The following is a 111,681-nucleotide window of genomic DNA, read 5'->3' as shown; positions in this document are numbered from 1 at the left end:
TCGAACCGTAGGGTGGATAAATTCCAGCGAGGTCGTATCTTCAAGCGCGAGGAGGCAATCATAGTGCTTAACCTGCTCATCGGTGGCGACAAAGCCAGCTTCTGCGATAGCGTGAGGATTAATGGCTTGATTGCGAGCGAAGCGATAAGCAGCTTCGATATCCGCAGGGGATTTTAAAGATTGCACGAGAGACTGTCCTAAATGATTGGCAAGAGAAGAAGTCAGTTTGATCAGCCGCTTAGTGCGGCGGCTATCCCCTAAATCAGCATATTGAAAAGTGTCTTTTGCCCATTGCTCAGCATCTGTTGAAAACATCATATGTGACCTCAACGTAGTATTTCTTATTGAGATCAGCTAGGTAGAAAAAGGTTCAAAAAAATCCCTCGATTCAATCGAGGGATTTGTGTAGAAGAGACAGCATCTAAGGGGCGGTTCTGGTGTTCAACAAAGCAAAAATCGATTATTTACGACGCCATGTTGTTCCTTGTGGGCCATCTTCCAGCTCAATTCCCATTTCATTTAACTGATCGCGCGCCGCATCAGCTAATGCCCACTCTTTGTTTTTACGGGCATCGTTACGCTGTTTGATTAATGCTTCGATTCGGGTAACATCGTCGTCTACTTGTGCTCCGCCTTGCAAAAAGTGTTCTGGATCTTGTTCCAAAAGACCAAGGATCCCTGCCAATTTACGCAGCCTTGCCGCCAGACCATTAGCCGCTGTCATGTCTTCTGTTTTCAGGCGATTAAGCTCACGCGCCATATCAAACAAGACTGAATACGCTTCTGGTGTATTGAAATCATCGTTCATTGCTTCAATGAAACGGGCTTCAAATGTTTCCCCACCAGCAAGTTGGGCGAATTTATCTGTGCCACGCAGAGAAATATACAAACGTTCAAGGGATGTGCGCGCCTGTTTCAGGTTCTCTTCCGTATAATTCAACTGGCTGCGATAGTGGCCGGACAGCAAGAAATAGCGCACGGTCTCAGCATCGTAATATTCCAGCACATCACGGATGGTAAAGAAGTTATTCAATGACTTGGACATCTTCTCTTTATCCACCATGACCATGCCGGAATGCATCCAATAATTGACGTAAGGGCCATCATGAGCACAAGTGGATTGAGCAATTTCATTTTCATGGTGCGGGAACATCAAATCAGAACCGCCACCGTGGATATCAAAGTGGTGACCCAGCGTCTTGCCGTTCATGGCGGAACACTCAATATGCCAACCCGGACGTCCTGCTCCCCACGGAGATTCCCAACTCGGCTCACCTGGTTTGGACATTTTCCATAATACAAAATCCATCGGGTTACGTTTTACATCTGCCACTTCAACACGTGCGCCAGCCTGCAATTGATCCAAATCCTGGCGGGAAAGCAGGCCATAATTAGGTTTGGTGTCAATGGAGAACATGACGTCACCATTAGCGGCAACATAAGCGTGCCCGCGCTTAATCAGCTCTTCCGTGATGGCAATGATCTCTGGGATATGTTGCGTTGCACGAGGCTCTAAATCCGGGCGCAAGATATTCAATGTATCAAAATCACTGTGCATTTCTGCCAACATGCGTGCGGTCAAATCGTCACAACTTTCATTATTTTCGATAGCGCGTTTAATAATTTTATCATCCACGTCAGTGACATTACGGACATACGTCAGATCGTATCCCAGATAACGCAGGTAACGGGCAATCGCATCAAATGCCACAAATGTTCGACCATGACCGATATGACATAAGTCATAAATGGTAATGCCACACACGTACATGCCCACTTTTCCTTCGTGAATCGGCTTAAATTCTTCTTTTTGACGGCTGAGTGTGTTGAAAATTTTTAGCATCAGTGAGTTTCCGTAAAAATTAATGTACGTGTAATAAAATCAAATGAATTGGCTGATTATAGGCTTCTTTATCAGCAAGATAAATAAACGAGAATATAGAAAAGCCAGACGAGATATTTCACCTTGATATGCAATGCTTTGCAAGTGCCATAAACCGCCTTGTTCTGATACGTCTCAGAATACTGACTCAAAATCTGAGATATGATATAACATAAGTTGTTCCGAATCCCCTAAATACAGGGTCAATCAAAACTATTACTAGGATTTTTATTATGGTGACTTTCCACACCAATTTTGGCGATATCGTAATCAAAACCTTCGCTGATAAAGCACCTGTAACTGTTGAAAACTTCCTGAGTTACTGCTCAGAAGGCTTTTATGACAACACCATTTTTCACCGTGTTATCAATGGATTCATGATTCAAGGCGGTGGCTTTGAACCAGGTATGAAGCAGAAAACAACTAAAGCTCCTGTCAAAAACGAAGCCAACAATGGCCTGAAAAACAGCCGTGGCACCATCGCTATGGCACGCACTAATGATCCGCACTCTGCAACTGCCCAGTTCTTCATTAACGTTGTCGATAACGATTTCCTGAACTTCCGTTCAGAGCGTCCAGATGGATGGGGTTACTGCGTATTCGCCGAAGTTGTTGAAGGCATGGACGTCGTTGATAAAATTAAAGGTGTTTCCACCGGTCGCAGCGGTATGCACCAAGATGTACCACATGAAGATGTGATCATTGAACGTGTCACTGTTGGCGAATAATTACTGTTAGACGCTACATGAGTACACTGTTTATTGCAGATTTGCATCTCAGTGAACAAGAGCCGGCAATTACTGCCGGTTTTCTGCGTTTTTTACGTGAGGATGCAATCCACGCTGAAAGTCTTTATATTCTCGGTGATTTTTTTGATTACTGGATTGGTGATGATGATCCCAACCCATTGCATACTAAAATCGCCCAGGCCCTTAATGAACTAAAACAACAAGGTATTCCCTGTTATTTCATTCATGGCAATCGTGATTTCTTGCTCGGCTCCCGTTTTGCCAGAGAGAGCGGCTTGATTCTGCTTCCACAGGAAGAAGTACTGGAGTTGCATGGTAAACGTATTCTGATTTTGCATGGCGATACGCTATGCACCGATGATATCAACTATCAGCAGTACCGTAAGCGAGTACATACTTCGTGGATACAACGGTTGTTTCTGCTTCTTCCTTTATTTATCCGTTTGAAAATTGCAGCCAAAATGCGAGCGGGTAGCCACTATGCCAACCGCCAAAAATCCGCATCTATTATGGATGTCAACCAAGAGGCGGTTATCGAGCACTTTAAAAAATATCAGGCAGATTGGATCATTCACGGGCACACTCACCGCCCGGCAATACACGATATTCAGATTGGCGATAAGACCGTGCATCGCGGTGTATTAGGAGCATGGCATGAGCAAGGTTCGATGTTTAAAGTCACAGAAGCAGCGATTGAATTGATATCCTTTCCCTTCTAAGCGCCTCGCTTATTTTGTAAAAATCGATAAATCAAACGACGCAAACGTTTTCCTTATGCAATTAGCGTGATATGATCCGCCGTCTGAAATTTCATCTTTGTTCTGGTAGACACCCAATACAGGAGCATCTGATTTATGACGTCCAGCTCTGATCCCACAACTGTTATTACTCCTACAATGACTTTTCCAACAGAAATAGAACCCCAAAACCACGCCAAAATCGCCATTGTCATGGGTTCTAAAAGTGACTGGGCAACCATGCAACATGCAGCCGATATCCTGACCGATCTCGCCATTCCTTTTCATGTTGAAATTGTTTCGGCACACCGAACGCCAGATAAACTTTTTCGTTTCGCAGAACAAGCAAAAGAAAACGGTTTTGATGTGATTATCGCGGGTGCAGGTGGGGCCGCACATCTACCAGGAATGTTGGCAGCCAAAACTTTAGTGCCTGTGTTTGGGGTGCCTGTACAAAGCGCTGCGCTTAGCGGTGTTGATAGCCTGTATTCTATCGTCCAAATGCCAAAGGGCATTCCTGTTGGTACGCTGGCTATCGGCAAAGCAGGTGCCGCAAATGCCGCATTGCTGGCGGCCCAGGTGCTGGCGTTGCATGACAGTGCACTGTTTCAACGTTTATCAGATTGGCGCAGTGAGCAGACCCAGGCTGTTTTGGATAACCCAGATCCACGGGAGGATGCATGAAGCCCGTTTGTGTATTGGGAAATGGTCAGTTAGGCAGAATGCTGCGTCAAGCCGGTGAACCGTTGGGGATCGCTGTTTATCCTGTTGGGTTGGATGCCGAACCGGAAGCCGTGCCGTACCAAAGCAGCGTGATCACCGCAGAAATTGAGCGTTGGCCCGAAACCGCATTAACCCGCGAACTGGCTCATCATAAGGCTTTTATCAATCGCGATATTTTTCCGCAACTAGCGGATCGTTTGCAACAAAAGCAGCTCATGGATACGTTGGGCCTGGCAACCGCGCCGTGGCGGCTACTTTCCTCTTCCGAACAATGGCCGCAACTATTTGCGGAATTAGGGGATTTTATCATTGTTAAGCGACGGACTGGAGGCTATGACGGGCGTGGTCAATGGCGTATTCGGCCGGGTGATGAAACCACACTTCCACCTGAAATTTACGGTGAATGTATTGTAGAACAGGGTATTCCGTTTTCGGGAGAAGTCTCGCTGGTGGGAGCCCGTAATGCCAAAGGTGAATCAGTATTCTATACACTGACTCACAATTTGCATCAGGAAGGAATCTTACGTACCAGTGTTACTTTACCTGATAATAGTGCCGATAAGCCGTTTCAACAGCAAGCAGAGCTGATGCTATCCACCATCATGAATCACCTGAACTATGTTGGTGTTATGGCGATGGAGTGTTTTATTGTTGGCGATACTTTGTTGATCAATGAATTAGCTCCACGGGTTCACAATAGCGGTCACTGGACGCAAAACGGTGCTTCCATCAGCCAGTTTGAGCTTCACCTACGGGCGATCTTGGATCTTCCTATGCCAAAACCCGAAATCTTTGCGCCATCCGTCATGATCAATCTGATCGGCACGAGAGTAAATCCCGCATGGCTGAGTTTGCCGCTGGTTCGTTTACATTGGTATGAAAAAGATGTTCGTCCTGCACGTAAAGTAGGTCACTTAAATGTGACCCATGCAGATAAGGGAACATTGAAAGCGACGTTACAAACATTGGCCTCACTATTGCCGACAGAATATCAAAGCGGCCTTCAATGGGCACAAGATAAATTAAGTTAATCTGTTATCTTAGGAAGTGGTAATGATTAAAATAAGCTACCACTTCCCTTCATGAATGATATGAGCTTACCCCTATCAAAATGAGTTTTTGAAAATATTGGCATAAGCCTATGGATCTTTTTATTCCTAAATAATATACGGAATATCGATTTAATTTAAATATAGCAGTGTTATTTTCTCATTGAATTATTCCATAATATATTGTTTATAATATACTTATAACATCAGCCATCATTAAATAAAAGGATAGGTATAACAAAAAAAAATAAACAAAAATTATAAAATAAATAAACATTATATTCATTAAATTAAAAAAATCAAAATTAACTTTTATCTTTATTTATCCCTGCTATACTTAAAAATGCCGGATATGAACATCCCTGTCGGCTTTCAAGTTGCATCGAAATGGTCTGCGATTTATTTTGAAATTCATGGAGTATATAACTATTTTAAAATTTTCAGCCTTGCAGCCCATGTTATTATTAATATGGAGAAAAATAAAATGAAATTACTTAAAAAACACACAGAATATAGTTTATATTTGATCATGATGTTTTTTGCAAACAACGCTTTTTCTTCTGCATATTATAATATGCATTTCATAAACAATAGTAACACTGCCAAAGTAACTTTCAAACGTATTGACCAAGGATGTATGTATAGTTCTGGGCCGTCTCCCATTGAATTAGAACCCCAAAAAGATATCTCCTTTGATGTAGAAGATAGTAATAATATATTTAGCGGTTGCCATGATGAAACAAAATTTATTCATTGGTCTGTTGAATATTCTCAAGGTTATAATACAAACAGTTGCATTATAATGATGGACCATAATAATGATGATATAGATAACGTCTGGAGAACCTATTTTTTAAAATATAAAGAATGTAACCTCCCAATTAAATTGATTTGTGACGGCAGTGAACAGGCTTGTAAGCAAAATGGGCTAACCGGTCATCACAAACAACAGTTAACCGTGGAAATTAACTGAATAAAGAAATTATAAATAAAATGATGTTACTTAAAATCCTCCAATATATAAAAGAATATAATGAACGTATTTCAACCAGTTAGCATAGAAGTTGTGTTGGAATGGATAGTTATCCATCATCAATTACGCCCAAGCAAGTGACTTTGTCAATTTTCAATCAATTGATACCAGCCTTTACTTCCAATTTGAGAATAAGGTTGCCCCTCAAAAAACCGTCTCCCCAATGGTGGAAACGTTTGGTGATTACAAAATTGGCGATATGTATGTCTACAGTATTTGGCAACATTCGCTGCAACAGGACTACAAAGGCGATAAAAGTACCTATTACTATAAGTTTGTGCCAAGGCTCAGTGCCAGCAAAATCACAGGGTATGATCTGTCCTATGGCCCATTAAAAGATGTCCTGTTTGCCCAATGGATAGCCAAAACCAAAAACGTAAGATACGACTATTTCCCTGGTATCAGCTTTGATTGGCAAGTCGGCGGGTTCAGTTGGTTGCGCACTATCTTTTATTTTGAAAATAATGCTAAGGGAAGCTGGAACGATCAGCGTATCCATATTGATTACGGCATTCCTTTCAGGAATCAATTGGGCGATTTCCGCATTGTAGGTACTTTCGATTATACACTGGGATTAGGTGATTACCCTGAAATGATCGATTTCAAACCCGAATTGCATTATGACTTAGGCAAAAAATTAGGCTATCAAGCTGGTCATCTGTGGACTGGAGTTGTCGTAAATCCTGTCAGAAATAAATACAAAATAAAAGATACACCTGGCTTTCGCACGGATCAATTCAGCTATGGCGTGTTTATTCGATACAGCTTTTTCTAATAAACACATAAAATAGTGCCGCTTTTAATCGTTTATATCCTTGATGGAGTCACAATGTCCATTCAACACGAAAAATTCGGACGTACTTATCAGTGGTTTTTGCTGATACTTTTAGGCATGGTCTATTTTTTATCCACAGCAACAACCTTTACGTCATTGGGCGTTGTCCTGCCAAGTATGATTAATGAACTGGGCTGGAGTTGGACAAATGCAGGATTAGGATTCTCACTGCTTGGCCTGACTTGCGGGCTATCCAGTTTTCTGCCAACGGTATTTATTCGTAAAATTGGCGTTCGTTTTACCCTGTTTATCGGCCTGTTGATTTTTCTGGCGGGTTTCTACAACCTTTATCACACATATGCTATTTCATCCTATTTTATCGGTACGGCTTTAATTGGTATCGGTTTTACTTTTCTGGCGACAGTGCCGGGCACTTATGTGATTTCCCGGCTCTATGAGAAACAATCCCTTGCGTTTGGTTTCTACTTCACAATCGGTGGACTAGGTGGGGTAATTGGCCCGTGGATCTACTTTCTGGCAACCCGTGTTTGGGGCACATGGCGCATGCATTGGATGATTTCCGCCATTCTCCTCTCTATTTTCGTTATCCTGACGATTATTATTCTTCAGGAAGGTAAACGGGAAGTCGCCCACGCCAAGGCCGTAAACCAGAAACATAACAATCAGGATACGCCCAGTATTTATCGCACCAAGCAACGTTGGACTGCACATCAAGCACTGCGAACGTGGCAGTTCTATGTGATTGCTGCAACTTATACCGCATTTTTATGGTGTGGCATTACCGTCAACAGTTTTGCTGTTGCTCATATTATCGAAAATGGTTTCAGCGAAGCTATCGCCGTAGGGTTACTGAGCACGATGGCTTTTATCAATGCCTTTTCCCGCTTAGCCGGTGGTGCCGTTGGAGAGTGGGTAGAACCGAAAAAGTTACTGATTATCAGCCTGTCCATTATTATCTTTGGTTTGATTGCACTGAGTATCGCCTCGTCATGGCCGTTCTTGATTGCGTTCACGCTGTGTATCGGAATGGGATACGGCATGACCTTCCTTGCATCCAGTGTATTGCTGGCTAACTATTTTGGCCGCAAGCCTTATCTGGAACTGTTTTCTATCATGAACCTGATATCCACCCTGGCTTGTCTGGCGCCTTTTTTCGCGGGTGCCATCAAAGATTATTCAGGCAGTTTTACCTCTGCATTCCTGATTATTGCTATTCCCGTATTTGTTGTTCTTGTCGTAACATTAATGATGAAACCACCTGCTCATAAAATGAGAAAACACGCGGTTGAAAACACCCAATTTATTGAATAAGGTAAAAATGAACTGAAATAGCGTACAAACAAGGAAATAGTGATGTCAAAGAAAGAGTTCGGCGTATTTCTGCCTATCGCTAAAGGTGGATGGATCATCTCCAAAAACACGCCGCCCCTGGATGCGTCTTATAAGCAAAATCGAGAAGCGGCTATTTTGGCCGATCAGATTGGCCTTGATTTCATTATGTCCATGGGAAAATGGCGTGGGTTTGGTGGTGAAACAGATCATTGGGGTTGTTCGCTTGAATCCATCACCATGATGGCGGGCATTGCCGAAGTGACTCACCGTGCAAAGCTGATCGCCACGGTTCATGCCGGTCTGCATAATCCGGCGGTTACGGCCAAAATGATCGCTACGCTGGATCATATTAGCCAAGGACGTGCGGGGCTGAATATTGTTTCCGGTTCATTCCGCGATGAATTTGAACAAATGGGTGAATGGGATGACAGTCTGGATCATGATCAGCGCTATGCCATGGCGGAAGAGTGGACCCAAGTGATTAAACGACTTTGGCGTGAAAAACAAGTCAATCATGAAGGTACTTATTTTCATTTAAAACAGTGCGTTTCTGAACCTAAACCCCTTTCCCTTCCCCGACCTTATCTCGTTTGTGCCGGCCAGTCTGAACAAGGACTACATTTTAGTGTGCGTCATACTGATGTCTGTTTTATCGGTGGCAAGGATGAGGCTGAAACTCGCAATATCAGTTTAACCGCAAAGCGTATTGCTGCTGAATACAACACAACAACGAAAACATTCTGCATGTGTACCGTTATTTGCGCTGAAACAGATGCCTATGCTGAAACCCTCGCTCAGTTCTATCGTCAGGGTTTGGATGTGGAAGCCGTCAAAAATATGATGCATAGTTTTGGCGTCGATACGAATGGAAAAAGCAATGCGATGGTAGAACGTTCCCAAAACACCTTTATGACTCATACTGCCATCGGTACGCCAGATACCTGCTACAAACAATTAACAGATTTAATGCATACTTGTGAGTTGGATGGCGTTATGTTGATTTTCCCCGATTACATAAAAGGGTTAAAGATTTTTGGCGATCGGATCCTGCCCAGGTTAAGAGAAGAATTTGCCTGATAATATCTGGTCAAATGATCGCTGATAAACCTCGTTGATTTAAACGAGGTTTATCAAAGAGGTGGGAATTATTCAGGCAAGCGCCGATATTGCCCTTGCCTCCGTAATAACCTGACGCCTAACCAGCCACCGCATAGTGAAAGCAGTAAGCTACTGATGATGGGGAGCAGAAACCACATCTGCCATTGTGACTGCCACGGAAAATCAAAGACCTGAGTCTGTAACAACCAAAGTGCAATTTCTGCACCAAATGCCGCGGCTAAACCAGCCATAAAACCAAGCAGGGCAAATTCACTCCATAATGTACGACGCAAAAGTTTTTTACTCGCTCCTAATGTGCGATATACCACCAATTCAAGTTGCCGCTGGCTCATACCGACCTGAATTTGTGCCAATAATAACAATCCACCACAAATCATCACCAAAACAACCATAATTTCCAAAGCCTTGCTAACTTGCTGCAAAATACCTTGTGCTTGTTTGAGTATCGAACCAATATCCAGCAGACTAACGGTCGGGAAATGGCGGTTAATTTCCGTTAATAGTTTTCCATCTCCTTCATAACGAAAACTGGTTAACCACATTCTGGGCTGATTTTCCAATGTCTCTTTGGCGAAAATAAAAATGAAATTCGGATTTATGCTCTCCCAATCCACTTTACGAATGCTGCTTACCGTAGTATGAAACGTTCGTGTATCTCCGGTGAATGTGAGCTTATCCCCTAGGTTAATTTGCAACCGTTCAGCAACACTTTGCTCCATGGAAACTTCGTTCGTTTTTGGCGGCCATGTTCCCGCAATCAAGGTATTAAACGGTGGCAGTTCTGCTTTCCATGTTAAGTTCAGCTCACGACGCACAATAGTACTATTAGGATGTTTTTCATCCGCCCATTCCAGCGCAGATTGTCCGTTCACTTCGGTCAGACGCGCCAGCACTACGGGGTAAAAATCCGTTGGCTCTACCTGGTATTTAGCCAATAAGTCATTAATTTGAACAGATTGTGGTTGGGTCATGTTAAGCAGGAAATAATTAGGGCTGTCCGGCGGTAATTGTTGCTGCCACTGGTTCAATAAATCGCCCCTTGCCATAATCAGCAAAGCCAACAACATGAATGACAGGGAAAATGCCGCCAATTGGGTCATGGTCTGAAATGGCCGACACAGTAACCGATTCACCGCCAGACGCAGGCTTAATTGACGGAACGTCACACGACGCAGTAACCATAATCCCCCCCATCCCAATAATGCCAAAAACAACGCAACAATCGGCACTCCCGCTAACAGCGACCATAACAACGGCTTAGTGCCTGCCAGCAACACCAATCCTCCCGTTATGATGAAGGCCACCGCAGGTAAATAATAACGTAATGGCCAGATGGATGCCGTTACATCACTTCTCAATACCCGTGAAGGCTGGGTAGCCATGAGTTGACGATAAGGGCGAATACCCACCAACACGGCAATCCCAAACAGGGCAGCTATCGCCCATAACCACGGCCACATTCCCGCAGCCGGTAACATCTTAGGTAACATGCCTGCCAAAATTCGAATCAATGCAGATTCAAAAGCCAAACCCAGAATGGAGCCTGCCACTATGGCGGCCAGTAATATCACCAGCCATTGTCCAATGATCCATTGACGCAAGGCCCAGCGCCCTGCTCCTAATGTTTTCAGGATAGCTATCAGGTTATGTCGGCTACGGCAGTAATGTGCCATAGAAACGGCCATTGCCGCTACGGCCAGGAGTAATGTCAACAAAGCTGACAGCAGTAAAAATTGCTGGGCACGCTCAATAGATTGTGCCATGACACCATTATCCTGTTTCAAGGTCAGCCAGCGTTGATCGGCTTTTAGTTGTGGCTCAACGAATTGTTGGAATGATTGGATGGCGGCAGGAGAACCCGCAAACATATAACGGTAAGTCAAGCGGCTGCCGGGTTGGATCGCCCCGGTTGCCTGAGCATCATCAATATTGATTAAAATTCGGGGAGAAATCTGGAAAGGATTGAAACCGCTGTCAGGCTCTTGCAACAATTCCCCACGGATCTTCAACGTGGTATCCCCCACGTCAATATTATCCCCAACCTTGATACCTAATAATGTCAACAATCGTGGTGCCACCAACACAAAACCTTTTTCCGGCTTTAACCCATGCGGATTGGTTTCCAGTTCGCCATACAGCGGATAACGCGCATCTGCCGCTTTCACCTGAGCCAGTTGCGGAATATCTCCTGCATATGTCATGGTCGAAAATGAGATCTGGCGACTTAATGTCAACCCCTGTTCTTGTGCCTTTTGCAACCAGGTTTCATCAACGGGATATGAAGCCCTTAAGACCAAATCACCCGCCAGAAAATCACGGCTTTGATAATGCACACTTTGATCAATACGATCACTAATACGCCCTAATGCCAGTACACAGGCCACCGCTAAGGTCAGGGATAACCAAACAATCAGGAGAGAGGGTGTACGCCATTCACGCCAAAACCAGCGCCAGATCATGCTTCCTCCCGCAATTTGCCATCTACCAGACGTAAACGACGCTGGCAACGCGCCGCCAATTGGTTATCATGCGTGACTAAAATCAAGGTGGTGGCGTAATCATGATTAAGGGAAAACAGCAAATCAGCGATGCGATCTCCTGTTTGGCGATCAAGGTTACCTGTTGGTTCATCAGCAAACAGAATTTTAGGACGAGTACAGAATGCCCGCGCCAAAGCCACCCGCTGTTGTTCTCCCCCCGAAAGCTGAGCCGGCATGTGTTTCAGGCGTTTTCCTAACCCTAGCTGTTCAAGTAGTTCAATGGCTTGTTCACGGCTTTGGGTTTCCGATTCACCACACAATAGTGCCGGAAGCTGGACATTCTCCAATGCATTCAGGGTGGGGATCAACATAAACGACTGAAAAACAAAACCGACATTTTCTGCCCTTAACTGCGCGCGCTGCTCTTCATTCATGCGACTGATATTTTGCCCCAATAGATGAACTTCTCCTCCACTGCCATCATCCAATCCGGCAATAATGCCCAGAAGTGTTGACTTACCTGATCCTGATTCACCAATTAATGCAATTGTCTGTGCTGGCTCGACAACCAACTCAATACCTTGCAATATATTAATTACCTGTTCCCCTTGACCGACATGTTTAATGAGATGATGAACTTCAAGAATACTTTCTACAGCCATGTATTTTTCCTTTTAATGTTGGTGCTATGCAGTGCCAGAGCAGCGGCGGCAGATACCCTGCTTATATTAGGCGATAGCCTCAGTGCCGGATATCGTTTGCCCGTTGAGCAGTCATGGCCTGCCCTGATGGCAAAACAGTGGCAACAAGCCGGCAAAAAAACAGTCATTGTTAACGGCAGTATTAGTGGCAATACTGTAGCGCAAGGGCTTGAACGTTTGCCTGAGTTATTGAAACAGCACAATCCAAAATGGGTTTTGATCGAGCTTGGTGCTAATGATGGACTGCGTGGTTTTCCCATTCAAAACATAGAACAAGATTTGCAACAGAGCATTACTTTGATTAAACAAGCCGATGCACAACCGCTGTTAATGCAAATCCAAATTTCACCTAATTATGGAAAGCGATATACCGAATCCTTTGCCAAAATTTATCCTGTACTTGCTAAACGTAACCAAATTTCTCTGCTGCCATTTTTCATGGAGCACGTTGCTATTAAACCAGAATGGATGCAAGATGACGGGCTGCACCCCAATCAAGCTGCACAACCCTTTATTGCTGATTGGATGTCCAACACATTGTCGGCATACATCAACTCCCCTTAAGTAAAAAATATTTCTTAATAGTAAATCATTTATTTCCATAAATTGATGCAGGTAAACAGGTAAAGTTATGCAAAAAGCCATTCTTATTACTGGGTGTTCGAGCGGTATCGGGTTAGTCGCGGCCAAAACCCTCCACCAACGTGGTTATCGCGTACTCGCAGCCTGCCGCAAATCCTCTGATTTGGTTCATATGCGTGAGTTGGGGTTCGAACCCATCAAATTGGATTTGGATGATAAAGAAAGCGTAGAGAACGCCGCCAGGAAAGTCATCGAATTAACCAACGGTCGTTTGTTCGGGCTATTCAATAACGGGGGATTTGGTGTCTACGGTCCATTGGAAAGTATCTCCCGCGAACAGATGGAAAAACAGTTTTCCACCAATTTCTTTGGCACCCACCAACTGACGTGCCTGCTACTGTCCGCTATACGCGCTTATGGCGCAGGGCGGATTGTCCAAACCAGTTCGGTGATGGGATTGATCTCGACGCCAGGCCGTGGGGCGTATGCTGCCAGTAAATATGCCCTTGAAGCTTGGTCGGATGCCTTACGTGGAGAATTGGCAAAAACAGACATTAAAGTCAGCCTGATAGAACCTGGTCCAATCCATACCCGTTTTACGAAGAATGTCAATCAAACACAGCAGGATCATCCAGTTGAGAATCCAGACCTTGCTCGTCGTTTCACATTGATGCCTGAAGATGTCGTTTCTAAACTCATTCATGCACTGGAAAGCCCTAACCCGAAATTACGCTATTCGGTTACGTTATTGACTCATGCAGTAAAAATGATGCGCCGTCTACTTCCTGAACGCTGGCTCGATAGGATCTTGCGCTGGCAAAGTAAATAAACATTGAAAAACGGACAAACAAGTCTTATTTATTCATGTAATCACCTTACAACGACTCAGAGAACAATCCCATGGAACCAACCGTTAATACAAACAACAATACTGCCCATATCATTAATATTGATGAATCGAACATTGCTCAGGCTGTACAGCACTCTCTCACCCAGCTTGTCGTATTCTACTTCTGGTCTCCACAGGACCTACATTGCCATGAATTAGAAACCACGCTTGATAAAATAGCCTATGAATATGCAGGGCAATTTACCTTGGCTAAAGTCAATTGTGACCCACTTTTCCATATCGCTGCACAATTTGGTGTGCGTAGCTTGCCTACCGTACTGTTCGTCAAAGAGGCTCGCCCTGTTCAGGGTTTTGAGGGCATCCAGACAGATGAAGCCATCAGAAAGATTTTTACCACTCTCCTCCCCCAAATGGAAAAATCACCATTAGAGCAAGTCAACGAGCTACTTGTAGAAGGTAGAGAGCAAGAGGCACTGCTTTTACTGAAAAAAATCCATCAAGAAAATCCGCAAGATACAGAGATTACCCTATTGCTAGCCCAGGTGAACCTTTCACTCAATCACCTTGAAGAGGCCCAAAAAATACTGGATACCGTTCCATCAGAAGCACAAGATGAACACTATAATGAGTTACTTGAATACCTTAAGTCCCAGCAAGAGGCGGCGGATTCACCTGAGATTCGACAACTGCAACAAGCGTTGGCAACTCAATCAGAAAATGCAGAATTAGCCGTACAACTGGCTGCCAAATTACACGAAGTTGGCCGTAATGAAGAAGCCCTGGAATTGCTATTTAGTTTTCTGAAAAGGGATCTTTCTGCTGCCGAGGGGACAGTGAAAAAGACGATGATGGATATTCTCTCTGCACTGGGCAATGGAGATGCTCTGGCATCTAAATACCGTCGTCATGTATACTCTTTACTCTATTAAGTAAAGAAAATTTATATATTCCATAATTAGCTAAGTAAGGGAATTGTTATGGATTTACTCTCTTTTGGTGCTGTACCGATTTTAATCGTTATTGCGGTTGCTATCGTCTTTACCTGTGTCAAAACCGTTCCACAAGGTTATCAATGGACTGTTGAGCGCTTTGGACGTTATACCCGTACATTAACACCAGGCTTGCACATTATCATGCCTTTTGTTGATCGTATCGGTCGTAAAATCAATATGATGGAACAGGTTCTGGATATCCCATCGCAGGAAATCATTTCTCGAGATAATGCCAATGTCACCATTGATGCCGTCTGCTTTATTCAGGTTGTCGATCCCGTACGTGCTGCCTATGAAGTCAGCAATCTGGAACTGTCCATCATTAATCTGACCATGACCAACTTCCGTACTGTGTTAGGTTCAATGGAACTGGATGAAATGCTGTCCCAACGCGATTCCATCAACAGCCGATTACTGGCAATCGTCGATGAAGCGACTAACCCGTGGGGTGTCAAAATCACGCGTATTGAGATCCGCGATGTGCGTCCACCGAAAGAGTTGATCTCCGCGATGAACGCTCAAATGAAAGCCGAGCGTACCAAACGCGCAGATATTCTTGAAGCGGAAGGTATTCGTCAGGCCGCCATTTTGAAAGCAGAAGGGGAAAAACAGTCACAAATTCTGAAAGCAGAAGGTGAGCGCCAGTCAGCCTTCCTTCAGGCGGAAGCCCGTGAACGTGCCGCCGAAGCAGAAGCGCGTGCAACCAAAATGGTTTCTGACGCTATTGCGAATGGTGATATGCAGGCAATTAACTATTTTGTTGCCCAAAAGTATACTGATGCCCTCACCAACATTGGAGCCTCAAATAACAGCAAAGTGATTATGATGCCACTGGAAGCCAGCAACTTAATGGGAGCCATTGGTGGTATTGCTGAATTAATTTCCGAAAGCAAGAAGGGCAAACAGACTAATAAATAGCCACACAGGATAAATTGTTATGATTGAACAGATCGCCGCTCAGCCAGCCTGGTTCTGGCTCTGTTTTGGTGGCCTGCTTCTGATTGCAGAATTGCTGGGAACGGGAGGATATCTGTTGTGGACAGGAACCGCAGCCGTCGTTGTTGCCCTGATCACATGGATTTTCCCTACTATAGGCTGGGAATTGCAAGGTACTCTGTTTGCTATCTTGACCTTGCTTTCTGTTATTGCATGGCGTAGCTGGCTACGCCATCGCCCACGCCAGGCTAGTGATAAAACGCTCAATCAGAAAAACCACCAGTTAATTGGAATGCGTACCCGTTTAATCACGGATACCGAAAACGGTTTTGGGCGAGTCAAACTGGCCGATGGCAGTTGGCGCGTTCATTGTGACCGAGAACTTCCAGCCAATACCGAAATTGAAGTCATCGCTGTTGACGGAATCACATTAAAGGTGAGACCAGTTCCCCATCAACCGTGATGCTTACAGCAGCCAGATAAATGCTCAATGATGGGACAATCAGCCCCATCATCTCCCGGACATTCAGCCACCAATACCAGTAATTTTTCCTTTATCTTTTGTAATTCCAACATCGTTTTTTCTATTTCCGCCACTTTTTGCAGGGTCGCCATTTTTACATCGGCACTGTGACGGTAAGGATTGTGAAATAATCGCAGCAATTCGCGACACTCCTCCAACGTAAATCCGACCTCTTTCGCCTGACGCAAAAGCATCAATTCATCAATGTGCTTTTGCTGGTAATAACGATAGCCATTATCTCCCCGCTCCGGCGCAGTAATGAGATCTTTTTCTTCATAAAACCGAATCGCTTTGCTGGTTAAACCGGTCTTACGGGCAATTTCACTGATATTCATTATTTCCCCTTGACCTTCCCCTTGCAGGAAGGTTTAGCCTTAATGATAAGTATATCACTCTGTATCAGGAGATATTGTTATGTCCACAACCACCATTCTCGCACTTCAAGGCCTGACTTGTATGCATTGTGTCGGCAGGGTTAAAAAAGCGCTGGAAAGAATACCCGGCGTTGAGCTGACGGATGTGAATCTCAATTATGCCAAAGTTATCAGCAATGCTTCACCTGATGAACTGATTGCGGCCATTGTTGCCGAAGATTATCAAGCCACTGTTGCCACCCAACCCGATGTTGTATTGCGCCTGTCAGGTTTAAGCTGCATGAAATGTGCAAATAAAACACAAAAGGCATTGGAAGCGGTAGCAGGTGTTATCGCCACAGAAGTTGATACCCAAACCGCAAAAATCTATGGTAAAGCAGAGAACAATGCTTTAATTCATGCAGTCGAACAAGCCGGATATCACGCTGAATTAGCAACGGAAACCGATTGCCCAAAAACTGAGCCGCTGGCAATACATGTTCCAAAGACTCCGGAGTCTGTGGCAGCGGCAACATCTTCGACTCCGGTAGAAATAGTTTCTGTTGAGCACAACAACAAAAGTGATGCGAGTGATAATGACAATATTCAGCTCCTGCTGGATGGCATGAGCTGTGCAAGCTGTGTCAGCAAGGTACAAAAAGCCCTGCAATCCGTTGATGGCGTGGAACATGCCAGAGTCAATCTCGCGGAAAGAAGCGCATTGGTCACAGGTCACGCCTCACCAAATGCCTTAGTGGAAGCCGTCATCAAGGCCGGTTATGGCGCGGAAATCATTCAGGATGAAACAGAACGCCGTGAGCGTCAGCAACAAGTAGCACAGGCCAATATGCGCCGCTTTCGCTGGCAATCGGCCCTTGCGTTAGTGGTTGGGGTGCCGGTCATGGTGTGGGGTATGATAGGCGACAATATGATACTCACACCAGCAAACCACGCCATTTGGCTAACTATTGGTTTGGTGACGCTGGTTGTAATGATATTTGCAGGCGGGCATTTTTATCGTAATGCGTGGCAAAGTCTAAAAAATGGCAGTGCGACAATGGATACCCTCGTAGCTCTGGGTACTGGCGTAGCATGGCTCTATTCAATAAGCGTCAATTTGTGGCCAGAAATTTTCCCGCCCCAAGCCCGTCATCTTTATTATGAAGCCAGTGCCATGATTATTGGTTTGGTCAATCTCGGCCATGCCTTGGAACAACGTGCCCGCCAACGCTCTTCCAAGGCCCTTGAGCGATTATTGGATCTCACCCCACCAACCGCACGGGTAGTTACCTCTGAAGGTGAAAAAACAGTGCCACTGGCCGATGTGATGCCCAATATGGTACTGCGCCTGACAACAGGAGATCGTGTTCCGGTTGATGGTGAAATTACTCAAGGTACAGTTTGGCTGGATGAAGCCATGCTGACAGGCGAACCTATTCCTCAGCAGAAAACCACTGGCGATACCGTCCATGCTGGCACTGTAGTTCAAGATGGCACGGTACTGTTTAAAGCCAATGCCGTTGGCAGCCAAACAACCCTGGCACGCATTATCAAATTAGTTCGTCAGGCACAAAGCAGCAAACCTGAAATCGGTCAATTGGCCGATAAAATATCTTCAATATTCGTACCTGTTGTTGTTGCTATCGCCCTGATTGCTGGCGCGATTTGGTATTTTATCGGCCCAGCTCCACAAATCATGTACGCACTGGTTATCATGACAACTGTCTTGATTATCGCCTGTCCTTGTGCGCTTGGGCTGGCAACCCCGATGTCCATCATCTCAGGGGTAGGACGGGCAGCCGAATTAGGTGTATTGGTGCGTGATGCTGATGCCCTGCAACATGCCAGCCAACTGGATACGATTGTCTTTGACAAAACCGGCACCTTAACTGAAGGTATGCCACAAGTCACAGAGATCCACACCTTTAATGGTTTCACCGAAGAGCAAGTATTGCTATGGGCTGGTGCCCTGGAAAATGGTTCTAATCACCCTTTGGCAAAAGCTATTTTACTGAAGGTTGAGGGACAAAACTTACCCGAAGTACAAACATTCCGTACCTTGGCGGGATTGGGTGTTAAAGGAGAAATCGGCGATATTACTCTGTTATTGGGTAACCAAAAATTACTTGAGCAACATCAAATTGAAACAGCAGAATTAAAGCCATTTATTGCGGCACAGGCCGAAAAAGGCATTACCCCCGTTATTCTGTCAGCCGATGGGAAAATCGCAGCCCTGTTTTCTATCCGTGATCCCTTGCGCCAGGATACCGTTTCTGCCCTGCAACGCTTACATCACCAAGGCTATCGTTTGGTTATGTTAACAGGAGATAATCCCACCACAGCGAATGCTATCGCTCAAGAAGCGGGTATTGACCAGGTGATTGCCGGTGTTTTACCTGATGGCAAAGCCGCAGCCATTCAGTCACTGCAATCAGAAGGCAGGAAAGTGGCGATGGTCGGCGATGGCATAAATGACGCCCCTGCATTGGCACAAGCGGATGTCGGCATCGCAATGGGAAGCGGTAGTGATATCGCCATAGAAACCGCAACAATTACCCTGATGCGCCATAGCCTGCACGGGGTTGCTGATGCAGTTGCATTATCCCGCGGTACATTGCGTAATATGAAACAAAACCTATTGGGTGCATTTGTCTATAATACGTTAGGCATTCCAATTGCAGCTGGCATTTTATACCCGTTTACGGGCACTTTATTAAACCCTGTCGTTGCAGGTGCGGCCATGGCATTGTCTTCTATTACTGTTGTCAGTAACGCCAATCGCTTATTGCGCTTCAAGCCTAAGTCCTGACCTGATTTATTTTTGCCATGAAAAGCTAAACCTATTTCGTTTAGCTTTTTATCCCGCACTTTTCCCTCTTTCTTGTTGGCGATTAACAGGTTAGCATACCGCCCAATGCCAGCTATTGGAGGATGTAATATGGGAAAATTAATGTCATATTTCAGTAAAATATTGGGACTCAATTCCCAACGACATTACCCTTATCCTGCTTTTGACATCGATTTAAATAACAACAAACAGTTACATATTGTTGGCAGCATTCATATGGGTACTAAGAACATGTGCCCACTTTCTGAAGTATTGTTGGAACAGCTAGAACAAGCGGATGCTCTGATTGTCGAGGCAGATATCACGCAGGCCAATTCCCCTTTCAAGGAAACATTTCCTGAACAAATCGAACTATCACAACGTTTATCTCCCGAACATTTTGCCTGTCTGCAACACTATTGCCGAGAAATTCAACATCCTGTCACGTTGCTGGATCCATTGCCATCATGGCAAGTCGCATTGATATTACAAGCCGCCCAAGCCCAATATTTGGGGTTACAACCCCAATATGGTATCGATTGCCAATTACTGAACAGTGCACAAGCACTCAATAAACCCATTATCGAGTTAGAAGGCACTGATGCACAAGTTAGCCTTCTCACCAACCTGCCAAACGGTGGGATCTCACTATTGGAAGATACCATCACCCATTGGCATACTAATGCCCGTGCTTTACAGACCATGATTAGCTGGTGGATGAATTACAAACCGGAGAAACAAAATCAGGTAATACCCATGACATTCTGCGAAGAGATTTATCAAACCTTAATGGCTGAACGCAACCGTCAATGGAGTGAACAGTTACATAGCTTACCAGCAGGAAAATATTTGGTTACAGTAGGCGCTTTGCACCTTCACGGTGAGAACAACTTACGCCAGATGCTGGCAAAACCGCAAACATAGCAACTTCATCTGCTTCATTCTGAAAGTCAACCATTACGGATAAGCAGTGATAAATTGATCTTTATAGGAAAAAATATGACTCCCGCTGTTGTCTTGCTGGAAAAACAAAAAATTAATTTCAAACTTCATCCTTATGACCACGATGTCAATGAACATAATTTTGGTGATGAAGTGGTGAAAAAACTCGGTTTAGATGCCAATCAGGTTTTTAAGACATTGTTGGTTTCATTGAATGGTGATCCTAAACATCTTGCTGTCGCCGTTACGCCTGTCTCTGGGCAACTCGATTTGAAAAAAGTGGCTAAAGTTTTCAAGGCCAAGAAAGCAGATATGGCCGATCCTCAACTGGCACAAAAGGTAACGGGTTATTTAGTAGGTGGAATTAGCCCGTTGGGACAGAAAAAGCGTCTACCTACCGTGATTGACAGTCAGGCGCAAGCCTTGCAAACGCTATTTATTTCGGGTGGTAAACGTGGTTTAGATATTGAATTGTCCCCCATAGATTTATGCCAATTACTTCATTGTTCATTTGCTGATATTGCTAAAATTTGAAAATCAATTGCAATTCTCGCTGAATTTTTTCGAGCTGGCTCTGTTTTCTTTAAAACAGGGCCTTGTGATAAACAATAATGCCGATATACTTTCCCCACAGCGCAAAAATCACTAATTACTATTTCAATTAACTTGGTTTATTTAAATAAAAGAGGAATAAAATGGCAACTTCATCATTTTTCCGCCCCATTGTTATCACTGATCCAAAAGCAATTAAAATGCTTAGAAAGGCTAATAGAAGACAACCAAAAGATGATTTTGAAAAAATAGATTTTGAAGCACAGCAGAAAGAGGCAATAGAGATATTAAAACGAAAATTCTCACTCTAAGAAAGATACTATCAGATTTTGGTAATGACAGGACAAAAGAATATTTACTCTCATTTTCCTGCCCCAAAAACCGCGATGTAGAATCTTTTTTACATGTAAAATCAATTAGATTTGAAAAAGCCGATGTAACCAGAACTTATCTTATTTTAGATGACCATGGTTTTATCCTTGCTTATTTCTCATTAACTTTTAAGGAGTTATTGGTAAATAATTTTGCCATCTCAAAAACTAAAATAAAAAAATTTAATGGTATCAGCAAAAATGCTAATACAATAAAAGTTTACTTGATTGGTCAAGTAGCTAAAAATTTTTCATTAAATGAAAACCCAATAAAATTTAAAGATATTTTCCTTTATGCAAAGAATATCATTAATATTTCAAAAACATTAATTGGAGGAAGGGTTATTGCATTAGAATGTGAAAACACTCCTCAACTCATAGCATTATATATGAAACATGGACTTGAAAAACTACCAACCAAAGGAGAAAGCAATTCATTAATTACCATGCTATTTAATCATTAAATTATTATTCAGTTTCAACCGTTCTTATTTATGCATAACACGCCTTATTGCTAATAAGCAAAAGACCATCTGCAAGAACAGATGGTCTTTTTATGCAAAAAACTAACAGCAATCTATTGCTCAATTGTTATTATTTATATGAATTTCACCTTTCGGTTCATAATCAGAAGATTTCAATGGAGAGTGTTTTTCAATATATCCTTTCAATACCTCAGCATCGACAAACCCTGTGTCAACATAACCAGGCAAATTATCAATCCGTGGATAACCGTCTCCACCAATCGCGTTAAAGTTCAACGTCGCCATGCGGTAAATTTTATTTGGATCTAATGGCTTACTACCAATTTTTACCTCACTGATATTCTTACCCTCTTTCACGAAGCTCACATTATAGAATTGACCATAAGCGCCAGAATCCTTTTCCATATTTGCAACAGCCGTCAAATAGGTCAAAACTTCGCTACCTTTGAAGTCCACATAAACCAGTTGGTTAGCAAATGGATGAACTTTCATGACATCCTTGTAAGTAATATCCCCTGCTTCAATAGAGTCACGAATTCCACCACCGCTCATCACTGCAAAATCAGCGTTTGTCCGTTCCATCTGAGCGGCCAATACAAGGTGTGCCATATTCGTTTGCACGAAACGTACCTTACTGCGATCACCTTCTAATTTGTTATCTACTGAGCCTATTTTCACATTAAGTATCTGGCTGCCCTTGTCTTCATAAGGTGTCAGCAGCTTAAGCATGTCAAGATTTTGCTTAATTTCATGGGTATAGTAAACACGTTCCGTACTGCCATCTTCTTTTGTTACTTTTTTCTTTAAGTTAATCGGGATCAATTGATAATGAACCAACTTGAATTCACCATTACGGAATTGAAAATCAGCCCGACCTACATATTTCCCCCATTCGTGAGCCTGAACAATCCATGTGCCATTTTGGCGATCAGGAGAACAAGGTGTACCCGGAACATAATCCACTTGTTTATAGTTTTTATTCTCCGCAGACATACACACCGGATCTTGTGAGTGTCCCCCCACAATCATATTCAAATAACCCGCAGGCAAGCTACGCGCCATTTCAACATCTCCCGGCGCATTCGTGCCATGATGACCATCGTCATAGTGTCCCATGTGGGTTGCCGCAATAATCACGTCCGGTTTTTCATTCTTTTTCAGCTCTCCAATAACTTTTTTGGCTTCTTCAGCAGGAACACGGAATTCAACATCCGGAAAATTAGCCGGATTACCGATTTTCGCGGTGTCATCGGTTGTCAGGCCAAGAACCGCTATTTTCACGCCTTGCTTATCAAAAATAACATATGGCTTAAACAAGCACTTGCCTGTACTGGTTTGGTAAATATTGGCAGAGAGAAATGGGAAGTTTGCCCATTTTTGTTGCTGGAACAAGACATTTAAGGGCTTATCAAATTCATGGTTCCCCAATGCCATTGCATCGTATCCCACCAGATTCATGCCCTTAAAATCTGGTTCAGCATCTTGCATATCTGATTCTGGTACACCGGTGTTAATGTCACCACCTGACAATAGCAATACGCTACCTCCTTTCTTGGCAACCTCCTGACGAATGGAATCTACCACCGTTTTTTGAGCCGCCAAACCATATTCACCATAATCGTTATGCCAGAAATGGCCATGATGGTCGTTAGTATGCAAGATGGTAATGTCATAGGTTTTATCTTTTTCCCAGGCGTTTGCAATTAACGGTGCCAGTGACAGCGAAATTGCAAGGGCGCAAATTGACGCTTTAAACGATAGTTTCATGGGGTATCTCCATGTATTTCAAAATCTTATTAGTTATATGATGGTAGAGGTTCATCCCTTTCAAACCGCGGCTTAAAAGATTTCACCTTTTTGATATTGCAGCCAAATTATATAGGTATAAATAAAAATTTTGTTAATTATCTAAGATGTATTATGGTGTAAAAATTAAACAGAAATTCAACAAACCTAAAAATTTCTCCCTATAAACTTTATTGATAATGACATTGGTAAGCGAATAGATATGAGTGAAAAAAGTAAAACAGCCTTGTTTCCAACTTCACCAACAAAAAAACATCGCACCGTTTTTTCAATTCTCGGCGCCATCAGTTTATCCCATATGCTGAATGATATGATTCAATCGTTGATTCTGGCTATTTATCCACTGCTGCAATCTGAATTTACTCTCAGTTTTATTCAGGTTGGAATGATAACTCTAACCTATCAGGTAACTGCATCGCTATTGCAACCCCTTATCGGTTTGTATACTGATAAATATCCGCAACCCTATTCACTGCCTGTCGGTATGGGATTTACCCTATCTGGTTTGCTTCTATTAGCTTATGCCGAAAGTTTTTCAATTATATTAATGGCTGCCGCATTAGTCGGTACGGGGTCATCCGTTTTTCATCCCGAATCGTCACGAGTCGCACGCATGGCTTCAGGTGGACGTCATGGGCTGGCCCAATCTTTATTTCAAGTAGGGGGAAATTTAGGAAGTTCATTGGGTCCGCTGTTAGCTGCTATTTTCATTGCACCTTACGGTAAGGAAAACATTGGTTGGTTTTCTCTGACAGCCCTGTTGGCTATCGTGATCCTCTTGCAAGTCAGCCAATGGTATAAGATGCAGCATCGGGTCATAACTCCCCTGTCTTCTCGAACCATTTCTTTGCCAAGGTTTCCTAGAAAAACCGTCATAAATTCTTTTGCCATTCTTCTGTTACTGGTTTTTTCCAAGTACTTTTACCTAACCAGCATCAGTAGCTACTATACTTTTTACCTGATACAGAAATTTGGCTTATCCGTGCAAAACGCCCAGATCCACCTATTTATCTTTTTATTCGCCGTAGCGGCAGGTACTCTGATTGGCGGGCCGATTGGAGATAAGATAGGTCGGAAATATGTCATTTGGGGTTCAATTCTTGGCGTTGCACCTTTTACCCTGCTGTTACCTTATGCCTCCTTATTCTGGACAAGCATACTAACGGTTATTATTGGTATAATATTGGCCTCTGCGTTCTCTGCTATTTTAGTCTATGCCCAAGAGCTCATTCCCGGTAAAACGGGCATGATTGCAGGTTTGTTCTTTGGACTGGCCTTTGGTATGGGTGGCATTGGGGCTGCCGTACTTGGCTATGTCGCAGATAAAACCAGTATAGAATTGGTTTACAAAATCTGTGCGTTTCTGCCACTTCTTGGTATTTTTACGCTGTTTTTGCCAAATATAGAAAAGAACGCTTGAAAAAGACAAGAAAAACCCTGGATAAGCACCATAATTATCAGGCTATTTTTCTTTGTAAACTAGCGTAAATAATGGCAAGATCTACATAAAATTACATTAAAATAATATTTATGCAGATCACTCTCGTTTTTACCACTCAATATATTTTTTTGTAATCTTTAACTATTTATAAAATAGATTATTACCTCACCTAACTACACAATTTATATACTCGCTACCCAGAAGGAGCCTTGATGGAGCACTCGACACCTCTTATCACGACCATTGTTGGCGGCTTTGTTCTTGCCTATCTGCTTGGCATGCTTGCACAGCGCCTGAAAATTTCACCTCTGGTAGGATACCTTGTAGCAGGTGTACTAGCGGGTCCTTTCACTCCTGGTTTTGTTGCCGATACATCTTTAGCTCCAGAACTTTCAGAAATTGGCGTGATCTTACTGATGTTTGGTGTCGGTCTACATTTTTCACTTAAAGATTTGTTAGCCGTCAAATCAATTGCCATTCCTGGTGCTATCGCCCAAATTGCCGTTGCAACCTTATTAGGTGCCGGATTATCAATGCTGCTCGGTTGGGGGCTACTGAACGGCATTGTATTTGGCCTTTGTCTGTCCACCGCCAGCACAGTCGTATTGCTTAGGGCATTAGAAGAACGACAGCTCGTTGATAGTCAGAGAGGACAAATTGCCATTGGTTGGTTAATTGTTGAAGATCTGGCTATGGTACTGACGTTAGTATTACTTCCTGCGGCAGCAGGAATTATGGACAGTCAAAACGCAAATATTGGTCAATTGTTGTTAAAGATATCTATCACAGTTGGAAAAGTTGTTGCCTTTATTTTGTTGATGATTTTCGTCGGACGACGTGTCATTCCTTGGTTACTGGCGAAAACCGCTGGGACAGGTTCCCGTGAACTGTTCACGCTGGCGGTACTTGCCATTGCCTTAGGGGTTGCTTATGGGGCGGTGACACTATTTGATGCTTCATTTGCCCTTGGTGCCTTCTTCGCTGGTATGGTACTGAATGAGTCAGAATTGAGTCATCGGGCAGCGCAAGATACTTTACCGTTAAGAGATGCTTTCGCGGTTCTTTTCTTTGTTTCGGTTGGCATGCTGTTTGACCCTATGGTCTTACTCCAACAGCCTCTGGCGATTATAGGAACCCTTGCCATTATTATCATTGGCAAGTCATTAGCTGCTTTGCTACTAGTTAGGATGTTTGGGCACTCACGACGTACTGCCCTAACCATTTCAGCCAGTCTCGCCCAAATTGGGGAATTTGCCTTTATTCTCGCTGGGCTGGGTGTCACGCTGGGATTTCTGGATGGAGAAGCCCGTAACCTTGTACTGGCTGGCGCCATCATTTCAATCATGTTGAATCCTGTTCTATTCAGCTTACTGGATCGCTATTTGGAAAAAACAGAAACCATTGAAGAACAATTACTCGAAGAAACACTGGAAGAAGAAACCCAGATCCCTGTTAATATTTGTGGTCATGCTATTGTGGTGGGTTATGGACGAGTGGGGGATCAGCTTTGTCAGCGTTTACAAGAAAAAAATTTTCCAGTTGTGGTCATTGAAGATACACGTGCTCGATTTGAAGAATTAGGTGAAATAGGTATCAGTGCCGTAATAGGTAATGCCGTCAATAAAGAAATCATGGCCCTGGCAAGGCTTGATTGCGCTTGTATTTTATTCCTGACAATCCCTAACGGTTATGAAGCGGGTGAGATTGTTGCGAATGCCAGAGAAATCAGGCCAGATATCAACATCATTGTTCGAGCCCATTATGATGATGAAGTCACTTACATTACAGAGCGTGGCACTAATCACATTATCATTGGTGAACATGAAATAGCACGGGCAATGGCTGATGCATTACCTGAATATGAAGAGGGTTGCCCAATAGAGCCACCATCATTACACTCACCAGCGACTTCATCTCCAACATAACTTACGAGCCAAGGAATGTCCCCATCATGTGGGGATATTCCCATAAAAACAGTTAAGATAATATCTTAGGCTAGCAGAATCAACGTTCCCAGTAAGACTCTTCCAAACTATCTTCTTTCTCTGGCAACCCTCGGGTTAGACGCGGAGAATGCTGACTTAATACCTGATAACTCACTCTATTAGCGTACTTACATACCTGAGCCAAAGAAGAATAGGTTAAATAAGAACGCGTATGTTTGCTGGAGTTAGGTACGTTCATGCGATGATAGCTGTTGGCAGTGATATCATGCAGCAATGCAGATAACGCGCCATCCCCAGCACCATTAGTATTCATGATTTTTTCAGGCCCTCCCATATAAGGTTCAATATGGGAATAAACCCGCATTGGGTTTTGGCAATCCACTTTACGCATCGCCCGGCTGAATTCATAACGGTTAAATTCTGCAATCGCACCAGGTAGCAAAGGATGCAATGTTTGGCGCTTGTGTTCTTCCTCAGTATAACCCGCCATATATAACCCAGCTGGCCCAGCGGTACATAACACCAAATCCACCCAATTTAGCGCCATGTCAGCCGCTAATAAAGGATCACTGAAACCTGTCAATTCACAAGCTTCATCTTCATTCATTGCAACAACAGAAACATTTTCAGCCAGAAAATCGCGCCACCATTGTGGAGCATCCGTAATGACGTATTTTGTTCCTAACGTCAATACAACAGGTACGTTATGCTTCTTCGCATATTCAATGGCTTTCATTGTTGCTTCCGGCATTGGCTCACCCGGTTTACAACGCACCAAATAAGCAGTGATCACCAAAGCTGACGCTTCCGCAATAATGTGTTCAGGAATACTTTCTGGACGAAGCTGATTCATTAACCCAGGACTGATAGCAAATGTTCTTTCACCATTTTCCGTCACTAAGGTAAAACAGCGACCAATTGGGCCATCCACCCCTTGAAGGTGATTTAGATCCATACGGCTGGATGTATTACAAAGATAACAATACGCATAACTTCCTATCTGGATGTTATTACACATCGCACCAAGCAGAACAGATTTATCGTCAGCCAGCACAGAATAGTTATGCAAAGTATTGCCGATAGTGCCACCCGCAAATTCATGACTGATAAGATTCTTGTCTGTCAGTTCCTTGTAGAGAGCCTCGGCTACATCATCTTCAATAACTAATGAGTGTCCCTGGCTTAGGTTATAACGCTGGATAAAATCCTCATCAACTTTGGCTTCAATATCAACCAGTGTCTGGTCAATGCCAACAATGTAGGCTTGATTATTTTCGGTATCCATCATCTCTTTGATGGGTTGGAGCAGAGGATCTCTTAAACTGACAGGAAAATAGTGTTTAGATTTACGTTTACCAGGGAATTTCATAATTAATTGTTGCGGTAGAGCTAAAATATGCGGCATGTTAGCATAATACAGTGTGTCACAATACCGAAGAGAAACAAAAAATACAGCGACAAAAATGAAGACAGCCAATGTTATTTCAACATTGGCTGTCGATACGTTAGCTATCAGGACATTATCTATAATAGATAATTTATGCCGCTTGTTTCTGACGACTACGTACCATGTGGCGCAACAAAACATACATGATGGATAAAATAAATCCGATAAAGCCAGCGCCAATCAAAATCAGCAAACGCTTAGGTGAATCTTTTGCAGTTGGCTTATAAGGTTCCTGCATAAACTTGAATGGTACAAAATCAACGGTATTCACATTCACTTTTTCCAGATTTGTGATATACAATTGACGGTTACGCAGGTCTGCATCAATTTTAGTTGGGTCAGTAATTTCTTCAGTAATCTGTAATTTACGTTGCAGTGCATCAGAACCCAGCGCAATCGAATAATCCGGGTCATCCTTGATCATAGCTCCGCCATTCGATACTGGTTTTTTAATTCCCGCAGAATTAGCAAGAGAAATCGCATACTTCAATCGCTCAATATCTACGCTTCGCATATTAGCGATACGTTCCAAATCGAGTGCATAAAGCTTTTGCGAGTATTCCAGTTTCTCATGAACCATATCACTCAAATCTTCTTTTACTTGGTTACGAACCACCGAAGAGACGAATTTGATATAGCCACTTAATAGATTGTAAGCATCTTCTGCGTTATCAGCACTGAAAGAAAGCTTGGCTTCATCGTCAATGTCATCATCTTTCTCTTTCTTCGGTAAAGATATGGTGATGTTTTTATTTACAATTTTCTCGATTAGTTTTCTTTTTTCCTGCTCAGAACTATTTTGACTCTTAGCAAGCAACGTCTTGAAGTAATCGGTATTAACCAGATATTCTTCACGGAATACACGCGAGTTATAGTTTTCAATAAACCGCTTATACAGTGATTCTTCTGTCATTTTGGGATCTAAGTTGAGAACATGTAAATCCGTTAACGCATTTTTCAGTGGTTGAAACTCTTCCAGACGTGGCTTCACTACAGCAGCGGTACTGGTCCATTTTTGCGGTAAAAATGATGAAATGCTGAAACCAATAATTGCAAAAACGAAAGAGATTGCAATGATCAAATATTTTGATTGGAAAAGCACAGAGAATAGTTCAAACAAATCAATTTCATCCTCCCGCGCTGGAGGATAATAGTTTGCATGTTCTTCGTAAAAATCAGGGTGTTTAATAGGTTTATTACTCATTATCTATATGTCCAATCCAAATAATTTTGCTTTTCATTGATATGCAAGCCCTTTCTCTCGCTTATCGTATTCATTGGTTAAAAAACCATATCCTTAAAATCATACGACGATCAATGTCTGCTATTCATCATGTGTGATAATGTCTTATAACAAGCAATTGCATGTTATTTCATGACATTATTTACCAACTGTTCAAGCAAAGAAATGTGGGCTTTATTATCATTAAGTGCAGAGATATATTCAAACTTTTTCCCACCAGCCTCTAAAAAGATAACTTTATTCTGTTGCTTAATCTCTTCCAACGTTTCCAAACAATCTGCCGCAAACCCCGGACACATCACTTGAACATGTTCCACACCTTGGCTGGGTAATGATGCCATGGTTTTATCTGTATAAGGAGATAACCACGGTAAGCAACCAAAACGCGACTGATATGTCATCATAATTTTATCTGCGGGATAATCCAGTGCCTGACTCAACAGTTCAGTTGTCGCCTGACAATCTTGCGGATAAATATCTCCCATTTTTGCCAGACGTTCAGGAATACCATGATAGGAAATAATTAACCGATCAGGCTGACCGTGTTTTTCAAAGCTCTGCTCAATGGTTTCCTTTAGTGCCGCAATATAGGCAGGATGTGTGGCATAACTGCGAACAAAATGCAGGGTAGGAATTGTCCGATACTCCCGCAATATTTTACTGATCCTGTCAAAAACCGCTGCCGAAGTTGTACTGGAGTATTGAGGATAAAGTGGCAGTATAATGAGAGCCTCAATGCCCTGTTGTAACAAACTCTCTGCGGCCTGAGATAAAGAAGGAGAGCCGTAAGTCATTCCCAAAGCAACAGGGATATCCGCCAACTTTTCATCCAGCAATTTCTGCTGACGACGACTATAAACCAATAAAGGGGAACCTTCTTCCATCCAAATTTCTTGGTAAAGCTTAGCAATTCGAGAAGCACGGAAAGGAAGAATGAGACCATTCAAGATAGGTTTCCAAATAAATGGTGGGATATCAACTACCCTTCTGTCACTCAGAAACTTTGCCAGATAACATCTTATTGCTGCTGGTGTTGGCGCATCAGGTGTACCAAGGTTCACTAACAGGACACCATACTTCTTGCTACTCATTCCTCAGAGCTCCATTAAAATGACTGACAATCTAGTATAAAACATGAATGATAGTTACATGTAACATTTCATGGAGTAAATTTCTCTAGGGTAAGCGTAAACTACAAAAAAGTCAGGCGGTATGAAGGCCGCCTGTTATAACACAATTCAAGAGAACACGAAATCATTCGCCCAGGATATTAGCCAGCTCTGCGCTAACTTCCGCTACTTGACGAGTACCATCAAGTTTGAAGTATTTTGTGTTACCGGCCTGAGCTTCTTGCTGATAGTAAGAAACCAGAGGTGCTGTTTGTGCGTGGTACTCAACCAGACGTTTACGGACAGTATCTTCCTGATCATCTTTACGGATAGTCAGCTCTTCGCCTGTAACATCATCTTTATTCTCCACTTTTGGTGGATTGAATTTGATGTGGTAAACACGGCCGGACGGCGCATGCACACGACGACCAATAATACGTTCAACGATGATTTCATCAGGAACATCAAATTCCAGCACATAATCAACCTTGATATCGGCTGCTTTCATGGCATCTGCCTGAGGAATAGTGCGTGGGAACCCATCCAACAAGAAGCCATTATGACAGTCATCTTGTTTGATGCGCTCTTTAACCAATGCAATGACCAGCTCATCAGTAACCAGCTTACCATTATCCATCAGCTCTTTTGCTTGCAAACCCAGTTCGGTGCCAGCTTTTACCGCAGCACGTAGCATGTCACCTGTAGAAATTTGGGGGACCCCATATTTCTCCATGATAAATTGTGCCTGAGTCCCCTTACCGGCGCCTGGCGCGCCCAGTAGAATAATACGCATTGCGTAAATCCCCTTGCTATTTGCTTTTCATATTTTAGAGAAAACGTACCACCATACCATTTGAATGAGGAATGGCTCAAGAAAACAGGTAAACGTTTCCGCATTAATTAAAAAATAAACCACGCCTCAACGAAAAATGAGGCGTGGTTTTTATCATTATCTCAATAAGTTTAAGCTTTTTCAGCTAATAATAATTGATTCATACGACGAATAAACTGGTTTGGATCATCCAATGTGCCACGTTCAGCAAATAGTGCTTGATCCAACAACAACTCTATCCAATCAGCAAATTGAGCATCATCATCAATATCAGCCGCTTTCTTAACCAGAAGATGTTCCGGATTCAGCTCAAAGTTATAACTGACTTCTGGCACAGACTGGCCCGCTGCCGCAAATAGTTTCGCCATTTGGGTGCTCATTGCATTAGCATCAGTTGTTACAATGGCTGGAGTATCGGTCAGACGATGAGTTAACTTCACTTCTTTCACGCGTTCACCCAGCAGAGTTTTCACGCGCTCAACAAATGGCTCCAGTTTTTTGTCTGCTTCTTCTTGCTCAGCTTTGTTTTCATCCGCCAGTTTATCGAGGGATTCATCAGCCTTGCTGACAGATTGGAATGATTTACCATCGAATTCAGTCAGGTAGCTCATCATCCATTCATCAATGCGGTCAGACAGTAACAGAACCTCAATGCCTTTCTTACGGAACAGCTCCAAGTGTGGACTATTCTTCGCCGCAGCATAGCTATCCGCAGTAATGTAATAAATCTTCTCCTGCCCTTCTGCCATGCGGCCAACGTAATCTTCCAGAGAAACGGTTTGAGCCGAGCTATCATGATGAGTCGTAGCAAAGCGCAGCAACTTAGCAATAGCTTCTTTGTTTGCGCCATCTTCGGCTGGACCTTCTTTCATCACCAGGCCAAACTGCTGCCAGAAGGTCTGATATTTTTCTGCGTCGTCTTTTGCCAGTTTATCCAACATTTGTAATACACGTTTAGTCAGCGCACTGCGCAGATTACGTGTGATTGAACTATCTTGCAAAATTTCACGGGAAACGTTCAATGGCAGGTCATTGGAATCTATCAGACCACGGACAAAACGCAGGTAATTTGGCATGAACTGTTCAGCTTCATCCATGATGAATACACGCTGTACGTATAGTTTCAGTCCATGTTTATGTTCGCGGTTCCACATATCCCACGGTGCCTGGGAAGGGATATATAGCAGGCTGGTATATTCCTGCTTACCTTCAACGCGGTTATGGCTCCAAATCAGAGAGTCAGTAAAGTCATGGGAGATGTGCTTATAAAACTCTTGGTACTCTTCATCACTGATTTCAGCTTTATTACGAGTCCATAAGGCTTGGGCTTTGTTGATTTTTTCCCATGTAACGGTAACTGAATCGTCTTCTTCGTTTTTAGTTTGGGTTTCAATTTCAACTGGCAAGGCAATATGATCAGAATATTTGCCAATAATAGAACGCAGACGCCAGTCATTGAGGAATTCGCTTTCCCCATCTCGCAGATGCAAGGTAATTTCTGTACCACGACCTGCTTTTTCAATATCAGCAACAGTGTAGTCACCTTCTCCCGTTGACTCCCAAAATACACCTTGTTCAGCGGGAGCTCCTGCTGCACGAGTACGTACGGTGACTTTATCAGCGACGATAAAGGCAGAGTAGAAGCCTACACCGAATTGACCAATCAATTGGCTGTCTTTTGCTTGATCAGAACCAATGGATTCAAGAAATGCTTTAGTACCAGATTTTGCAATCGTTCCCAGATTATCGATCACTTCATCACGGGACATACCGATACCATTATCGCTGATGGTGATAGTTTTCTGTTCTTTATCAAGAGCCAGACGAACACGCAATTCACCATCATTTTCATACAGTTCAGGGGCAGACAATGCACGGAAGCGCAATTTGTCAGCCGCATCAGATGCGTTTGAAATCAGTTCACGGAGAAAAATTTCTTTATTGGAATAGAGAGAATGGATCATCAACTGCAACAGTTGTTTGACTTCAGACTGAAATCCACGGGTTTCCTGATCTTTCATGCTCATTTATTACCTCAATCTAAATCCAGTTCAGATATGTACAATCGGACGATGGTAATCAAATGGGGATAGATACGGAGAGTTTCAAGTTAAGATAGCAAGAAGAATGTAAAATTAGTTTGATAAGCGGGGAAATCAGCTATGGATGGCGGCATAATCAGCAGCACCATCCATAAAATCACCCATTAATCGGGTACAAAATCACAAGTTCGTGATTTTTTGACGGCCAGCCAGCGAATGAGACAGTGTTGTGCCATCCACCATTTCAAGCTCTCCGCCCACTGGGACGCCGTGAGCGATTCGGCTAGCTGTCACACCATATTGAGAACACATTTCTGCAATATAGTTTGCCGTTGCCTCTCCTTCAACAGTTGGATTAGTTGCCAGAATGATTTCTGACAAGGTTTCAGAAGATAGACGTTCTTCTAAACGATCTAAACCAATATCCATTGGCCCGATACCATCCAGTGGCGATAAATGCCCCATCAGGACAAAATAACGTCCCGCAAACTGTCCCGTTTGTTCGACGGCATGAATATCCGCGGGGCTTTCCACTACACAAATCTGACCATTCTGCTGACGACGGAGATTAGCACAAATCGTGCACTGTTCTTGTTCCGTGAATGTCCGGCAATCTTGACAGTGACCAATTTCAGACATCGCCCGTGTCAGTGCCTGGGCCAATCTCATCCCACCACTGCGATCTCTCTGCAATAGATGAAACGCCATCCGCTGTGCAGATTTTGGGCCTACGCCGGGCAAACAGCGCAGGGCTTCCATCAGAGATTCAAGAAGAGGACTGGTTTGCATTAGAATGGCATCTTAAACCCAGGTGGTAACTGCATTCCACTGGAAACACTGGCCATTTTTTCTTTCTGGGTTTCTTCAATACGGCGAGCGGCATCATTGAATGCCGCTGCGATCAGATCTTCCAGCATATCTTTGTCATCGTCCATTAAACTTGGATCGATTTCAACCCGGCGGCAGTTATGTGCACCATTAATAGTGATTTTTACCAGGCCCGCACCAGATTCGCCTGTCACTTCCAGATTTGCAATTTCTTCCTGCATTTTCTGCATCTTATCTTGCATCTGCTGGGCCTGTTTCATCAAATTGCCCAAACCACCTTTACCAAACATAATTTTCTCTCTTCGCTATCGCCACAGCATAAAATACACTGCGGCAGTTAAACAGGCCGGATACTTTCTTCATCCAATTCTGCATCGAATAGTTGCTGAAGTGTTTGAATCGTTTTATCCGAAATAATGGATTGACGCGCTTGTGCCAATTTTTCTTCATAAATGGCTTGTCGCCACTCCAGAGGCGTTTTTACCGCAGGATTATCATCTTCAATGATATTGAGTTCAATAGGTTTTCCATGCAACTCACTTAATGCTTCGGTTAACATTTGCTGAGCCGATGTTGAATTAAGATGACGCTGCTTTGAACGTAAATGCAGACAAAGACGATTTTCATCAATCTGTTCTTTAAATGCATTCAGTGCTACCTGCTGAACCAATTTTGGAATATGCAGTTTATCAATTTCAGCAGCCCATGCGTCCCTTTGTTTTGATTCAATGGCCAGCTTTTCTACCAATTCTGCTGTTTTCTCGTGCTCCAGCGCCGCTTTGATCGTTTTTGGTGTTGCAGTCGGGTGCGGTTTCTCCTCTCCAATATTTGTTGCCCGCCAGCGGTAAGCTTCTTTTTTGACCGAATTAACCGACTCAGGCTCCCGTGTTTTAGGGGGATGAGATTGAGACCGTTGTTCTGCCACCGCTACCAGTCGCTCCAGCGCCGAACTTGCCGGCTTCGCCTTCGCAGACTCTGCCGGCTCAGGCTTTTTTGGTGGCGTATTTCCTTGACGAGTAAGAGAATTTCTCGCTTGCAAGAGTTTCGCTGTTGGACTGTTTGCAACGGAAGATTCACTGCCCATTAATTGTGGTATTGTCTGCCCAGGACGCTCATTTTCTTCATTATTTGAAGTAAATTGCTTTGAAGGTAACTGGGCCGAAGATGGTGCTACCCCAATTGGTGCTACAGGGTTTTCCACAACAGGTGGTAATGTTTCCTCAATAACTGTTTTTGGATGAAAAGCCAAGGCGCGCAATAATGCCATCTCCACCCCCATCCGTCGTTCTGGTGCATAAGGAAGCTCCTTGCGTCCCACCAGTAACGCTTGGTAATAAAGCTGCAAATCCGTCGGAGAAATTGCTCTTGCCAACAAACGCAACCGCCCTTCCGTTGAAGAAGGCTCACTTTCAGGTTGCTGAGGCAATAGCTGGAGCATAGCAATCCGATGCAACAGCGACAATGTTTCAACCAGCAGATTTTCCCAATCTACACCACGAGTTGCCACTTGTTCCACCAGTGCCATCATTTGTTGACCATCTGCACGCACCAACGATTCAATCATCGCTAATGGTTGGTCATCATCCAGCGTTCCCAACATCTGGCTGACAATATCCGATGTCAGCTTCCCTCCACCAAGAGCAATGGCTTGATCCGTTAAACTCAAGGCATCACGCATACTGCCATCTGCTGCACGGGCAAGTAGCTGACGGGCACGAACATCGCTTTCTATTTGCTCTGCATTAAGGACATGTTCCAATTGGCTGCTAATTTGATCCACATCGAGGGTTTTCAAATGAAATTGCAAACAGCGTGAAAGAATAGTCACTGGCAGTTTTTGTGGATCTGTTGTTGCCAGAAGGAATTTCACATGCTCTGGAGGCTCTTCCAATGTCTTCAACAATGCATTGAAACTATGGCGAGAAAGCATGTGAACTTCATCAATAAGGTAAACTTTGAAACGACCTCTGGCAGGCGCATACTGGACGTTGTCCAACAACTCGCGGGTATCCTCTACTTTTGTTCGGGAAGCAGCGTCGATCTCAATCAGATCCACAAACCGCCCCTGCTCAATCTCAAGGCAATTGGAACACCGACCACACGGAGTCTTAGTTATACCCGTTTCGCAATTCAACCCTTTTGCCAACAGACGTGCAATAGTAGTCTTTCCCACGCCACGAGTGCCGGAAAAAAGATAAGCGTGATGAAGGCGTTGGTGTTCGAGACCATTCGCCAATGCAGTCAGCACATGTTGCTGACCAATCACATCAGAAAATATTTGTGGGCGCCACTTACGGGCAAGTACCTGATAGCTCATGAATACCGAGGAAATTGAACATAACTGTCTAACATGCTAGCACAGCCTCACCATTAACGGCGAGGCTGATGTATCAATAATGCAAAAAACAGAATAATCAGTGACCGGGGAATTCAACGATAGTGTAGCTGTCAACACCTTGTTTTTTCAAACGTTCAGCACCACCTAAATCTGGCAATCCAATAACGAATGCTGCTTCGGAAACTTGACCACCCAGACGACGAATCAGGCGGACCGTCGCATCAATGGTACCTCCCGTGGCAAGCAGATCATCAACAACCAGGACCTTATCCCCTTCTTTAATGCTGCTTTTATGGATTTCCAGTGTATCTGTACCATATTCCAGATCGTAAGTTTCGCTCAGTGTTTCACGCGGTAATTTACCTTTTTTACGAACAGGAACGAAACCAATCCCCAGTTGCAGTGCAACAGGCGCTCCGAATAAGAAACCACGTGCTTCAGTACCAACAATTTTCGTGATGCCTTTATTCTGATAACGAACCACCAATAAATTTATCGTAGCTTGGTAAGCCGCTGGATTATCGAGCAATGTAGTAATGTCACGAAAAAGTATTCCTGCCTTTGGATAATCAGGAATGGTTTCGATACTATCTTTAATTAATTGCAGTTGTTGTGCATTAGCGGTCATAATTGATGCCAGCCAGGTTTAAAAAGAAAACGGTAAAATCTATTCAAACTGCCGAAAAAAAGCAACTGCCAAGCAAGTCGTTGCTTATATTTTGTTGACTTAAGTCAAACTCCACACCTGAGTGCTTTAACAGACAGATTATTAATGATAATGAGATGCTAATGGGCATACAAAATTTATTAAGTGCACTTGAAAAACAAGTCAGTACTCTGGAAAAAGAGCTCGCTTTACTGCCTGATACCCCTTTTTCCACGGCCCGTTTTGATCAAGTATTATTTCACCACCGCAGCAATAAACTCGGTGGATATATGCAAGAGATCAGACAAAATCTGGAACAATTGAAAGCCTGTGTAAGCGATTACCGAATTGAACAAGTGAAGTTCCTTGCCGAGCGTTTAGTCACACAAATCGAAGCACTTAAACGCGAGATATCAACCCAAGCGCTACGAAAACAGGAAGATAAATTTGAACGTCGATCACAAAAACAGGATCTTTATCAACATCTGGCAGAACATCAAGATTATGAACGCCGTTTAATGGCAATGATTGATGACAGGGAATTACAGTTAAATAAACAAACGACACTTGCCAATAAGCACAAACTGCAAAAAGAAATTGCAGCCTTGGCCGGTAGGCTCGCCCGCTGCCGTCAAGCATTAATGCGAATCGAGAGGTCGATAGAAAAGCAAGAGCATTCAGATTAATCACAAAGGAAGCAGCAGCTATGGCTCTGGAACAAGCACCACCTGAAGTCCAACTTGCAGTAGATCTTATTTATCTGCTTGAATGTAACGAAATTTCCCCTGCTATCGCACTGGCAGCACTAGAAATCGTCGAACACGATCTTCAAGGAAAATTGAAAAAACAGGCCCAGCAATCTGAGGAATAAGCCCAGCTAATACTTACTCCTCATTATATCTGGCTATTGGTTACCCTCATTCAACGGTTTCTGTACTTCTTGTAAACTATCACCCTGTCCATTGTGTAAGTAAACTTCTAGCTGATTAAATGCAATATTGATGTCGTTTTCCCGACATAATTTATCAATACTGCGGTTAACTTCGTCTACAGTACGGCTACGATCACCTAATTCTCGGACATAAAGCCTCAATTCATGATCCAGTGTACTGGCACCAAAATTCATAAAGTAGACTTGTGGCCCTGGCTCACTCATTACGCGGGCGTTTTCGCTTGCCGCTTTTAACAAAACCTCTTTGACCTTATCAAGATCAGAGCCGTATGCAACGCCAACCTTAATAATAATCCGCGTAATGGTATCGGAAAGTGTCCAGTTTATCAGACGCTCCGTCACAAATGCCCGGTTAGGGATAATCACTTCTTTGCGGTCAAAATCTGTAATCGTCGTCGCACGAATACGGATTTTACTGACAGAACCGGAATAATTTCCTATTGTTACTGTATCGCCAATTCGAACGGGACGTTCGAACAAAATAATCAAACCCGAAACAAAGTTGGCGAAAATTTCCTGTAAACCAAAACCTAAACCGACCGAAAGTGCCGCCGCTAGCCATTGTAATTTATTCCACGAAACCCCTAATGTTCCTAATGCTGTAATTCCGCCAATGCCAATGATTAGGTAAGTCAGTGTCGTTTTAATGGCATACGACGAACCTTGTTGCAACTGCAAGCGGGATAACACCAACACTTCCAGCAGTCCTGGCAAGTTTCTCATCATGACCCAAGAAATGACTAACATCGCTATTGAAAGTACCAAATCTTTCAAAGTCACGTGATTCAGGACATTGCCCAGCTCTGTTGTCGTGCTGTATTGCCACAAGTTGATCCCATCAAGATAAGAAAATACCGTCACCAGATCAGACCAAATCCAATAAAATGCACCTAAAAAGATCAAAAACAGCGCCATGGTAGTTAAACGCAATGATTGCTGATTAATGCGATCTAAAGCCATTGGCGGTTCTTCCATCACTTCGCCTTCTGCTCCTTCTTTCGTGAGGGACTGACGACGAGCAACAGCACGTCGATAAGCAATGCGGCGCGCCGCAATTCCCAATCCCCGCAGACAAGCTTGATAACTGATATGCCAGAGAAACAGTAAATACAAACTATAGAGCCAACGTTCTGCCAGACGTAAAGTTGTATAGAAATAACCCGATATCATCAACACCATCAGAACCAACGGAGCAAAAGTTAATGCTGTCACTACGATAGTACGGATCATATGTGAGCTTTTTTCACGCCATACATAACGGCAGAATGGAAAAATAAACAGGAAGACAAAGAACAAGCAGATCAATACCGCACACTGGCCAATAACATCATCAGACAACCGTAAAGGATATTTAGCCCCTAATGTTATCCAGAACAAAATGGGCAGTAGTGTCATCGACAGGCGAACCAGATTTTTGCGGAATAAGTGACAAACCGCACTGTCCAGAGAAAAATGCTGTTCTCCAACCCCACCTTTTACCAAGATCTGGTAACTGCAACTATACATAATCCAAAAAAGCGCCAACTGACGAGAGAATCCCCACATCAGATCCCCAAAATCATCACCTGATTTCGCATACCAATAACCTATCGCCAACACGATAAAAGCGAGTGGTAATGTTTTTATTAATGTCAGTATCAGTGCCAATGGGGTATGTAGTTGACTGTCACGGCGAAATTGCCCCACTTCACCCGCTATTTTTTTCAACTGTTCGTTAATGCTTTTGGTTTGCCAGCGTAAAAACAGACCAACTAACACAAGAGGAATGACGAAATGGATAGAGTTTTTTAGCCCCGTAATCAACCCGTTAAGCGTTAAACGAATATCCAGATGACTCAGTTCTTCTTGGGTGAGTTCCGGTAAGGATTTCAACCACGCCACGTTTATGGGTTTGTTACTGTTAACCCAAAAGATTTGCTGGACAAGGGTTTGCTCCAGTGATTCAGAGACATCCAACAACTGCTGCTGATCCATTTGCAAGTTAATAGCATAAGTAATCTGATTTCCCAACTGATTATTGAGCTGCTCTAAAAGCTCACAATGCACTTCCAGGATCTGGTTGATAGCATTATGGATTTCATCTACCATTTCATTGGATGCATGTTTAATTTGATTACGATGATTACTCAATAAATTATTGAAATAATCATTACCTTGACAGAGTCGATCTCGCTCCTGATTAATTTCAAATTGCTCCAGGCGCAAGTCTGCTATTTTCGTTGGTAAATCTTTGGTCAACACATCCTGTGGTATTTTCAACTGTTCCTGAAACAGGATGCGTGATAACAATAAGCTGCCACGTAATACCTTAATTTGCTCTTTAAGATTACGCTCTGATTGGATCGTCCGCTCCAGAAAGTTCTTAACGCGAATACTTTTCTGCGCCAGTTGGTTATTATCACGTGTTGCTGCAATTAACCGTTGACTCAATTCACGATTATGTTCAATCTCTGCCTGAACTAATGAGTTATCTTGAATATGTAAATTTTTACCATCCTCAGTTTGCGCTTCTTTCGCGGTTTCTTCAGAAAGAACCAAGCGCTTTCCACTCATCACATTTTGAATAAATTGAACATTACGTTCTAACTGCTCAATTTGAAGAATCGTATAATCCCGCTGCCGCTGTAAAAGTGTTTGTAACTGAGTATTCGCCTGTAGGGATTCTCTTTGATATTCATTTTGCTGGGTCAAGAAAAGTTGTTCTACTTGCAATAACTCTATCCGAGTGAGACTCGATTCTGACTGCTCAGTCAATGCATTATTGAGTTGGTTGCGAATCTGCTGCAATCTTTGCATATTACGGAATAGCACATTTTGCACGCGTTCTGGTTGAGTTTGCAGCCCAATCAACTGACTATTGTAGCTGGCAAGATTTTCCTGTGCCCGCTGCAAGTTATACCATGTACTATTCAGTATCGCTTCGAGTTGCTTTAAAGACTGTGTTCCCAGAGTCTGTTTATATGCGTCCTGCTGATCGTTATTTTTCAGATCCTCTAGTTCAGTCGTAACCTGATGTGATTTTTGTGGCACATTTTGCACATTTTTCCTAAGCAGATCGAAATCCAGTCTCAGTTGATCTATTTTGTCAAAGAAAGAGAGCGCCTTTTCCAAATCAGCTATCGATACCTTTTCTTCAACTGTATGCTCCTTACGTTCCGTCAGAATTTTAAGCTGATTTTGAATATTATTACGGGTTGGTACATCGCTGCCAGCAGCCGCATTGACCGAAAAAAAGAAAGGTGACAGGAGAAAAAACAGTATCGTGGAGAAACGTATCGCAGAGAATTTGTTACACAAACTCCCCTTATTGAGTAAAACACCCAAATATCGGTTAACTGAAACCATGAACTCATCTACTCATCATTTGCCACACCATCCACCAATGCCAGTTCATTCATTCCCCTGACATCAGTGCAGATTTTGCACAATTTAACTTCGACACCTTGTGCCGTCAAAATTTCCAGCATTTGTTTTAAATTATAGTCTTCTTTAGGCGTTTGCCCGGCCAAACCAACGACTGTAGCTTAGAATTTCAGTTCGCTGCGGGCTTCCTTCAAGATCCGTTTTCTTCAATTGTTCCGCAAATGGTGGCTGTATTTAAGTGTATCAATGAAACTATCCACCAAATGAGCAGATTGCTCTTGAATATTAAAACTGTCCGGTGAGAATGACCAGTTTTCAAATATCCCAGTCATCAATGCCCTCAACATAATGGCAGAACGTCTGAAATCAAGATCATAGGGTAGCTCTCCAGATTGAATACAAGCAAATAACATTTTTTCAATTTTCTTGTAATCAGAAATGCACATTTCCCTAATATCCTCGACTAATGGCGACATTTCTCCAACGAATTCACATTTATGGAAAAAAATTTCCATTAATTGTCGAATCTGAGGATCATCAATCATCATTTTTAACATGGAAATTAATAAATATCTCAACGCAATAAGTGGATTATCAGGATATTTTGATTGATACTCTTTCTCTAGTTCGTCTATTTTATGCTCTGGCATTCTACAAACAACAGAAAGTAGATCTGTTTTATTTTTAAAGTGCCAGTAAATTGCTCCGCGCGTTACACCAGCGGCAGTTGCGATATCGGATAGCGAGGTAGCAGAAACTCCACGCTCAGAAAAGGACTTTATCGCAGCATCTATGATTTGCTGACGAGTTTGATTTGCTTGCTGTTTAGTTTTTCGTGCCATTTTAGTGCCATAAACTTTGTTTTTGACGGAGGCTGATTTACATACATTCATGTATGTTTGTACTATAGCACCCAATAACCAACGAAGTAATGATTTCACTTGTTAGATTAGCGAATCAACATTGAAAAATTGAGGTTTACTTATGCGAAAGAACAGGGGAGTTTTGCCTCTGGCCACATTACTGGTAATTTCAGGCAGTTTCATTCTTTCAGGATGTAATGACAATAAAAATACACAGCAAGGGGCTGCCGGCCAGCATGTTCCTGAAGTTGGTATCGTAACGCTGAAGGCAGAACCTCTAACGGTCATCACAGAATTACCAGGCCGTACATCGGCTTATCGTGTTGCCGAGGTTCGTCCCCAAGTCGGCGGCATCATACTGAAACGTAACTATAAAGAAGGAAGTGATGTGGTTGCTGGTGAGTCGTTATACCAAATAGATCCCGCAACTTATCAAGCAGAATACAGTAAAGCCAAAGCAAGCTTAGCCAGGGCGCAAGCCAATGAGAATGTTTCCCGCTTAACCGTTGAACGTTATCAATCCTTGCTAGGCACACAATACGTGAGTAAGCAGGAATTTGATAAAGCAAATTCAGAATATGCTCAGGCAAAAGCAGATGTTCAATCCTCTCAGGCTGCGTTGGAAAACGCCAGAATCAACCTGGCATACACCAAGGTAACTTCCCCTATTTCTGGGCGTGCGGGTAAGTCGACCGTCACAGAAGGAGCACTAGTTTCTGCGGGTCAGCCAACAGCCCTAACGATTGTTCAGCAGTTAGATCCTATCTATGTTGATATCACTCAATCAAGTGACGACTATCTGCGACTAAAAAATGAAATTGCAAAAGGAACCGTTCAAAAAGAGAGCAAAAAGACTAAAATCCGCCTAATAACTGACACCGGGCAAGAATACAGTCAAGAAGGTTACCTGGAGTTTTCTGACGTGACGGTTGACGAGACAACAAGCTCTATCACTATGCGTGCTGTGTTCCCAAACCCGAATGAAGAATTACTGCCAGGTATGTTTGTGCGCACTAAGTTAGAAGAAGGTGTACGCAAAAATGCGATTTTGGTTCCTCAGCAAGCTATTACCAGAACACCTCGTGGTCAAGCAACCACACTGATTGTAGATAAAGATAACAAAGTAGAATTGCGCAATATCAACGCTACTCAGGCAATTGGTAACAAGTGGTTGGTGACAGAAGGTCTGAAAGCTGGAGATAGAGTAATCGTCACGGGATTGCAGAAAATAGCGCCGGGAATAACGGTCAAATCAACGGAAACAGATTTGAATGCTAATCCTACGGCTAATCAAGCTGAGTCTGCAAAAAAGCCTCAATAAGGAGTCGGTGATTCATGCCTAAGTTTTTTATCGAACGGCCAATTTTTGCATGGGTAATCGCGATTATCACTATGCTATCTGGCTTGCTGGCAATCATGAAATTACCCGTGGAGCAATATCCTGCTATTGCGCCACCTGCTATTTCCATTTCAGCGGTTTATCCAGGAGCTGACGCGACAACAGTACAAAATACTGTAACACAGGTTATTGAACAGAACATGAACGGTATCGATAATCTCGTGTACATGTCTTCCAGCAGCGATTCTGCAGGACACATGAATATTATGCTGACCTTTGAAGCAGGCACAGATCCAGATATCGCGCAAGTTCAGGTTCAAAATAAACTGCAATTGGCAATGCCGCTATTGCCTCAAGAAGTTCAGCAACAAGGTGTTAATGTTGATAAGACTACCAGTTCGTTTTTGATGGTAGCGGGTTTCATCTCTCAAGATGGTTCCATGACCCAAGATGATATCGCTGACTATATCGGAGGCAGTGTCAAAGATAACTTGAGCCGTGTTACTGGTGTGGGTGAGACAATGCTTTTCGGTACGCAGTACGCCATGCGTATCTGGCTCAACCCTGACAAATTGCTCAACTATAAAATCACCACTCAGGATGTTATCAGTGCAATCAAGGCTCAGAATAATCAGGTTGCGGCCGGGCAATTAGGAGGAACACCACCGGTTCCAGGTCAGCGTTTAAATGCTTCGATCATCGCACAAACTCGCCTGAATTCGGCAGAAGAATTTGGCAACATTTTGCTGCGCATGAATCCCGACGGTTCACAAATTCGTTTGCATGATGTCGCTACCATTCAATTAGGTGCGGAAAATTACAGTATCATTGGTCGCTTCAATGGCAAACCGGCAGCAGGGATTGGTATCAAACTGGCAACTGATGCCAACGCCTTAAATACTTCCAAAGCCGTTAAAGAAGCACTGGCTGAGATGCAGCCTTTCTTCCCACATGGGTTGACTATTGTCTATCCGTATGACACCACGCCATTCGTTAAAATTTCTATTTTCGAAGTGGTGAAAACATTGGCAGAAGCCATTCTGTTAGTGTTTATCGTCATGTACCTCTTCCTGCAAAACTTCCGAGCTACCTTTATCCCAACGATTGCGGTTCCGGTTGTACTACTTGGTACATTTGCCATTCTTGCTGCGTTTGGCTATTCCATTAATACATTGACCATGTTCGCTATGGTACTTGCCATAGGCCTGCTCGTGGATGATGCCATTGTTGTAGTGGAAAACGTCGAACGAATCATGCAGGAAGAGGGGCTATCACCGAAAGAAGCTACCAAGAAATCAATGGGGCAGATCCAAGGCGCTCTGGTCGGTATCGCACTGGTGCTTTCCGCTGTATTTGTACCAATGGCATTCTTCGGCGGTTCAACAGGAGCGATTTACCGCCAATTCTCAATCACGATCGTTTCAGCAATGATATTGTCTGTACTGGTGGCATTAATCCTGACTCCAGCGTTGTGTGCAACGATGCTTAAGCCTGTTGTCAAAGGCAGCCATGGAACTCACACCGGATTCTTTAGTTGGTTTAACCATCTGTTTGAAAAGAGCACACATCATTATACTGATAGTATCGGCCGGATGTTACGTGGCACAGGGCGTTACTTGGTGATTTATGTCATGTTGATCGCTGGCATGGCCTGGATATTTAAGAATCTGCCATCCTCCTTCTTGCCAGAAGAAGATCAGGGGGTTTTGCTGGCCATGGTCCAATTACCACCTGGCTCAACTCAGGAACAGACACAAAAGGTATTGAATGAGATCAATGACTACTTCTATACCAAAGAGAAAGACGTTGTTAAATCTGTATTTACAGTTAATGGCTTTGGTTTTAGTGGACAAGGGCAAAATACGGGCTTGGCATTTATCAGCTTAAAAGATTGGGAACTACGCAAGGATTCGAAAGATAAGGTTCCGGCCATTGTTGCTCGAGCAAATGCAAATTTTGCTCAAATCAAGGAAGGTCTTGTCTTTGCGTTCAATATTCCTTCAATTGTAGAGTTGGGTTCTGCCAGCGGATTTGATTTCCAGTTGATTGATAAAGGAAATCTGGGACATGCCGCACTGACAGAAGCACGTAACCAATTGCTTGGTAGGGTTGCACAACACCCAGAAATGCTGACGAGTGTCCGCCCCAATGGACAAAATGACACACAACAATATCGCGTTTATATCGATAAGGAAAAAGCAGAAGCCTTGGCTGTATCCACGACAAATATCAACTCAACCCTGAGCACGATGTTTGGCGGTGTTTACATCAATGACTTTATCGACCGCGGCCGAGTTAAAAAAGTCTATATTCAAGCTGATGCTCCTTACCGCATGTTACCAAGCGATATCAGCAAGTTGTATGTTCGTAACTATCATGGAGAAATGGTGCCGTTTTCTGCGTTCATAGATGCATCGAAAGAACCTTGGATTTATGGTTCACCACGTCTGGAACGCTATAACGGTCTTCCTTCCATGGAAATTGTGGGTGAAGCAACGCCTGGTCAAAGTACTGGTGACGCAATGGCTCTTATGGAGCAACTGGCATCACAATTACCGCCAGGAATTGGCTATGACTGGACCGGAATGTCTTATCAAGAACGTTTATCCGGTAATCAGGCTCCTGCTCTGTATGCGCTGTCATTGATTGTCGTATTCCTTTGCCTGGCAGCATTATATGAAAGCTGGTCTGTTCCATTCTCCGTTATGCTAGTCGTCCCTCTGGGGGTTATCGGTGCATTACTGGCAACATCAATACGTGGACTGGATAACGACGTTTACTTTAAGGTTGGCTTACTGACGACCATCGGGTTGTCTGCGAAAAACGCCATCCTTATCGTCGAGTTCGCCAAAGATTTGATAGAAAAAGAAGGCAAGGGATTGATAGAGGCAACTCTTGAAGCAGCCAGAATGCGTTTGCGCCCAATCCTAATGACTTCTTTAGCCTTTATGCTTGGCGTTATGCCTCTGGTATTGAGCAATGGTGCGGGTTCAGGTGCACAAAATGCCGTAGGAACGGGAGTATTGGGTGGAATGATTGCAGCTACATCGTTAGCAATTTATTTCGTCCCTGTGTTTTTCGTTGTCATTAAGCGGCGGTTTACGAAAAAAAATGAGGAGCTTGAACACATTTCATCCCCTCACTAAATTCAGCTATGTTAAAAAGGCCACTTATGTGGCCTTTTTAACGGGTAAAAACGCCTTCGAACAGCAAATTACAGAATGACAATATCTGCATTAAAATTCATTCATAGTCTAATTAAAATAAATAGTTATGAATGAAAAAGTAGGTTTAAAAGACAACATCTTCTGTTTTTATAATAAATAGAAGACAAGTTGGTAACTTTCCTTGGTTTTTCTCTCGATTACACCTTTAATGGTAAAAAGTGTTCCATCTCGATGGAGACATATGTAATAATGACGCTATATTGATTTTGAAAGTCTCAATACAATCGCCTATAATGATTGTTTGTGCTATTGCTACAGCATCTACTGTATTAGTATAATTTAATATATTTCACAGCATATGTGGATATGATTATCCTTCGTAGTAGAATGCTAATGCTTGCCAGGAACGAGGCTTTGCCAGAATTTAGTGTTTTTGTCATAACTAAACGTAAATGAACTTTTGTTAAAAAAACTAGTTGGCAGATAGGTAAAATAGAGCATTAACATTAATAAATAATAATCATGTTTTGATAGGCTCTATTCTAAAAGAATGACTATAATAATTAGCATGTATAAGCCTTAGTTTAAATAAGCTGTGCATCGTTTACGGAGGTGATTATGGATGAATATTCACCAAGAAGGCATGATATTGCTGAATTAAAATACTTATGCGAAAATTTAATTCATGAGGCTTTTTCCGTCCTGAATCGCACTGATAACCATTGGATTCACGATCTGACCTCCGAGAAAAGTTTAAAACTAAACGAATTGATTGAACACATTGCAGCTTTTGTTTGGAGCTTTAAAATTAAATACTCAGACAACCACACTCTGAGCACCTTAATTGATGACTATCTAGATGAAACATATAATTTATTTGGAAGTGATAAGATAAGCTTTCTTGAACTTACAAAATGGCAAAAAACAAACAAACACTTAACTAACGTTCTGTTACATGATTTGAACGCTTCTCTAAGTAAAATCTGATAAATATATTTCTAACTATTTTTTTATACTAAATAAGATAAGGCGATTATGACTAAAACTGACTATCTGATGCGTTTAAGAAAATGCACTTCTATTGAAACACTGGAACGCGTAATTGAAAAAAATAAATATGAGCTTTCGGAAGATGAACTTGAATTGTTCTACTCCGCGGCTGATCACCGTTTGGCTGAACTTACTATGAATAAACTCTATGATAAAATCCCATCATCTGTTTGGAAATTTGTCCGCTAAGCTGTAATGTTCAGATAGGAAGTGACTTGAGCCGGTAACTATTATCGGCTGACAGTATAATCTTATGATGAGCTTGGAACTGGTGAGGGCTCTGCCAGCTACATCCCGGCACACGCATCCCTTGCTATGGCTGCTTCTTTCCAGACCTGACCAAGTTAACAAGTTAGCATTGCGGGAGAACCAACAGAGCCCCCATTGATGTTAGCTTCAAATTTCGAAGCGGTGGTCATTATCTTTCAAACATGATGAAATAGCAAGGCAACTTCATTTGAATGCTGCTTTATTACCCATAACGTTGTAAAAAACATCAAAAATTTAATAATTTTACTTAACAGAATACTTTCAGTATTTTTTTCAAGCTATAACTCACAGTAGACGAACAGTAAACAGATGCAATAATAGATATATTTAATAACACTAATGAATCATTGCTATACCATATAAAAACCACATAATTTCACACCTTCAACCTAAGTTAAATAACAATTTCCCCACCCTTAGTATTTAAAATAAAAATAATCATACAAATAAAAAGATAAACTTACAAAACAATACATTCGCATTATTTGATAAGCCTTGATGAAATTAACAGTGATAATTCACATCTAAAATAAAAACTCAAGGATAATTTTATTTACAACTTAATCCATTTATTTTCAAATAAATAAAAACTTATTATCCATAATCTTTCATTGATACTTTTCAAATGCTCTAAAAGTAAAGGCATATTATGAGTCAAGCATTACAAAACTTAATTAACTTGATACATTTAGAAAAAATAGAAGAAGGCATTTACCGAGGACAAAGTGAAGACTTAGGATTTCCTCAAGTTTTCGGTGGGCAAGTCATAGGCCAAGCACTATATGCAGCAAAACAAACCGTCGCGGATGATAGAATGATCCACTCCTTTCATAGCTATTTTCTACGCCCAGGTGATAGCCATAAGCCCATTGTTTATGATATTGAAATATTGCGTGATGGAAAAAGCTTCAGTGCCCGCCGCGTCAGCGCAATACAAAATGGTCATCCTATCTTCTACATGACCGCATCCTTTCAAGGACATGAAGAAAGTTTTGAACATCAAAATACTATGCCCCTAGTCCCGTCTCCTGAAGAGTTAGATTCCCAAGTAGAAATTGTAAAAAAAATGGCTAACTCACTCCCAACAAAATTAAAAAAAGTTTTTTCTACGCCTCCCTTGGAGATGAAATTCGTTCCTCTTCAAAATCGGCCTAATCATTCATCCCAAGTCCCTGTGCGTTATGTTTGGTTCCGTAGCAACGGAAAAATGCCAGAAGATCCATCCATTCATCATTGTTTGCTGGGTTATGCATCAGATTTCAATTTTCTGCCCACGGCACTACAGCCCCATGACGTAAAATTTATGGCGGAAAATATGCAAATAGCCACGATTGATCACTCAATGTGGTATCACCGTCCTTTCAATATGGATGACTGGTTACTCTATTCAATCGAAAGCCCATCAGCATCAGGAGCGCGTGGTTTTGTCCGTGGGCATATCTATAACCGTGCAGGTGTGCTTATCGCTTCTGCGGTCCAGGAGGGAGTAATTCGTAAGCTATGATGAATTGAATCAATAACCGTATGCCGTAGTCAACTTTTCTGTTATTACGGCATACCTATTTGCAAGTAGAGAAAAGTGCTCAGTTATAAGCGCTTTCACCATGTGAAGTAATATCAAGTCCTTCTCTTTCTGACTCAAGATTAATACGTAGCCCAACCAACTTATCAGCGATCTTAAATGAAATATAAGCCGCTATTGATGACCAAACTATACAGACCAATATACTAATAGCCTGAATGCCAAGCTGTCTTAGCATTGTCATTCCTTCAGCAAACCCTATTCCACCTAAAGCGGATGCAGTAAAAACACTGGTCAACAAACAACCAACTATGCCGCATACTCCATGTACCCCAAACACATCACAAACATCATCAACACGTAGCCATTTCTTCAGTATGACCACTCCCCATAAGCCCGCAATACCTGCAATCAACCCCATCACCAATGCACCACCGATACCCACTGTTGCAGCAGCAGGCGTAATGACGACTAAACCCGAAATACACCCGGAACATGCTCCTAAAAGCGAAGGTTTCTGACGAAATAGCCACTCACAGAAAACCCATGACAACACTGCTCCCGCCGTTGCTGCCACCGTATTTACTAGAGCCAGTGCCGAAATAGCATTTACTTCACCAGCAGATCCCACATTAAAGCCAAACCATCCAATATAAAGGATCGCTGTTCCAATAAAAGTCATTGGTAGGTTATGAGGTTTAAATGCTTCCCGCCCAAAACCTGAGCGCTTCCCAAGTAAGTAAGCACCAACCAAACCTGCTGCTGCCGCATTAATATGAACAACAGTCCCGCCAGCAAAATCCAAGGCTCCATCCTGAGCAAGCCAGCCGCCACCCCACACCATATGCGCCATAGGGATATAAGATGCTGTCAGCCATAACACACTAAAAATCAGCAATGCAGAAAAACGAATTCTTTCACATAACGCGCCCACCACCAAAGCAACAGTAATACACGCAAATGCCCCCTGGAAAACAACATGAATTAACTGATAAAAATTACCAGTTAGATCAGTTATGGATATATTTTTTAACATAACCTGACTAAAACCACCCCAAAAAGCGTTGCCCGTCTCAAAAGTCATGCTGTATCCATAAATAATCCAAAGCACACAAACCAATGAAAAACTGACAATCACCTGTGACATTAGTGACAACACATTTTTGCTGCGTAGTAATCCCCCATAAAATAGGGCAATGCCAGGTATTGTCATAAAAAGTACAAGTATCGTATTGATTAACATAAATACAGTGTCTGCTTTATTAGGATTACTTTCCGCAGCAATCGCAAACGAAGGAAAACTGGCTGCAATGCATGCTATGGATAAAAATTTATTCTTCATTTTTTCCTCTCTCATTTACAGTGCTGCATCATTCGTTTCACCCGTCCTGATCCGGACGGCACGCTGCAATTCAAAGAGAAAGATTTTTCCATCCCCCATTTTTCCAGTGAAAGCAGTCTGCTGAACAACATGGATAATTTCTTCAACTCGTTCATCATTGGTAGCAATATCAATCCTAACTTTGGGCAAAAAATTAACGTTGTATTCAGCACCTCGATAAAGTTCGGAATGACCTTTTTGACGTCCAAATCCCTTTACTTCTGTTATAGTCATACCTTGTATACCTATATCAGCAAGTGCCTCCCGCACTTCCTCCAGCTTAAATGGCTTTATGATGATGGTGATAAGTTTCATATTTCCCCCGTTTTTCGCTACGTTTGTACAAGGGAATGTTTGCAAGGGATATGCCAAAAGTTAAAAATGATGTTTAATCAGTTTGTTATAGAAAAACATCTTTAAAGAAGGGATAAAAAAGGGAACAAAAAATACATCTGCTCCCTATACGCTGCCTAAATATGCACACTAAACGTGCACTGACTCATTCAACGTCTCGCCAACTTGCTGGAGTTGGTACATTTGATAATAGCGTCCACGCTTTTCCAGTAGCTGTTGATGTTGACCTTGCTCAACAATTGCACCACGATGCAGCACTAATATGGAATCAGCCTCAATAATGGTTGAAAGACGATGAGCAATCACCACCAATGTTGTCTGTTTGCGGATCATTCTCAGAGCTTTCTGTACTGATTGTTCTGTCCCAGAGTCAATATTCGCGGTTGCCTCATCCAAAATAAGGATCTGTGGCGTTTGCACTAAAACTCTAGCCATTGCTAAAAGCTGTTTTTGGCCAGCTGAAAGTGTATTCCCTTGTTCTCCCAAAACGAAATTCAAACCATCGGGTAAATTACGAACAAAGTCAGCTAATTGAACTAATTCTAGTACTTCCCATATTTTCTCTTCACTGATATCCCGCCCTAGCGTGATATTGTTGAGGAATGAAGCTGCCAAAACAACAGGATCTTGCTGCACCATTGCCACCCCATTACGCAGCACTGAGTGAGAAAGCGAAGATATGGAACGCCTGTCAAGATAGATCTCACCGTCTTGCCACGGATAGTACCCCATAATCAAATTAGCCAGAGTACTTTTTCCACTCCCTGTATGCCCAACCAAAGCCACAAATCCATGTGGAGGAACATGCAGGTTAATATCGCTCAAGACAAGTTTGTCACCACGATAAGCAAAATTTAAGTTTTCAATATTAATTCTGCCGCTTTCTAATGCCCGCAAGTCATTACCATATTGCTGTTGTGGACTATCCATCAATTCGAAAACACGTTCTCCTGAAACTACCGCTTGCTGCAATACCGATTGCTGTGAAGTCAACTCAATCAGCGGCTCATTTAATCTCCCAAGATAGTTAATAAAGGCATACAATACACCAACGCCAATAACCTCAGTGCCTTTGATACCAAACAATAAGAGCAAACCACACAATATTGCGGCAGAAAAGAAACTCAATAATGGCCTTAATAAGATGCCATCTAACCGTAAAGCCTGCATACGAGCCTGATAATGAGCTCGGTTGGTAGCCAACATTTTCTCGCCAAAACGAGCTTGCTGACGAAACTGCTGAATCACACTCATTCCATTAATGGCTTCATTGAAACCATCATTAATGTCAGCCAGATAACCGCGAACCCGCCTCACTATTGGGGTACTAAGACGCTGATAGATCACCATTACAAGCAAGACTGCCGGAAATATTACGATTGCAACACATGCCATACGCCAATTTAAAACAAACATGGCTATCAGCATGGCACCAATTAGTGCAACACAGCGAAATACCATTGGAATCACATTAACAAACAGATCCTTAATGACCTCAGTATCATTTGTTACACGGGATATTAGTTGTCCGACGGGTTGATTATCAAAAGCACTTAATGGCTGACGTAATGCTGAATCCATCACATCAGTGCGAAGCTTCTGCACCACTCCCACAGATGCCTGATTAAAAAATAATGTTTGATAATAGTGTAAAGCGGCAGCAATAAGCTGCAAAATCAAGAATATTGCGGCAAGTCCACCAACAATATCAAGCGGTAAATTTCCCGTTGCAACCATATTGTCGATAAAATAACTCACAATCAGAGGTCCGCTTACCTCTGCCAATGCAGCAACCCACAACATCAATACAGCAATTAGCATCGGTTTGCGGTAATTTTTGCCGTAAGAAAGCAAGCGCTTTAATGACGGCCATAGCTTACCTATATGCGTTTTAGTCATTTTCTCCACCCAATGCAGCTTCTAATTGTTGGTAATGGTACATATCGGAATACCAACCTGATTGGGTGATAAGCTGTTTATGCTGGCCGTGTTGTATAACCGAGCCATGTTGCATAACTAAAATATTATCGGCTTCCGTTAATGCCGACAGCCGATGCGCACTGATAATAACAGTGCGCTGTTGCCGCCATTGGCTAAGATTTTTCATAATCTGGTGTTCCGTGTGACCATCAACGGCTGATAGGGCATCATCAAGGATTAAAATCTCCGCCTCTAACAGCAAAGCCCTGGCAATGGATATACGCTGTTTTTGCCCCCCGGAAAGCATCACACCACGTTCTCCCACTTCCGTTTGATAACCTTGAGGCAATCGCAAAATATCATCATGTACACTTGCTAAGCGAGCGACTTCTTCTATTTGTTCTTGGGTTGCATCGGGTCGCCCCAACGCAATATTACCTGCAACCGTATCCGAAAACAGGAAAGGAGTTTGGTTGACAATAGCCAATCGTGAACGCCACTCTTCTATTCGAAGCGCAGAGATATTTTTTGACTGAAAAAGAATAGCTCCATCGGTTACATCAAACTGCCGTTGTAACAACGCCAATAAAGTACTCTTCCCTGCCCCCGTTGACCCACAAAGCCCCAATAACTGACCAGGTTCTAGTTGGAAATGGATATTTTCCAAAACAGGTTTATCACTTTGGGGATAGGTAAATATGTTGATATTTGCCTGCAAACTCCCTCGCACTGAAGATAAAGACAACACACCATCTTCGGTTACCAGAGGTTCCTGCAACAAACTGCGGATACGTGTATAAGCAGCACTTCCTCTCTCAACAATGTTGAACATCCATGCCAATGCCAACATAGGCCAGATCATCAATCCCAGGTACATGACAAAACTGGTCAACTCACCAAGGGTCATGGAACCATTCACCACCATCCAACTCCCTCCACCGACAGCCAAGAGGTTTGCAACAGTAATAGCAATGAAAATGGTGGGGTCAAAACGCGCATCTACACGCGCCACATGCATATTCTTACGCCCAGCATCAATAGCAACTTCTTCAAACTGATTAGATTGAAGTTTTTCCAATCCAAACGCTTTTATCATACGGATACTAGTCAAACTTTCCTGCGCATGGTTATTCAGTACAGAGAATGCGCCTTGCGCAGATTTAAAACGATGATGAAGCTGATTACCATAATGCTTAATCGCCAAGGCCATAATGGGCATCGGTGCTAATGATAACAATGTTAATTGCCAACTGATCTCCACGCTCATTACAATTAGGACAGAACACCCCATAACTAAAGCATCAACCAAAGTAAGGACTCCCTCACCTGCGGCAAAAACAACTCTGTCAACATCATTTGTTGCGCGTGCCATGAGATCGCCTGTTCTATGACGCAAATAAAATTCAGGATTCTGACTACTCAGACGCTTGTAGAAGTCACCACGCAGCTTAACAGCTAGCCGATAAGAAGCACCGAACAACCATACACGCCAAACATATCTCAGACCATAGATTGCCAAAGCAATGAACAGCATTAACCCCAGCAACATCAATAGCTGGCGGAAGGTCATTGTTTTTGTGCTAATGCCATCAACGATAATCCCAACTAAGTGGGGAGGAATGAGTTGCAGCACCGCAATCAAAACGAGGAAAATGACAGCCCCCAGATAACGCCGCCATTCACGAATAAAATACCAGCTTAATTGTGAAAATAATCTCACACACCTATTCCCAAGGTAAAAAATGAAAGAGTTAGCACCTACCGACCAAAGGGATCTTTATGATGTTACTGAATCGGGTATTGGCAGCGCCGTTGTATATTTGATCTTTTCCATGGCAAAGTTAGAGGTAACATCAATCAAACCAGAAACCCCATTTACCATACGCTTGTAGAAATGATCATAACTCTTCATATCAACAACTTCTATATGCATCAAGTAATCATATTCACCAGCCATACGATAAAATGTTAAGACTTCTGGCATCTCTTTTATAAAGGTGACAAACTGTTCATACCATTCACTGCTATGTTGCTGGGTTTTAATCATCACTATCACTGTCAAACCCAGACCGAGTTTTTCCCCATTTAACAAGGCAACCCTGCCAACAATATAACCTTCATCTTCAAGTCGTTTAAGGCGCTTCCAGCAAGGTGTCGAAGTCAAATTAACGGCTTCAGCCAGTGCGTTCAAGGATAGACTACAATCGTGTTGGAGCAGTTCCAGTAGCTTACGGTCTATTTTATCTAACATATCTAAATCCTATAGAAATATTTCCCAAATATAACGGATATTCTAAGAAAAATAATAATCTATTTCTCCGAATGTAAGGGTAATCTATATACCACTACGGTATTACTATTTAGGGTCAATTTATGTCGTCTTTATGGGCTAAAAATGCCATAAAAGCTATCCAGGCTGATTATCAACGCAGTGCTGATACACATCTCATTCGTCTTAACCTCCCAATGTTTCCAGGTATTCATCTTTATCTCAAAGATGAGAGCACGCATCCCACTGGTAGCCTCAAACATCGACTTGCACGTTCCCTATTCCTTTATGCGCTCACTAATGGTTGGATCCAAGAAGGAACACCTATTATTGAAGCCTCATCCGGAAGTACTGCTGTTTCGGAAGCTTATTTTGCCCGCTTACTTGGATTACCATTTATTGCAGTTATGCCTTCCTGTACTGCCAAGCGCAAAATTCAAGAGATTGAGTTCTATGGCGGTAAATGCCATTTTGTAGAGCATTCCGCCCTGATTTATCAAGAATCAGAGCGCCTGGCAAAAGAGCTTAATGGCCATTACATGGATCAGTTTACCTATGCCGAGCGAGCAACTGACTGGCGAGGAAACAATAATATTGCAGAAAGTATTTTCCGCCAGATGCAACTAGAGCCTTTTCCTGAACCAACTTACATCGTTATGAGTGCAGGAACGGGTGGCACATCTGCGACACTTGGTCGTTATATCCGCTATCAGGGATATGACACTAAACTTATTGTTGTCGATCCAGAAAACTCCGTCTTCTACGATTGCTACCATCAGAACCGCCATGATATTTGCGGAAGTACGGGCAGTAAAATAGAAGGAATTGGCCGTCCACGCGCAGAACCTTCTTTTATTCCTACGGTTATCGATGACATGATCCAAGTTCCCGATCCTGCCACGATTGCTACCATTTATTGGCTTGAAAAATTAATTGGCAGAAAAACGGGAGCATCAACAGGAACTAACGTCTGGGGAGCTTTACAACTCGCCAAGCAAATGCACGATAACAACCAACAAGGGGCAATTGTGACATTACTCTGTGATAGTGGAGAGCGCTACCTTGATACTTATTACAACCCAGAGTGGGTGCGAAATAATATCGGTGATATCACACAGTACCTAACACAACTACCCAAGTTAGACGGTTATAAGTAACATATCTCCTTCAATTTACCGAGGTAGATATCATGAAACGAGCCGTTGTTGTATTCAGTGGTGGACAGGATTCCACCACTTGTTTAATTCAGGCACTCCACCAATATGACGAAGTTCACTGTGTCACCTTTGATTATGGACAGCGTCATCGTGCTGAAATTGATGTAGCTTGTCGTATAAGCAAAGAATTGGGCGCTGCTGCCCACAAAGTACTTGATGTTACTTTATTGAACGAACTCGCAATCAGTAGCCTGACAAGAGACAATATTCCCGTACCCGATTTCAGTGAAAGTGAAAAAAGTAGCCTCCCAAGTACTTTTGTGCCTGGCCGTAATATATTATTTTTAACTCTGGCGGCAATTTATGCTTATCAGGTTGAAGCTGAAGTCGTTATTACTGGCGTTTGTGAAACAGATTTTTCGGGCTATCCAGATTGTCGTGATGAATTTGTCAAAGCACTCAATAAAGCAGTCAGCCTTGGTATCGCTCGTGATATTCGTTTCGCAACCCCTCTAATGTGGTTAAACAAAGCGGAAACTTGGGCATTGGCAGATTATTATCAAAAATTAGATTTTGTTCGCAATAGAACCCTTACGTGCTACAACGGTATTCAAGGTGACGGATGCGGTGAATGCGCTGCCTGCCACCTCAGGGCTAAAGGATTAAATTATTATTTAAGCAATACCCAAGCCACGATGTTAGATATGAAATCCAAAACACATCTCAGTTAGTCAAAACATTTTATCTCATTAATATTATCCATGAGAGGTTCCACGAGCCTCTCATTCCACATTTTTATCTTATCGTTATTCGGCATTGTTTTTATATGCTTCCATCCTTTCTCGTAATTCACCTTCTAAAACTAACGCTTTTTGAGTTTTCAAATCAATACAAGCAAATGTAGTTAAAGCATCTGCAATAATTTGATTATCACCCCTGCGAATAATCTCCTGAAAAAATGTACCGCTTTTGTTACGTAACTCTCGCATCGAAGATTTCACTTCCAGCTCATCTGTAATCACGGCTGGATAGCGATAATTAATATTGATATTCACCACAACAAAACCAATATTCTTACAATTTAACCATTCCAGCGTGTCATCTTCAGTAAGTAAATCCCAGCGAGCTGCTTCCATAAATTCCAAATAACGAGCATTGTTCACATGCTGGAAAAGATCAATATGGTAACCCCTGACTTTGATAATCGTGCTCATTGCTATTTCCCCCACACTCATCCGACCAGATAAAACATAACAATAGCAAAACAATTTAATGACAATAGTGTTTAATCAATTATTCTTGATCGATATCACAGCCCTCTTGATTAAATGACTGGCAATACACAAGAGGGCATAACACTTAGTAAGTCAATTTATCTCGATTTTTCTCTATAAAAATCGGACCAATACCTTGCACTTCCTGTAATTGCTCTATTGCTGTAAAAGGACCATATTTTTCACGATACTCAATAATCGCCTGTGCTTTTTTAGCGCCAATCCCATTGAGTTCTTTCGCCAACTCTTCAGTACTTGCAGTATTAATATTAACAACACCTTTTCCCTGTAATTGTTGGCCTGAAACTTGCCCTCCCCCTTCTTTCACTTTACTGTCTTCAACGGTGGTTTTAACAGGTTGTTTCACCACTTTATCAGTAGATTCATTAACGGTAGCGGCATGAGTTAATGGCATGCTGATACACAATGCCATCATGAGTGAATTAAATAATATCCTTAAATATTTCATGTAAATCTCTCCATGTTTTATGGTGCATGTTTTGTTGGTGAAAGAGAGATTGCCATAATAATATTTCCGGGCAACAAGCAAGGTTCAGATATGCGAAAGGCCACGAAAGTGGCCTTTTTCAATTGCTATGTTGCAAAAACAGATGCGAGTAACTTCGCAATTTTATTCAAGTTGACCGAATTTAATATCCGCATCATCACGTAAATTCATTATTAGTGACTCCAGCATGATATTACCGGTTTGATACTGATAACCCACCATATATTGTTTGAGCAGATCATCTGTAACAGATCCAGGAACAACTTGATCCAATTGGATAAGCACAGCGTTACCCAGTTCATCTTGAGCTAATCCATATACAGGCTTACCCTCTTTAGGATGAGGTAAAGTGAATGCCACATCGGTAGCCTGATTGGTTTGTGACAGATGTTTTATCACGGTAGGTTGCTCGAACTGAATTCCCGCGGTTTTCAATGCTTGCTCACCTTTGCCTTCTTTCAGGGCAGTCAGTAGTTTTTCACTTTCAATCTGAAGTTGTTTTTCTGCTTTCTGGCGTTTCACTAATTCAGCCACTTCAGGTTTGGCCTGTTCAAACGACTGGACTGTCTCAGGCTTAACATTGTCAACACGCAGAATAAAAGCTCTATCGCCTTCAACCGAAATGACATCAGAGTTAATTCCTGTCGCGCCTTTATCATCAATCAAATTGCCAGAGAAAATAGCCTGAACAACTTGGTTGAAATTAATCTCAGTGGGAACATGATTGCGATCAAACCAGTCCGTGGTCACGGCTTGATAACCCGCCGCTCTTTCTGCTGCTGCCAAAGACTCATTATCATTAACTGCGGCATCACTCACTTTCCGCTGTAATGCATAGAAAGCATCAACCGCTTTTTCCTGCTTAACAATTTTTTCTATTTCCGAACGCTCATCCACCAACGGTTTGACTTCCTGAGACTTAATATCATCTAAACGGAAAATGGCATATCCATTAGATAATTTGACCACATCGGAAAATTGCCCTTTCTGTGTCAAATTCGCTGATTTGAGCTCATTAGGCAGAGAATTTTCTTCCATCCATCCCAAATCTCCCCCCTTTTGAGCAGAAAACTTATCAGTCGATTTTTCTGACGCCAATTGACTAAAATCAGCCCCTTTTTTTAACTCATCCAAAACCGATTTAGCGACAGAGTCTGAATCCAGTTGAATAAAGCTATACTTCTTCTGTTCAGGTTTAGTGTATTTTGCCAGGTTGTTTTTATAATATTTTTCAATATCAGCATCAGATACAGTGACATCTTTCAGTTCATTGGCAGCATCCATTTTGATATAACTGACTTTCACTTTTTCTGGCACAGTGAAATGCTGACTATTTGCGTCATAGTATTTTTTCAGCTCTTCATCAGTCACTGTTTGCTTCTCTTCAATTGACTTCAATTCAAGAGTCGCAAAACGTACGGTCCTTTCTTGCAGAAATAATGCTGCTTCCTGTTTTATTTCTGGCGGTAAGGCAATTTCCGCCCCTATAACAATTTGCTTCAACTGGCGATTAATCAGTTCCTGACGAACCTGTTCCGCAAAATTATCAGGGCTGATGTTTGAATGAGAAAGCCAGTTTAAATACTCCTGATATTTGTTGTTATCAAATTGGCCGTCAGTCTGGAGAAACGGTAGGTTACGTATCTCCTGTGCAACCTGATTGTCGCTTGCTGATAAACCCAGCTTGCGGGCATATTGTTCAATCAAAGTGGCATTGATAAGTCTCTCCAATGATTGGCGCCGAAGCTGCTGTAGCATCTGTTCATCGCTTAACAAAGTTGAGAATTCATCTCCCAGCTTCTCCTGCTGAGCATTTTTTTCTTGCAAAAATGCCTGCTCTAGCTGAGCACGACTAATGGTTTGGCCATTCACTTTGGCAGCATAATTACCACTTTCGCTTGACAGGTAACCGGTTACCCCTGTCACCAGGAAAGTCAGGATAATTAGCGCCAACACAATTTTGAGCACAGGACCGTTCGCCGCCGTGCGTAGGTTGTCCATCATAAAGACGTAAAACTCCGCTTTAGTGAAAAAGAAACTGTCATATTACGACAATTCAAACGCTAAGAGAAAAAAAGCGCACCAATCAATTGATGCGCTTATATTCTAGCCTATCAACAAGGCCCAGTCAGTTGAAGTTTATTGCAATAACAAAAACCAGAGCCTGTTGCCTGCTCATTAACCATTAACAGCGTCTTTTAACCCCTTTCCAGCTCGGAAAGCAGGTACTTTTGCTGCTGCGATCTTGATTTCCTTGCCTGTCTGAGGGTTGCGTCCTGTACGCGCAGCACGCTCACGTACAGTAAACGTACCAAACCCCACTAAAGCGACATCATCACTGTTTTTCAATGCACCAGATACGGAAGAAATGAATGCATCTACTACACGTCCGGCCGCTGCCTTAGAAAGGTTGGCATCAGCAGCAATTTTGTCGATCAGTTGTGACTTATTCACTCTTATCATCCCCATTTTAGTATTACTATCGTAACGGAAACCGATTTACAACAGATAACACGGCAGTTATGCCGTCATATCAATCCTTTTCCAGTATTAGCAAGAAATCATGGAACAGCAAAATTTTTAATTAGATAATTAGACTAATCTAACTTAATGACACAAAAAAAGGCTGGCAAGCCTGAATGTGCTCACCAACCTGAATTTTATATACAGTTCTTGAGTTAGCTCATTATTTTTGTACTATTTTAGTGATACCACTTCTGCACCAAATGCGGGTTCCTGCAAAGCGATAGATAAAACATCTTCTATACGCTTGACGGGATGGATCTCCAGATCTTGGATCACATTCTGTGGGATCTCTTCCAGATCTCGTTTATTGTCATCTGGGATCAAAACCGTTTTAATTCCTCCACGATGCGCTGCCAGCAGTTTCTCTTTCAAGCCACCGATTGGCAGTACTAGACCACGCAGAGTAATTTCCCCTGTCATGGCTACGTCAGCACGAACTGGATTACCCGTCAGGCAAGAGACCAACGCGGTGCACATTGCAATTCCCGCACTTGGGCCATCTTTTGGTGTTGCTCCTTCCGGTACATGAACATGAATATCACGTTTCTCATGGAAATCAGAGCTGATACCCAACTTATCAGCACGAGCACGAACGACTGTCAATGCCGCCTGGATGGATTCCTGCATCACTTCACCCAATGAACCGGTATAAGTCAATTTACCTTTACCTGGTACACTGGCTGTTTCAATCGTCAGCAAATCACCACCAACTTCTGTCCATGCCAGGCCAGTTACCTGACCAACTCGATTTTCTGTATCAGCACGACCATAATCCACTTTCTGCACACCCAGATAATCTTTCAGGTTATCCGCATTAATTTCGATGTGCTTAAGTTTCTTATCCATCAGTAATGCTTTAACCGCTTTACGACACAATTTAGAGATTTCACGTTCCAAACTACGAACGCCAGCCTCACGAGTGTAGTAACGGATAATGCCAATAATTGCACCATCATCGATAGTCAATTCGTCTTTTTTCAGAGCGTTACGCTCGATCTGTTTTGGCAGCAGATGACGCTTAGCAATATTCAATTTTTCATCTTCGGTATAGCCCGATAGACGAATAACCTCCATACGATCCAGCAATGGAGCAGGAATATTCATAGAGTTAGATGTTGCCACGAACATAACATCGGAGAGATCGTAATCAACTTCCAGGTAATGATCGTTAAATGCTACGTTTTGTTCAGGATCAAGCACCTCTAACAATGCTGAAGCCGGATCACCACGCATGTCGGATGACATTTTGTCGATTTCATCCAGCAAGAACAGTGGATTTTTAACCCCTACCTTGGACATTTTCTGGATTAATTTGCCCGGCATTGAGCCAATATAGGTACGACGATGTCCACGGATCTCCGCTTCATCACGTACACCACCCAATGCCATACGCACATATTTACGCCCAGTTGCACGTGCGATAGAACGGCCCAATGAGGTTTTTCCCACACCAGGCGGCCCGACCAAACAAAGTATCGGGCCCTTAAGCTTGCTAACGCGGCTCTGTACCGCAAGATATTCAAGAATACGCTCTTTGACACGCTCCAAACCATAATGGTCTGTATCCAGTACTTCCTGAGCTTTTATTAAATCTTTCTTTACCTTGCTACGTGAAACCCAAGGAACTTGCACCATCCAGTCAATGTAACTACGAACAACCGTTGCTTCTGCCGACATCGGAGACATCATTTTTAATTTCTGCAATTCAGCTTCGGCTTTCTCGCGAGCCTCTTTCGGCATTTTCGCGTCTTCGATCTTACGTTTCAGCGTCTCATATTCATCAGGTGCATCATCCATCTCACCCAATTCTTTCTGGATCGCTTTCATTTGCTCATTCAGGTAGTACTCGCGCTGGCTTTTTTCCATCTGTTTTTTAACGCGATTACGGATACGTTTTTCTACCTGTAACAGATCGATTTCTGATTCCATCATTGCTATCAGGTATTCAATGCGTTCAACAACATTGGACATTTCTAAAACTGTCTGTTTGTCGTTTATTTTCAAAGGCATATGTGCAGCAATGGTGTCTGCTAATTTTGCCGCATCTTCAATACTGTGCAATGATGTTAATACTTCTGGCGGGATCTTTTTATTCAGTTTGACATAACCTTCAAACTGGTTAATAACCGTTCTTACCAGAACTTCTTGCTCACGCTCATCAACGTCAGGGGATTCAGAGTATTCAACTTGTGCATAGAAATACTCGCCATTATCCGTCAACGTGGTAATGCGAGCACGCTGCAAGCCTTCAACCAGAACTTTTACTGTGCCATCTGGTAACTTTAACATCTGTAAAACAGAAGCCACTGTACCTACGGAGAAAAGATCATTGACTCCCGGCTCATCAGTAGATGCTTCTTTTTGCGCGACCAACATGACTTGTTTGTCGTGCTCCATTGCTGCTTCCAGGCAATGAATCGACTTCTCACGCCCAACAAACAGAGGGATCACCATATGTGGGTAAACCACTACATCGCGCAAAGGCAATACAGGGATTTCTATGCGTTCAGAACGCTCAGGATTCATAGAGCTCTCTCTTCGTTTAGCTTTCGCCAGTTTTAGGAATCTCGTGAAACACGGTTTTCACGAGTTTCACTTCAAAGAATATAAAATATATGGGGACAGGAATCTGACATTCAATAGCCTATACCGGCAAAAAACAAAATGAGGGATACTCCCTCATTTGTTTTTTTCAATGCCTATTGATAATCGGTGCTTCCTACTCCATTTCTTCACTCACCAGAAACTTGGGCATCCGGCTTGCTATATATCAATAATGGTGCGGAATTATCTTCAACAACCGTTTCATCAACGACAACTTTCTCTACGTGTTCCATCGATGGCAGATCGTACATTGTATCCAGTAAAACGTCCTCAACAATTGAACGAAGACCACGAGCACCCGTTTTACGTGCCATTGCTTTTTTCGCTATGGCAGTCAATGCCTCTTTTCTGAACTCCAGTTCGACACCCTCAAGATTAAACAGGGCCTGATACTGTTTGGTCAGCGCATTTTTCGGTTCCTGTAGGATCTGAATCAGTGCTTCTTCATTAAGTTCGGTCAGCGTTGCCACAACGGGCAGACGGCCAATGAATTCGGGAATTAACCCAAATTTAATCAAATCTTCCGGTTCAACCTCAGACAGCAATTCACCTTCTGTGGCTTTCTCTGATTCACCCCTAACTGTAGCACTAAAACCAATACCTGAACTGATATTCAAACGCTGGCTGACGACTTTATCCAAGCCGGCAAATGCACCGCCGCAGATAAACAGAATCTTGGATGTATCAACTTGCAAGAATTCCTGCTGTGGATGCTTACGACCACCTTGAGGAGGAACCGCTGCCACCGTGCCTTCAATCAGTTTCAACAGGGCCTGCTGAACCCCTTCTCCTGACACATCGCGAGTAATTGATGGGTTATCAGACTTACGGGAAATTTTATCAATTTCATCAATATACACGATACCACGTTGTGCTTTCTGCACATCGTAGTCACATTTTTGCAGAAGTTTTTGGATAATATTTTCTACATCTTCCCCGACATAACCCGCTTCGGTTAATGTCGTGGCGTCAGCCATAGTAAACGGAACGTCTAAATAGCGAGCTAATGTCTCTGCCAATAACGTTTTACCGCTACCTGTCGGGCCAATCAACAGAATATTACTTTTGCCGAGTTCCACACCGTTAGTGGAGTCACCATTACGCAATCTCTTGTAATGATTATAAACCGCAACTGCTAACACTTTTTTCGCTGTTTCCTGGCCGATAACATAATCGTCCAGATGTTGGCGAATTTCATGAGGGGTAGGCAATGCACTACGCTCACGATGTGGTACCAGCTCTTTAATTTCTTCGCGAATGATATCGTTACATAAATCGACACATTCATCGCAGATATACACTGACGGGCCGGCTATTAATTTCCGTACTTCATGTTGGCTTTTCCCGCAGAAAGAGCAATACAGCAGCTTTCCTGAACCGTCTTTGCGCTTATCTGTCATCAGTCAACCTCACTTTATGAACTGTTATCCCAGTTTGTCCGGCATAACAGAAAAAACGCTATTACTCCGCCTAGTTTGGCGTCAACATTAAGAAACGCTTAGAGAAAAGGCTAGCATCGGAGTAATAAATTAATTAATAATTAGCTGCGCTGGGTGAATATACTATCAACCAACCCGTATTCTACGGACTCTTCGGCTGACAAGAAACGATCTCGTTCTGTATCCTTAACGATCTTCTCAAGTGGCTGTCCGGTATGTTTCGCCATCAATTCGTTCATACGCGCTTTAACCTTGAGGATTTCCTGCGCATGGATCTCAATATCAGTCGCCTGCCCCTGGAAACCACCTAATGGCTGGTGAATCATAACCCTGGAATTTGACAGACAGAAACGCTTCCCTTCTGCTCCAGCAGTCAGCAGGAATGCTCCCATTGAACAGGCCTGTCCCATACAAATAGTACTCACATCTGGTTTGATAAATTGCATCGTGTCATAAATAGACATGCCTGCCGTAATAACCCCACCAGGTGAGTTGATATATAAATGAATATCTTTTTCTGGGTTTTCTGCTTCCAAGAATAGCATTTGGGCAACGATCAAGTTCGCCATATGATCTTCAACAGGCCCAGTCAGAAAAATAATACGATCCTTTAATAAGCGGGAGAAGATATCAAATGCACGCTCGCCACGTGCTGTTTGTTCAACCACCATCGGCACCAAAGACATGTTAGGTGCATATTGATCTTGCTTGCCACTGTATGACATTTCCGTCTCCTAATAGAACTCACGCTGGTGCCATTCATAACTGATTCTACTTGAGATAAGCGATGATGACCATGATCCAAAGTTAACTAACAAGGGGCTTTTCCCCCCTAAAAAGTAGTAAGCTCTTACATAATAGTAAGAAAGGATATGAGGTTAAATCTGTTTTTTTCAAGAACAATAAAAAAACCCGCAAGCATAGCCTGCGGGTTTACTTCGCTTCACTTCATTGAGAGTGAGGTTTCATCATCTCAGGCAATCAATAAATGAAACTTATGCCAATTGATTTTGATTCATAAGTTCATTGAAGCCAGCTTCTTTTTCAGAAACTTTCGCTTTGCTCAGAACAAGTTCAACAGCCTGCTCTTCCAGAGCAATGTTGCGAATGTTGTTCATCATTTCTTTATTTTTGCTGTAGTACTCAACAACTTCTTTTGGATCTTCATAAGCTGTAGCCATCTCTTCGATCAACGCAGTAACGCGATCTTCTTCGACTTTCAGCTCATTGCTGCTGATAACTTCGCCTAACAGCAAGCCAACAACAACACGGCGTTTAGCCTGCTCTTCGAACAGCTCACGTGGCAGTTCCAGAGCTTGTGTTTCACTACCGCCAAAACGCTGAGCAGCCTGACGACGCAGTACATCAATTTCACTGTCAACAACAGCCGCAGGAACTTCAATTTCGTTAGCCTTAACCAGACCATCCAAAACCTGAGTTTTGATGTTGTTGCGAACAGCATTTTTCAGTTCACGTTCCATGTTCTTGCGAACTTCGGCACGCAAACCGTCAACAGAACTATCAGCAATACCAAAACGCTTGATAAACTCTTCAGTCAGCTCTGGCAGTTCACGCTGTTCAACTTTTTTCAAGTTGATCAAGAACTTCGCCGCTTTACCTTTCAGATTTTCTGCATGGTAATCTTCTGGGAAAGTCACATCGATAGTAAATTCTTCGCCTGCTTTGTGACCAACGATACCATCTTCAAAACCTGGGATCATACGACCCTGGCCCATCGCCAGAACGAAATCAGTTGATTTACCGCCTTCGAACTCTTCACCATCAATGGAGCCAGTGAAATCAACAGTGACACGATCTTCCGCAGCTGCTGCTTCATCAGTTTCTTTCCAATCTGCCTGCTGTTTACGCAGCGTGTCCAGCATGTTGTCAACGTCTGCATCTTTTACTTCAACAACAGGTTTTTCAACTTCGATTTCTTCCAGACCTTTCAGTTCAATTTCTGGATAAACTTCAAATTCAACTGCGTAAGTGAAGTCTTCACCTTCTTTAAACTGTTCAGGTTTGTAGCTTGGTGCGCCTGCTGGATTGATTTTCTGCTCAATGATCGCATTGATGAAATTGCGCTGCATCAGATCACCCAGAACATCTTGAAGAACAGAAGCGCCATAACGCTGCTTAACGATCTTCATTGGCACTTTGCCCTTACGAAAGCCATCGATACGGACTTTCTTTGCTACATTAACCAGTTCACTGTCAACTGCTTTTTCGATATCGGCAGCAGGAACGGTGATTGACACACGACGCCCAAGGCCTTGAGTGGTTTCAACAGAAACTTGCATCTTGTTACCTCAAAAAAATCATAGTGCTCGGTCAACTTCAGAATGGCTGCAAGGCTTAAAAAGCTGATTGCAGTACTCTTTAAGAACCGGGGCGGTCGCATTTAAAAACCGAGAATCCCTGTGATCAGAAGCGTCCCGAAACCATTCTAAAAATTTAGACGCAGCATTATAGCGGCGCAGACAGTATGAGTCGAGAATTGCAGACAAAAGCATGCATGATTTGTTGACTTATGTGATAAACGTTGCTCAATGACTACGTCACAATATTGTTTATGATGATACTGTTGATGCAATATGCATATAAACAAAAATACAGCCCGAAGGCTGCTAGCTAAAATTAAATCCAGATTAATAAAATAGAGACAAACAAGCTATGAGATTAACTCGAAAAATCACAAGCTTGATGTTGTTGTACTTCCACCACGACATGCCGGAGAAGCCAGAACAGTGTCTGCTAGTTCTGTCCACTCCTTCTCCGTATAGGTATGCAGTGCCAAAGCATGTACACCTTCCTCTAATTCTTTAGCTAAAACACTATATACTGAGCGATGGCGACTAAGCATTCTTTGTTCAACAAATTCATTGCTTATGATAACAATTTTAAAATGGCTTTCAGAACCCGCTGGCACATTGTGACGATAACTTTCATCGGTCACTTCCAGATGAGAAGGCTTAAATGCCGCCTGTAACTTTGTTTCTATTTCTTGACGAACCATCCCATTCTCCTAAATCACCAAAGGTTATTTATCAACCACGTCATTGATTTTAGATTATTTCCCGTGATTTATAACATCGGGGTAACCCAATCTCCTTAACAGAATTTACGTCAGGTATTTCTCACGATATTTCAAACCATGTTTCAATCATCAGGGATATGCCGCTACCCATGGCGATGCTATGATTACGGCGGTTTAAGCTACGGTTTAAATTATCAGTATTAATATTGAGTATCCGAATCTTGAATTGAGAAAACCTACATGCTAAAGAAAATATTTATTCCATTGATTACGCTTTTCTTTTTATCTGGCTGTGCAGACTCAGGCAACACATTAGCTATTCAGCCTAAAATTACCCTGCCTCCAGCAGATCCAACCATGAAAGCGATCACAGTCAGTATTAGTGGGGTCGACCAACGTCAATCTCAAGCCCTGGCCCAAATTAATCGTAATGCGCGATTAGTTACCTTAGTTCCTTCCCGTGATTTACGCTTCTTACTACAAGAAGCGCTGGAAAAACAAATGGTGGCTCGCGGCTATATGATTGGCTCTCCCGCCAATGCCAATTTGCAGATCGTTGTCAATCAACTCTACGCCAATGTGAAAGAAGGCAGTCTTCGTCATGATATTTCAGCCAAAGCGGAAATCTCTATCATTGCTTATGCTCAAGACGGTAGTAAACAAATCAAAAATTATCGTACCAGCTACAATGCTCAGGGACCATTGGCAGCAACAAACACAAAAATTGCTGATGCAGTCAATACTGTCTTATCTGATGTGATCGCAGACATGGCTCAGGATGCGTCAATTAGCACCTTTATCAAACAAAACGTCCACTAACAGGATAATGAACAAACTTTCTGCCTAATTCTGACAAAATTAGAGAGTATGCAGAAAGTTTTGGGAGGCCCATGACTAACCACCGTTATTTAAACCTATCTGCATTACGCAACTATCGAACCCTTCTCTTACTAGGCTTTGCCTCAGGCCTGCCTCTTGCACTCACAGCTGGAACGTTACAAGCATGGATGACTGTCGAAAACATCGATATCCGAACTATCGGTTTTTTCACTTTGGTTGGTCAAGCCTATGTTTTTAAGTTTCTCTGGGCACCCACAATGGATCGATATACTCCCTCCTTTTTAGGACGCCGCCGGGGGTGGATGCTCGCTACTCAACTTTTATTGATCGTCAGTATTGCAGCAATGGGGTTCCTGCAACCTTCCCAGCATTTATGGTGGCTTGCTGCATTGGCTGTTGCTGTTGCATTCTTCTCAGCTTCCCAAGATATTATTTTTGATGCCTATAAAACCGACTCGTTATCTCAGGAAGAACGAGGATCAGGTGCCGCCATTTCCGTATTGGGTTATCGGTTGGCTATGCTGGTTTCTGGTGGATTGGCCTTGTTACTCGCCACCTATATTGGCTGGCAAAATATGTATTGGGTTATGGCTGGCCTGATGCTGATCGGTGTTTATGCCACGCTTACAGCCAAAGAACCAGAAATCAATACAGCACCACCAAAAACATTACATCAGGCGGTATTCGAGCCATTGTTTGATTTTTTCAGCCGCAACAATGCCTGGCTTATCTTGCTACTGATTGTACTGTACAAACTGGCAGATGCTTTTGCACTCTCACTCAGCACACCTTTCCTTATTCGTGGTGTCGGTTTCAATCCGGTCGAAGTCGGTATGATCAACAAAACTCTCGGACTCGCTGCAACCATTGTCGGCGCATTGTACGGCGGTTATTTGATGCATAGGTTAAGCTTGTTCCGTGCCCTGATGATCTTTGGCATTCTTCAAACTGTTTCAAACTTCGGTTATTGGATACTTGCCATTACCCCTAAAGATATCTACCTAATGGGGTCGGCAATTTTTCTGGAAAATATCTGTGGCGGCATGGGAACAGCGGCTTTCGTTGCTCTTCTAATGACCTTATGTAATAAATCATTTTCAGCAACACAGTTCGCGTTACTTTCTGCATTATCCTCAGTTGGCCGAGTTTATGTTGGCCCAGTTGCAGGATGGTTTGCAGAAGCTTATGGCTGGCCAATGTTTTATCTATTTTCTGTTATTATCGGATTGCCGGGACTTGTGTTGTTGTTTATCTGCCGTAAGACACTGACTTATACCGAGAAAAATGATGATTTTCTGCCTCGAACACTATTCAAGAATGCTTATAAATTTGCCTTTACTATCATGATATTGGCCGCCTTGATATTTATAGTTTGGTTAATTATCAGCAGCGTACTGTTTATCATCATTCACTTAGTCTCTCTGGTATACACGATATCGCCAGAATACATACTATATATGCATGAAATCAGTGAATGGATATCTCCACTGTTATCCTTGAGTGTCATCATTGGAACCCTGGGCTTTCTTTTAGGTGGAATATTAGATTATTTGGCTTTAAAGAAAAGTAAGCTCGCCTAGTTTACTGTTCCCATTCAATACCTTTTCACACCTGCCTATAGCAGAAGGTTGACAAAGCTCAGCCTTCTGTCACCAATTTATATTGCTAGCTTATCGAGTTTATATAGTGACAAACTTCACAAGAAGAGTAAAAACCTACAATTTTGTGGCCTAAAAAACATTTTTTCAAAGTGAAATTATTTATATTTTAACTAACAAATATTATTATTTGAACGCATATTATTTCGAACTATTCGAAATAGCGTTAACCACCTTAAAACCATATAAAGGGAATTTATGAAAAAACGTATTTTGACACTCACCGCAATTGCCACAGCTTTAGTTTCTGCTTCAGCCAGTGCGGAATACCAGTCGGGATTTGGCAATGTCAGCATGAACTACCTTGACTGGAGCAAACATACCACTCATAAAACCGGACAAACCTCACATAAGGATGATTTTGCTTATTTAGAACTGGAAGGTGGAGCAGGATTTAGCTGGGGCGAACTATATGGTTTCGCTGATTTAGAGAATTCTTTTAACAGTAAAACAGCCCAACCGGGCGATAACCAACGTTATACTTTCAAGACAACAGGCCGTTTCTATCTGGGTGATACCGGTTTCAACCTTTATGGCCATGTTTATGGGACCTATTCATTACCAGGCAAAGCAAACGGTGGAAACTTCCATGAAGTCAATACACTCTATGGATTAGGCTATAATGCTAATATTGGTGGCCTGTGGTTCAAGCCTTTTGTCGCACTGCATTATGTTGACCAAACTTTCTATTCAGGCAATAACGGTTATGTCGTAGGCTGGGTTGCAGGATACGATTTCAACCTTTGGGAACAAAAATTCAGTGTTACAAACTGGAATGAAATTGAATTGAACCGCAATGAACGCTACGGTAACGGCGGACGTGAAGGCATTAATGGCGCTATTGCATTATGGTGGACTCCACATCCTTCTTTTACTACCGGGGTTCAGTACCGTTATGCGGATAACAAACTGGGAGAAGATTTCTTGCAGGATGGTATTGTTTACAGTGTAAAATATAATTTCTAATAATTAATTTAATCGGTGAGCAGCCTGATGCTGCTCATTGAAACCAATAAATAACAGTTATCTTATCGATAAGAAAGCTTTTTTTTGGATTTTTTCTTTAATTTCTATCAAGTAATTTACTTTAAAAACAAATGGTTATTTGAAATTAATTGTCTATTTTGATTTTTTGGTTAAGATAACCAACCGAAATTAACGTTTTGTTAAATTTAGAATCACATGTGATCCCTCTAACATAAAAAGCCCACAAGCCAACCTGCTTCTATTACAATTGTTTACACTCCGGTAACCTTACCGTAGAATGCCCGCACTGATGAAACGACAATAAAGCTTTTGTTATCTGGGGTCGCTCAATGAGACTTATGAAATACAAAAAAACTATTGGGTTATCGTCATTACTCGCAGCCACTTTAATGCTAAGTGGTTGTGATATGGTATTGATGAATCCCAAAGGGGCGATCGGCGTCGAACAAAAAACGCTGATACTGACAGCGTTTGGTTTGATGCTGATCGTTGTTATACCGGCTATTGTAATGGCAATCATTTTTGCCTTACGTTACCGGGAAGCCAATAAATCTGCAACTTATCGTCCAAACTGGGCACACTCAAATAAAATTGAGCTTGTCGTTTGGACTGTGCCTATCCTGATTATCATCACCTTGGCGACGATTACATGGAAAACGACGCATGAACTTGATCCATATAAGCCATTGGACAGTGATGTAAAACCGGTGACAATTGAAGTTATTTCCCTTGACTGGAAATGGCTGTTTATCTATCCGGAACAGGGTATCGCAACTGTAAACGAAATCGTATTCCCGAAAGATGTTCCAATTAACTTCAAAATCACCTCAGACTCTGTGATGAACTCTTTCTTCATCCCACAGTTAGGTGGTCAGATTTATGCAATGGCGGGCATGCAGACAAAATTGCACCTGATTGCTAACTCAGCGGGCAAATACGATGGATTCTCAGCAAGTTATAGTGGTCATGGCTTCTCAGGCATGAAATTCACTGCAACCGCGACTGATGATCGTGCAGGGTTTGAAGAGTGGGTGCAGAAAGTGAAAGCTTCACCGAAAACCCTGGATACCGTACAAGCATTCAATGGCTTGGCTAAACCTAGCCAAAACAATCCCGTTGAATACTTCTCAAGCGTGAAACCAAAACTGTTCCAAGAGACTATCGCCAAATTCATGGGTGACATGGGCCATGGTGGTATGCATGGTATGGCTGCTCACGGCAAAACAGAACATGGTGAAGCTGCGGGTCATAATATGAATATGAGTCAGCCGGCTCATTCAGGTGTTGAGGAATAAAGGCATGTGGGGAAAATTAACACTGGATGCGGTCCCATTACATGAACCCATTATTGTGGTGACATTACTTGGGATCTTGCTTGGGGGACTGGCAGTTGTTGGTTCCTTGACTTATTTCCGTAAATGGAAATGGCTTTGGAGTGAATGGTTAACCAGCGTTGACCATAAGAAAATTGGTGTCATGTACATCGTCGTTGCCATGGTGATGATGCTCCGTGGTTTCGCTGACGCCATCATGATGCGTGGACAGCAAGCCTTAGCTTCCGCGGGTGAAGCCGGTTTCCTGCCCCCGCACCATTATGATCAGATCTTCACCGCTCACGGCGTTATCATGATCTTCTTTATGGCGATGCCTTTCGTTGTCGGCCTGATGAACATTGTTGTTCCTCTGCAAATCGGCGCGCGTGACGTTGCATTCCCATTCTTAAACTCTTTGAGCTTCTGGTTATTTGTTGTCGGTGTCGCACTGATCAACATCTCTCTGGGAGTAGGTGAGTTTGCACAAACCGGTTGGTTGGCGTACCCGCCTCTATCTGGTCTGGAGTACAACCCAGGAGTCGGTGTTGACTACTGGATATGGAGTCTTCAGCTCTCTGGTGTCGGTACATTGCTGACCGGTGTTAACTTCTTCGTGACCATCCTGCGTATGCGTGCACCAGGTATGTCCATGATGAAAATGCCAGTCTTCACTTGGGCTTCACTGTGCACCAACATCCTGATTATTGCCGCGTTCCCAATCCTGACAGTAACCGTCGCGTTGCTAACCCTGGATCGTTATCTGGGCACCCATTTCTTTACCAACGATATGGGCGGCAACATGATGATGTACATCAACCTGATCTGGGCTTGGGGCCATCCTGAAGTTTACATTCTGGTTCTACCTGTCTTCGGTATTTTCTCCGAAGTCACTGCAACCTTCTCGAAAAAACGCCTGTTTGGTTATACCTCACTGGTGTGGGCAACAATCGTTATTACCATCCTGTCGTTCATTGTCTGGTTGCACCACTTCTTTACCATGGGTTCCGGCGCGAACGTTAACGCCTTCTTTGGTATCGCCACGATGATTATCTCCATCCCAACTGGGGTTAAGATCTTCAACTGGCTGTTCACCATGTACCGTGGTCGTATTGAATTCAAAACCCCAATGTTGTGGACGGTTGGCTTCTTGGTTACCTTCTCCATTGGTGGTATGACTGGTGTTCTGCTGGCAGTACCAGGTGCAAACTTCGTTCTGCATAACAGTCTGTTCCTGATCGCTCACTTCCATAACGTTATCATCGGTGGTGTGGTATTCGGCTGTTTTGCTGGTACTACTTACTGGTTCCCGAAAGCATTTGGTTTCACGCTGAATGAAAAATGGGGCGTTCGTGCATTCTGGTTCTGGATCACAGGTTTCTTCGTTGCCTTTATGCCGCTGTATGCGCTGGGCTTCATGGGCATGACTCGTCGTCTAAGCCAGGATATCAACCCTGAATTCCATCCTTTGCTGGTGGTTGCAGCAGGCGGTGTTGTGCTTATCGCTCTTGGTATTCTGTGTCAGGTTATCCAGTTCTACGTCAGTATCCGTGACCGTGAGCAGAACCGTGATCTGACCGGTGATCCATGGGGTGGCCGTACTCTGGAATGGTCAACATCATCTCCACCTCCGTTCTATAACTTCGCGGAAGTTCCACACATTCAGACTCGTGATGCGTGGTGGGATGTGAAAGAAAAAGGTACTGAATATAAGCGTCCTGCTAAATATGAAGAAATTCATATGCCTAAAAATACCGGTGCAGGTGTGATTATCAGTGCTTTCTGTCTGACCTTAGGCTTTGCTTTGATCTGGCATATCTGGTGGATGGCTATTGCAAGCTTCGCTGGCATCATCATCAGTTGCATCGTGAAAAGCTTTGACGAAGACGTTGATTATTACGTTCCTGTAGCTGAAATCGAGAAAGTTGAAAATCAGCGTTACGAAGATCTGAGAAAGGCAGGTGTGAAATAATGTCGACTCAAACCATTAACAACACAGCCGCCCATGATACTCATGGGCACCACGATACAGGAGCTAACAAGATATTTGGCTTCTGGATCTACCTGATGAGTGACTTGATTCTGTTTGCAAGTCTGTTCGCTACCTATGCCGTGTTAGTTAACGGCACTGCGGGTGGCCCAACGGGTAAGGATATTTTTGAACTGCCATTTGTACTGGTAGAAACCTTCTTGCTGCTGTTTAGTAGTATCACCTATGGTTTCGCCATGCTGGGCATGAACAAAGGTAAAACGGGTCAGGTTAATTTGTGGCTATTCATTACCTTCCTGTTTGGCCTTGGCTTCGTTTCAATGGAAGTTTATGAATTCCATAAACTGATCTCAGAAGGCTTTGGCCCTGATCGTAGTGCGTTCCTGTCTGCCTTCTTCGCACTGGTTGCCACTCACGGTCTGCACGTAACAATCGGCCTGATTTGGATCGTTATCCTGATGGTTCAAGTTTCACGCCGTGGCTTGACTAATGTGACCCGTATGCGTCTGAACTGCCTGAGCCTGTTCTGGCACTTCCTTGACGTTGTCTGGATCTGTGTATTTACTATCGTTTATCTGATGGGAGCTATGTAATGAGTCATCCAAATACTTCTCATTCCGGCGCAAGCCACGGTAGCTTCAAAACCTATCTAATTGGTTTTGTTCTGTCAGTCATACTGACCGTGATCCCATTCTGGATGGTGATGGATGGCACTGCTTCACACAGCACAATTCTGGTGACAGTAGTCGCTATGGCTGTTATTCAGATTTTTGTTCATTTCATCTGCTTCCTGCACATGAATACATCGTCTGAAGAGCGTTGGAACCTCGTTGCCTTAATATTCACATTAGTAGTCATCGCTATCGTTGTTGTTGGCTCTCTGTGGATTATGTACAACCTGAACATCAATATGATGGTTGATTAAGGGTTGATTTGAATGATTAAGCAATACCTGCAAGTGACCAAACCAGGAATTATTTTCGGAAATCTAATTTCTGCGATTGGTGGTTTTCTACTCGCTTCCAAGGGCGTAATAGATTACCCCTTGTTCTTTGCAACGATGGGCGGGGTATCGCTGGTGGTAGCATCAGGTTGTGTATTCAACAACTATATCGACCGCGATATTGACCGTATCATGGAAAGAACGAAAGAAAGAGTCCTTGTGAAAGGGCTTATCGATCCGAAAATCAGCCTGATTTACGCCTCAGTGTTAGGTATTGTTGGCATAGTGCTGCTTTATGTAGCAGCTAATGTCTTAGCAATGCAGTTAGCTCTCATCGGGTTTATCGTTTATGTTGGGGTTTATAGCCTCTACATGAAAAGAAAATCTGTTTATGGCACGCTGGTTGGTAGCTTGTCAGGCGCAGCACCTCCCGTGATTGGTTACTGTGCAGTAACAGGGCATTTTGATACAGGCGCGTTGATTTTATTGCTGATCTTCAGCCTGTGGCAAATGCCCCACTCTTATGCCATTGCTATTTTTCGGTTCAAAGATTATCAAGCGGCCAACATCCCAGTATTACCCGTGATTAAAGGTATTTCCGTAGCGAAAAACCACATCACTTTGTATATTCTGGCCTTTATGGTTGCCACTTTGATGCTGGCCATCAGCGGTTATGCGGGTTATAAATACCTTATCGTCGCTGCCGCAGTGAGCATCTGGTGGTTGGGTATGGCATTATCAGGTTATAAAACCGCTAATGACCGTATTTGGGCCCGTAAGTTATTTCTGTTTTCTATCGTCGCTATCATGTCATTAAGCGTCATGATGTCTGTAGATTCAACAGCATCACCAGAAAACCTACTGACTTACGTCTGGTAATATTTAGATGGCAGGCTAAACCCTGCCATCTTTTTCCTTTCTTTTATCTCTATTCAATGACAACTTATTCGGTTACAAACACTTCTTTTTTGTTTGCTCCCACTTAATTGAAATGTCATACCAGATTTTTTGAGGTATCCATGAACGATAATAAAATGACTCCGCTTGAACTTCGGGCAACATGGGGCTTAGGTTCTGTTTTCTCCCTGCGCATGTTAGGCATGTTCATGGTTCTGCCAGTTCTGACGACCTATGGTTTAGCGTTACATGATGCGACTGAAGCACTTATCGGAATTGCCATTGGCATCTACGGCTTAACACAGGCAATATTCCAGATCCCATTTGGGCTTCTTTCAGACAAAATTGGCAGAAAACCTTTAATCATCGGCGGGCTACTCATTTTTGCATTAGGCAGTGTTATTGCCGCCTTAAGCGACTCTATTTGGGGTATTATTATCGGGCGAGCCTTACAAGGCACAGGGGCAATATCCGCCGCTATCATGGCATTACTTTCAGACCTGACTCGTGAGCAGAATCGAACAAAAGCAATGGCATTTATTGGCATTAGCTTTGGCATTACATTCGCTTTTGCTATTGTTGTCGGCCCTATTATCACCCACCAAATCGGTTTAAATGGCCTATTTGGAGCAATTGCAATCTTGGCTTGCTGCGGAATACTGATCACACTTTTTGCCGTACCCAATACACACAAGCATTTATTAAATCGTGAGTCAGGTATTGCACGCGGCAGCTTCAAACGTGTGCTTTTCGATCCCCAACTCATCAAACTCAATTTTGGTATTCTCTGCCTGCATACCTTATTGATGTCGAGCTTTGTTGCCCTTCCCCTTATTATGGAAAAAGTGGGTTTTCCTCCACAACAACATTGGAAAGTGTATTTAATTACCACACTTATCTCTTTTGTCGCCGTTTTGCCTTTCATTATTTACGCAGAAACAAAACGTCGCATGAAACAGGTATTTTTGCTGTGTATAGCTATGCTATTCATCGCTGAAGCTGTTTTATGGTCTCAGGGATCGCATCTTTGGGGGATCTTTGCAGGTATTCAAATTTTCTTCCTTGCATTTAATATCATGGAAGCAATCTTGCCTTCACTCATCAGTAAAGAGGCACCAGCGGGTTACAAAGGCACTGCTATGGGCGTTTATTCTACCAGTCAATTTCTTGGCGTTGCTTTGGGAGGTTTCCTTGGGGGAATACTTTACGAATGGCAAGGTGCATCACTTGTCTTTATGGGAGGCATCGCGCTGACCGCATTCTGGTTTATTATCAGCCTGACCTTACAGCAACCCCCCTATGTCAGCAGCATCAGGCTCATTTTGCCAGAAAAACTCAGCAACGCTGAGGTTTTGGAGAAAAAGATATTGGCGCAAGCTGGTGTAAAAGATGTTGTCATCGCACCAGAAGAACACAGTGCGTATATCAAAGTCGATACTAAACTAACCAATCGCAACCAGTTAGAACAGCTTGTATTATCCCATAAATAGCTTGGGTATTTATAACAAGTACGGTGTTACTAAACACCGTACTATGATTAATTATTCACTCTTAGGATAATGACGGAAATTAATCGCGGAAATTAGTAAACTGGAAAGGCTGTCCCAATTCTGCACCACGAACCAATGCCATGACACTTTGCAAATCATCGCGCGCCTTACCTGTTACCCGCACTTGCTCACCTTGAATCTGGGCCTGTACCTTCAGCTTACTGTCTTTAATCAGCTTCACAATCTTCTTCGCTAACGGCGTCTCGATACCTTGCAGTAAGGTCGCTTCTACACTATACGTTTTGCCACTATGAACCATATTTTCAGGAATGTTGATTACAGAGCCATCAATTCCTCGTTTAGCAAACTTTTCACGCAGAATATCGACGAGTTGGTTCACCTGAAAATCAGATTCGCTGGCAATTTTGATCGATTCATTCTTTTCGTTTAATTCAAAACTCGCAGGGACGTTACGAAAATCCCAACGATTGCTTAACTCACGCTGTGCGTTTTCTACTGCATTACGCACTTCTTGCATATCAACTTCAGAAACAATATCAAATGATGGCATTACCCGTCACCTCCAGCTAATCAATAAATCGGCATGATAACCGCTTTCCATTATTGGCAAAAGCTCTATACTCGGAAGCCCAACGCTCTTTTTGCAATTATCCTATTTTCAGATCAGGAAGAAATATGAAAATAACCGTTCTTGGCTGTGGCGCTATAGGTAAACTGTGGCTTGCCGCTTTATCCCAACAGAATCATAGTGTTCAGGGATGGCTAAGAGTTCCGCAGTCTGTTATTTCCGTCCAGATCGAAAACTTCAATGGTCAGGCTTTTAATCAACAATTTCCTGCCAACGACGAAAAACACCTTGCTGAAAGCAAGTTATTCCTCGTTTGTTTAAAAGCGTGGCAAGTGTCTGACGCGGTCAATCACCTTGCTGACAAACTGTCTCCCCATTGCCCAATCCTGTTATTGCATAATGGAATGGGAACCCAGGAAGAATTCGCGCCTCTGCCCAACCCTATTTTACTTGGCGTAACTACGCATGGAGCCTATCGAAAAAATGGCATTGTGCACTATACATCACAAGGGATAACTCACATTGGTGCCATAACAGCCAATACCGCCAAACTCAGCGATCTGGCTGATGTTTTACACTGCGCCCTGCCCGATGTAGCATGGCATAATGAAATACATGCTATCAGTTGGATGAAACTTGCCGTCAACTGCGTCATTAATCCTCTCACCGTCATCTATGACTGCAAAAATGGTGACTTACTGCATCACCAGACACAAATTCAGGCATTATGTGGCGAAATTTACCAAGTTATGAAACATGACAGTATCCATACAACCAAACAAACATTGATTGATTATGTCATGAACGTAATTGAGCAAACCGCTGAAAATTACTCATCCATGCTGCAAGATGTACGGGCACAGCGACATACAGAAATAGACTACATTACCGGTTTTTTAATGCGTCGAGCCCGTGTTCACGGTGTGCCAATTACAGAAAATACTGCTGTTTATCATTACATTAAACGCAAGGAGGAAGAATATGAGCGCCTCAGCCCTTATTTGTCTCGCCCACGGTAGTGAAGAAACCGAGGCTGTCACGACAATTGATCTACTTGTTCGGGCGGGAATTAATGTTACCGTAGCCAGTGCAGAATCCGATGGTTCCCTCACATTAACCTGCTCACGCGGTGTCAAAATCGTGGCCGATATCCCTTTGGTTAATGTCGTTGACGAAGATTTTGATGCCATTATTCTGCCGGGAGGCATAAAAGGTGCAGAATGTTTTCGTGACAGCTTACTGGTAGTAGAAAAAATTCGAACCGCACAAAGTCAGGGGAAAATTATTGCGGCAATCTGTGCTTCTCCGGCAGTTGTATTGGAATATCATCACCTTTTCCCTGTCGGAAATATGACTGGCTATCCCAGTATGCAGGATAAGATTGCACCGGAAAAATGGATTGATAAACGGGTTTATTTTGACGAAAGGGTTAATTTACTGACCAGCCAAGGGCCTGCCACTGCTTTTGACTTCGCCTTGAAACTGATTGAATTGTTGAAAGGAAAAGAAAAAGCCGCAGAAGTTGCCGCCCAACTCGTTTTACCCCCTGGTATTAATAATTACCAAAACATCCAGTAATCATCTCACCCTATAAAAGGGAAGAAGATACAACATAGGCTGCTTATCGGATCGGTTCCGTAAGCAGCCTTGTGCCTTAAGGGCCAATTAAGGTCGATACACCTTAACATTGCCGAAGCCTTGTTCACACAGATAAAGTGCCTGTAAACGGCTCATCACACCACGCTCACAATAAAGCAGATACGTTTTTTCTTTCGGCAGATCACCAAACTGGGTGCCCAGTTTATAGAAAGGCAATGACTGAATTTCAATACCGGCTATATTTAACGGACGATTATCCTGTTCATCGGGGGAACGGATATCCAATAACACATCATTAGGGGAAAGTGCAGATACCATTTCCACTTCCACCACTTGCTCACTGGATTGCTCTGCAATTTGGCGGATATCCAGATTCTGGGCTTCACTAACCACGCGTTCTAAGATCGCAAAGTCAAAATTGTTTTCCTCTGCTTCAATTTTGGCTTTAACGGCTTTCACTGTCGGGCTTTTTGATATCACACCACAAAATTCCGGCATAGTGCGGGCAAAATCTTCGGTGCCAATCTCACGAGCCAGCTTAATAATGTGTTCTTTATCGTGGGAAATCAGGGGACGGAGGATCAACGTATCTGAAACATTGTCAATCAACCTTAAGTTAGTCAAAGTCTGGCTGGATACCTGCCCCAAGGCCTCACCGGTTACAATCGCCTGTACACCATAGCGTTCTGCAACCCTGGAAGCTGCTCTGACCATCATTCTTTTCAGCACAACTCCCATCTGCCCGTCATCAACTTTTTCCAGAATTTCAGCCACGACAGGTTCAAAATTAACAGCAACGAAACGGACTTTATGTGAGCTGCCAAATCGGTTCCACAAATAATGGGCAACCTGCTTTACGCCAATTTCATGGGCTGCGCCACCAAGATTAAAGAAACAGTAGTGCACACGGCAGCCACGACGCATCAACATATAGCTGGAAACGCCGGAATCAAATCCACCGGAAATCAATGACAGTACATCTTCCTGCGTACCTATAGGAAACCCGCCAATCCCTTCATGACGGGCTTTAACCAGAATCAACTTATCCTGCTCAATTTCCAGATTCACGGTGACATCAGGCTTGGTCAGTTTCACCTTGGCTGATTCAATATGTTGATTCAAGCCGCCACCAACATAGCGTTCAACTTCATTGGATGTAAAACTGTGTTTACCACGGCGCTTTGCGCGAACACAAAATGTTTTACCATGCAGTAAATGGCCGTAAGTTTCGTAGGTTTGCTCAAAGATATGATGCAGATCACGAAAATCCCGCTCTTCTACTTGCAGGATATGGTGGATACCTGGAATGCGTGTCAGTGCGTCACAAATTTCCGCACCAAGGTTATCGTCCTTAACCCGAACTTCGATATTATCCCAATGGCGAACAACAGCAATGCCTTCTCCGAAGGTCTTCAACACATTACGGATATTGCTGGCAAGAATTTTAATAAAGCGCAACCGGACGGTCTGGCTTTTAATCGTAATTTCTGGGAATAATTTAATGATAAACTTCATAGTAAGATATAGTAGTCATTCAATGTTGAACTATCATCAACAATATCAATGATTGTTCTTAAGTGTTCAGTTGGATAGGGTGCAGAGTATAACACCATCTGGGTTATCACCTGTAAAAAATCGACTGCAAAAACCGACTATAAAAAAATAGTGGTAACACATGATTTATTTCTCTTGGTGTAGTAGGGTACTCTCAATTCTGTCACGAACTTACTTTGCTGTAATTCGTTAAATAACCATATGTTAAGTCATTATGCCTAAAGCAAATCAAACATCAGCAACCGAACAAATGCCAACATTCGAAACCTCGCTTAAAGAGCTGGAGGAAATTGTTATTCGGCTGGAATCCGGGGAACTCCCATTAGAAGATGCGTTGAATGAATTTGAACGTGGTATTCAACTTGCAAGACAAGGACAAAAAACGCTTCAACAGGCGGAGCAACGAGTGCAAATTTTACTGAACCATGATGCACAATCGCCTCTTGATGAATTTTCGTCCGATGCTGAGTGAATTTATGTCTGAACAATATAAGGCTCCTTTTGAAGAGCAATCTTTTGAAAAAAGACTGCACGCTTGTCAGCAACACATTAATGACAAACTGATGGCAATATTTTCTTCATTGCCCTTTTTAAACAGCCCATTAGGTACAGCAATGCAATATGGTGCAGTACTGGGTGGAAAGCGGCTACGTCCATTTTTAGTTTACAGCGTGGGAGAAATGTTTGGCCTCCCTAAAAAGAGTCTTGATGCCGCTGCCATAGCAATAGAGTGCATTCATGCCTATTCATTGATCCACGATGATTTACCCGCAATGGATAACGACGACTTACGTCGTGGGCAGCCTACCTGTCATATCAAATTTGGTGAAAGTCAGGCTATTTTAGCTGGTGATGCATTACAATCACTGGCCTTTGAAATTCTGGCAAAACAGGACATGCCCAATGTGACCTTATCCGATCGTCTTGCTATGATCGCTGAACTGGCAAGCGCCAGTGGCTTTGCCGGTATGTGTGGTGGGCAGTCACTGGATTTGGAAGCTGAAGGTAAACAGATCGATCTCGTTTCACTGGAACAGATCCACCAACATAAAACAGGCGCATTAATACTTTCAGCCGTCCGATTAGGCGCTTATAGTGCGGGACAACGTGGCCGTGAAGTATTGCCTTTACTGGAACAATATGCGCAAGCCATCGGCCTGGCATTTCAGGTACATGACGATATTTTGGATGTCATTGGCAATACTGAAGTTATTGGTAAGCGTCAGGGCAATGATCAGCAACTTGGCAAAAATACTTACCCTGCATTATTGGGTCTAGAGCAAGCCCAACAAAAAGCCAGAGATCTGTATGAAGAAGCGCTCGCCACCCTTACAGAACTGGAAAAATTGTCATATGACACCGCAACCTTAAAGAAATTGGCTGGTTTTATCATTGAGAGAAACAGCTAAAGAAACCGGTAAAGCGCCTTACGAGGTGAACCCAGAAATTACACACTGATAATAACAGGGTTCTTAATATTCAACTTCTAACGGATATAGCATTTTACACAGGCATAGCATGAGCATTGATATAGCGAAATATCCAACATTGGCATTGGCAGAAACTCCAGAAGAGCTTCGCCTGCTACCCAAAGAAACCTTGCCAAAGTTATGCGATGAACTGCGTCAATTTTTGCTGAACAGTGTCAGCCGCTCCAGTGGTCACTTTGCTTCCGGCCTTGGCGCTATCGAATTAACCGTCGCACTCCACTATGTTTATAAAACCCCTTTTGACAATTTAGTCTGGGATGTTGGTCATCAAGCCTATCCCCACAAAATTTTAACTGGACGTCGTGATCGCATTAATACTATTCGGCAAAAAAATGGCCTTCACCCCTTCCCTTGGCGAGAAGAAAGTGAGTACGACACCTTGTGCGTCGGCCACTCATCCACATCAATCAGCGCTGGCTTAGGTATGGCTATTGCTGCCGAACACGAGGGCAAAGGCCGCAAGACGGTATGCGTCATTGGGGATGGAGCTATTACTGCGGGCATGGCTTTTGAAGCCATGAACCATGCCGGCGATATCGATCCCGACATGCTGGTTATTCTCAATGATAATGAAATGTCTATCTCTGAAAATGTGGGAGCATTGAATAACCATCTGGCACAAATTCTGTCAGGCAAGCTGTATACAACCCTGCGTGAAGGTGGCAAAAAAGTTTTTTCCAACCTGCCTCCTATCAAAGAATTACTGAAAAAAACGGAAGAACATCTGAAAGGCATGGTTGTTCCCGGAACGCTGTTTGAAGAACTTGGGTTCAACTATATCGGGCCTGTTGATGGTCATGACGTACTGGCGCTAACCCAGACTTTGAAAAACATGCGTGAACTGAAAGGACCACAATTCCTGCATATCATGACTAAAAAAGGGCGTGGTTATGCACCAGCGGAAAAAGATCCTATCAGTTGGCATGCCGTCCCAAAATTCGATCCCTCAACGGGTTCTTTGCCCAAAAGTGCAGAGACTCGCCCGACATTTTCCAAGATCTTCGGTGACTGGCTGTGTGAACAAGCCGCTCATGATAAAAAACTGATGGCGATCACCCCAGCCATGCGCGAAGGTTCCGGCATGGTGCGCTTCTCCCGCGAATACCCTGAACAATATTTTGATGTCGCGATTGCCGAGCAGCATTCTGTCACTTTTGCCGCAGGTCTGGCTATTGGCGGCTACAAACCTATCGTCGCCATTTACTCCACCTTCCTGCAACGCGCTTATGATCAAGTGATCCACGATGTCGCCATCCAAAACCTGCCTGTTTTGTTTGCCATCGACCGTGGCGGCATTGTCGGTGCAGATGGTCAAACTCATCAAGGGGCTTTTGATCTTTCTTTCCTGCGCTGCATCCCGAATATGGTGATTATGGCACCCAGCGATGAAAACGAATGCCGCCAGATGCTGCATACCGGCTATCATTATCAAGCAGGCCCTGCTGCTGTTCGTTATCCTCGCGGTACAGGGACAGGCGCTGAATTCCAACCTCTGGAAACATTGCCAATCGGCAAGGGCGTCATCCGCCGTCAGGGAGAGCGCATTGCGATCCTTAACTTTGGCACATTATTAGACTATGCACTGCAAGCGGCTGAAAATCTGAATACAACTGTTGTGGATATGCGTTTTGTCAAACCGCTGGACAAAGAGCTGGTGCTGGAAATGGCAGCCAGCCACGAGCTGCTGGTAACTTTGGAAGAAAATGCCATCATGGGCGGTGCAGGCAGTGGTGTTAACGAATTACTGATGCAGGAAAAGTTGTCAGTTCTCGTATTGAATCTGGGTTTACCCGATAACTTTATACCACAAGGAACACAACAAGAGCTTCATACTGATTTAGGGCTGGATGCGGCAGGTATTCAAAATAATATCGAAAAATATCTGGCTGAATAATCGCTAATAAATAATGGATGAGTGTTTTTATTAAATATTCATCCATTTTAATTTCTATACGAATTAAACTTCAAGTTGCAATTTACAGCGTTATATGAAACGTGATTTCTCCCCGCTTCGCGGGGAAAAATCACATGTATATTGAAATTAGATTGGTATATTTCAATTCTTATCTCCCTTAATATTCCCCATTACCAATATATTATTTTTTATCAACTCATCTTTTATAATTTCAGAAAGCGACCATTACTATTTGATATAAATAGTGTTTCAAAATGATATTGATATTCTCAGTATTATGAAAACCTATTTATCAATAGCCAAAGATTATTTCCTATATCTCAAATTAAGCATATCAATTTGACTCAATACAAATACTGTGATACCCATGTTATTTGAATGGTTATTATCTTTGCTTACGATAGCAATAAAAAATAAAAAGTAATAAAAAACATCAAATAAGACTAATAAATATTAAGGAATAATGATGGATAATATCAATACCATATCTAATTCACAACAACGCCTTTATGACTTTAATGAAAACTGGACTGATTGGCGTTGGCAACAAAAAAACGCATTACGTGATGAAAAATCTTTACGTATCGCCTGCGGTGGATGGAGTGAGGAAATAACTCAACGTATTCAGCAAAATTTGCAAGGCCAAAAAATACAAATAACTCCCTATTATCTCCGCCAGATATTAGCCACCAACCAATCAGGCGATATCACGACAAACCCACTTTGGCGACAAGTGGTTCCATTTTGGAGTGAAGAGCAGTCCAATGGCTATGATGGGGAATCTGAAAATTGGGAACTTAATAATGAAATGAAAACGCCCATCTGCCAGCATAAATATGACAATCGGGTGATCTTGCGCATGGTTAATGCCTGTAACTCCTACTGTCAATTTTGCTTTGAAGCTCTAAGAACATTGAAAGTTGATTCAGGTAAATCAAACGCTGGCCGAACTTCCTTCCAACAATCCCTTGAATACATCAAAAATACCCCCTCTGTGGAAGAAGTCATTCTTAGCGGTGGTGATCCCTTGATGCTGACAGATAACAAATTGGATGAATCGCTGTCTGCTATCAGAGAAATCAGAGAAGACCTGTTAATCCGCGTTCATTCCAGGGCTCTGACATTCAATCCCTACCGTATTACCAATGCGTTAATCGAAACACTGAAAAAACACCGTGTTAACGCCTTTGGTGTCCATATCTGTCATCCACTTGAGTTAAGTGAAGAATTTCAGTCTGCCGTGCGCCGCATCCAGAGTGTCGTACCGATTGTTTTTTCCAATATGCCCTTCTTACGCGGCATCAATGACAAAGAAGAAATCCTCCATAAACTGTTTATCGATTTATATCGTATAGGGGTTAAACCTTACTATCTCTACCATTTTATGCCTTTCTCTCCCGGCTCCTCAGAATACAAAGCCTCAATCCATGATGCCATTGCTATCATGAGTAAACTCAAGCGTCGAGTTTCCAATATCGCTTTACCGGAATATGTTCTGCCACATATGAAAGGCAAATTCACCGTACCTTTATTCACTAATCCGGAAGAAATACCTTATTTTGAATCCATAAACGGCAAACGTTATTACCGATTTATCAACTGGCAACACGAACAATGTGAATGGCTAGATAATTAATTTACTTATTATTTTCAGCAAATGATAAAACCTATTTATTTCAAGGATGCCAAATGAAACCAAATGCGATTTTGTTTGTTGATATCGATGATGCCCAAATTCCGCGCTATAAATATCGTGAAGCCCATTTCACCGCAGCAAAAAAAATGGGAATGAGTTGCCTAACGGCAGCGCTGAAAGGACGCCAGCACACAGAGCGTCTTTATATAGATAGCGATGATGTTTTTTACTTAGAGTCACTGACACAAGATGCCTTACAGGATCTTGTCGCCATTTTGCAACAAACCTATAGATTACGAGGCATTTTGTGTTATGCAGGCCATGCGTCTACTTACGGCCAAGTTGGCTGCATTGTTGCAGAAGTTTGTCGCAATATTGGCTTGCCAAATACGTCTGCTTCTGCGATTGCAACCTGTAACAACAAGTTCTTAATGCGCCAGGCACTGCAAAAATATGGCGTCAGATCAATACGCCATGCCTTGTGCCATACCGAAGAGGAACTCTATTCACAAGCTAAAATAATTGGTTATCCCTTAATTGCAAAACCTCCATTTGGGGCAGCTTCAGTCTTCATCAAAAAATGCCGTGATTGGTCTGAACTTAAAGCACATTATCGCGCATTTACAACCCACTATGACCACTCGATTTATATCGATTTTATGGGAAATAAACAGGAGTGCTTCACTTTAGCGGGTGAGAAACATATCAACATACCGGGCAAAAGCCTGCTATTGGAAGAGTACCTTGATGGCGTGGAAGGCACTGTCGAATGTGTTATCAGCCAGAACAAAATACATCCGGTGCTGATCAATGAAAAATTGATCCTGACAGAAAAAGAAAACACCGTACTGGAAAACTTGCTGATTTGTCCCCCTGTATCATTTTCTCCTGTTGAGCAGGAACAGATTAGGGACTATGCCAGAGCCTGCATACAAGCCGTTGGATTGAACTATGCCATTGCTCATCTTGAATTTCGTATGACCAAAGATGGCCCGATAGTGATTGAAATTAATCCACGCCTTGGTGGACTCTTTGTAAATTCATCCTTCCGTGATATCGCAGGGCTCGATCCGTACCAACTATATCTCTCCATTCTCTTGCAGGAACAAGACATTGATACACAGATAAGCCTCGCCCAACAACGGGCTACAGCGGCTAAACAGCATTATTCGATGTTAGCTATGTACCCAGACAAGAGCGGGAACTTTCAGGGTATTAAAAACATCGAACACATGAAAAACCACCCAAACGTGATCGAGTGTATTTCCCAACCCACTGATTACTATATCAATGCAGAAACTGAAGAACATTACTTGCTCAGGTGCTGGGCAAAAGTAGACGATGCGTCCGATGCCTACTCATTACACCAGGAAATGTTAGAACACGTTTATCCCATTATTACCCCAACACCAAAAAGTAGTCAGGATATGCAAATTGCAAATATATCGGCACGTTTGATGAATGAGCACTATTGCCATATTCCACATTTCAGTGAACTTATTTCCCGTGATTCAGAAGAAATAAAAACCTTTAAAGATTATTGGAATGAATTGGTTTTAGATCAAAATTTTAAAGACTATACCCATAGGGAAAGACGTATCCTGCGCTATTATTACCACCCTGATGAAGAGAATCCACTTCAACTAAATCGGGACAATGAATATCATTCATCCGTTACCTATGACATTGAGTACAAAAAAGGTTCCAATCAACTCAGCTATGTTAAAGAAACCTTTATTATTCATCCCATCATGCAGCATATCCTTGCAACAGATATAGCGATTCTAGGTGACCAATTAACGAAAAAGCATCACTATGCGATTGACATTCACCAATTTCGGGTAAAAGCGCAAGCCGGTAAAGACAGTCCGACAACCTCTGGGATTCATCAGGATGGTCAGAATTGGATTTTTATGCACTTTATCCAAAGCCACAATACAGAGCCGGTGATTTCCGAAGTTCACGCAACAGCCCATGAAGCTCCACCCTTGCTACACACCGCAATGGAGCATTTTCTTGAAACACTCGCAATAAACGATAAACGACTTTATCATCGGGCAAGCAGTGTTCGACAAGTATCTTCTACAAATGCAGCATTTCGGGATCTATTGCTGGTAACTTTCCGACAACTGCCTAAATAACAAGTGAGCGAATAATCATGCCAAGCCAGGAAAATAGTTTGGGTTTGCGTTGTTCCAGCCTTAATGCCTTATTGATCGTCAGTGCTCGGTTCGTCTCCGATTTTGGTGCATTCCTGAATATGGTGGCCCTCTCCACTTATGTTTATCTGCTCAGTAATAGCGTCATGCACGTCAGTATTTTTCTTGCCTGTCGTGTTGCTGGCGGTATCATTGCCAGCTTGATCGGAACCCCTTTTTTCAGACGATTTACAGGCAGATGGCCGCTGGTTTTTTTTGATCTGGTACGTGTCATTTTACTGTCCCTATTATTGTTGATCCCCGCATCACAGCAGCTACTGATCTTACCGGTGATCGCCTTCGGCATTGGCTTAGGTAATTCAATGTTTGCTATCGGATTAAACAGTCAACTGCCATATTGGGTTCATGCTTCCCAACGTATATCAACTAATTCCTGGCTTACCTCTGTCGCTGCCACAGGAGCCGTATTTGGCAGCCTTGTATCGGGACTTTTGGTCGCAAGTAGTGGTTATGAAATAGTATTTACCGTCAATATCATGACTTATCTGCTGGCGGCGATCCTGATTATGCCCCTTCGTTTTCTCTCCTTGCCAGAACTGAAAATATCAAGAGAACTGGGTAACGAGTGGCGTGAATTGCGCCACGGGTTGCGCGGTGCGCCCATGCTAGCAGGTATGCTATTTCTCAGTCTGGCAGATACATTGGGTAGCGCTGCCCATAACGTCGGTTTTCCCATCATTTCAAAACTGCTTACCCCCGATAACGCCAGTACCACGATGGGATTACTGCTGGCAACATGGGCGATAGGAAAGTTCGGAGGCGCGCGATTGGCTAGTTACCGGCTGCGTAGCCGCAACCTGTTGAAGATGGAGAAACTATTCTTTATCGGTGTCGCTCTGATGTCGACTGGGTTTATCCTCACTTTCCAACAAAGCAGTGTATTCTGGCTACTGCTATTCGCAATCTGGGCAGGAATAGGTGACGGGATCGCGGAAGTGAGCCTAATATCACGGGCACAAAGTGAACCGGAAAATTTACGTTTGCCAATTTTCAGTTTACTGACGCTGTTACAAATGACGGGCTTTGGGATAGGAATGTTGCTGGTCGCCCCTTTCTATGTTTGGCTACCACCTTCCATTGTCATTCTAATATTTCACGGCTTGCCACTGACGGTATTAGTAATGGTCTTGTTGTGGGTACGGCGTTTTACTACAAGCAAAATATAACTATTGCAAATTACATAATCAGTATTTTTTAAAAGCACAATAGTTATATACGCATTAAACTTCAAGTTGCAATTTACAACACGATATCACACGCATCTTGAAGTTAGATTGGTATAGTAACCACGTTAGTGCCGATATTTAATACCCGTCTGGTATCAGATATCGGTTTTATCCCTTTTGGTTTCCAATCCGATTAGCAAAATCTTCTCATCCAATAAACGCTTTTTCATCCAAGAAGTGATCTACATTCCACTTTTGCAATCCATTGCGAATTTTATTTGCTTATTTGTTAATCGAAGTTTATTTGTTGTTCAACAACATACAAACAATGAATTAACAATAAACACAACCTAAACCCACAATAAAACAACAATGCATTTATTCATGGGGAATAAAATATGCAGCAAACCATCAACTTCTGGCCCCTAATCGGGATCGCCGTCATCATCATCGGTTTTGTCATCAGATTTAATCCGGTTCTGGTCGTCACCGTCGCTGGCCTTGTTACGGGATTGACTGCTCATATGCCGATAGCCGATATTTTGGAGAAGCTAGGTTCAGGGTTTGTTAATACCCTAAATTTAACACTAACCATCCTGTTTCCTTTAGTTATCATTGGCCTATTGGAAAGGCACGGTTTAAAAGAACGGGCCCAGAAATCCATTGCTCATATCAAAATGGCAACAACCGGGCGTTTATTGATTGTCTATCTGTTTATACGAGAAATCTCTGCCGCATTAGGTTTAACCAGTTTAGGCGGACACCCGCAAATGGTTCGTCCCCTCTTAGCTCCGATGGCAGAAGGGGCGGCTGAAAATCAATATGGTAAGTTGCCAGATTCAGTTCGTCATCGCATTCGCGCGATGTCCGCAGCAACGGATAATACCGGTCTATTCTTTGGGGAAGATATTTTTGTCGCCTTCGGGGCAATTATCTTTATGCACAATTTCATGCTGGAATCAGGGGGTATTCACACCGAACCACTGCATATCGCTCTCTGGGGGATCCCTACTGCCATTTGTGCTTTTCTCATCCATTCAGTTCGGTTATATCGCCTTGATTACCGTATTGCCAACGAACTGAATACCTTGAATCACGCCAAACTGCACAGCAAGGAGGAGAAATAATGTTTCAATTACAGTATCTCTACGTACTGGCAGGGCTGCTCTTGCTGGCTGTCGCTATAATGTCATGGCGTGATAAAGCAAATCCCCGCCGTTTAACTACCGGTCTATTCTGGGCGCTTTACGGTTTGATCTTCCTGATGGGGAAATGGAGTCATCATATAGTAGCTGTCTGGATCAGCGATGAAGCCCAAGCCCAAAGAATTGCCTATATTAGTATCGGTGTGCTGGTCATTCTTATGGCACTATTGGCAGGATTTGGTGGAGTTCAGCTGGGAAATTATCATCAACGTACCCGAAAACAACAGCGGGAAAGCGCTGATCGTCTTGGCAATCAACTCTTTTTTCCCGTCCTGCTGATCCCCGTTGTTACAATGATTGGCGTGTTGATGTTTAACCACATTCCAGGCTTACAACAAGCCGTCTTTGGTGAGGGAAATCATTCAACGCTGGTGACTCTCTTTTCAATTACTCTCGGCTGCCTGCTAGGATTGGTTATAGCATTACGCATAAGCCGTGATGTCATAACACAGCCAATACAGGAAACTCGCCGTCTGCTGGATTCCATTGGTTGCGTCTTCATCCTGCCACAACTTCTGGCTACGCTCGGATTGCTGTTTACGACTGCCGGCATCGGCACGGTGATTTCCCACCTGACCGAAAGTTATATCGCTGTCGATAATCGTTTTATCGCCGTGATAGCGTACGTATTGGGTATGGCTCTGCTGACCATGGTTATGGGAAATGCTTTCGCGGCTTTTCCCATCGTTACTGCCGGTATTGGCATTCCCATTTTGATCTTACAGCACGGCGGCAATCCTGCCGTTATGGCTGCCATTGGTATGTTCTCCGGCTATTGCGGTACGTTGATGACCCCCATGGCGGCAAATTTTAATCTCGTCCCTGCTGCCCTGTTAGAATTGCCTGACCGCAATGCCGTTATCAAGGCACAAATCCCTACAGGATGTGTCTTACTACTTACCAATGTATTCCTGCTCTATTTTCTACTCTTCTTATAAAACAACAACAAGGAACCGTCATGAAAACGACTTCCATAAAAACCATTCTCATCACTGCTTTTGAGCCTTTCGCTGGTGAAACCATCAATCCATCATGGGAAGCCGTTAGGCCATTGCAGGGATGTCAAATCGCGGGTGCAAATATTGAAGTTCGCCAACTGCCTTGCGTTTTCGATACTTCTCTGGAACAGCTCTATGCAGCAATTGAACTCGTCAAACCAGAAGTAGTGATTTCAGTCGGGGAAGCTGGAAACAGATCAAATATCAGCGTAGAACGTGTCGCAATCAATATTAACGATGCCCGTATTCCTGATAATGCAGGCCAACAGCCCATTGATACTCCGGTCATTGACGGCGGCCCTACGGCTTATTTTTCTGCCCTGCCCATTAAGGCAATAGTCAATGAATTAAATAACACAGGAATTCCCGCAAAAGTATCCCAAACAGCGGGAACTTTCGTTTGCAACCATGTTATGTACGGTTTGCTGCATTATTTGAACCAACGTATTCCTGCTGTGCGGGGCGGTTTTATCCATGTCCCTTATTTACCTGAGCAGGCAACAAAACATTTTGGTGCACCAAGTATGGCTGTAGAGATGATGACGACAGCCTTGAAAATCGCCATTGAGTCAACATTAAGGCATGAAAAAGACATTACCCTCTCTGGCGGAACAACAAGCTGAAAAACAATTTGAAAAAATAGCCACTGGGATTCAGTGGCTATTTAATTTAGAAAGGTAACAGTTGGTAGAAATTCAGTAACCAGATGACGACAACCGCAAAGATTGCCGCAATAATGTCATCCAGCATGATGCCGATACCACCTTTTACATAACGGTCAAACCAGCGAATCGGCCACGGTTTCCACATATCAAAAATGCGGAATACCACAAAGCCAACCAAAACCCATTGCCAATTGAGTACAGGGATCGCCATCAGTGTGATCCACATTCCAATGAATTCATCCCAAACGACACAACCGGGATCTTCCACGTTCATGGCATCGGCAGCTTTCTGGCAAATCACACAGCCAATGACTGTTCCCAACGCAATAATCAACCAAATTCCCCATGTTGGTAGCTGCGCCAACAGCAACCAGAAAGGGATCGCCGCCACTGAGCCCATTGTGCCTGGTATAATCGGCGATAAGCCACTACCGAATCCCGTCGCCAATAAATGCCAAGGATTACTCATTTTTAAGTGGCGTTTTGCGTCATCCATGGGTTCCCTCCGTTTGATCGTTTTCTTCCTGGTGTGCAGCTGGACAAGGTACTACTGGTTTTTTATCCGTTTTAAAGTGGTCAAAGCCGTTCAGATCCAACTCAATTTCTTTGTTATTGTTAAAATAGCGGATGCCTTCTGATTCAGGCTTGATTTGCCCAATACAGCAGAAACTTGCCCCCGAATGGGCCAATGCCATATTTAACGCGCCACGGTTGAGCTCAGGTACAGTAAAGCACAACTCATAATCTTCCCCACCACTCAGTGCCCATTTCAACGCCTGTTCAGCGGGAACATATTGCTGCATCGCTTCTGAATAAGGCAGCGCATCCAGATTAATACGCGCACCACATTGGCTAGCTGTCAGAATATGGTTGAGATCAGAAATCAACCCATCGGACAAATCAATCGCGGAAGAAGCAAGAGCACGCAGAGCCTGCCCTTGTAAAACGCGCGGTTGTGGGCGGAGATGGCGCTTAACCAGCCAATGGCGAATCGCAGGATCTTCCACGATCAGATACTCTTGCAACAAAGCAAGCCCTGCGGCACTGTCACCCAGTGTTCCGGTGACATAAATCCAATCACCGTTCTTCGCACCAGCACGACGCAACGCCCTGCCAACCGGCACCAATCCATGTACGGTTAGTGTCAAACTCATGGGGCCTTTTGTCGTATCCCCACCAATCAACTGCATACCGTAATAGTTCAATTGTTCAAACAGGCTATCACTAAACCGTTTTAACCAATCCTCATTGACGTCAGGCAACGTTAGCGCCAACGATGCCCAGGCAGGATCTGCCCCAACGGCAGCCAAGTCACTGATATTGACAGCCAGTGCTTTATAAGCCAAATCTTCCGGGGAGATATCAGGAAGGAAATGGACACCAGCAACCAATGTATCCGTTGTTACCGCTAATTCTTGCTTATCCGCAACGGTCATCAGTGCACAATCATCACCAATCCCTAGGCTTACATCACGTCGGCGAATGAGAGGGCGATTGAAGTAACGTGCAATGAGGTCAAATTCACCACATGCCATAATAGAATTCCAAAAAGTGACCAACGATGAGCATATGAGGCCGGAAATCCGGCCTCATATGTAAAATCATTGAGTTATAATGGGGAACTCCTGGCAAGCAATCACTTTTTCTTACGTGCTGCCGGGCCAGCTTTATCCAATACCCCATTCACGAATTTATGACTATCTTCAGCACCAAATGTTTTTGCCAGTTCAATGCCTTCATTAATAGCCACTTTGTAGGGAACATCATCACGAAAGCTTAGTTCAAACATCGCAACGCGCAAGATGGCTTTTTCTACCTGACCTAACTCCTCGAGCTGGCGGGAAAGATAAGGCGCCATCAAGGCATCCAATTTTGTAGCATTGACTGCTACCCCGGACAGCAATTCACGAAAATAGGTGACATCAACACCGGTTACGTCCTGCTCTGACAGAAACTGCAATTCAACATCAGCAATGCTGTTTTTGGATAATTGCCATGAATAAATTGCCTGAACAGCACACTCACGAGCACGACGACGAGCAGCAGGTTTCACAAAATTCCCCTTAATTAAAACTAAAAAATTCAGCCTTTAATGGCTTTGATTACATTGATCATTTCCAACGCGGTCAAGGCAGCTTCCGCACCTTTGTTGCCCGCTTTAGTCCCAGCGCGTTCAATCGCCTGTTCAATATTTTCTGTTGTCAGAACACCCAATGTAACAGGAATGTTGCTAGACATTGCCACGCTGGACAAGCCTGAACTACATTCGCCAGCAACATATTCGAAATGGGCTGTTCCACCACGGATAACAGTACCCAAAGCGATAACCGCATCATATTTTTGGGACTCAGCCAACGCTTTGACCGTCAGTGGCAGTTCATAAGCACCCGGCACCCATACTACGGTGATATTGTCTGAAGAAACCTGGCCGATGCGTTCCAACGCATCAACGGCTCCTTCCAGCAGGCTGTCATTAATGAAGTTGTTAAAGCGAGCAACTGCAATAGCAATGCGGGCTTCAGGAGCTGCAACAACACCTTTGATTACGTTCATAGCCTTCCTTTTACCTTATTAATATCCGCAGGGGCGCGGATCTTATCACATTATTTTTCCCGGCGTCTTGGTTTATGTCCAAACTAAAATCAGCAGATTTAGAGTGGTCGTAAGCGAAGACGCACATCAGGACCAATCTGTTGAACATCAAACAGCGAAAATTCAGGCGCATCCGATAATTTTTGCAATTCAGGGATATCGAACAATCCACGAGCACCATTTCCCAATACTTTCGGCGCGATATAAAGGATCAATTCATCGACCAACCCTAGCGATAATAAAGCTCCGGCCAAAGCAGGGCCACATTCGGCCCAAACAGAATTTACCTGACGCTTGCCAAGTTGCATCATCAGTAACACTAAATCAACACCGCTACCGTGTGCTGGTAATAAAATCTGTTCGGTATTATCAGGCCATTTTTGCTGATCTTGCTTAGTACGTACTAACCAACATTCCCCTGGTTGCCGGACAACTTGATGTTGTGGAGTTACGCGATTTTGGCTATCTGTAATGATACGGATGGGTTGGCGAAGCCATTCTTGCGGATAAACCGCTTGGGTTTCAGCATCCAGTTCATGCCAGCGAACAGTCAGGGAAGGATCATCCGCCAGTACCGTTGCGCTGGAACTCAAAATGGCGCTGCACTGCGCCCGGAGTTTCTGCACATCCTGACGGGATTCCGGTGAGGTAATCCACTTGCTTTCCCCCGATGCCAACGCAGTTCGGCCATCCAATGATGCGCCCAGTTTCAATTGCAGGTACGGGAACCCTGTACGCATACGTTTAAGAAACCCCTTATTCAAGGTTTCCGCCTGTTCCATCATCAAACCATGTTCAACTGCAATTCCGGCCTGCTGCAATTTATACAAACCACGCCCGGCAACTTGAGGATTGGGATCTTGCATCGCTACCACCACACGGCTTAAGCCTGCGGCAATTAAAGCATCAGCACAAGGGGGAGTTTTACCGTGATGGCTGCATGGTTCAAGGGTAACGTAAGCTGTAGCACCTTTCGCTTTTTCACCGACCATACGCAAGGCATGAACTTCTGCGTGAGGTTCGCCCGCCCGTACATGAAAACCTTCCCCGATTATCTGCTCATCCTTAACGATGACGCAACCTACATTCGGATTTGGGGATGTTGTAAAACGCCCCCGATACGCCAGCTCCAGCGCTCTGGACATATATATTTCATCAAGTGTCATAGCGTTTAATCAGTGTTCTGGTTTTTAGTAAGAGTTACAGCGTTTAGTCTTGTAGTCTGGCAATCTCTTCACCGAATTCGCGAATATCTTCAAAGCTGCGATAAACAGATGCAAAACGGATATAGGCCACTTTATCAAGTTTCTTCAGCGCATCCATGACAAAGTTTCCGATCATTTTGGACGGAATTTCACGCTCTCCTGTTGCCCGTACCTGTGACTTAATGTGGCTGATAGCCGTTTCTACATCATCAGAACTGACAGGGCGTTTTTCCAGTGCTTTCTGCATTCCACGACGCAATTTTTCTTCGTCGAAAGGCTCTCGAATGTCATCACTTTTAATGACTCGCGGCATCACCAGTTCAGCAACTTCAAACGTAGTGAAGCGTTCATGACATTCCAGGCACTGACGGCGACGGCGCACTTGTGAGCCATCCCCTACCAGACGAGAATCAATAACTTTAGTATCAACGGCTGCGCAAAATGGGCAATGCATATCGTTTCCTGACAGTTAACCGAAGGGATAACAGTGTACCTTGAAGTGATGACGAAAAACACCCTGTCAGTAAGTACTCACAGGGCGTTTAAGCGATATCAGTGCTCGATCATGCAAAATAATTAAGGAAGAATGGAGGGCTGATCTGCCCCTTCTTTCTCAACTTTCTGCTGGATCAAATGATCACGCTTCATACCCAATTTTAAAGCCAGTGCAGAAGCAACATAGATAGAAGAGATTGTACCGATAGAAACACCGATTAACATGACCAGTGAGAAGCCTTTCAGCATTTCGCCACCGAAAATGTACAGCATCAATACAACCAATAATGTGGTTGCGGAAGTCATGATGGTACGGCTCAGGGTCTGAGTCAGGGAAATATTGGTGATTTCATACGACGTACCACGGCGTATCTTACGGAAGTTCTCACGGATACGATCCGACACCACGATGCTGTCATTCAATGAGTAGCCGATAACGGACATCAACGACGCAACAATAGTCAGGTCAATTTCGATGTGGAACAACGACAAAATACCCAGTGTAATAATCACGTCATGTGCCAGTGCAATAACTGCCCCCAATGCCAGACGCCACTCAAAGCGGAAACCGACATAAATCAGGATACAGATCAGTGCAACCAATAATGCCATCGCTCCGGTTTGTGCCAGTTCGTTCCCGACACTTGGACCAACAAATTCGACACGTTTAACCTTGGCATCTTTATCAATATCCTGATTAATCACCGAGATAATCTTATTGCCAAGCTCTTGCCCTGCATTACCTTCCACTGGTGGCATACGAACCATCACATCACGGCTGCTACCAAAATTTTGCAAAAGTGGATCAGCAAAACCATTCTGGCTCAGGCTCTCACGCATCTTGTCCAGATCCGCAGGTTGACTCAGCTTCACCTCAATGACCGTACCACCGGTAAAATCAAGCCCCCAGTTAAAACCACGAGTGCCTATCATAACGATGGAAGCGATCAACAGAAGGAACGAAATCCCAAAGGCAACGTTGTCCCAGCGCATAAAGTCGATAACTTTACGCCCATAGTTTAATTGTTCAACAGTATAATCCTGTGCCACAACGTGCTCCTTAAATTGACAACTTATTGATACGCTTGCCACCGTACAGCAAGTTCACGATTGCGCGTGTTCCTACAATAGCAGTGAACATTGAAGTCGCCACACCAATACTGGTGGTGATCGCGAAGCCCTTGATAGAGCCAGTACCCACTGCATACAAAATAATAGCCGTAATCAGCGTCGTCAGGTTTGCGTCGATGATACTGGAGAACGCCCCTTTATAGCCTTCGTGAATTGCCTGCTGTACCGTACGGCCATTGCGCAATTCTTCTTTGATACGTTCATTGATCAATACGTTCGCATCCACGGCAACGGCAAGCGTCAAGACGATACCCGCAATCCCCGGCATGGTCAGGGTCGCTCCCGGCAACAGCGACATAATACCGACGATCAGCACTAAGTTAGCCAGCAACGCAGAACTCGCAATCAGACCAAACTTGCGGTAGTAAATCACCATAAATACGACAGAAGCAATCAGGCCCCACAAACACGCTTCAAGGCCCTGCTCAATATTCTGCAAGCCCAGAGTTGGCCCAATCGTACGCTCTTCTACAATCTGGATTGGTGCAATCAACGCCCCTGCCCGCAGTAACAATGATAACTGACGAGCTTCTGTCGGATTGCTAATACCGGTAATGCGAAAACTGTTACCCAGGCGTGACTGAATAGTGGCAATGTTGATAACTTCTTCTTGCTTAACCAAAATCGCACGACCATTGGCGTCTTTCTTGCCGCTATCCTTATATTCCACAAACAGCGTTGCCATTGGCTTGTGCAGGTTATCTTTAGTGAAGTTAGACATTGCTGTACCGCCAGCGCTATCCAGGGAAATATTCACCTGTGGATAACCGTTCTCATCAGCACTGGAGGTAGAATCGGTGATATGGTCACCCGTCAGAATAACGCGCTTGTACAGCACAACCGGGTTACCATCACGGGTATCTTTCACTTCTGAATCAGCCGGAATACGGCCATATTGCACAACATTTTGATCAACATTGGTATTGACCAGCCGGAATTCCAGCGTTGCGGTTGCCCCCAGAATTTCTTTTGCGCGGGCAGTATCCTGAATACCAGGCAGTTCAACCACAATGCGGTCTGCACCTTGGCGTTGAACCAGAGGTTCTGCAACCCCCAATTGGTTGACACGATTACGCAAGATAGTGATGTTCTGTTGTACTGCATAAGAACGAGCTTCACGCAGACGTTCATCACTCATCACTACTTTCAGCGTACTGTTGGCTTCATTAGAGAACACCAAATCACGGTGACGAGGTTCAAGATAACTTTCCGCTTTAGAGCGTGCATCGTTATCACGGAAACGAACTTCGACGCCATAATTATCCGTTTTGCGGATAGTCGAATAAGGGATGCCTTGATCACGCAGTTCAGAGCGCAGGCCATCAATATTCTGTTCCTGCAATTTACCCAGCGCGGTTTCCATATCCACTTCCATCAAGAAATGAACACCACCACGTAGGTCAAGACCCAGTTTCATCGGCTCAGCACCGACTGCTCTTAACCAGACAGGTGTTGCAGGCGCGAGGTTCAATGCCACAACATACTGTTCACCCAGTGCAGAGACCAACGCTTCACGCGCACGAAGCTGCACATCAGTGCTACTGAAACGAGCAAGAATTGCGCCATTTTCCAATGCAATGGACTTACTCTTGATTTGATCTTTTTCTAAAACATTACGGACTTGGTCCAGCGTTTTTTCACTGGCGGCGATGCCTCGCGCGCCAGTGATTTGTACAGCCGGATCCTCACCATAAAGGTTGGGAAGTGCATAAAGCAAACCGATGAGGATCGCAGCGATCAGCATCAGATACTTCCACAAAGGATAACGGTTCAACACGGCAGTTCCCTTCGGGAAAATCGGAAAATTAAATAGCCTTCATTGTACCTTTCGGCAAAATGGCAGCAACGAAGTCACGTTTGACAGTTATTTCTGTGGTGTCATTCAAGGCAATAACCACGTAGCCGGTATCAGACACTTTAGAGACACGACCCACCAAACCACCAGAAGTCAGCACTTCATCCCCTTTGGAGATGGAATCCATCAGTTTTTTATGTTCTTTGGTGCGTTTTTGTTGTGGACGCAGGATCATGAAATAGAAAATCAAACCGAAAACAACCAGCATGATAATCAGAGAATATGGGCTTCCCTGAGCTTGCGCTGGTGCGCCAGCAGCTGCCGCAGCTTCAGAAATAAAAAAACTCATCAAATTTCCCTCATTGTTATCGAAAATGTGACTGTCGAAAACATTGCTATTAAAATCGACAGTGGCTCGATCAAAAATCGGCCCAATATGCTACACATATTGAGACTGATTAGTCACGATAAATTATATATTTAACGGCGGAACGGGTTTACCGATCTGCTGATAAAATTCTTCAACAAACTGTTCCAGCTTGCCTTCTTCAATGGCCTGACGAATTCCAGCCATCAAGCGCTGATAATACCTTAAATTATGTATCGTATTCAGCCTTGCACCAAGAATTTCGTTACAACGATCAAGGTGATGGAGGTATGCCCGGCTATAATTGCGGCAAGTATAGCAGTCACAATGCTCATCTAAGGGAGAAGTATCTTCTTTATGTTTAGCATTGCGAATTTTGATAACCCCTTCGGTCACAAACAGGTGACCATTGCGAGCATTACGTGTTGGCATCACACAGTCAAACATATCGATACCACGACGAACGCCTTCAACCAAATCTTCCGGCTTGCCAACTCCCATCAAATAGCGAGGCTTATCCTGTGGGATCTGAGGGCAAACATGTTCCAGAATACGGTGCATATCTTCTTTCGGTTCACCGACGGCCAGTCCCCCTACAGCGTAGCCATCAAAGCCAATTTCCACCAGCCCTTTTATGGAAACATCACGCAAGTCTTCGTACACACTGCCCTGAATAATACCAAACAAGGCATTTTTATTGTCCAGCTCATCAAAACGTTGACGACTGCGGGCAGCCCAGCGCAATGACATTTCCATGGAACGCTTGGCATAATCCCAATCAGCAGGATATGGTGTACATTCGTCAAAAATCATGACAATATCGGAACCCAAATCATATTGGATTTCCATCGATTTCTCTGGGCTGAGAAACACGGGTGTTCCATTAATTGGGTTACGGAAGTGAACCCCTTCTTCTTTGATTTTACGCATAGCACCGAGGCTGAAAACCTGAAAACCGCCAGAGTCAGTCAGAATAGGGCCTTGCCACTGCATAAAATCATGCAGGTCACCATGCAACTTCATGATTTCCTGTCCCGGACGCAACCAAAGGTGGAAAGTGTTTCCCAACAGGATTTGCGCTCCCGTGTCTTTCACCTCTTCCGGTGTCATACCTTTTACCGTGCCGTAAGTTCCCACTGGCATAAATGCCGGAGTTTCCACAACACCACGATCAAAAATCAAACGACCACGACGGGCATTCCCATCCGTCTTTTGTAACTCAAATTTCACTTAACCTCCAGACATCAGAAAAACAGTCTGATGCTTGACATAAAATGATGCATTCTAAACACTAATGACGCCACTGTACACGCCAGCCTTGTGATATACAGTATGTCAATTTTTGCTAATTTATGTGCCATTTACTCTTTCTTGTGACACAGTTTTGGCACAGTGTCACACTGATGGTAACTATTATCAGTACTCACACACCCCATCTTACCGAAAGTTACCCGCAGTTACCTGTGGTTGCCTTTCAATACCCGCCCCATGCGCCCCACCTAATTTGGCAGTGTCCATCCTATGCAATACAGACCTCAACCATCATGATCGCTATCCACCTTCCCCTGCCTCAAACTCCACACCGAATCTTCCGGCATCTGTATACATTTCCCTCATCCGTTCTCATATCCCTCCAAACTCATATTTTGCACATTTATTGAATTTCAATGCATTCAGCAGCCAATTACCCGTTTTTAATGCACGAATCAGCCCATTGCGTAATTCCACAAAACCTCACTTTTTTCGCATATATACGGAAAAAGTGAGAAGAAAAATGAGGAATGGGTGAGGAGAAAGGTCTTTTCTGGCAGGTGTTTTTTCAGCTCTCCGTGTTCCCTGGTTAATGTATTAGCCTGGGAACACGGAGAAGACAAGCGCAGCGCGTCAGTGTCATCCTACATAAGCCAAGATAACTAGCATCAAGATGACTACTCAGATACTTTCATGAATGAATTTATTATATAAATGCAAGTATTTTTGAAATTATAGTTATTACGTGAATTATGTAATTAACGTTTTATATTTTTATTTTTTATAATTTTTGATTATAAACTGATAAATACATCAAGTAAATTTAAATTAATTAAATTTTAAAAATGTATACAATCTGTTTAATATCTGCAAAGTAGGATAATTAATATCTACATGATAAATGAAAATAAGCAGATCATATTTTAACTCCATCTTACGTAATTAAAAACAGATTAAATTTTAATAAAATTATTATTAAACTACATAAGAATGTATTTCATGTTTTGTTTTATAAACAATTGGTTACCAAAAGTCGGGATATTTCATTTATTTGCAATATTATTATTATGAAAGGAAAAGTAAAGTTATGTTGCCATTAAAATACCTGGCTGTTAATCCATCTAATTATATTCTTCATTCAGCTTATATACCCTCATCGAAACCAGAAACTCAACGAGCTATTCTGGCTGCCAGCTTGGCTGATGGTAAGTCAATTATTAATAATGATTTACGTTGTCTGGAAACCAGTACAATGAAGGAAGCATGTCGCCGTATTGGAGCCAGAATTATTGAGGAGCCGCGAAGATTAATTATTTATGGAACTGGTGGTAAAATCAGTCCTGAAAAAAAAGTCATTGATGCTCTCGGTTCGGGGCTAGTCTTCCGTGTAATAACCGCCCTTACTTGCCACAGTGATACTCCCGCTGTGATATCGGGTGATGCTATTCTCAGAACTCGTGTGATGGAGCCTTTACTGAATTCACTTATTGAATTGGGTGGAAACATTACCAGTGTTCATATGAACGGAAAAGCCCCTTTCATCAATTGGGGAGGGTATATTGGTGGCGAATGCGAAATCGAAGGAAACATTAGTTCCCAATTTATTACAGCAATCCTTTTCGCAGCACCCCTTGCTAAAAAAAGTACTACTGTAAAAATCAAAGGGGAAATCCTATCATTATCCTATATTCGACAGACATTAGAAGTTCTTGCAATAGCCGGCATTAAATTTAAGCATAATGAAAATTTCTCCAAAATTACGGTATTTCCTGACGAATATAGTCCTGCTGAATATACAATAACAGGCGATTACACTTCGTGTTCTTACTTGGTTGCGGTGGCAACTTTATTTCCATGTGACCTGATACTTAAAAATATCAATAGTAAGAGCTTGCAAGGTGAGCAGGCTATTCTGACATTTGTTGAAGAAATGGGAGTAGAAGTCATAAGAAATGATCAAAAAAACGAAATTAGGTTGATTAATAGAAAAGGCCTACTAACTGGAAACTATGAATTTAATGTCAGTAATTGCCCTAATATTGTACCTACGCTAGCTTCAATAGGAATCTATGTCAATGGCTGTTTCAGAGTTACCGGGGGATCTATAACCCGTCTTCATAAATCACCAAGAATAAAAGCAATGGTAAATGAGTTACTAAAATTAGGTGTTAACATTCAACCCTTGATTATAAATGATGTTTATGACGGTTTCGAAATTCATGGCGCATCATCCTATTCTGGAAATTGTAGACTTTCTAGTTGGGGGGATCATCGTATTTTTATGTCTTTATTTGTAGCGTCATTACGTTGTCAACAGACTAATTACATTGATGGTTATGAAGATGTCCATTGTTCATTCCCTTCTTTTTTTAAAGAGTTCGAACAACTTGGTATTACATTCAAAGAAATGATTTACCAATCTGAGTCAGCTTATTAATTTCATTGAGGATATCAATATGAATATCACCAAAAAAATGCACGAACAGGGTTATGTTGTAATACCTGAAATAATAGGCAAAGAAGAGATTAAAACCATCAGGAATTTTTATAAAAAAACCGCTGAGATAAATAATCTTTCAACTCTTCTTCCATCAGACATATTAAAAAACACTGAAATATTTCATGCTATTTTGAATGATAAAGCAGTTACGGCGATCAAGGAGATTTTTGGCAGAACTTTTTCTTTATTCCCTAATTTTACGATTCGGGAAAGTGTTTATATCCCTTGGCACAATGATGCCTATTTTTTACCTGATGAGGTAATAAATCCTGATACACACTTACAATTTATGCAATGTGCTATCTATTTGCAGGATAATGAGCCTGATCATGGAGGGGGAATAACACTAATCCCCTTTTCTCATCGGCTAGATCAAGCCACTGTGAAAAGTATGTTGAATACTCCACAAGCCTACGAAAAAGTTATCATGAGCAAAGCAGGCGATCTTATTCTCTGGGATAACAGAATAACTCACAGAAGCACTTATCCTGATAAGGCACCTGACAACACCAAATTAGCCTTACAATGGACAGTCTCTGCTTCAGAACAACATAACGAGCCATACCTACAGTACCTTCGGGATCGTGCTCAACATAATATGCATGTTTCAGATTATCTCCCCAAAAGCCCAAAACCTTATTTTGCAGATATGCCCAATGTCCGATATCCAGACTCATTTCATGAGGATTCATTAAAAATAATGAAAACGCAAAATATACACTTTATAGGGCTATGAGCCATGACATATTCAAATGATGGACAGAAAGAAAATGGAGCATCTTATATATTGAGGCAGCTACGCCGGTTAGGTGCTTCTCATCTCTTCATGGTGCCAGGTAAGCTCATTAATGCATTCATGAAATGTTACCCGAAAGATAATGATTCAGTATTAGATATTATTCCTGTTCCTGTAGTCACCGCCTGCGAAACGGGGGCTGCTTATATGGCAGAAGGATATGCTCGTGTCTCTGACAATTTTGGTATATGCCTAGCCATTGGTGGTCCAGGTGTTACAAATACCCTGACAGGCATAACTTCTGCCTACACAGATAATTTTCCTGTTTTACTCTTAGCTGGCCAAATTTCTTCAGCAATGGAAATGCACAATGTATTACAGGACAGTACCCAATCTGGAATTAACCAACAAGCCATTTTTTCTCCGGTGACTCGCGCAACATTTGAAGTCAAAGCGGGTCAATCAATCAGTCGATTTCTGAGAGAATCACTCCGGGCAATGAAAGGAATTGAAAGGGGTCCTGTGTATCTGGGAGTCAGTAAGGAAATTTTAAATGAATATGATGAAAATCGCCCCGACATTAGTTCAAGTATTTCTGATTCTTGGAAAAATCGTCCGGTCGATATCAATAAAATACGTTCACCCGAATTTAAAAATTTCATGAGTAAAACCCATAATTGCATCATTCTCGCGGGGTTACGCAGTAAAACATCTGAAACCGCTGATACACTGTTAGCATTTGCAGAAAAGTATCATTTCCCAGTGGCAACAACGCTAAGTGGTAAAGGGATATTTCCAGAAGATCATCCTCTGTCGCTCGGTATTTATGGTTATTCAGGTAGTCCCAGAGCAATTGAAGCATTTAAGAATCCAGAGTTGGAAGGTATTATCTTATTGGGAATGGATACCACTCAGTGGAGTACTATGTTATGGTCTCCAGACTTACAACTTTCGGGTAGAACGATTCAGGTGGATACTAATCCCGAATATCTTGGTAAATACCTTGATATCACTTGTGGGATCACAGCAAACAGTAGTGCATTCCTGGAAGCTCTTGATGAACATTACCCTAATATTCTCATTCAAGGCCGCTCCAAACGGGAGAAATGGTTACAGTATCTCAGTATAATTCCCAAGTATTTCCCTATTGATTTTAGCGCAACAGGCGATGCAACAAGACACCCAGCATCCTATATCAATATCCTCCAGAAACATTTTCCGGAAAATGGAATAGTCAGTGTTGATTCCGGTGCGCACCGATCATTTTTTGGTCATCATTGGATCGCTCGCAGACCTGAAGCGTATATATCAGCAACCACACTTGGCCCTATGGGCTGGAGTATCCCAGCAGGGATAGGAGCCAGCTTTGCTGCTCCAGATAGAAAATGTATGGTTATAACAGGTGACGGTTGTATGTTAATGCAGGGAATGGAGTTAGCCACAGCATCAAAATACCATCGCAATATACTTTTCATTGTCTTTAATAATGCATCTTATGCTGCAAGCTATTTTAATAATAAAGATAACAAAACAGATCTGACAAAAATTCCCGATTATGATTGGTGTCAATTGGCGAGAGGATTAGGGTTAAACTGTTTGTGTGTAAATTCGCCTGATCAATTACAGGAATGCATTGCCGAAATTATGCAACAGAACAGCCCATTCTTAATCGAAATTAAATGTGATAATCAACACACAACGCCAAATAAAGAATATAACAAACGCATAAAAGCGTTCCCACTCGTATGAAAGGTGAAAAGGCATGAAGTCAAAACTCATTATCATCAATTCGTGCGTTATACTGATATTAGGGTTATTTTCTATAGATCTTTATAATCCGGCACTACCTATAATAAAAACCGCACTCGCAATTACTGACAATCAGGCTCAAAGCCTTGTTGTTTATTATCTCGTTGGTTTCGCTGTATCCCAACTTTTTTACGGACCTCTCTCCGATAAACATGGACGCATTCCTGTCATTGTATTTTCCTTATTATTTTCCGCTATCGGTAATTATCTGACTTCTACTGCCGGATCATTTCACGCACTATCTCTATTCCGGCTTCTGACCGGTATTGGTGCAGGCGGGTGTCCAGTTATTAGTAGAGCTATACTCAGTGATACTTTCCGGGATAAGACAGAATTATCTAAATCTCTGGCTATTTTTTCGATGGCATCACAAGTTTCGCCTGCTTTTGCACCTGTTATTGGCGGGTATATTACAGAATATCTGCCGTGGAAGTTTAATTTTATCGCTCTTACCATAATGATGCTGATAGGTGCATTTTTTGTAAAAATGACGTTGCCGGAAACATCACCGATGAAATCAACAGACAATGGCCGAATAACAGGTTTTCGAATTCTGTTATCTGACATTAATTTTGTTGTATACAGTGTTGTCTCCGCCGTTTTGTTTGCTATTACCATTGGTTATTTTACTGCCAGTCCTTTCGTATTCCAGACACAATTTGAATTATCTTCATCACAGAATGGATATCTGTTTATGGTTTATTCTGCTGGGATCGTAATAGGTTCGTTGCTGACAAAAAAAGGGTTGTCACATTCCACACCGGAAAGAATTCTGAAAGTTTCACTCCCGTTATTAGTATTATTTACGGCGATGGCGCTTATTTTTATTTATTTTACTCAAATATTGTCGATTAAATTTATCATTATTTATAGTTTTGCGGTAGGGCTAGGATGTGGACTGTCTTCTCCATTATTACTTGGGATAAGTTTGCATGGACATCCAGAATTGTCCGGAACAGGCAGTGCTTTACAAGGAGCCTTAAAAATGGCCGGAGCAGCCATTGTATTATGGTTTTTCTCTAGTGGGCATACAACAACAGCAGCGGGTTTAATGTGGGGACTTTTCATTCTTGCCTTGATTTGTTTTGTTTTCATTACCTTTACTCTGTATAGGGTATCCGAAATAAAAAATCGGCGCTTATAGAGCAACCAAAATTGATAATATTATCTTCACTATCATACTAACGGAGAGAATATGGATCTTGGAATCGCGGGTCGCTGGGCTGTCATATGTGCAGCCAGCGAAGGTTTAGGATTTGCTTGCGCTGCTGCACTAGTGGCAGAAGGTGTAAATGTTGTTATTAATGCACGAAGATCTGAACAACTGAAAGTGGCGGCACAGCAGCTGCAAAATATAAATTCTGCTACATCCGTAAAATGGGTATCAGGTGACATAACACAATCAGAAATTCAGGATACTGTGCTGAATACACCACCTGTGGTGGATATTCTTGTCACAAATGCGGGTGGCCCACCAACAGGTATTTATTCCGACTGGACTCGTGAAATATGGTATCAGGCCATTAACACTAATATGCTTACTCCAATCAGCCTGATTCAGGCTGTCATGGATAAAATGGTTAGTCGCTGTTTTGGGCGTATTATCAATATTACTTCTGGAACAGTTAAAGCACCTCAAAGTGAGCTGGGATTATCAAACGGAGCACGAGGGGGGCTAACAACTTTCATTAGTGGTATGGCAAAATCTCATGCGCTGATGAGTAATAATGTCACCATAAACAATCTACTACCTGGCGCTTTCGATACCCATCGTCTGAGACAAACATTTGTACAAAAAGCGTCAAGATGCGGAGATTCACCGGAAAGTATGGCAATACAACGAAGCCAGAAAATCCCCGCTGGACGGCTTGGTATTCCCGAAGAATTTGGTGCGTATTGTGCTTTTTTGTGTAGTAATTATGCAAGTTATATAACGGGACAAAATATCCTTATTGATGGTGGTGCCTATTCCGGTGTTTTTTAAGGCGCTTCCTTCTATATCCCATCATCAAGCAAAAATTTGACCCCGTTCGATTCAATCGATAAAGTATTTAATTGTTATCAATGATCCATAGCCTGCAAGGATCAGCATTAAGCGGCGAAACAAAACTCCTGTAGCCTGAAAGGGAGAGCAAGATTGCGGTACATCTGCGCACTTTTGGAAGCAGATATCGTCGGACAAATAACCCAATGTATCGATGATGAAAGTTTCCCGGTTTCTTTATGCACCGGCTTATCACACACGTTGAGAAGTTCCCCTGCTACATTCGCCATAATAATTTTACCTTGCACGATTTTTACTCACGCTTTGATTCACGCACGATAAACGTCCCGAAAACTGCGCGGCGTCACTTGCGTTAAAGCGTAGCGATTACCAAGTGACGCCGCCAGGCGTCAACGTCCAGAGCATGTCCGGTCTGGTTTTACGACCCATTTGATCCACGAATTACTCAAAGTCACCCGTTATTTCAGTCATTTTCTGATCCTGAACCCTTTTATTCGTTTGTTTTTTAACCCCCTGCCTGGTAACAGGCTGATGCAGTAAAAAGGAGAAATCACACCACGTCATGATTAATGAGGCGTTCATCCTGACTAAAATCAGGCACTGAACGGGGAGTACTCCATCGCCGTGCCCAGCATGTAGCGAACTCCTGCAAAAACTCAACGCAATTTTCCCCTGCTACACATTATCTGACGCACCACGGAACGGTGAACCTGAACCGACACGCAGGGACTTGTTTAAAAAATGAATAAAAACAGAGAGAAAGTGACAAGAGGGGCGTAGATGGCGCAGAAATCGGCACGTTCAAAAATTGAGTTGTTCAGAAAAGAATTTATCACCCATGCCCGAAAAGGACGCGGAAGTTTTGCGACGGTGGCGGATCGAGAACGGATTGCCCGGCAGTTTCTTAACTTTCTAAAGGATAAAGGCATTAAGCTCCGACAAATGGACAGCCTCAAAGCAAAATACATTGAGCGCTATATTGCTGAGCGTAAGGCCAACAAGATCAGCCACCGAACCCTGCAAAATGAGATGTCAGCATTGCGGACGATTTTAAGGCAGGCGGGCAAGCATAAACTGGCAGCACCAGATAATTACCGCTTGAGTAACCGGGCACTGGGTATTGTCGAGACGAGTCGCACAGGCACTAAAACAGCATTAATGCCTGCGGAATTTCAGACGGTTTTCCAGCAGGTTGAGCAAAAAGACCGGTGCGTGGCGGCGGTCATGCAACTGGCCTATGTGCTGGGGTTACGTACCAAAGAAGCGGTAGAAGCCTATAAATCCTTAGCCACCTGGAAAAAAGCGCTGGAAAACGGACATACCTCTGTGCGGGTGGTCTTCGGCACCAAAGGCGGGCGACCCAGACAGACGCTGATACTGGATCGGGAAGCTTTACAACACGCTATTGCCTACGCCGAGTGTGAACAGACAGGGCGTAGCGGCAAACTGATTGATAAACCGACGGTTATTCAGGCCATAGATCGTTACCGGTATATTGTCAGAAGTGCAGGTCTGAGCGGTAAGAAAGCCCCACACAGTATGCGCTATCATTTTGCCCAGCAATCTGGTGAACATTACAAAGCGCAGGGCTTCAGCGAGCAGGAAGCACAGGCACTGGTATCGATGGATTTAGGGCATGGTGATGAGCGAGGACGCTATATCAGGCAGGTGTATTACCGGAATATTGAGGGTGAATAAGCTGTATTGGATCATACATGGTCTGCTGCTTTGGTCATTGGAATACGAGCAAACCAACCTTGACACTTAGCTGTATTAGCTCAAACTCGTTTCTGCCCCATTGTGTGTTAGTGCCAATGGCTGAATTAGCGGTAACCTACTTTTACAATATAAATAACTTTTCAAAATGGTAGGAGTGTCGAAGAAACTCAGTCCAATTTTTGCGAATTTTGATTTTCCACAAACAAAAAAGCAAAAGAGAGGACTGAGTCATGCTTAT

At 43.0% G+C, this 111,681-nt stretch carries 98 protein-coding genes, 1 other RNA gene and 1 pseudogene; 55 read left to right on the top strand and 45 right to left on the bottom strand.

Annotation, left to right across the window (positions count from 1 at the left end):
- Together IQ209_RS07615 and cysS are read right to left on the bottom strand one after the other, a co-directional pair.
- Positions 1-315: transposase (locus tag IQ209_RS07615; protein WP_193850502.1), on the bottom strand; the 315-nt coding region annotated here is incomplete at its 3' end.
- Positions 316-460: 145 nt separating this feature from the next.
- Positions 461-1,843, bottom strand: a complete 1,383-nt coding sequence (cysS, locus tag IQ209_RS07610) for a cysteine--tRNA ligase (protein ID WP_193850485.1) — start codon at positions 1,841-1,843, stop codon at positions 461-463.
- 272 nt (positions 1,844-2,115) lie between these two features.
- On the opposite strand from cysS, the gene ppiB reads away from it, so the two are divergent.
- The 8 genes from ppiB (at position 2,116) to IQ209_RS07570 (ending at position 9,378) form a co-directional block, all read left to right on the top strand.
- Positions 2,116-2,610, top strand: a complete 495-nt coding sequence (ppiB, locus tag IQ209_RS07605) for a peptidylprolyl isomerase B (RefSeq protein ID WP_074019340.1) — start codon at positions 2,116-2,118, stop codon at positions 2,608-2,610.
- Between the two features lie 17 nt (positions 2,611-2,627).
- Positions 2,628-3,350 (top strand): UDP-2,3-diacylglucosamine diphosphatase, encoded by a 723-nt coding sequence (lpxH, locus tag IQ209_RS07600; RefSeq protein ID WP_193850482.1) that lies wholly within the window; start codon positions 2,628-2,630, stop codon positions 3,348-3,350.
- A gap of 177 nt (positions 3,351-3,527) precedes the next feature.
- Positions 3,528-4,052 (top strand): 5-(carboxyamino)imidazole ribonucleotide mutase, encoded by a 525-nt coding sequence (gene purE, locus IQ209_RS07595; protein ID WP_228005772.1) that lies wholly within the window; start codon positions 3,528-3,530, stop codon positions 4,050-4,052.
- Positions 4,049-5,122: a 5-(carboxyamino)imidazole ribonucleotide synthase gene (gene purK, locus IQ209_RS07590; protein ID WP_193850478.1), complete on the top strand. Its 1,074-nt coding sequence runs from the start codon at positions 4,049-4,051 to the stop codon at positions 5,120-5,122. Before purE ends, purK begins: the two co-directional genes overlap by 4 nt.
- A gap of 370 nt (positions 5,123-5,492) precedes the next feature.
- Positions 5,493-6,113 carry a hypothetical protein gene (locus tag IQ209_RS07585; RefSeq protein WP_193850476.1) on the top strand — a complete coding sequence of 207 codons (621 nt, stop codon included), beginning with the start codon at positions 5,493-5,495 and terminating at the stop codon, positions 6,111-6,113.
- 223 nt (positions 6,114-6,336) lie between these two features.
- Positions 6,337-6,948 (top strand): outer membrane protein OmpK, encoded by a 612-nt coding sequence (locus IQ209_RS07580; protein ID WP_228005766.1) that lies wholly within the window; start codon positions 6,337-6,339, stop codon positions 6,946-6,948.
- A gap of 54 nt (positions 6,949-7,002) precedes the next feature.
- Positions 7,003-8,280 carry a CynX/NimT family MFS transporter gene (locus IQ209_RS07575; RefSeq protein ID WP_193850474.1) on the top strand — a complete coding sequence of 426 codons (1,278 nt, stop codon included), beginning with the start codon at positions 7,003-7,005 and terminating at the stop codon, positions 8,278-8,280.
- Positions 8,281-8,322: 42 nt separating this feature from the next.
- A complete protein-coding gene (locus IQ209_RS07570; protein WP_193850472.1) occupies positions 8,323-9,378 on the top strand; it encodes an LLM class flavin-dependent oxidoreductase in 1,056 nt (351 codons plus the stop codon).
- A 68-nt stretch (positions 9,379-9,446) separates the two neighbouring features.
- On the opposite strand, the gene ybbP is transcribed toward IQ209_RS07570, so the two are convergent.
- Both ybbP and ybbA read right to left on the bottom strand, forming a co-directional pair.
- Positions 9,447-11,879, bottom strand: a complete 2,433-nt coding sequence (gene ybbP / locus IQ209_RS07565) for a putative ABC transporter permease subunit YbbP (RefSeq protein ID WP_193850469.1) — start codon at positions 11,877-11,879, stop codon at positions 9,447-9,449.
- The gene (gene ybbA, locus IQ209_RS07560; RefSeq protein WP_193850467.1) at positions 11,876-12,562 is read right to left on the bottom strand and encodes a putative ABC transporter ATP-binding protein YbbA; all 687 of its coding nucleotides are present in this window, start codon (positions 12,560-12,562) and stop codon (positions 11,876-11,878) included. Before ybbA ends, ybbP begins: the two co-directional genes overlap by 4 nt.
- On the opposite strand from ybbA, the gene tesA reads away from it, so the two are divergent.
- The 5 genes from tesA to IQ209_RS07535 all read left to right on the top strand — a co-directional run bounded on the left by tesA (position 12,533) and on the right by IQ209_RS07535 (position 16,424).
- Positions 12,533-13,165, top strand: coding sequence for a multifunctional acyl-CoA thioesterase I/protease I/lysophospholipase L1 (tesA, locus tag IQ209_RS07555; protein WP_193850465.1), 633 nt, complete (start codon positions 12,533-12,535; stop codon positions 13,163-13,165). The two genes, ybbA and tesA, sit on opposite strands and share 30 nt — an antisense overlap.
- A 67-nt stretch (positions 13,166-13,232) precedes the next feature.
- Positions 13,233-14,012: an SDR family oxidoreductase gene (locus tag IQ209_RS07550; protein ID WP_193850463.1), complete on the top strand. Its 780-nt coding sequence runs from the start codon at positions 13,233-13,235 to the stop codon at positions 14,010-14,012.
- Positions 14,013-14,083: 71 nt separating this feature from the next.
- Positions 14,084-14,962 (top strand): co-chaperone YbbN, encoded by an 879-nt coding sequence (locus tag IQ209_RS07545; protein WP_193850461.1) that lies wholly within the window; start codon positions 14,084-14,086, stop codon positions 14,960-14,962.
- 48 nt (positions 14,963-15,010) lie between these two features.
- Complete coding sequence (locus IQ209_RS07540; protein ID WP_193850459.1) at positions 15,011-15,943, top strand: SPFH domain-containing protein; 933 nt, start codon at positions 15,011-15,013, stop codon at positions 15,941-15,943.
- A 19-nt stretch (positions 15,944-15,962) separates the two neighbouring features.
- Positions 15,963-16,424, top strand: a complete 462-nt coding sequence (locus IQ209_RS07535; RefSeq protein WP_193850457.1) for an NfeD family protein — start codon at positions 15,963-15,965, stop codon at positions 16,422-16,424.
- On the opposite strand, the gene cueR is transcribed toward IQ209_RS07535, so the two are convergent.
- A complete protein-coding gene (gene cueR, locus IQ209_RS07530; RefSeq protein ID WP_193850455.1) occupies positions 16,415-16,819 on the bottom strand; it encodes a Cu(I)-responsive transcriptional regulator in 405 nt (134 codons plus the stop codon). The two genes, IQ209_RS07535 and cueR, sit on opposite strands and share 10 nt — an antisense overlap.
- Before the next feature lie 79 nt (positions 16,820-16,898).
- On the opposite strand from cueR, the gene copA reads away from it, so the two are divergent.
- From copA to IQ209_RS18265, 5 genes are all read left to right on the top strand, one after another.
- Positions 16,899-19,646, top strand: coding sequence for a copper-exporting P-type ATPase CopA (gene copA, locus IQ209_RS07525; RefSeq protein WP_193850453.1), 2,748 nt, complete (start codon positions 16,899-16,901; stop codon positions 19,644-19,646).
- Positions 19,647-19,775: 129 nt separating this feature from the next.
- Positions 19,776-20,588, top strand: a complete 813-nt coding sequence (locus IQ209_RS07520; protein WP_193850450.1) for a TraB/GumN family protein — start codon at positions 19,776-19,778, stop codon at positions 20,586-20,588.
- Between the two features lie 75 nt (positions 20,589-20,663).
- The gene (gene ybaK / locus IQ209_RS07515) at positions 20,664-21,140 is read left to right on the top strand and encodes a Cys-tRNA(Pro)/Cys-tRNA(Cys) deacylase YbaK (protein ID WP_193850448.1); all 477 of its coding nucleotides are present in this window, start codon (positions 20,664-20,666) and stop codon (positions 21,138-21,140) included.
- Positions 21,141-21,301: 161 nt separating this feature from the next.
- The gene (locus tag IQ209_RS07510) at positions 21,302-21,469 is read left to right on the top strand and encodes a hypothetical protein (RefSeq protein WP_193850446.1); all 168 of its coding nucleotides are present in this window, start codon (positions 21,302-21,304) and stop codon (positions 21,467-21,469) included.
- 200 nt (positions 21,470-21,669) lie between these two features.
- Positions 21,670-21,993, top strand: coding sequence for an acetyltransferase (locus IQ209_RS18265; protein ID WP_228005765.1), 324 nt, complete (start codon positions 21,670-21,672; stop codon positions 21,991-21,993).
- A gap of 120 nt (positions 21,994-22,113) precedes the next feature.
- On the opposite strand, the gene ushA is transcribed toward IQ209_RS18265, so the two are convergent.
- On the bottom strand, positions 22,114-23,781 hold the full coding sequence (gene ushA, locus IQ209_RS07500) for a bifunctional UDP-sugar hydrolase/5'-nucleotidase UshA (RefSeq protein ID WP_193850444.1): 1,668 nt from the start codon (positions 23,779-23,781) through the stop codon (positions 22,114-22,116).
- Positions 23,782-24,022: 241 nt separating this feature from the next.
- Between ushA and IQ209_RS07495 the strand changes: the two genes are divergently transcribed.
- Together IQ209_RS07495 and ybaL are read left to right on the top strand one after the other, a co-directional pair.
- Positions 24,023-25,240, top strand: a complete 1,218-nt coding sequence (locus IQ209_RS07495; RefSeq protein WP_193850442.1) for an MFS transporter — start codon at positions 24,023-24,025, stop codon at positions 25,238-25,240.
- Positions 25,241-25,473: 233 nt separating this feature from the next.
- Positions 25,474-27,186: a YbaL family putative K(+) efflux transporter gene (gene ybaL / locus IQ209_RS07490; protein WP_193850440.1), complete on the top strand. Its 1,713-nt coding sequence runs from the start codon at positions 25,474-25,476 to the stop codon at positions 27,184-27,186.
- Between the two features lie 79 nt (positions 27,187-27,265).
- Here the strand turns inward: ybaL and IQ209_RS07485 are convergent, their stop codons facing one another.
- The 9 genes from IQ209_RS07485 to apt form a co-directional block, all read right to left on the bottom strand.
- Positions 27,266-28,576, bottom strand: coding sequence for an inosine/guanosine kinase (locus IQ209_RS07485; protein WP_193850497.1), 1,311 nt, complete (start codon positions 28,574-28,576; stop codon positions 27,266-27,268).
- Between the two features lie 169 nt (positions 28,577-28,745).
- Entirely contained in the window at positions 28,746-29,858 is a 1,113-nt protein-coding gene (gene wzz(fepE), locus IQ209_RS07480) for an LPS O-antigen length regulator Wzz(fepE) (protein WP_193850438.1), read from the bottom strand.
- A 164-nt stretch (positions 29,859-30,022) separates the two neighbouring features.
- Complete coding sequence (hemH, locus tag IQ209_RS07475; RefSeq protein ID WP_193850436.1) at positions 30,023-30,988, bottom strand: ferrochelatase; 966 nt, start codon at positions 30,986-30,988, stop codon at positions 30,023-30,025.
- Between the two features lie 163 nt (positions 30,989-31,151).
- Positions 31,152-31,799, bottom strand: a complete 648-nt coding sequence (adk, locus tag IQ209_RS07470; protein ID WP_193850434.1) for an adenylate kinase — start codon at positions 31,797-31,799, stop codon at positions 31,152-31,154.
- Between the two features lie 170 nt (positions 31,800-31,969).
- Complete coding sequence (gene htpG, locus IQ209_RS07465; protein WP_193850495.1) at positions 31,970-33,859, bottom strand: molecular chaperone HtpG; 1,890 nt, start codon at positions 33,857-33,859, stop codon at positions 31,970-31,972.
- 201 nt (positions 33,860-34,060) lie between these two features.
- Entirely contained in the window at positions 34,061-34,669 is a 609-nt protein-coding gene (gene recR / locus IQ209_RS07460) for a recombination mediator RecR (protein ID WP_193850432.1), read from the bottom strand.
- Positions 34,669-34,998 (bottom strand): YbaB/EbfC family nucleoid-associated protein, encoded by a 330-nt coding sequence (locus IQ209_RS07455; RefSeq protein WP_045968991.1) that lies wholly within the window; start codon positions 34,996-34,998, stop codon positions 34,669-34,671. Before IQ209_RS07455 ends, recR begins: the two co-directional genes overlap by 1 nt.
- A 47-nt stretch (positions 34,999-35,045) precedes the next feature.
- On the bottom strand, positions 35,046-37,025 hold the full coding sequence (gene dnaX, locus IQ209_RS07450) for a DNA polymerase III subunit gamma/tau (protein ID WP_193850429.1): 1,980 nt from the start codon (positions 37,023-37,025) through the stop codon (positions 35,046-35,048).
- 97 nt (positions 37,026-37,122) lie between these two features.
- Positions 37,123-37,674 (bottom strand): adenine phosphoribosyltransferase, encoded by a 552-nt coding sequence (gene apt, locus IQ209_RS07445; protein ID WP_193850427.1) that lies wholly within the window; start codon positions 37,672-37,674, stop codon positions 37,123-37,125.
- A 161-nt stretch (positions 37,675-37,835) separates the two neighbouring features.
- Between apt and priC the strand changes: the two genes are divergently transcribed.
- Positions 37,836-38,378 (top strand): primosomal replication protein PriC, encoded by a 543-nt coding sequence (priC, locus tag IQ209_RS07440; protein WP_193850425.1) that lies wholly within the window; start codon positions 37,836-37,838, stop codon positions 38,376-38,378.
- A 20-nt stretch (positions 38,379-38,398) separates the two neighbouring features.
- A complete protein-coding gene (gene rsmS / locus IQ209_RS07435) occupies positions 38,399-38,563 on the top strand; it encodes a pleiotropic regulatory protein RsmS (protein ID WP_193850423.1) in 165 nt (54 codons plus the stop codon).
- A 33-nt stretch (positions 38,564-38,596) separates the two neighbouring features.
- On the opposite strand, the gene mscK is transcribed toward rsmS, so the two are convergent.
- From mscK to acrR, 3 genes and pseudogenes are all read right to left on the bottom strand, one after another.
- The gene (gene mscK / locus IQ209_RS07430) at positions 38,597-41,989 is read right to left on the bottom strand and encodes a mechanosensitive channel MscK (protein WP_193850421.1); all 3,393 of its coding nucleotides are present in this window, start codon (positions 41,987-41,989) and stop codon (positions 38,597-38,599) included.
- 8 nt (positions 41,990-41,997) lie between these two features.
- Positions 41,998-42,168, bottom strand: a pseudogene (locus IQ209_RS07425) (DsrE family protein); the annotation flags it as partial.
- 45 nt (positions 42,169-42,213) lie between these two features.
- Positions 42,214-42,849, bottom strand: a complete 636-nt coding sequence (acrR, locus tag IQ209_RS07420) for a multidrug efflux transporter transcriptional repressor AcrR (RefSeq protein WP_193850417.1) — start codon at positions 42,847-42,849, stop codon at positions 42,214-42,216.
- Between the two features lie 142 nt (positions 42,850-42,991).
- On the opposite strand from acrR, the gene IQ209_RS07415 reads away from it, so the two are divergent.
- From IQ209_RS07415 to IQ209_RS07400, 4 genes are all read left to right on the top strand, one after another.
- Positions 42,992-44,191 carry an efflux RND transporter periplasmic adaptor subunit gene (locus IQ209_RS07415; protein WP_193850415.1) on the top strand — a complete coding sequence of 400 codons (1,200 nt, stop codon included), beginning with the start codon at positions 42,992-42,994 and terminating at the stop codon, positions 44,189-44,191.
- A gap of 14 nt (positions 44,192-44,205) precedes the next feature.
- Positions 44,206-47,355: an efflux RND transporter permease subunit gene (locus tag IQ209_RS07410; RefSeq protein ID WP_193850413.1), complete on the top strand. Its 3,150-nt coding sequence runs from the start codon at positions 44,206-44,208 to the stop codon at positions 47,353-47,355.
- A gap of 639 nt (positions 47,356-47,994) precedes the next feature.
- Positions 47,995-48,363 carry an Hha toxicity modulator TomB gene (gene tomB / locus IQ209_RS07405; protein ID WP_193850411.1) on the top strand — a complete coding sequence of 123 codons (369 nt, stop codon included), beginning with the start codon at positions 47,995-47,997 and terminating at the stop codon, positions 48,361-48,363.
- A gap of 48 nt (positions 48,364-48,411) precedes the next feature.
- The gene (locus tag IQ209_RS07400) at positions 48,412-48,615 is read left to right on the top strand and encodes an HHA domain-containing protein (protein ID WP_047766794.1); all 204 of its coding nucleotides are present in this window, start codon (positions 48,412-48,414) and stop codon (positions 48,613-48,615) included.
- Positions 48,616-48,704: 89 nt separating this feature from the next.
- Here the strand turns inward: IQ209_RS07400 and ffs are convergent.
- An RNA gene (gene ffs / locus IQ209_RS07395) (signal recognition particle sRNA small type) lies at positions 48,705-48,801 on the bottom strand.
- Positions 48,802-49,345: 544 nt separating this feature from the next.
- Here ffs and tesB point away from each other — a divergent pair.
- On the top strand, positions 49,346-50,200 hold the full coding sequence (gene tesB, locus IQ209_RS07390) for an acyl-CoA thioesterase II (RefSeq protein ID WP_193850409.1): 855 nt from the start codon (positions 49,346-49,348) through the stop codon (positions 50,198-50,200).
- 79 nt (positions 50,201-50,279) lie between these two features.
- Here tesB and amtB read toward each other — a convergent pair whose 3' ends face one another.
- The 5 genes from amtB to IQ209_RS07365 all read right to left on the bottom strand — a co-directional run bounded on the left by amtB (position 50,280) and on the right by IQ209_RS07365 (position 56,124).
- Complete coding sequence (amtB, locus tag IQ209_RS07385; protein WP_193850407.1) at positions 50,280-51,560, bottom strand: ammonium transporter AmtB; 1,281 nt, start codon at positions 51,558-51,560, stop codon at positions 50,280-50,282.
- Between the two features lie 15 nt (positions 51,561-51,575).
- Positions 51,576-51,914 carry a P-II family nitrogen regulator gene (glnK, locus tag IQ209_RS07380; RefSeq protein ID WP_193850405.1) on the bottom strand — a complete coding sequence of 113 codons (339 nt, stop codon included), beginning with the start codon at positions 51,912-51,914 and terminating at the stop codon, positions 51,576-51,578.
- A 168-nt stretch (positions 51,915-52,082) separates the two neighbouring features.
- Positions 52,083-53,852, bottom strand: coding sequence for a SmdB family multidrug efflux ABC transporter permease/ATP-binding protein (locus IQ209_RS07375; RefSeq protein WP_193850403.1), 1,770 nt, complete (start codon positions 53,850-53,852; stop codon positions 52,083-52,085).
- Complete coding sequence (locus IQ209_RS07370; RefSeq protein WP_193850401.1) at positions 53,845-55,593, bottom strand: SmdA family multidrug ABC transporter permease/ATP-binding protein; 1,749 nt, start codon at positions 55,591-55,593, stop codon at positions 53,845-53,847. Before IQ209_RS07370 ends, IQ209_RS07375 begins: the two co-directional genes overlap by 8 nt.
- A gap of 57 nt (positions 55,594-55,650) precedes the next feature.
- Positions 55,651-56,124, bottom strand: a complete 474-nt coding sequence (locus tag IQ209_RS07365) for an Lrp/AsnC family transcriptional regulator (RefSeq protein WP_193850398.1) — start codon at positions 56,122-56,124, stop codon at positions 55,651-55,653.
- 122 nt (positions 56,125-56,246) lie between these two features.
- On the opposite strand from IQ209_RS07365, the gene IQ209_RS07360 reads away from it, so the two are divergent.
- Both IQ209_RS07360 and queC read left to right on the top strand, forming a co-directional pair.
- A complete protein-coding gene (locus IQ209_RS07360) occupies positions 56,247-57,299 on the top strand; it encodes a PLP-dependent cysteine synthase family protein (protein WP_193850396.1) in 1,053 nt (350 codons plus the stop codon).
- Positions 57,300-57,331: 32 nt separating this feature from the next.
- On the top strand, positions 57,332-58,030 hold the full coding sequence (gene queC, locus IQ209_RS07355; RefSeq protein ID WP_193850394.1) for a 7-cyano-7-deazaguanine synthase QueC: 699 nt from the start codon (positions 57,332-57,334) through the stop codon (positions 58,028-58,030).
- Positions 58,031-58,105: 75 nt separating this feature from the next.
- On the opposite strand, the gene IQ209_RS07350 is transcribed toward queC, so the two are convergent.
- The 9 genes from IQ209_RS07350 to bolA all read right to left on the bottom strand — a co-directional run bounded on the left by IQ209_RS07350 (position 58,106) and on the right by bolA (position 68,666).
- Positions 58,106-58,513: a thioesterase family protein gene (locus IQ209_RS07350; protein WP_193850392.1), complete on the bottom strand. Its 408-nt coding sequence runs from the start codon at positions 58,511-58,513 to the stop codon at positions 58,106-58,108.
- A 145-nt stretch (positions 58,514-58,658) separates the two neighbouring features.
- On the bottom strand, positions 58,659-59,042 hold the full coding sequence (locus IQ209_RS07345; protein WP_193850390.1) for a ComEA family DNA-binding protein: 384 nt from the start codon (positions 59,040-59,042) through the stop codon (positions 58,659-58,661).
- A gap of 162 nt (positions 59,043-59,204) precedes the next feature.
- Complete coding sequence (ppiD, locus tag IQ209_RS07340; RefSeq protein WP_193850388.1) at positions 59,205-61,085, bottom strand: peptidylprolyl isomerase; 1,881 nt, start codon at positions 61,083-61,085, stop codon at positions 59,205-59,207.
- 174 nt (positions 61,086-61,259) lie between these two features.
- On the bottom strand, positions 61,260-61,544 hold the full coding sequence (gene hupB / locus IQ209_RS07335; RefSeq protein WP_228005770.1) for a nucleoid-associated protein HU-beta: 285 nt from the start codon (positions 61,542-61,544) through the stop codon (positions 61,260-61,262).
- Between the two features lie 234 nt (positions 61,545-61,778).
- On the bottom strand, positions 61,779-64,133 hold the full coding sequence (gene lon / locus IQ209_RS07330) for an endopeptidase La (protein ID WP_193850384.1): 2,355 nt from the start codon (positions 64,131-64,133) through the stop codon (positions 61,779-61,781).
- 206 nt (positions 64,134-64,339) lie between these two features.
- Complete coding sequence (gene clpX, locus IQ209_RS07325; RefSeq protein ID WP_099132488.1) at positions 64,340-65,611, bottom strand: ATP-dependent protease ATP-binding subunit ClpX; 1,272 nt, start codon at positions 65,609-65,611, stop codon at positions 64,340-64,342.
- A 140-nt stretch (positions 65,612-65,751) separates the two neighbouring features.
- Positions 65,752-66,375, bottom strand: a complete 624-nt coding sequence (gene clpP / locus IQ209_RS07320; RefSeq protein WP_193850382.1) for an ATP-dependent Clp endopeptidase proteolytic subunit ClpP — start codon at positions 66,373-66,375, stop codon at positions 65,752-65,754.
- A gap of 270 nt (positions 66,376-66,645) precedes the next feature.
- Entirely contained in the window at positions 66,646-67,950 is a 1,305-nt protein-coding gene (gene tig / locus IQ209_RS07315; protein ID WP_193850380.1) for a trigger factor, read from the bottom strand.
- 392 nt (positions 67,951-68,342) lie between these two features.
- Positions 68,343-68,666 carry a transcriptional regulator BolA gene (bolA, locus tag IQ209_RS07310; RefSeq protein ID WP_193850378.1) on the bottom strand — a complete coding sequence of 108 codons (324 nt, stop codon included), beginning with the start codon at positions 68,664-68,666 and terminating at the stop codon, positions 68,343-68,345.
- 261 nt (positions 68,667-68,927) lie between these two features.
- On the opposite strand from bolA, the gene IQ209_RS07305 reads away from it, so the two are divergent.
- From IQ209_RS07305 to IQ209_RS07265, 9 genes are all read left to right on the top strand, one after another.
- Complete coding sequence (locus IQ209_RS07305; protein WP_193850376.1) at positions 68,928-69,506, top strand: lipoprotein; 579 nt, start codon at positions 68,928-68,930, stop codon at positions 69,504-69,506.
- Between the two features lie 71 nt (positions 69,507-69,577).
- Positions 69,578-71,107, top strand: coding sequence for a muropeptide MFS transporter AmpG (ampG, locus tag IQ209_RS07300; protein WP_193850374.1), 1,530 nt, complete (start codon positions 69,578-69,580; stop codon positions 71,105-71,107).
- Positions 71,108-71,383: 276 nt separating this feature from the next.
- Positions 71,384-72,151 (top strand): outer membrane protein OmpK, encoded by a 768-nt coding sequence (locus tag IQ209_RS07295; protein ID WP_193850372.1) that lies wholly within the window; start codon positions 71,384-71,386, stop codon positions 72,149-72,151.
- 350 nt (positions 72,152-72,501) lie between these two features.
- Positions 72,502-73,467 (top strand): cytochrome o ubiquinol oxidase subunit II, encoded by a 966-nt coding sequence (gene cyoA / locus IQ209_RS07290; RefSeq protein WP_193850370.1) that lies wholly within the window; start codon positions 72,502-72,504, stop codon positions 73,465-73,467.
- Positions 73,468-73,471: 4 nt separating this feature from the next.
- On the top strand, positions 73,472-75,454 hold the full coding sequence (gene cyoB, locus IQ209_RS07285) for a cytochrome o ubiquinol oxidase subunit I (protein ID WP_193850368.1): 1,983 nt from the start codon (positions 73,472-73,474) through the stop codon (positions 75,452-75,454).
- Positions 75,454-76,065: a cytochrome o ubiquinol oxidase subunit III gene (locus tag IQ209_RS07280; protein ID WP_193850366.1), complete on the top strand. Its 612-nt coding sequence runs from the start codon at positions 75,454-75,456 to the stop codon at positions 76,063-76,065. Before cyoB ends, IQ209_RS07280 begins: the two co-directional genes overlap by 1 nt.
- Positions 76,065-76,397: a cytochrome o ubiquinol oxidase subunit IV gene (locus IQ209_RS07275; protein WP_074019286.1), complete on the top strand. Its 333-nt coding sequence runs from the start codon at positions 76,065-76,067 to the stop codon at positions 76,395-76,397. Before IQ209_RS07280 ends, IQ209_RS07275 begins: the two co-directional genes overlap by 1 nt.
- Before the next feature lie 12 nt (positions 76,398-76,409).
- Positions 76,410-77,294: a heme o synthase gene (gene cyoE, locus IQ209_RS07270; RefSeq protein ID WP_193850364.1), complete on the top strand. Its 885-nt coding sequence runs from the start codon at positions 76,410-76,412 to the stop codon at positions 77,292-77,294.
- Between the two features lie 140 nt (positions 77,295-77,434).
- Positions 77,435-78,802 (top strand): MFS transporter, encoded by a 1,368-nt coding sequence (locus IQ209_RS07265; RefSeq protein ID WP_193850362.1) that lies wholly within the window; start codon positions 77,435-77,437, stop codon positions 78,800-78,802.
- A gap of 79 nt (positions 78,803-78,881) precedes the next feature.
- Here the strand turns inward: IQ209_RS07265 and IQ209_RS07260 are convergent, their stop codons facing one another.
- Positions 78,882-79,373, bottom strand: coding sequence for a YajQ family cyclic di-GMP-binding protein (locus IQ209_RS07260; protein ID WP_193850360.1), 492 nt, complete (start codon positions 79,371-79,373; stop codon positions 78,882-78,884).
- Between the two features lie 125 nt (positions 79,374-79,498).
- Between IQ209_RS07260 and panE the strand changes: the two genes are divergently transcribed.
- Both panE and yajL read left to right on the top strand, forming a co-directional pair.
- A complete protein-coding gene (gene panE, locus IQ209_RS07255; protein WP_193850358.1) occupies positions 79,499-80,410 on the top strand; it encodes a 2-dehydropantoate 2-reductase in 912 nt (303 codons plus the stop codon).
- Positions 80,373-80,969: a protein deglycase YajL gene (gene yajL / locus IQ209_RS07250; protein WP_193850356.1), complete on the top strand. Its 597-nt coding sequence runs from the start codon at positions 80,373-80,375 to the stop codon at positions 80,967-80,969. The genes panE and yajL overlap by 38 nt, the downstream gene beginning before the upstream one ends.
- Before the next feature lie 87 nt (positions 80,970-81,056).
- Here yajL and thiI read toward each other — a convergent pair whose 3' ends face one another.
- Complete coding sequence (gene thiI, locus IQ209_RS07245) at positions 81,057-82,505, bottom strand: tRNA uracil 4-sulfurtransferase ThiI (protein WP_193850354.1); 1,449 nt, start codon at positions 82,503-82,505, stop codon at positions 81,057-81,059.
- Between the two features lie 253 nt (positions 82,506-82,758).
- On the opposite strand from thiI, the gene xseB reads away from it, so the two are divergent.
- The 9 genes from xseB to pcp all read left to right on the top strand — a co-directional run bounded on the left by xseB (position 82,759) and on the right by pcp (position 93,796).
- On the top strand, positions 82,759-83,016 hold the full coding sequence (gene xseB, locus IQ209_RS07240; RefSeq protein ID WP_193850352.1) for an exodeoxyribonuclease VII small subunit: 258 nt from the start codon (positions 82,759-82,761) through the stop codon (positions 83,014-83,016).
- Positions 83,017-83,020: 4 nt separating this feature from the next.
- Entirely contained in the window at positions 83,021-83,953 is a 933-nt protein-coding gene (gene ispA, locus IQ209_RS07235; RefSeq protein WP_193850350.1) for a (2E,6E)-farnesyl diphosphate synthase, read from the top strand.
- A 109-nt stretch (positions 83,954-84,062) separates the two neighbouring features.
- Positions 84,063-85,928, top strand: a complete 1,866-nt coding sequence (gene dxs, locus IQ209_RS07230; RefSeq protein WP_193850348.1) for a 1-deoxy-D-xylulose-5-phosphate synthase — start codon at positions 84,063-84,065, stop codon at positions 85,926-85,928.
- Positions 85,929-86,415: 487 nt separating this feature from the next.
- Entirely contained in the window at positions 86,416-87,585 is a 1,170-nt protein-coding gene (locus IQ209_RS07225; protein ID WP_193850346.1) for a KamA family radical SAM protein, read from the top strand.
- A gap of 53 nt (positions 87,586-87,638) precedes the next feature.
- Positions 87,639-89,726, top strand: a complete 2,088-nt coding sequence (locus IQ209_RS07220; RefSeq protein WP_228005764.1) for a 2OG-Fe dioxygenase family protein — start codon at positions 87,639-87,641, stop codon at positions 89,724-89,726.
- A gap of 17 nt (positions 89,727-89,743) precedes the next feature.
- Entirely contained in the window at positions 89,744-90,970 is a 1,227-nt protein-coding gene (locus IQ209_RS07210; RefSeq protein ID WP_189758900.1) for an MFS transporter, read from the top strand.
- Between the two features lie 398 nt (positions 90,971-91,368).
- The gene (locus IQ209_RS07205) at positions 91,369-92,097 is read left to right on the top strand and encodes a DUF969 domain-containing protein (protein WP_193850344.1); all 729 of its coding nucleotides are present in this window, start codon (positions 91,369-91,371) and stop codon (positions 92,095-92,097) included.
- Positions 92,094-93,113, top strand: coding sequence for a DUF979 domain-containing protein (locus IQ209_RS07200; RefSeq protein WP_193850490.1), 1,020 nt, complete (start codon positions 92,094-92,096; stop codon positions 93,111-93,113). Before IQ209_RS07205 ends, IQ209_RS07200 begins: the two co-directional genes overlap by 4 nt.
- 35 nt (positions 93,114-93,148) lie before the next feature.
- Positions 93,149-93,796, top strand: coding sequence for a pyroglutamyl-peptidase I (pcp, locus tag IQ209_RS07195; RefSeq protein WP_193850488.1), 648 nt, complete (start codon positions 93,149-93,151; stop codon positions 93,794-93,796).
- Between the two features lie 46 nt (positions 93,797-93,842).
- Here pcp and pgpA read toward each other — a convergent pair whose 3' ends face one another.
- From pgpA to tgt, 10 genes are all read right to left on the bottom strand, one after another.
- The gene (pgpA, locus tag IQ209_RS07190; RefSeq protein ID WP_193850342.1) at positions 93,843-94,334 is read right to left on the bottom strand and encodes a phosphatidylglycerophosphatase A; all 492 of its coding nucleotides are present in this window, start codon (positions 94,332-94,334) and stop codon (positions 93,843-93,845) included.
- The gene (gene thiL / locus IQ209_RS07185; protein ID WP_193850340.1) at positions 94,327-95,373 is read right to left on the bottom strand and encodes a thiamine-phosphate kinase; all 1,047 of its coding nucleotides are present in this window, start codon (positions 95,371-95,373) and stop codon (positions 94,327-94,329) included. The genes pgpA and thiL overlap by 8 nt, the downstream gene beginning before the upstream one ends.
- Before the next feature lie 101 nt (positions 95,374-95,474).
- A complete protein-coding gene (gene nusB / locus IQ209_RS07180) occupies positions 95,475-95,891 on the bottom strand; it encodes a transcription antitermination factor NusB (RefSeq protein WP_047766861.1) in 417 nt (138 codons plus the stop codon).
- 29 nt (positions 95,892-95,920) lie between these two features.
- Positions 95,921-96,391 carry a 6,7-dimethyl-8-ribityllumazine synthase gene (gene ribE, locus IQ209_RS07175; RefSeq protein WP_189758896.1) on the bottom strand — a complete coding sequence of 157 codons (471 nt, stop codon included), beginning with the start codon at positions 96,389-96,391 and terminating at the stop codon, positions 95,921-95,923.
- A gap of 98 nt (positions 96,392-96,489) precedes the next feature.
- Positions 96,490-97,596, bottom strand: a complete 1,107-nt coding sequence (gene ribD / locus IQ209_RS07170) for a bifunctional diaminohydroxyphosphoribosylaminopyrimidine deaminase/5-amino-6-(5-phosphoribosylamino)uracil reductase RibD (protein ID WP_193850338.1) — start codon at positions 97,594-97,596, stop codon at positions 96,490-96,492.
- Between the two features lie 43 nt (positions 97,597-97,639).
- A complete protein-coding gene (gene nrdR, locus IQ209_RS07165; RefSeq protein WP_092510219.1) occupies positions 97,640-98,089 on the bottom strand; it encodes a transcriptional regulator NrdR in 450 nt (149 codons plus the stop codon).
- 122 nt (positions 98,090-98,211) lie between these two features.
- Positions 98,212-99,180 carry a protein translocase subunit SecF gene (gene secF / locus IQ209_RS07160; RefSeq protein ID WP_193850336.1) on the bottom strand — a complete coding sequence of 323 codons (969 nt, stop codon included), beginning with the start codon at positions 99,178-99,180 and terminating at the stop codon, positions 98,212-98,214.
- 10 nt (positions 99,181-99,190) lie between these two features.
- Positions 99,191-101,038, bottom strand: coding sequence for a protein translocase subunit SecD (secD, locus tag IQ209_RS07155; RefSeq protein WP_193850334.1), 1,848 nt, complete (start codon positions 101,036-101,038; stop codon positions 99,191-99,193).
- Between the two features lie 28 nt (positions 101,039-101,066).
- Positions 101,067-101,405, bottom strand: a complete 339-nt coding sequence (gene yajC, locus IQ209_RS07150) for a preprotein translocase subunit YajC (protein WP_189758891.1) — start codon at positions 101,403-101,405, stop codon at positions 101,067-101,069.
- Between the two features lie 123 nt (positions 101,406-101,528).
- A complete protein-coding gene (gene tgt / locus IQ209_RS07145; RefSeq protein ID WP_193850332.1) occupies positions 101,529-102,653 on the bottom strand; it encodes a tRNA guanosine(34) transglycosylase Tgt in 1,125 nt (374 codons plus the stop codon).
- A 1,108-nt stretch (positions 102,654-103,761) separates the two neighbouring features.
- On the opposite strand from tgt, the gene aroA reads away from it, so the two are divergent.
- The 6 genes from aroA (at position 103,762) to IQ209_RS07115 (ending at position 111,422) form a co-directional block, all read left to right on the top strand.
- Positions 103,762-105,111 carry a 3-phosphoshikimate 1-carboxyvinyltransferase gene (gene aroA, locus IQ209_RS07140; protein ID WP_193850330.1) on the top strand — a complete coding sequence of 450 codons (1,350 nt, stop codon included), beginning with the start codon at positions 103,762-103,764 and terminating at the stop codon, positions 105,109-105,111.
- Positions 105,112-105,130: 19 nt separating this feature from the next.
- The gene (locus IQ209_RS07135) at positions 105,131-105,910 is read left to right on the top strand and encodes a phytanoyl-CoA dioxygenase family protein (protein WP_228005761.1); all 780 of its coding nucleotides are present in this window, start codon (positions 105,131-105,133) and stop codon (positions 105,908-105,910) included.
- A 3-nt stretch (positions 105,911-105,913) separates the two neighbouring features.
- Positions 105,914-107,659 carry a thiamine pyrophosphate-binding protein gene (locus IQ209_RS07130; protein ID WP_193850328.1) on the top strand — a complete coding sequence of 582 codons (1,746 nt, stop codon included), beginning with the start codon at positions 105,914-105,916 and terminating at the stop codon, positions 107,657-107,659.
- A gap of 13 nt (positions 107,660-107,672) precedes the next feature.
- Complete coding sequence (locus IQ209_RS07125; RefSeq protein ID WP_193850325.1) at positions 107,673-108,863, top strand: Bcr/CflA family efflux MFS transporter; 1,191 nt, start codon at positions 107,673-107,675, stop codon at positions 108,861-108,863.
- A 51-nt stretch (positions 108,864-108,914) separates the two neighbouring features.
- Entirely contained in the window at positions 108,915-109,703 is a 789-nt protein-coding gene (locus IQ209_RS07120) for an SDR family oxidoreductase (RefSeq protein ID WP_193850323.1), read from the top strand.
- A gap of 801 nt (positions 109,704-110,504) precedes the next feature.
- A complete protein-coding gene (locus IQ209_RS07115; RefSeq protein ID WP_193850321.1) occupies positions 110,505-111,422 on the top strand; it encodes an integrase domain-containing protein in 918 nt (305 codons plus the stop codon).
- Positions 111,423-111,681: the final 259 nt, after the last annotated feature.

The sequence above is a fragment of the Xenorhabdus sp. BG5 genome, assembly GCF_015163665.1.
Classification (GTDB): domain Bacteria; phylum Pseudomonadota; class Gammaproteobacteria; order Enterobacterales; family Enterobacteriaceae; genus Xenorhabdus.
This window is presented reverse-complemented; position numbering and strand designations above follow the sequence as displayed.

Excerpts from the sequence above, each read along its gene's own strand:
- cysS (WP_193850485.1), bottom strand. The coding sequence starts at position 1,843 with ATGCTAAAAATTTTCAACACACTCAGCCGTCAAAAAGAAGAATTTAAG.
- ppiB (WP_074019340.1), top strand. The coding sequence starts at position 2,116 with ATGGTGACTTTCCACACCAATTTTGGCGATATCGTAATCAAAACCTTC.
- lpxH (WP_193850482.1), top strand. The coding sequence starts at position 2,628 with ATGAGTACACTGTTTATTGCAGATTTGCATCTCAGTGAACAAGAGCCG.
- purE (WP_228005772.1), top strand. The coding sequence starts at position 3,528 with ATGACTTTTCCAACAGAAATAGAACCCCAAAACCACGCCAAAATCGCC.
- purK (WP_193850478.1), top strand. The coding sequence starts at position 4,049 with ATGAAGCCCGTTTGTGTATTGGGAAATGGTCAGTTAGGCAGAATGCTG.
- IQ209_RS07585 (WP_193850476.1), top strand. The coding sequence starts at position 5,493 with ATGAACATCCCTGTCGGCTTTCAAGTTGCATCGAAATGGTCTGCGATT.
- IQ209_RS07580 (WP_228005766.1), top strand. The coding sequence starts at position 6,337 with ATGGTGGAAACGTTTGGTGATTACAAAATTGGCGATATGTATGTCTAC.
- IQ209_RS07575 (WP_193850474.1), top strand. The coding sequence starts at position 7,003 with ATGTCCATTCAACACGAAAAATTCGGACGTACTTATCAGTGGTTTTTG.
- IQ209_RS07570 (WP_193850472.1), top strand. The coding sequence starts at position 8,323 with ATGTCAAAGAAAGAGTTCGGCGTATTTCTGCCTATCGCTAAAGGTGGA.
- ybbP (WP_193850469.1), bottom strand. The coding sequence starts at position 11,879 with ATGATCTGGCGCTGGTTTTGGCGTGAATGGCGTACACCCTCTCTCCTG.
- tesA (WP_193850465.1), top strand. The coding sequence starts at position 12,533 with ATGAACTTCAAGAATACTTTCTACAGCCATGTATTTTTCCTTTTAATG.
- ybbA (WP_193850467.1), bottom strand. The coding sequence starts at position 12,562 with ATGGCTGTAGAAAGTATTCTTGAAGTTCATCATCTCATTAAACATGTC.
- IQ209_RS07550 (WP_193850463.1), top strand. The coding sequence starts at position 13,233 with ATGCAAAAAGCCATTCTTATTACTGGGTGTTCGAGCGGTATCGGGTTA.
- IQ209_RS07545 (WP_193850461.1), top strand. The coding sequence starts at position 14,084 with ATGGAACCAACCGTTAATACAAACAACAATACTGCCCATATCATTAAT.
- IQ209_RS07540 (WP_193850459.1), top strand. The coding sequence starts at position 15,011 with ATGGATTTACTCTCTTTTGGTGCTGTACCGATTTTAATCGTTATTGCG.
- IQ209_RS07535 (WP_193850457.1), top strand. The coding sequence starts at position 15,963 with ATGATTGAACAGATCGCCGCTCAGCCAGCCTGGTTCTGGCTCTGTTTT.
- cueR (WP_193850455.1), bottom strand. The coding sequence starts at position 16,819 with ATGAATATCAGTGAAATTGCCCGTAAGACCGGTTTAACCAGCAAAGCG.
- copA (WP_193850453.1), top strand. The coding sequence starts at position 16,899 with ATGTCCACAACCACCATTCTCGCACTTCAAGGCCTGACTTGTATGCAT.
- IQ209_RS07520 (WP_193850450.1), top strand. The coding sequence starts at position 19,776 with ATGGGAAAATTAATGTCATATTTCAGTAAAATATTGGGACTCAATTCC.
- ybaK (WP_193850448.1), top strand. The coding sequence starts at position 20,664 with ATGACTCCCGCTGTTGTCTTGCTGGAAAAACAAAAAATTAATTTCAAA.
- IQ209_RS07510 (WP_193850446.1), top strand. The coding sequence starts at position 21,302 with ATGGCAACTTCATCATTTTTCCGCCCCATTGTTATCACTGATCCAAAA.
- ushA (WP_193850444.1), bottom strand. The coding sequence starts at position 23,781 with ATGAAACTATCGTTTAAAGCGTCAATTTGCGCCCTTGCAATTTCGCTG.
- IQ209_RS07495 (WP_193850442.1), top strand. The coding sequence starts at position 24,023 with ATGAGTGAAAAAAGTAAAACAGCCTTGTTTCCAACTTCACCAACAAAA.
- ybaL (WP_193850440.1), top strand. The coding sequence starts at position 25,474 with ATGGAGCACTCGACACCTCTTATCACGACCATTGTTGGCGGCTTTGTT.
- IQ209_RS07485 (WP_193850497.1), bottom strand. The coding sequence starts at position 28,576 with ATGAAATTCCCTGGTAAACGTAAATCTAAACACTATTTTCCTGTCAGT.
- hemH (WP_193850436.1), bottom strand. The coding sequence starts at position 30,988 with ATGAGTAGCAAGAAGTATGGTGTCCTGTTAGTGAACCTTGGTACACCT.
- adk (WP_193850434.1), bottom strand. The coding sequence starts at position 31,799 with ATGCGTATTATTCTACTGGGCGCGCCAGGCGCCGGTAAGGGGACTCAG.
- htpG (WP_193850495.1), bottom strand. The coding sequence starts at position 33,859 with ATGAAAGATCAGGAAACCCGTGGATTTCAGTCTGAAGTCAAACAACTG.
- recR (WP_193850432.1), bottom strand. The coding sequence starts at position 34,669 with ATGCAAACCAGTCCTCTTCTTGAATCTCTGATGGAAGCCCTGCGCTGT.
- IQ209_RS07455 (WP_045968991.1), bottom strand. The coding sequence starts at position 34,998 with ATGTTTGGTAAAGGTGGTTTGGGCAATTTGATGAAACAGGCCCAGCAG.
- dnaX (WP_193850429.1), bottom strand. The coding sequence starts at position 37,025 with ATGAGCTATCAGGTACTTGCCCGTAAGTGGCGCCCACAAATATTTTCT.
- apt (WP_193850427.1), bottom strand. The coding sequence starts at position 37,674 with ATGACCGCTAATGCACAACAACTGCAATTAATTAAAGATAGTATCGAA.
- priC (WP_193850425.1), top strand. The coding sequence starts at position 37,836 with ATGGGCATACAAAATTTATTAAGTGCACTTGAAAAACAAGTCAGTACT.
- rsmS (WP_193850423.1), top strand. The coding sequence starts at position 38,399 with ATGGCTCTGGAACAAGCACCACCTGAAGTCCAACTTGCAGTAGATCTT.
- mscK (WP_193850421.1), bottom strand. The coding sequence starts at position 41,989 with ATGGTTTCAGTTAACCGATATTTGGGTGTTTTACTCAATAAGGGGAGT.
- acrR (WP_193850417.1), bottom strand. The coding sequence starts at position 42,849 with ATGGCACGAAAAACTAAACAGCAAGCAAATCAAACTCGTCAGCAAATC.
- IQ209_RS07415 (WP_193850415.1), top strand. The coding sequence starts at position 42,992 with ATGCGAAAGAACAGGGGAGTTTTGCCTCTGGCCACATTACTGGTAATT.
- IQ209_RS07410 (WP_193850413.1), top strand. The coding sequence starts at position 44,206 with ATGCCTAAGTTTTTTATCGAACGGCCAATTTTTGCATGGGTAATCGCG.
- tomB (WP_193850411.1), top strand. The coding sequence starts at position 47,995 with ATGGATGAATATTCACCAAGAAGGCATGATATTGCTGAATTAAAATAC.
- IQ209_RS07400 (WP_047766794.1), top strand. The coding sequence starts at position 48,412 with ATGACTAAAACTGACTATCTGATGCGTTTAAGAAAATGCACTTCTATT.
- tesB (WP_193850409.1), top strand. The coding sequence starts at position 49,346 with ATGAGTCAAGCATTACAAAACTTAATTAACTTGATACATTTAGAAAAA.
- amtB (WP_193850407.1), bottom strand. The coding sequence starts at position 51,560 with ATGAAGAATAAATTTTTATCCATAGCATGCATTGCAGCCAGTTTTCCT.
- glnK (WP_193850405.1), bottom strand. The coding sequence starts at position 51,914 with ATGAAACTTATCACCATCATCATAAAGCCATTTAAGCTGGAGGAAGTG.
- IQ209_RS07375 (WP_193850403.1), bottom strand. The coding sequence starts at position 53,852 with ATGACTAAAACGCATATAGGTAAGCTATGGCCGTCATTAAAGCGCTTG.
- IQ209_RS07365 (WP_193850398.1), bottom strand. The coding sequence starts at position 56,124 with ATGTTAGATAAAATAGACCGTAAGCTACTGGAACTGCTCCAACACGAT.
- IQ209_RS07360 (WP_193850396.1), top strand. The coding sequence starts at position 56,247 with ATGTCGTCTTTATGGGCTAAAAATGCCATAAAAGCTATCCAGGCTGAT.
- queC (WP_193850394.1), top strand. The coding sequence starts at position 57,332 with ATGAAACGAGCCGTTGTTGTATTCAGTGGTGGACAGGATTCCACCACT.
- IQ209_RS07350 (WP_193850392.1), bottom strand. The coding sequence starts at position 58,513 with ATGAGCACGATTATCAAAGTCAGGGGTTACCATATTGATCTTTTCCAG.
- IQ209_RS07345 (WP_193850390.1), bottom strand. The coding sequence starts at position 59,042 with ATGAAATATTTAAGGATATTATTTAATTCACTCATGATGGCATTGTGT.
- ppiD (WP_193850388.1), bottom strand. The coding sequence starts at position 61,085 with ATGATGGACAACCTACGCACGGCGGCGAACGGTCCTGTGCTCAAAATT.
- hupB (WP_228005770.1), bottom strand. The coding sequence starts at position 61,544 with ATGATAAGAGTGAATAAGTCACAACTGATCGACAAAATTGCTGCTGAT.
- lon (WP_193850384.1), bottom strand. The coding sequence starts at position 64,133 with ATGAATCCTGAGCGTTCTGAACGCATAGAAATCCCTGTATTGCCTTTG.
- clpX (WP_099132488.1), bottom strand. The coding sequence starts at position 65,611 with ATGACAGATAAGCGCAAAGACGGTTCAGGAAAGCTGCTGTATTGCTCT.
- clpP (WP_193850382.1), bottom strand. The coding sequence starts at position 66,375 with ATGTCATACAGTGGCAAGCAAGATCAATATGCACCTAACATGTCTTTG.
- tig (WP_193850380.1), bottom strand. The coding sequence starts at position 67,950 with ATGCAAGTTTCTGTTGAAACCACTCAAGGCCTTGGGCGTCGTGTGTCA.
- bolA (WP_193850378.1), bottom strand. The coding sequence starts at position 68,666 with ATGGTTCGTCAAGAAATAGAAACAAAGTTACAGGCGGCATTTAAGCCT.
- IQ209_RS07305 (WP_193850376.1), top strand. The coding sequence starts at position 68,928 with ATGCTAAAGAAAATATTTATTCCATTGATTACGCTTTTCTTTTTATCT.
- ampG (WP_193850374.1), top strand. The coding sequence starts at position 69,578 with ATGACTAACCACCGTTATTTAAACCTATCTGCATTACGCAACTATCGA.
- IQ209_RS07295 (WP_193850372.1), top strand. The coding sequence starts at position 71,384 with ATGAAAAAACGTATTTTGACACTCACCGCAATTGCCACAGCTTTAGTT.
- cyoA (WP_193850370.1), top strand. The coding sequence starts at position 72,502 with ATGAGACTTATGAAATACAAAAAAACTATTGGGTTATCGTCATTACTC.
- cyoB (WP_193850368.1), top strand. The coding sequence starts at position 73,472 with ATGTGGGGAAAATTAACACTGGATGCGGTCCCATTACATGAACCCATT.
- IQ209_RS07280 (WP_193850366.1), top strand. The coding sequence starts at position 75,454 with ATGTCGACTCAAACCATTAACAACACAGCCGCCCATGATACTCATGGG.
- IQ209_RS07275 (WP_074019286.1), top strand. The coding sequence starts at position 76,065 with ATGAGTCATCCAAATACTTCTCATTCCGGCGCAAGCCACGGTAGCTTC.
- cyoE (WP_193850364.1), top strand. The coding sequence starts at position 76,410 with ATGATTAAGCAATACCTGCAAGTGACCAAACCAGGAATTATTTTCGGA.
- IQ209_RS07265 (WP_193850362.1), top strand. The coding sequence starts at position 77,435 with ATGAACGATAATAAAATGACTCCGCTTGAACTTCGGGCAACATGGGGC.
- IQ209_RS07260 (WP_193850360.1), bottom strand. The coding sequence starts at position 79,373 with ATGCCATCATTTGATATTGTTTCTGAAGTTGATATGCAAGAAGTGCGT.
- panE (WP_193850358.1), top strand. The coding sequence starts at position 79,499 with ATGAAAATAACCGTTCTTGGCTGTGGCGCTATAGGTAAACTGTGGCTT.
- yajL (WP_193850356.1), top strand. The coding sequence starts at position 80,373 with ATGAGCGCCTCAGCCCTTATTTGTCTCGCCCACGGTAGTGAAGAAACC.
- thiI (WP_193850354.1), bottom strand. The coding sequence starts at position 82,505 with ATGAAGTTTATCATTAAATTATTCCCAGAAATTACGATTAAAAGCCAG.
- xseB (WP_193850352.1), top strand. The coding sequence starts at position 82,759 with ATGCCTAAAGCAAATCAAACATCAGCAACCGAACAAATGCCAACATTC.
- ispA (WP_193850350.1), top strand. The coding sequence starts at position 83,021 with ATGTCTGAACAATATAAGGCTCCTTTTGAAGAGCAATCTTTTGAAAAA.
- dxs (WP_193850348.1), top strand. The coding sequence starts at position 84,063 with ATGAGCATTGATATAGCGAAATATCCAACATTGGCATTGGCAGAAACT.
- IQ209_RS07225 (WP_193850346.1), top strand. The coding sequence starts at position 86,416 with ATGGATAATATCAATACCATATCTAATTCACAACAACGCCTTTATGAC.
- IQ209_RS07220 (WP_228005764.1), top strand. The coding sequence starts at position 87,639 with ATGAAACCAAATGCGATTTTGTTTGTTGATATCGATGATGCCCAAATT.
- IQ209_RS07210 (WP_189758900.1), top strand. The coding sequence starts at position 89,744 with ATGCCAAGCCAGGAAAATAGTTTGGGTTTGCGTTGTTCCAGCCTTAAT.
- IQ209_RS07205 (WP_193850344.1), top strand. The coding sequence starts at position 91,369 with ATGCAGCAAACCATCAACTTCTGGCCCCTAATCGGGATCGCCGTCATC.
- pgpA (WP_193850342.1), bottom strand. The coding sequence starts at position 94,334 with ATGGATGACGCAAAACGCCACTTAAAAATGAGTAATCCTTGGCATTTA.
- thiL (WP_193850340.1), bottom strand. The coding sequence starts at position 95,373 with ATGGCATGTGGTGAATTTGACCTCATTGCACGTTACTTCAATCGCCCT.
- ribE (WP_189758896.1), bottom strand. The coding sequence starts at position 96,391 with ATGAACGTAATCAAAGGTGTTGTTGCAGCTCCTGAAGCCCGCATTGCT.
- ribD (WP_193850338.1), bottom strand. The coding sequence starts at position 97,596 with ATGACACTTGATGAAATATATATGTCCAGAGCGCTGGAGCTGGCGTAT.
- nrdR (WP_092510219.1), bottom strand. The coding sequence starts at position 98,089 with ATGCATTGCCCATTTTGCGCAGCCGTTGATACTAAAGTTATTGATTCT.
- yajC (WP_189758891.1), bottom strand. The coding sequence starts at position 101,405 with ATGAGTTTTTTTATTTCTGAAGCTGCGGCAGCTGCTGGCGCACCAGCG.
- aroA (WP_193850330.1), top strand. The coding sequence starts at position 103,762 with ATGTTGCCATTAAAATACCTGGCTGTTAATCCATCTAATTATATTCTT.
- IQ209_RS07135 (WP_228005761.1), top strand. The coding sequence starts at position 105,131 with ATGAATATCACCAAAAAAATGCACGAACAGGGTTATGTTGTAATACCT.
- IQ209_RS07130 (WP_193850328.1), top strand. The coding sequence starts at position 105,914 with ATGACATATTCAAATGATGGACAGAAAGAAAATGGAGCATCTTATATA.
- IQ209_RS07125 (WP_193850325.1), top strand. The coding sequence starts at position 107,673 with ATGAAGTCAAAACTCATTATCATCAATTCGTGCGTTATACTGATATTA.
- IQ209_RS07120 (WP_193850323.1), top strand. The coding sequence starts at position 108,915 with ATGGATCTTGGAATCGCGGGTCGCTGGGCTGTCATATGTGCAGCCAGC.
- IQ209_RS07115 (WP_193850321.1), top strand. The coding sequence starts at position 110,505 with ATGGCGCAGAAATCGGCACGTTCAAAAATTGAGTTGTTCAGAAAAGAA.